Source organism: Yoonia sp. R78084, assembly GCF_044595625.1.
Classification (GTDB): domain Bacteria; phylum Pseudomonadota; class Alphaproteobacteria; order Rhodobacterales; family Rhodobacteraceae; genus Yoonia.
This window is the reverse complement of sequence record NZ_CP138993.1, coordinates 615,778-727,024: the sequence shown is the minus strand read 5'-3', so window position 1 is coordinate 727,024 and position 111,247 is coordinate 615,778. Positions and strand designations below refer to the sequence as shown.

The window sequence follows — 111,247 nt, the reverse complement described above, 5'->3', positions numbered from 1 at the left end:
ATACGACCTATTTAGCTTGGAAGGATGCGCTGCTGCTCAAGATGCCCTGATCGCAGCTGGCAACCTTATCGATCGATACTATGAGCAGGTCAAATCCTGGTACGAGCGGTTGCGTAAGAGGCGGCGACACATGTTAAAGTTTTTGCTTTCTGAAGAGGGCCAAGAATTGCTGTTCAACGGTATTGCCCCGGATGGAACCGTGTATTGGCCAGCGGCAGGTATCGTGGGAGCTTTGCGAGAAGCCGCCAATGAGTTGGCTGTCAATGGTTGGGTGTCCATCGTCGCTGCAAGCAAATGGATCACCGAGCGGTACCCCGAAGAGCTACCAGCGAAATATGGATGCGCCAGATGGCGAGATGTGGTGCATAAAGCGCGGGTTTTTGAGCTTAAGAGGTTTGAGGTGAATGGGCAGCGGTCATCTTGGTATCGTGAAAGAAAGAGCTCCACGGACTTCACGTTGACACTACCTCTGCCTCTGACGCGGCCACGTTCGTCATCATAGCACTCGACCATCCACCACCCCAACTTGCTCACCAGCGGCCTTCTCTGTGGCGCTCTGGCATACAGGATGCACCATCAGGCGTAGCCGCCAAGATCAATTGGGCGAACGGGATCGACTACCGAGATCTCTAGCTGTTCCCCTGCCTGCACGACTGGAAAGCTATCTGCCCAGGACACCCACAGAGGGAATATTGGGACCCTGCTATCAATCATGATAGTCAGTTTCAGGGGGCATCGATCATATATAGGCCAAGTTGGACATTGCGTCGGATCGTCGCAAAATTGTCGAAGTAACCATTGCAACTGTAGACGAATAGAGCCACTGGATCGACATCGAGAAAACCACAGATCGCAAGCGCTTCTCCGCCCTCTTAAGAGATGCCTATCTGCAGCCACCTATAGAAAGATGACAGCTGTCTTGGAGTGACATTGTCTCCAGCACAGACTGAAGCCCACCAACAAGTTAGTTTTTCCCCTCACGAGGGCCATCTCATTGATGCCAAAACTCTGTCTCAAGAACATTGCCTAAACTAAGTTTTTCTTTAGTGTGATAAATGTTCAAATAACAGAAACAATTATTTTTTGAAATACAAAAGCTTATGAATTCGGGAGTGTTGTAGTGTTGGAGATGCAGACCAAAAAAATCTCATTTGATGGTCAGACGTACGATGTGAGCTTGTCATACGATCTTGATGGGTTCTCTGTTTCTGCGGATGGCGTCGAATTGACTGATGCTTCAATACTTGCAGAACTCTACGCATTGAACCGCGCTTTGCTGTTCTCTGAGGCTATTTTGGACGTTCAAAGGGGTGATGTTCTAGGGGGCATATACCAAGCCGAGATTGCTGTAGCGCACATTGACATTGTTCAGCAGCTTGAAACAACTTATGAAACCGTAATCTCAACCGCAGGCGTGGTCAGCAGCCTTTATGGCGGCTTTTCTGGTGTGAGCCGATGGGCCGACGAAGGTGTGGCAATTGCTACGGAATTAGCTTCTTGGACGGCTACGATGGCCTTTGAAGATGCTGAGGCGGCAACATTTCATCTGCTAGTAGATGGCGTCTTAGCTGCTGCTAAAGACGTTTCACTTGATGCATATCAGACATACTTGAAGGCGGAAAAGACCGACGAAGTTCTTTCCGCGAGTGAGATTATTGAGATGGCGCGTGGTGCAGCGCAAGGTGTCGCTATGTCGACAGACCTTAGCTTGCTGATCTCTTCTTTCGATCTGGAATCTGAAGGATGGGGTACGTTATTCAAAGACATTGCCTTAAGCGTAAGTGGAGCATTAATTGACACATTTAAGGCAACGGATACTGCCCGCGATTTGGCCAGCTTGGACCCTTTATGGGAAGCGAGTATCAAAACATCTGGCCCTCTAAATGCTGGCTTGGGACTCGTTGATTTTACCGCTGGTGGAGTTGAAATCATCGCACAAATGCAGGAGCTTATTTCCAATTCGGCCAGCTATTACAACGGGCAAGAACTAAATTTTCTTTCTGCAACTGTCATTTCTGAGTTTGAACAGGGGTTTAGCGCCTTGCTTGAAACGCCCGATGACACCTCGGACGATTATGTTCTTGAGAACCCATTTGACGACCATGGCGATGATACTTCAGAAGCTACGGCGATCAGCTTAGGCGCGATCAATGGGTTCACGTCTATTTCAGGCGTTCGAGAGACGCGAAGCGATGATGATGTCTACGAGGTCAGCCTGAGTGTCGGGCAAGAAGTTGCCGTCATGCTTTGGGCCAACAGTACACTCAACAGTGGGCTCGACCCATTCGTTTCAGTCGAATTCCCCGATGGCAGAACAGAAACCAACGATGATCTATCTGCCAGTTCATTGACATCATTTATTACGTTCATCGCTCCAATGTCGGGCGTCTACACGATCACAGCCAGCGGCGTTGGATCAACGACAGGTGATTATATTTTGAATATCACGCCGCTTGAGACAGATGAGACAGCTGCGGCGCTCACTGAAGCGAATAATCCAGCAACTGACGATGGAAGTGTATCTGGTAGCCGTTGGGATTGGCAGGGTACGCCGGATAACGATAGCCCTAGTACACTGACACTGGAAGAATTTGGCGCACCTGACGTAGATACGGATAACTTCTACAGGGGGCACGACGGCGACGACAGAATAGAAGCGGGCCGTGGCAATGACGTCATATGGGGCGATGATGATGAAGATCGCCTTTATGGTGAGGACGGCAACGACATTATCCGGGGTGGTCGCCATGATGACCGGATTTACGGTGGCGACGATGACGATCTGATCTATGGCGAAGACGGCAATGACCGGATTTACGGTGACACCTCGAACACTGAAGGTATTGGCGATGATACCATCTATGGAGGCGACGGTGACGACGACATCCGGGGTGGTCGCGGCAACGACTACATCAAGGGTGAAGACGACAATGACGTAATCAGAGGAAACGACGGTAATGACGAACTCTATGGAGACCGCGGCGACGATGAACTCGATGGTGACGACGGGAATGACCTTCTCTTCGGAGGACGTGGTAATGATGACATTGAAGGCGATGACGGCCATGACCGTCTTGCAGGTGAAGATGGCGACGATATATTAGAGGGCGGCGCTGGCGACGACCAAATCTTTGGCGGTGATGATGACGACCTCTTAACAGGTGGTACAGGCAATGATCTTCTGCACGGCGAAGACGGCAACGATACAGCTGACTTCTCAGACGGGAACGACGGTGTAATTGCGAATCTTTTTGACGAAATTGCATCGAGCAACGATCTTGGAACCGACATTCTTTACAGCATCGAGAATTTGATTGGCTCCGATGGTGATGACGTCTTTGATGGGGATCACAGTGCGAATGTCTTAAGTGGCGGAGATGGCGATGACGCTATTCGCGGCCATAACGGCAACGATACCTTGTTTGGTGGTGACGACGATGATGTTCTTTGGGGCGACGCAGGAGATGATAGCATCCACGGTGACGACAATGATGATGAGCTTCGCGGTGGTTTGGGCAACGACACCTTGAACGGCGGACGCGGCGACGATCATCTTCGTGGCGAACAGGACAATGACACCATTGATGGCGGAACCGGCATCGATACCGTGTTCTTCTGGGGCGAATTTGAAGACTTTGGTGTTGTTGAAGTATCGCCGGGTGTGATCCGAGTAACGGATCAGCGTTCCGATGGGTTGGAGGGCATAGACACACTTTCGAATGTGGAATTCGTTGAGTTCTTCGACCGAACCATATCGGTCGTCGATCTGTTCGCGCCAGCTCCCGCAGCTGTTGACGACTTTTCGACAACAACGGCAGATCGTGTGGTATCGGTCAACGCAGCAGCTAATGATCAATCAAATGCCTCAACGTCGTGGATCTCATCCGCTTCAATTTCAAGCGGTGCTGGGCTTGTGTCCATTATCGGAGGGCAGGTCATCTTTGATCCAGATGGCCAGTTTGGGCATCTCTCTGGCAATCAAACGGGAAGCGTAGAGATATCATATAAATTGGAGACGTCTGGAGGTCAGAGCGTTGATGGAGTTATCGCGATTGAGGTGAGCGCTTCGACTACTCCTGTCCCCGAGCACAGCACCGACGACATTCTCTGGCGAAATGACGATGGACAAGTCGCTATCTGGGAGATGCAAGATGGCGAGCACACATACTCCCCTCTAGAACAGGTCAGCCTTGAGTGGCAGATCGAGGGAACAGGTGATTTCAATGGTGACGGCACCGATGACTTTGTCTGGCGAAATGACGATGGACAAGTCGCTATCTGGGAGATGCAAGATGGCGAGCACACATACTCCCCTCTAGAACAGGTCAGCCTTGAGTGGCAGATCGAGGGAACAGGTGATTTCAATGGTGACGGCACCGATGACTTTGTCTGGCGAAATGACGATGGACAAGTCGCTATCTGGGAGATGCAAGATGGCGAGCACACATACTCCCCTCTAGAACAGGTCAGCCTTGAGTGGCAGATCGAGGGAACAGGTGATTTCAATGGTGACGGCACCGACGACTTTGTCTGGCGAAATGACGATGGACAAGTCGCTATCTGGGAGATGCAAGATGGCGAGCACACATACTCCCCTCTAGAACAGGTCAGCCTTGAGTGGCAGATCGAGGGAACAGGTGATTTCAATGGTGACGGCACCGACGACATTCTCTGGCGAAATGACGATGGACAAGTCGCTATCTGGGAGATGCAAGATGGCGAGCACACATACTCCCCTCTAGAACAGGTCAGCCTTGAGTGGCAGATCGAGGGAACAGGTGATTTCAATGGTGACGGCACCGACGACATTCTCTGGCGAAATGACGATGGACAAGTCGCTATCTGGGAGATGCAAGATGGCGAGCACACATACTCCCCTCTAGAACAGGTCAGCCTTGAGTGGGATATTGTTTAGAGTGATCGTATTACGCGGTTGAGAAACCAAATTTGAGCGTTTCTGGAGGAAGCACATCACTAGCTTTCGTGACAAAAATTCAGGATTGTAATTTGTGGTTCGATGAGCGGTCGTATCTTTTAATTTGACTGCTTTGCCTACCAACATTCAACTGGTCATGAGCTAAGAGGGCAATCATTTTGCACTCTTACGATGATGGTTGCGACCCCCTAAAATGTAATTGTTAAGGCCTGCCACATTGAATCCTTCGCTTTCAAGGCACGTCCGCATAAGTAAGCTACACCTCAGCATCCAAAGTTTGAAGAAAGTCACGACTTAGACGAAAGCAGACACTGGAGTTGGCGCAATCGTCTCCATGGAAAAAAGTCATATCTTAGGCTCACACTGTGTCTGTTTTGAGGTGCCGTTTGTGGGCTGAAACGTACTCGAACCAAACCTTCGCCGCGCTCTACACTAATGTCTGCTTTCGTCGTGTTGATGAGGTCCTAGCAGTAACGCGAAGTTGCGACCGTCTACGCATTTGAAATACGTGGCGCGGAACCAAGGGCGAGAGCTCTCAACGGCCGACTGAACCGAACTCGATATTCTCTATATCACCCGTCCGGTATCGAATGCCCCAAGGCCTAGCTTCTCCACCTCTCTGTTTTACAGGCACAAATCCCGCTTGCGGGCTTAGTCGATCCTGGACCGTTCTGCGGCTAGATCACGGCAGGGGTGCGATTTACGAGTTAGACTTAATTTAGAAGAATATGAAGCGCGAAGGTCGTGGCGATGGCAATTGCACCAAGCCCTACGGCAAACTGCTTGATGATGAAGAACGTCGTTTGCAAAAAATAGGCGGGATGGTTTCTGTTGAACTTGTAGCCTTGCACCTTTCGCGTCAAAGCATGCTTCACAGACAGGTATGCGCAAAGATACTGAAAATAGTCGCTCGCAATCGAAATGACTGCCAACGCTCCAGCCGTGTTGACCCAGATTTCATAAGCCTGGATATAGGTCTTCGAGAACTCGGCATCAGAGGCTTGAACGGCGAAAACCCATGCAACAATGCCAAAGGCAACAAACCGTGTCGTTTCACTCAGCCGAGAAGTGACGACGGTCTTTTGCTCTAAGCGTTCTTTGTACGCTGCATTCTTTTCTGCGTCGGTCATCTTTGCCTACTACTCGCGGTTAACCATAGGTCCGGGGTCGTCCGTGTCTGGGTGATCGTCCGGATCGTCCGAACCGGCATTTGCTCCAACAATTGAATCATAGACACGCTTCACGAGGCCGTCGGAAGCAGCCTCTCGAAACCGATCATCGTTCATTAGTTTGGCAAAGATCTCTTCGTTGCCTTCCATGCGTTCAATAAACATGCCTTCAAGCATGGAGTTGAAGACCAAGGAAAAGTTGTCCAACGTGTTCGCCCGCGCGGCCTCACGCAATTTTTCTTTCCCTGTTGCCACCTCGACCACCTGATCGAAGAACAACTCGTCAGCCTTGTCGAATTCGGTCCCAAACCGCTCGTTCAACGTGTCGACCAATAAACTTAGCTGGACAGCTTCATCTTTAGAGACCCCTGATCCTACTTCCGTAGGTCCTTTCAACGGTTCAGCTGCACCTTGCGAAAGGTCGATGCCGCCTTCGCTGATTTTCTGCAAGCGATAGAATTGTAGCTCTACCTCGTCACCGAGTTGGAATGGATCGTCTTCAGCGCGTTTCGGGAGTTTCGGGATAAGGAGGCGAAGGTAGGTGTAGAGCTTTTCTTGGTCTGAATCCTGGTAGGGTACGATCTGAGACAAGAAGGCGTAAAGGTTCCGGAAACTGGTGAGTTTACCACGCAGCAATTCGCGGTCGGCCTCCTCCAGCGCCTTGAAGCGCTCCACTGCCAGGTCAATCAGTGCGTTCATGTTACGGTGATCGGAAGCTGTCGGTTCTTTGCGGTTCTTGAACCAGATTTCGCAAACCTGATCGACTTCATCGCTGCCAAAAACACGCCATTCTTCGATCGAATGCTGCAATTCATAGAGCTGGTGCGGATCCGGCGTGTCACCGGCGTCTGTAGTTTCGTAGTAGTCTTTGAAAGATTGGAAGATTTCGTCGCGCTCGTTCACGAAATCAAGCACAAATGTATCTTCTTTACCTGCCGTCCGCCGATTAAGGCGCGACAGCGTTTGGACCGCCTGAATGCCTGATAAGCGCTTGTCGACATACATCGTGTGAAGCAAGGGTTGGTCGAAACCGGTCTGATATTTGTCTGCCACAAGCAGCACTTGGTATTCTTCAGTGCCAAACTTCTCGGGCAATTCGCTTTCTTTGATGCCCTTGTTCATCCCGACTTCGGTGTATTCTTTGTCGGGGAAGTCTGGATCCTTCACCGAACCGGAAAACGCCACTAGTGCCTTGATGTCGCCGTAGCTTTTGTCTTTGACATATTTGTCGAAAGCCAATTTGTAGCGAACAGCATGTAAGCGCGATCCGGTGACCACCATCGCTTTGGCGCGGCCACCAATCTTATGCCGCGTATGATGGCGGAAGTGCTCAATGATTACTTCCACCTTTTGCGCGATATTGTGCGGGTGCAAGCTCATGAAACGCGCAAGCTGCTTGGCGGCCTTCTTGCGCGGCACTTCAGGATCGTCTTCGATCGATTTTATCAACCCATAGTAGGCTTTGTAGGTCGTGTAATTCTTGAGCACATCCATGATGAAGCCTTCTTCGATGGCTTGCCTCATGGAGTAGTGGTGAAAGGGTGGCTTTCCGTTCGATCCAGGCTCGTTGAACACCGCCAGTGTCTTGAATTTAGGCGTCGCAGTGAAAGCAAAAAAGCTGATGTTATTCTGACGCGGACGCTTAAGCATCTCCTGGAACAGGGCTTCTTTCGCTTCGTCCGAAAGGTTCTGCTCCTCCTCATCATCGATGATCTGTTCGGCAATGGTCGCCGCGATGCCCTCTCGGTTCAGCACCTTGCGCAGCTCCATGGCAGTCTCGCCACTTTGGGAGCTGTGCGCCTCATCTACGATCACGGCAAAGCTCTTGCCGGTCGTGTCGATCTGAACGCCTTCGCCCTTTTTGGAAAGCGTGTCCAATGCCTGAGCAATGAAAGGGAACTTCTGGATCGTGGTGATAACGATAGGCACGCCACCTGATAGCGCCTTGGCAAGCTGCTGAGTGTTCTCGTCGATCTTTTCGACCACGCCTTGCTTGTGCTCAAACTGATAGATCGTGTCCTGCAGCTGCTGATCCAGCACGCGCCGGTCAGTGATCACCACCACTGTGCTGAACACCTTCTGATCATTCTCATCATGCAGGCTCGACAATCGATGCGCCAGCCAGGCGATCGAGTTGGACTTACCAGACCCGGCCGAGTGCTGGATCAGGTAATTGTGGCTAGGTCCTTGCGTCTTGGCGTCGGCCACCAGCTTCCGTACGGAATCCAGCTGATGATATCGCGGGAAGATCATCGTTTCCTTTCGCGATGTCTTGATCCCGCGCGCAGTCACGACCTTGGTTTCCTTGACCTCCAGATGAAGAAAGCGGGCCAGGATATCCATCAGGCTATCCTTGGTCAGCACCTCTTCCCACAAATAGGCCGTGCGGTAGTTGTCCTCATCCGGCGGATTACCCGCGCCGTGCCCATGCCCCTTGTTGAACGGCAGGAACACCGTTTTGGATCCGCTCAGCCGCGTCGTCATAGAGGCCAGATCGGTATCGACGGCAAAATGCACCAATGCCCGTTCCTTGAAGCGGAAAATCGGACAGGTCGGATCGCGGTCAAACTTATATTGCTTCTTGGCATGTTCGACCGTCTGGCCGGACATCTGGTTTTTCAGCTCCATCGTCACGATCGGCAGGCCGTTGACCGACAGCACCAGATCGAGAGAGAGGCCCTTTTGTTTGGGGTCGAAATGCACCTGCCGCGTGGCGGTCATGCGGTTGGCGGCATAATCGGCCAGCGCGTCGGGGTTCATGCCAGAGGCGGGCGCGAAATAGGCCAGCTTCCACGTTTTGCCGAAACACTTGAACCCGTGGCGCAGCACATGCAGCGAGCCCTTGGCCGACAGCTCCTTGCAGAGCGAGTCCAGCAGGGTGCCCTTGGCGCGGTCGCCGTGGAACTCCTGCAGGCTGGCCCAGCGTTTGGCCTGTGTCGCCTCGATGAAGGCGATGACATCGTCGGGGAACAGCCCGCGCTCGGCATCAAAGCCGTCAGGGTCACCCAAGGCATAGCCGCCCGCCGTGGTCAGGCTTTCGGTGATGGCATCTTCAAAACGGATTTCGGTATGTTTGCTCATGAAATTCAGCTTATCTTTATGTTTCTTTCGTGATCCAGCTCTTCCAATGTCTGCCCCCGCACGTCGGCATAGTTGAAATGCCGGATCTTTGGATCAACCCTCAGGTATTTTCCGTCGGCTTGCAAATAGGCATCTGCCTCGGTCTTGTCCGTCAAAAGGAATTTGCGGAACTGAAAAGGTACCTTGTCGCCGGTGTAGTGCTGGATGATTGAATGCACACAACGGGACCAGCTTTCAGTGCGCTCCAATTGCGCCTTGACGGTGTCAGCTGGGATGTTCTCGCTTTTGAACTCCAGCGCATAGACCCCGATGCAGCGCGTTTCCCTTTGGAAAAGAACGAAATCACATCTCTTGGACCACGGTTGGGAGGTATCGTTGAAGAAATGAAATAGCGGCTCTAAGTTACCCTTTCCGTTCTTCTTGTCTAGTTTGAGGGCAAAGGTGGGGAGGTCGAATTTCAGATCGACCGTTCTTACGACCTGTCCTGTTTTAGTGTCGACTTTTTCTTTCAGCTTGATCTCATCGATGCCGCGGGCGAGTTTGTAATACTCCGCAAAATAGCTCTCCAAGCAGTCGAAGTACGTCCCGACATCGGTTGCCATTTAGGCCACCTTGATCTTGCCGGTCACAGCATTGGTAATTACCGCTGACCGATATTCGCGCAGATTCTCCAGTGCCTGGTTAATTTTAGATGCAGTTTCTGCCATCCGTTTCGCCTTTTTCCGTACCTCATCGGCAATTCTGATTTGCTCCTTAAATGGAGGAAATGGAAACCGCTGTGCTCTTAGTTTTTCAGCAGTCAGGTGGTCGATTGTTGTTTGGTTTCCCCCAGCAACAAATACACCAAGCTTCGTCGCTACTTCCATCAAGAGCAGCAAAAATTCTGTTGAATCTTTTCGGGGATTCAGAGGTCGGACCCTATGTAGGGCTTTCTGATAGAAACACTCTTCTAATTCGCCCCGCCAAATCGCTGAACGTCCAACATAGCTACCACCTTCATTTACAAGAAGGTCTCCTTTTTGGAGCCGGTATCGCGCTTGAGCCTCAGGCGGAAAATCCATTCTTGGTAGGTCTTTGGTGTTTATCGAGCCCCACTGTACATCCAAGACTCGTAGATATGGCCGTAAGTGTTCGCCGTCAGCTCGTTCGGCGTTCAACATCCTGCCTAGTTGTACTTCGTACCGATAGCCAATCGGCGCTACACTCCAGCCTTCAGGTACGTCACCTATCCAGCCGATGCCACTGGGTTTCATGGGGGCGTTGGGGTTGAGGCCTTTGGTGACGGCGTGGGTGATCAGCGCGGTGCGTTGTTCGGCCAGAAGGCGCAAAAGCTCTTCCTTCTTGGCGATCAGATCATCAATCTCGGCCGTCTTCTTATCCAAAAAATCCGCGATGGCGGTTTGTTCTTCGACTGGAGGGCGAACGCCAGAGATCGCCACTAAATCTCCTGGATTTATGGCTGGGTAACTGACGCCTGTCGATTTGGAAACAACTTCTCCCACAAAACCCTCTGACTGGATGAAATAGCCAAGGAAGTCGGGGTTCATCGTTTGGTCAGGGCGGATGACGGCAAAGCCAGTTGAAACGATCATGTTGTCAACGGGGTTTCGAATGGGCGCAATTGCCTTCAAGTACGTCCGAACCGTTGACACGATGGTGTCACCTTCACGAACAACACGACGCGCACGAGACGGTGCCTTTTCAAACTCGACTTGCTCGATTTTCTTGATTCCTTCGACCAAGCTAACGCTCGAAATATCGACGTAATTCAGCATCAACTCAGGGTCGGTGGTTTCCGGCAAAGCTTCGTCATTGAAGGTCGAAACATACTTGACCGGTTTCACCTCCCACCCGTCAGGCACCTGCCCAAGCCACGGGACGCCACTGTCCTTGTATGCCGGATAAGGGGCGTAGCTCATGCGGTGATCCCCTTAAGCATCTCCATGATGTCGCGGGTGACATCGTCGATATCTTTCTCGATTTTCTCCAACTTGCGCGGCGGTTCGTAGACATAGAAATGCCGGTTGAGCGGGATTTCGTAGCCCATCTTGGTTTTCTTGTGATCGACCCAGGCGTCAGGCACATGCGGATGCACCTCGGCAGCCAGATAGATTTCGACGTGTTCGTGGACGAGATCAGGCAGCTGATCATCCGTCAGCTCACCTTCACCCGCGTTCAGCATGGGCAGCTCGATATCCTTGGGCAGCGGCACGAATTCGGTATCGCGCAGCTCGGTATCCGGCTCTGGTTTGCCCTTGGCGTCGGTGCAGGTGTCGGCGGTCTCATCCCGTTCCGACAACGCGCTGAGGATCGCCTTGCGGATCGGCGCTTCGAGCTTGATGCCCGCGGATTTGAACGCGGCGTTGAGCGTTTTGATGAAGTCAGCACGGTTCTTGACCAGCGTGTCGGGCATGCCATCCAGCACGGCAATGATTTGGGCTTGTCGCGCTTTGCCTGCCTCTTCCTCCGCCGCGATGGCGGCACTGTCCTTGCGCTTCTTGCTTTCGGACAGCTTAGCAAAGGCGGTCTCGCCAGCCAGCCGAGCAATGCGCTCCGCACTGGCTTGGAAGTTCAGCTTGAGCGGGCGTTCGACCGTGATCTTGAGATAGCCGAAGTCGCGGTTGTCAAAGATCTTGGAACAAATCCGCTCTTTCGTCTTGCCGTCGATGATCACGCTCGAGGTGTCGTCGTGTTTGAAGGAGGCATAGAGGCGAGTGATCTCACCGATATGGTCTGGCTTGCCGTCTTCGCCGTCGCCAAGTTCGTTGCGCTTGTTGCCCAGGCTCTTGCGCATCTTCATGAAATGCTTGGTGCCGTCGATCAGTTGCACCTTGCCACGCCGCTCGGGGCGTTTGCGGTTCGAGACAATCCAGATGTAGGTGAAAATCCCGGTGTTGTAGAACATCTGATCCGGCAGCGCGATGATCCCGTCGAGCCAGTCATTCTCGATGATCCAGCGGCGGATGTTGCTTTCACCTGAACCCGCGTCGCCCGTGAAAAGCGGTGAACCGTTGAAGACGATCGCGATCTTGGAGCCGTCGCCACCCAGTTCAGGGCTTGGGCGCATTTTGCTGATCATGGTTTGCAGGAACAGCAGAGCACCGTCGTTTATACGTGGAGTTCCTGCGCCAAAGCGACCCGAGAAGCCAAGCGCGTCAGCCTCTTTTTGCACAATGGATTGCTGGGTTTTCCATTCCACGCCAAAGGGTGGGTTGGCCATCATATAGTGAAATTGCTTGTCCGGGTGGCCGTCTTCAGATTTTCCGTCGCCCAGTGTGTCACCAAAGTGGATGTTGTCGATCGGTTCATCTTTGATGAGCAGGTCAGAACAACAGATCGCGTAAGACTCGGCGTTGTATTCCTGACCGTAGAGGATGAGGTTGGCCTGTGGGTTCTGCTCGCGGATATATTCCTCGGACACTGAGAGCATACCGCCGGTCCCGCAAGTCGGGTCATAGATCGTACGCGCGATGCCGGGCGTGTAGACGTCTTCGTCCTCGGTATACATGAGGTGGGCCATAAGGCGGATGACCTCACGCGGGGTGAAGTGGTCCCCGGCTTCCTCGTTTGCCTTCTCATTAAATTTCCTGATCAGCTCTTCGAAAACATAACCCATTTGCAAATTGCTCACCCGATCAGGGTGCAAGTCGATACTCGGATCCGTGAAATCTTTGACAACCATGAACAGCCGGTTGGCGTTATCGAGTTTTTCAATCTCGTTGTGAAACTCGAACTTTGAGAAAATATCTTTTGCCTTTGGAGAAAACCCATCAATGTAAGTGACTAGGTTTCGGGCGATGTTGTTTGGATCGCCTAGCAGCTTTCCGAAACCATACTGGCTGATGTTGTACAGAGGCTGCTTACGGTCATCTGTTGCGGTTTTTCCAAGGATCTTGTGAATCGCCTCCTCGCTGTGGCTCTGTGCTTTCAGTTTTTCGTACTGTTCGAGAACCTTTCCCTTGTTCGGCGCTAGCACGAGGTCCATGCGGCGTAGCACCGTCATAGGCAACATGACCCGACGATACTGTGCCGGCTTGTAGGGGCCACGGAGTTTGTTGGCAATTTTGTCTATAAGCCCAACCAGCTGATCGTGGTTCTGTTTCAAAAGTGATGCTCCTACCTGCTCGAGATTATCGCTGGAAAATTATTCGTAATTTCGGGGAGTTGCCACCCCAATTACAGAGTAGCGCAAAAACATTTCACTTTCTGGTTGTGGCTCTTCGTCGGTGACCACGCCTGTTTTGGAGCTCAACAACACTAAAAAAGACCTGAAAGCAAAAACCATGAACCCATCGGTCACGCACAGCCAAGCTTTGTCACAAGTTTCCCTTAAAACGCTGCAAGATCAATGCCTTAGAGACCGATTCCGTCACACCTTGTTCAGCACTGACCACATATTTTCTGCCGAAAAAGCCTCACCTTTATTAGCAGAAGTCAATCGAACCTAATCGGTTGGCCATGAAGCTTAGTGAGGTCACATGAGCAAAATTACACAGGAACAATTGGCGCAGCGGTGGCATCTTTCACCAAGGACGCTGGAGCAGTGGCGGTGGCTGGGAAAAGGTCCCAAGTTCCTCAAAATCGGTGCACGAGTCTTGTATCGCGAGGAAGATGTTGAGGCTTGGGAGGCGTCGCAAGTCTGCCAGAACACATCAGGGCCACTATCATCGGAGGGGTTGTAATGCCCCGTTTGCCATCCCCGAACCGGGTCAAAATGCATTATGTCTATAATGTCTGGGAGGCAGCTCAGGCGGTCGGGCGACATCGTCAGACGGTCATCCGTTGGATCAAAGACAAGGGTCTGGTTGCGGATCGCAGCAAAGTGCCGTGGCTGATCAAGGGAAAGGATTTGAAAGAATTCCTCGGCCATCGCCGCGCTAAATCTAAAACCAAATTGGCGCTGCATCATCTCTTTTGCCTTGGCTGCAAAAGCTCCCAAGAACCGGATGGAAAATTCGCAGAATATACGCAAGTAACGCCCACAACCGGCATGCTCAAAGCGCTCTGTCCGAGTTGCGGCAGCATCGTCAACAAAGTCGTGCGCAGGGCTGATGTGGAGGCCATTCGGGCAAAAATCGAGGTCACAGTTCAGCAGGCCAACCCAAGATTAGTGTCCCAGCCCGCTCCCCTCTTAAATGATACCTCAGCAATGGAGGCCAAGACCGATGACAAAGCACACTTCGGATAACCTTCGCATCAAGCGAAAGTACCTTGTCTGGCGCAAGGACTCTAAGGGTCTCTCGGATGCCTCTGTCGACAAATCTGCGGCAGCAGTTTCGCTCTATGAAGCCTTTCTGAACGGTAAGGATTTTCGAAGCTTTCATTCGGAGCGCGCACGCAGCTTCAAGCGACACCTCTCTTCTCTGCAAAACCAGCGCAACTGCAGCAAACTATCCCCCAGTTCGGCCAATGGCATATTGCGCGAAATCAGTGCCTTTATGAACTGGTTGGCAGATCAGCCTGGTTATAAATCCAAGATCACTCGGTCAGACATTGCTTATCTTTCGCCAGACCGCAAATCCGAAGCGGCACGGCGCTCGACATGCTGGAAACCGCATCCATCACCAGCCCAAGCTTGCAAAGTGCTCGCCAGCATGCCGACCGATACGGTTTTGCAGCGTAGAGACAGAGCATTTGTGGCGTTCTTGTTTCTCACAGGATCGCGCGAAGGGGCCGCGATCACCATACGGCTTGGTCATGTGGATCTGGTCTATGCTTGCGTCCATTTTGACGGGCGGTCAGTCAACACGAAGTTTGGCAAGACGTTCACAACAGCCTTCTTCCCGATGCCTGCGCCTTGTGAGCAAATCTTGCGGGATTGGATAACTGAACTACGTGAATTTCATCAATTCTCTGACAGTGATCCACTGTTCCCCAAAACCCGTGTTGGCGTCGGACCACAGCGCAAGTTTGCCGCCCTCGGCATCGACCGCGAACCATGGTCTTCCGCATCGTCTGCCGCGAAGATTTTCAAGCAGGCGTTTGTCGATGCGAGCCAGCCACCGTTCTCACCGCACCGTGTCCGCGATACTTTGGCGGAATTGGCAAAAGACCACTGTCGAACACCAGAGGACTATAAGGCTTGGTCGTAAAACATGGGTCATGAGGATGTCCTCACCACGTTCAGATCCTATGGCTCCGTAGCCCCTGGTCGGCAGGTCGATCTGATCGCACGGTTTCGCAAGCGCGGCCCTTTGCGGGGCAGCGATGATGACGATTTCGATGTCGTTGAATGATCCTAGTGGTCAGTCGAATAGCGAACCCGCACTCGATCAGGCCGTAAGCGATATCCACTCCAGGGGATATTCTCGATCAGGATTTTCCCATCCTCAGGATCAAGTCCAGCTGAGTCAAACTTGGCCCCCAGCAGAGTACGGGTTCGGCTGACACCTTGGCGAACGGCAGCCTCGTCCAGCAGGCCCGCACCGACCGCAAGTTTACCAGCACCAAGAGTTGGAAAGTCGAGCGGATCGAGGCCCTGACCGGCACCTCGAAGGAATGCGACTGCCAGCGTGTTCAAAAGATTGAATCCCGCACCTGTGACTTGGACTGCATCATTGATCCAAAGGACCTTTCGCTTCTTATCAATGACAATATCAAAGATCTGTTCAGGCTCATCTTGCGGTCTCGGTGCGATGGGCGTTGTTGTGAACAACTGTCTTCGCTGGGCCGCGCCGAAAAGATCAGGCAGGCTATCTATGGGAGCCGGTTCCAGACGCGTCGATGACATCTCGTCGCGCATTGCGGTCGCCACAGAGGACCCGTGCCGCTTTAACAGATCAACGATGCGTCCGAGCGCGGTATCCGGCGGCTCGCCCAGGCTTTCGACAGCGTTCAGAATTGCCGGAAACTGGGCAACCAGTTCAGCCTCGTTTATGGCCTCATAGGCAAACGCACTGCGGACATAAGACAGCACCACTTCCTTGTCTTGGACACGCTCCCTTGGGCTTGTCATCAGATCAAGTCGGTAGGCCTCTTCTGGATCATGTCCTGCAAGACCGGCCGCCAACATAGCAAAACGGCGATCAACACACTGCGAACAACGGCCACAATGGGCATATTGCTTTGTTTGATTATGAACATCAGCACAGCTGCGCGTGAATGCGATTTGATCAACCATACCAAGACGCGCTATTGTCTGCACAACGTCTGTTTTTGTACGCCAGAAGAACGGGTTATCGACGCGTAAGTCCTGACCAAAAATCAAGCTGAACAGAACCTCAAAGCGCTGCAGCGTTTGCGGATGCGTTGTCCGTGTCGCCCGCGTCCCGAGTACATTTCCAACGGGCGGTATATTTAGGCTGACCACCCCGTTTTCGTAAAATGACACCCGCTTTTGTCCGAAAGCAATTACAGTCGCCATGCCCAGCGCAGCAAATAAGAAAGATCGCGCACGATGGGTTCCTTCCGCATTGGTCCCCCGTTTCAGCTGCACCCGCATCGGAAAATGCATCAGCATTTGTGGCCCTAATTTCTGAGCCATGTGCTTTTGAAGATCGCGCTGGATCGGGGCGATTTTGGTCGACGAGAAGTGACTGATCAGTGCCACCTTCTGTTTGCGCTCGATAATCTCCTCGAGCGCCCCCGCATAGGAATCCAAGCCGCCAGAGAACATCAAAACACTGTCAGGTTGCCAAGCACTCTCCTTGCCAAAATCAAAGTATCGTTCAGGCGCAACCGATTTGGTTTTGGATTCAATAAAATCAAACGTAAAGCGGTCACCCGAAAGAAACATCAATGTCTCCTCCAAATTCGCTTTAAGCTTTGGCCCCGACCAAAGTGCCACGTTACGGACTGGCAGCGACACATGGAAGCTTCGATGCCATTTCGCGCCCATCTGCTGATCCATCAGTCCACCACGACTCACGCTGGAATCAATAGCATAAACGAAGGCTGCAATTTCGATCAGATCAAGGGCAACATCTGGTAGTCCCACAACAAGACTTTTGCGGATATGGCCGATGCGAAGCGAAACAGCCTTCAGTTTGCCATCAATCTCGAAGTGCAATTGCTCATCGCCCCGGCCATCCGGTAGCGGTGGCAGGCATGTGACGATGTGCTCAGTCGTTTGCACGACGCCGTCCAAGCTCTGATCTCATCTTCTTGAACGAGTAGCGCGTGAAGTCGTTGATTTTATCCTGGGTAAGGCTCTGTTCTTTCCAAATCGTTTTGCCGTACCAGCCGCCCGCAAAGGCTTCGACAATTTTTGAGGCTTCAAAGGTGTGTTGGCGTAGCGCAACCTCGAATGCGACGCGGTCGCCATCGTTCCCGAACCGTTTGTCCGCGCCAATATGGTCTGCCAATTCACGGCTCAAATAATAGTCGAGCGATCTGTATGACAGCCGAGCAAAGAAATCGCGCGCCAGCGTAGAAAACTCCTGCCCTCCCGAAAATGACGCCAGGGCTTTTCGGACCTCTTGCGGTGTTGGCTCGAAAAGCGTCGGCAGCTTATCCCTTAGTTGAACCGACAAACTTTCCAGAAGAGCCGCCCGCGCCAATTCTCCTGCGTCGGAGGAATGGCCTTGATCGAATGCCTGTTGGTTGATGGCCGCATTTAGCCCAGCCAATAGTCCTGTGACTGATGTCAAAGCCTCGGACCGAAGGCCCAGTTCGGCCATCTCCGCCTCAAAATCCGGCGAACGCGCTAAAAGCGGCAATCGGACAAGGAGTTGCGTTACAGACTGGAAGAAAGGATCATCTGAAGCCCGCCTAAGATCGACCTCGAAGCTCTTGCAGCCGCTTCCGCTATACTCTCGATGTCGGCATTCGAATCGAGCAGGCCAACGACATCACGCCACTTCTTTGACCGCTGTAACGTTCCGAGCCTAATATGACCCATCAAGTCCTCCCAAACTCAGGACAGCGTGAAACAGGAGGCTAAAAAATGCAAAAGAAATATGACCGCAATGCTTACGCTGCGCTTACCCGCAAACAAGCCTTAGTTTCCAAATTTGATATAAGTCATTGATTTTAATGGTGCCCCCACACGGACTCGAACCGCGGACCTACTGATTACAAATCAGTTGCTCTACCAGCTGAGCTATAGGGGCACTGGTGCACCGTATGCGGTGCATCGGATCGACCGAATGCGCGGCGTATAGCAGGGACAAATGCCGATGTGCAATGGTGTTTTCGCATTGCCGGCAGAAAAAATTCGCCGCTTGCGTAGCCCGCGATACGGATGTTGTGATACCTGCTTTCGCGCAGGCCAAATCGCCCTATGATGGCCGCAGACAATCCGGCAAAAGGACGCTTCATGCAAATCGCATTTCATATCGGCGCGAATTGCACAGATGAAGACAGGCTTCTGAAATCGGTTCTCAAAAATGCCGATACCCTTCTGCAAGAAGGAATCGCTGTTCCCGGGCCGGGGCGGTATCGCAAATTGCTGCGCGAGGCGATCGACGCTCTGGATGGCGGGCGCCCCACGGCTGACGCCCGCGATGTGCTGGTTGATGCGATTGTCGAAGACGACAAGATCACCCGCCTTGTGCTGAGCAACGACAACTTTCTGACAGTTCCGCGGCGGATTTTCGATCACGGTGTCTTTTATCATCAGGCCGAAAAGAAAGTGCACGGTTTGCACACTCTCTTCCCCAATGACGACATCACGCTCTTCATGGGGATGCGGCACCCCGCCAGTTTTCTGCAGGAAACCGCGACACGTGCCGGAGTGACGGGTCTCAGCGAATATCTCGGTCTGCTCCCGCCGCTTGAATTGCGCTGGTCGGACGTCATCCGCCGCATCAAGCGCGCCGCACCGCGGACGCCGCTTTATGTCTGGTGCAACGAAGACACGCCACTGATCTGGGAAGAGCTGATACGGCTCTTCTCCGGTGTTCCGGCGGATATGCCGGTTGCGGGCCAATTTGATGTGCTTTCGGGCGTCGTCAGTGCCGAAGGTCTGGCGTTGCTTACATCAGGGATCGCGGCGCTGGACCATGACGATGTCGACGCGCGGCAGGACCTGATCGCCGAAGCACTGGAAACACACGCCCTGCCCGAGCAGCTGGAAGAGAGCATCGACCTGCCCGAACTGAACGAGGATGTAGTACGGGCGATGACCGAATCCTATGAGGCCGATCTTGATCTGATTGGCCGGATGGAAGGGGTGGAACTGATCCTCCCCTTCGACTGATCCTTACATGCCAAGTGCTGCTTTATACATATCCAGCACGGCTTCTTCTTCAGCCAGATCATTGGCATCGCGCTTGCGGATGGCCACGATCTTGCGCAGGACTTTAGTGTCATAGCCACGCCCTTTGGCTTCGGCCATCACCTCTTTTTGCGCGTCTGCGATGTCTTTCTTCTCCGCCTCAAGACGTTCATAGCGCTCAACAAACTGCCGGATTTCCTGGCCTGCGACGGTGCTTGCGGTATCGGTCACTGAATCGTTCATCAAAGCTCTCCTGAAAAGTTGCCTTTCACTAGCCCCTGCCCCCGAAACCCGCAACCCTTGCGCCGACACCTGTGGCACGCTAGGTCCGGCAAAAAGAGGTATTGATCATGGAAATCGTTGTTTGGATTGGTGCGGGTCTTTCGGTCGTTGGGCTATGCGGGATCGTCTATAGCATTGTGGCCGTCACAAAGGCCAAACGCGCGAACCTGCCCGATGAGGAATTACGCGCGCGCATCGCAAAGGTCTTGCCGGTCAACCTCGGGGCGCTACTGATTTCCGTCATTGGTCTGATGGCTGTCGTGATCGGGGTGATGCTGGGCTAAAGGTCTGCCCCTTCGTGCATGACAATCGTGGCCATTGCCGCCAGCGCCGGAACCGCTGCCCCGTATTTGCGCGCCATCGCGGGGTTTGAAGCATTGCCAGCCGCGGCACGTGCCGCAACCCCCGCCAGAATTGCCGCCAGCCGGAAGAAGGCGAACACCAGATAGAAAGGCCAGTTGTCGATAGCACCCAAGCCGCGCCGTGCCGCATAGGCGGCCACATATTGCGCCTCATCCGGCAGGCCGCAAGCTGCGCGGTCGATCCCGGCCAACCCGCGCATGTCGCCCGCGTTGGGCAGCCGCCACTGCATGCATTGATAGGCCAGATCAGCCATCGGATGGCCCAGCGTTGACAGTTCCCAATCCAGCACGCCGATGATTTGCGGCATATCAGGCGCAAACATGATATTGTCGAGCCGGTAGTCCCCATGCACCAGCGCCACCTGCCCGTCATCGAGCGGCATATGGGCGCCAAGCCATGCCATGATGTCTGTCATTGCCTCTGATGGGGTGTCGGTTGAGGCCAGATATTGCTGGCTCCAGCGATCCAGCTGGCGGGCGAAGTAATTGCCCGGCTTGCCGAAATCAGCAAGACCAACCGCCGCGGGATCGATATCATGCAAAGCCGCCAAGGCCGCATTCATCGCGTCGTAGATCGCTGCCCGCTCCCGCGGGTCACTGTCAGGCAAGGCCGGATCCCAAAAGATCCGCCCCGGCAGATAACGCATGACGAAAAACGTGCGTCTGCTGGGGGACTCCGCAGCCTCTGCCAAATGCAGCACGGCGGGGACCGGCACATCCGTCTCGGCCAAGGCCTGCATCACACGAAATTCACGGTCCACGGCATGGGCCGAGGGCAACAGCCGACCAGGCGGTTTGCTGCGCAAGACATAGGTGCCGCTGTCGGCGGTGAGCTGATAGGTCGGGTTTGACTGGCCTGTGCCGAATTTCGTCACCGCCGTCAGCCCCGCAAATTCGGGGATCGCATTGCTCAGATATACATCCAGATCAGGCAGGCTGATCCCAAGGTTTTTTGCGGCTTCTTTCATGACCGCATTAGGGCTGGCCGCTTGCGAAACTGCAAGCCTTTGATTGACACCCCGCCCCCACGGTGCACGATAGCGTAACACAAATACGGGGCGCGAAAATGGACCTTGGACATACCGAGCGGCTTTTGCCGGTACTTGCGGCGGTGAAAGCGATGATCACCGATGAAATCGCCCCTTTGGACGAAGAGTTCTTGTCCGAGGTCAGTATCGGCGACCGTTGGGCATTTACCCCACGCCAGACCGAAATACTCGAAGGCCTCAAGGCCAAGGCACAGGAACGCGGGCTTTGGAATTTCTGGGACACTCTCCGCGATGGACCGCAGCTGAATACAGTTGAATATGCCTATCTGGCAGAGGAAATGGGCAAGAGCCATCTGGCCGCCGAGGTCTTTAACTGCAACGCGCCTGATACCGGCAATATGGAAGTCTTTGCCCGCTACGGCACCGAGGCGATGAAGGAACAATGGCTCAAGCCGCTGATGGCCGGCACGATCCGCTCGGCATATCTGATGACCGAGCCGGATATCGCCAGCTCGGACGCTACGAATATCGCCATGCGCTGCGAACGCGACGGGGACAGCTATGTCCTGAATGGCCAGAAATGGTGGGCGACCGGTGCAGGTGATCCGCGCTGTGCTGTGCATATCGTCATGGTGCGCACCGCCCATGAAGGACCCAAACATCAGCAACACTCCATGATCGTCGTCCCCGCCGATACCCCCGGCATCAAAAAACTTCGCGCGATGGAGGTTTACGGCCACGACGATGCCCCCCACGGCCATATGCATTTCCGCTATGACGACGTGCGTGTGCCTGCGGAGAACATGTTGCTTGATGAAGGGCGCGGGTTCGAAATTGCGCAAGGGCGGCTCGGGCCGGGGCGTATTCACCACTGCATGCGCGCGATCGGACAGGCCGAGAAGGCGCTGCAATTGATGTGTGAACGGTCTTTGGCACGCGAGGCCTTCGGCAAACCGCTGGCACAGCTGGGCGAGAATTTCGATATCATCGCCAAGGCGCGCATGGATATCGAACAGGCGCGGCTGTTGTGCCTCAAGGCGGCGTGGATGATGGACCAAGGTGACAAACGCGCTGCTGCCCCCTGGATCAGCCAGATCAAGGTAGTGGCCCCGCAAATCGCACTCGATATCACGGATAAGGCGGTGCAGATGTATGGGGCAGCAGGCGTGTCACAGGATACCCCGCTGGCTCGGCAATGGACCCATCTGCGCACCTTGCGGCTTGCGGATGGGCCGGATGCGGTGCATCGCAGGCAGGTCGCGCGGGCCGAACTGGCCCGTTATTCGGTGGGGCAGAAAAGCTCGTAAACCCGTTCAAGCAGAGGGCGAATGCGCGGGTCGGAAAGGCTATACCGCATGCTCCGGCCGTTGCGCTGGCAGGACACAAGCCCTTCGTTGCGCAGGCGCAAAAGTTGCCCGGAGACATACGACTGGCTCGCGCCCAGTGCCGTTTCCAGTTCGCTTACACTCAGATCACGCGGAACCAGCGCACAGAGAATGCGCAATCGGCCAGGATTGGAAAGCGACTTGAAAAGGTCAGCCGCTTCCGCTGCTGCCTCGTCCATTGGGTCTGCGAGTTCTTGAACCGGATTTGTCATGCGAAATAAAATACCTCATCGTTAAATACATTTCAATATTGAAATGTGTTTCGAACTCCCTATTTTGTAATCCAAAGGAGATTCGATATGACCCCACATGTAAAAGCATTCTTCGACGACGCAACCAACACTGTGTCATATGTCGTCCGCGAACCGGAAGGTCGCACCTGTGCGATCATTGATAGTGTGTTGGATTACGATCCCGCCTCGGGGCGCACCAACATGAAATCCGCTGATGAGATCATCGCTTGGGTAAAGGCCGAGGACCTGCAGGTTGCGTGGATTCTGGAAAGCCATGTCCATGCCGATCACCTCTCTGCGGCGCCTTATCTGCAAGAGCACTTGGGCGGCAAGATCGGGATTGGTGCGAATATCACCATAGTGCAGGATACATTCGGCAAGGTCTTCAACGAAGGCACAGAATTCCAGCGGGATGGATCACAGTTCGATGCGCTGTTTGAGGATGGTGACAGCTTCCACATCGGACAAATGCGTGCTGACGTGCTGCATACACCCGGCCACACACCTGCTTGCCTGACCTATGTCATTGGCGACGCGGCTTTTGTGGGTGATACACTCTTTATGCCGGACTTCGGCACGGCCCGTTGCGACTTCCCCGGTGGCTCTGCCGAGGATCTCTACACCTCGATCCAGAAAATCCTGTCTCTGCCTGATGAGAACCGCATCTTTGTGGGCCACGACTATAAGGCGCCGGGGCGTGATGAATTCGCGTGGGAAACCACCGTGGGTGAGCAAAAGGCGCTGAACGTCCACATCGGTGCAGGCCGCCCCATGGAAAAATTCGTATCCATGCGGCAGGAACGGGATGCAAAACTTGGCATGCCACGGCTGATCTTGCCGTCATTGCAAACAAATATGCGCGCGGGGAACCTTCCCGAGCCGGAAGACAACGGGCAACGCTACTTCAAAGTGCCCATCAACACACTGTAAAACCTACGGAATGGAATAGGACTGAACATGCCAATAGATTGGATCATGGGGCTCGTCGGTGGCGTGCTCATTGGAACGGCCGCTGCGATTTTCCTGCTCGTGAACGGGCGGATCATGGGCGCATCGGGTATCATCGGCGGCCTCGTCGATGGCAGCGGGCGTAGTGACTGGCAAGAGCGGGCGGCGCTGATTGCGGGGCTGTTTATCGTTCCCGGCCTCGCGGCACTTGCGATGGGCGGGTCGGAGACAAACCTGACCAGCAACTGGGCCATCATCATCGCGGCCGGCCTTCTGGTGGGTGTCGGCACGCGTTTTGCCAATGGCTGCACCTCGGGCCACGGCGTCTGCGGGATTTCGCGGCTGTCTCTGCGCGGCATCGTCGCCACCGCCTTCTACATCGGTGCCGGCGGTCTGACCGTCGTTCTCTTCAAACATATTCTGGGAGTGATCTGATGCGCACCTTCGTTTCTTTCCTTGTCGGATCGCTCTTCGGCCTTGGCCTGTTGATTTCCGGCATGACAAACACGTCCAAAGTACAAGGGTGGCTTGATATCTTTGGCGATTGGGATCCGACGCTTGCCTTTGTAATGGGCGGTGCGATCATTCCGATGGCCATCGCATGGCGCTTCACAATCGGGCGCAAACCGGTGCTGGCCGAAGCCTTCCCGCCCGCACCCGAGCAAAAGCTGGGGCGTAACCTTGTGCTGGGCTCAACACTCTTCGGCATGGGCTGGGGTCTGGCCGGGCTGTGCCCCGGGCCGGCCATCGCCTCGCTGAGTTTCGCAGGTCCTGGCGGGTGGCTCTTTGTCGGTGCAATGATCGCTGGCATGTTGGCGGCACCTTCCTTGCGGGCGCGTATGGACCAAAGGGCTGTTGCGGTTTAAAGAACGCTTATGGATATTCGTCACATCAGCCCGACCTACGCCGTCACCCCACAAATCGCAGTTGAGGATATCCCTGCGATTGCCGAGGCCGGTTTTCAAACAATCATCTGCAACCGACCGGATGCAGAAATCCCGCCGTCCCACCAGGCCAGTGTGATCGGGGCGGCGGCCAAGGCCGCAGGGCTGGAATTTGTGATCAATGAAGTGACGCATCAAACGCTGAACATGGATATGGTCACAAAGCAGAAGGCAGCAATGGACGCGTCAAGCGGTCCTACCCTTGCCTACTGCGCCTCTGGCACACGGTCGACGATTGTCTGGGCGCTGGGACAAGCCAGCGAGATGTCAGCCGATGACATTCTCTCAGCCGCTTCGGCCGCGGGCTATGATCTTGGCGGGATGCGCCCACAGTTGACTGCGCTTGCAGGCAATTAGGACGGATCAATCGTTTCCGATATGTCCGGTAAACCGGGCATATCATCGCCTGTAAAATCCAGCGCGTCCGTCGCATTCGAAAGATCAAGCATTTCTGATGATGCCTCCGGCAAATCTGCCGGAGGCATCATTGCGTCTACATCCATCATGTCGGACATGCCAAGTTGTGTTGTGATTGCTTGATGTGGCAATTCGGCAAGCTGTGGTGCAGGGGCCGTTTCAAGCCGTACAGCGCGATAGCCCCCGATCTGACCCAGTTTCGCCTGTGCCAATTCGTGCCCATCACGCGACAAGAGCCGCACAGAATTCACCGTACATCCGGGCAGTGGCAGGACGGTACCCACTTTCAAGGATTGCGCTGTCGCCAGTGAAATCGGCGCGCGATACAAAAGCGCCTCGAGACAGGCGGGGGCCTCATAGATGTTGTCCTGAAAAACCTGATGCCAATCAACGGGCGCAGGCGGTGCAGGCTCCGGCACGGTGGCCGCTTCTGCCAACGGCAGCGCGATCACCAGTTGCGCACGACGGTCGGCAACCCCGAGATCAACGCCCATCCGGACAATCCGGTAGGTACGGTCCGTCAAAACGAGCCCGGCGGCACGCGCGCTTTCCACCTTTGCGCCAATGCCAATGCCATCCATCCAGCCTTCAAGCGGGGTCCCGAGAACGGCCTGCGGAAAAGCCGCGATAAAACTGCGCAGCACCGGATCGCAGAGCACCTTATCCGTATGTGTCGGTGCACGCGTTTCAGCAGGCTGCGCCAGCACCGCACCCATGGTTTCCATTTCCAGCACGGCCGCACGCATTTCCATATCAAGTGCGATCAGGCCTGATAGCGCGCCGTCGCGTTCCAGCCCCACCAGCATGAGATCGGAACCCAGGGTCGCCAGCATGTCATCCAGCGCGATCACCTCTTCGCCCACGCTCTCGACCGTGAGCACGAGACCCACACTGTCATTGGCAGCTTTGGTCAATGCCAGCCGCACAGCACGTGACGAGGTCAGCGGGTTTTCGGTTTCCCCCTGCCCTTGCGGACGGGTCATCCGCCGCAGCAATGTCACATGTGTGCCTGTCGTCATTTGCCTGCCACAGATATTGAAACTCTGTCATAGGCAAAATTGGTTACGTTTCTTCTAACGTCACCACTGTTTTCACCTTGGGCAAGCGGACCCGAAACGCGGCTCCGCGGCTTTGGGGCAGATAATGCACCGCGCCACCAAGGCGCTGCATAATCTCGCGACAGATCGCAAGCCCAAGCCCGGCGCCGCCCGCCTTGGACCCATCCGCCACGCGCGAGAACTTCTCAAAGATCAGGTCCTGCTTCTCTGGCGCAATCCCGCTGCCGTTGTCGATGAAGTCAACGGAGTAACCCGCGCTATCCTCACTCACCTTGATCGTCAGATGCGGGGTCTTTGCATCACAGTATTTCTGCGCATTCGCGATCAGATTGATAAAGACCTGCCCGAGACGGTCGATATCTGTCGTCAGGGTCACATCCTCTGATGCAGGGTCGCGACTGATTTTCAAAGCACCTTCATGCAGACCCGCCGCCCGCACCGCACGATCCAGCAGATCTGACAAATGCCCGGTCTGGTCGCGCAATTCGACCTGCCCATTCTCGAGTACGGAAAGATCGAGCAAGTCATCCAGCAGCCGTGTCAGACGCACCGCCTCATCATAGATAATGCCGGCATATTTCTCATGTTCAGCGTCACTTGTGACCCCTTCACGCAGGATATCCGAAAAAGACCGGATCGAGGTCATAGGCGTGCGCAGTTCATGGCTGATCTGGCTGAGAAACGAGTCCTTCTGGATCGACAGCGCCGTCAGCTTGTCGTTCGCGGCGCGCAGTGCCCGCGCGGTGCGTTCCTGCTCTTTGGATTTCGCCTCAAGACGGTTGGAGTATTCCAGAATTTGCGCGGCCTCATCAGCCACTGCGATCAGATCTTCCACAGATACGCTGCTACCGCCAATCAATTGGCCGATCATTGCGTGGGCGGTCGCCGCCCCCACGGAGCCCGCAAGACTCCGCTCGAGCCGTTCGATGAAATCCGAGGTCACCTCGGGCAAATATCCGACCTTCCCTTGGCGCAGCGCCTCGGCCTCAAAAATGGCCTGCGCTTCTGCGCCGCCAAGAATGCGCTGTGACATGATCAAAAGATCCTCGGCGCCAGTTGCGGCACCTGTCCACGCCGGAGCAGCGGTCGAGTGATCAAACACATTGACGAATTGCGCGCCCTGCAACCGCTCGAGCGGGGCGGGAAAAGTGACCAGTGAAAACAGGATAAAGGCGCCCGTGTTCAACAGCATGGACCACAAGATTCCGTGGACCAGCGGATCCAGACCGTTCGCGCCGAAGAGCGCTTGGGGTCTGAGCCATGACAACCCGAATGGGCCCTGCTCCATCACGGTCTGGCTGATGACCGCATCAACACCGAAGCTTGGCAGGAACAGGGTCCACATCCAGACCACCAGACCGGTGATCAGCCCTGCCGCAGCCCCGACGCCCGTCGCACCGCGCCAGAAAATCCCGCCGATCATCGCGGGCAGGATCTGCACCGCACCCGTAAAGGAAATCAGACCAATCGCCGCTAGCGCCGTCCCGCCCCCGGAAATCCGGTAATAAACAAACCCCAGCAGCAGAATGGCCGCAACCGAAAGCCGCCGTGACAGCAAGATCACGTGGCGCACATCACCCGACATCACCGCCTGCTGGCTACCCTGCAAATAGAGCCAGAAGGGCACAACCATGTGGTTCGAGACCATTGTCGCCAAAGCAATCGTCGCCACGATGACCATGGATGTGGCAGAAGAAAACCCCCCAAGGAATGACAGTACCGCCAAACCCCCGCGCCCTTCGCTGAGCGGCACAGTCAGAACAAAAAGGTCGGGGTTACTTCCGGCAGGCATCAGATCAAGGCCGATGACGGCGATGGGCACCACAAAGAGGCTCATCATGAAGAGATAAAGCGGAAAAGCCCAGCTAGCGATATGCAGGTGGCGTTCGTCGGCATTCTCGATCACCAACACCTGAAACATGCGCGGCAGGCACAGGAACGCAGCCCCTGAGAGGAAAATGAGGCTGATCCAGCGCCCGCTTTCCTGATTCCAGAGCACAATGTCGGACTGGTCGATCCGCGTCAGCATCTCGCCCGGTCCGCCCGCAATGCCCCAAACAACGAAAATGCCAACGGCGACCAGCGCGAAAAGCTTGACTACTGCCTCAACCGCGATGGCGATGACAACGCCGTGGTGGCGTTCGTTGGCATCAAGGTTACGGGTGCCGAAGATCACGGTAAAGACCGCCAGTCCGATCGCGACCCAGAAGGCAGCAAAGTTGAAATCGTTTTGCGCCCAATCAACGCCCTCGGTCTGCGCGAAGACTGCGAAAGACAGTGTCACCGACTGCAGTTGCAGCGCGATATAAGGCATGGCGGCGATCACCGAAATGACCGTGACAATCACACCCAACTGCGTTGATTTGCCAAACCGCGACGACACCATATCCGCAATGGACGTGATCCGCTGCGCCCGTCCGATCCGCACCAGACGGCGCAAGACCCACCACCAGCCCACCATCACCAAAGTAGGACCAAGGTAGATGGTCACAAACTCAAGCCCTGAACGCGCGGCGTAGCCAACCGCACCGTAGAACGTCCAGCCTGTACAATAGATGCTGAGCGAAAGCGTATAGATCCATGGCGAGGTCAGCCAGTTGGAATGGCCGTTCGCCGCGCGGCGTTCCGCCACAAAAGCAATTGCAAAGAGCAACAGCACATAGCCCAAAGCAATGGCAATCAGGGCGTTGAAGGACATCATTCCTGTGATCTATCCTGATCGGCCTGCTGCGGATGAGCCCGGATCAGAGCGGACAGCACAGCCGTCAACACAATCAATCCGATCCACACTCCGAAAATATAAACCAAGGCAGAGGCGTTTGTTGTGGCACCTTGGGCATCGTCCTGCCAGGCAAGCGGCATTATCAGCAAGACGGCCCCCAGCACCGGAACAAGCTTGGCCGCGTCACGTACGCGCCGCTGGCGGTAGCTGGCTTTCTGCAAGAAAACTGGCGTTTGGGGGCGTTGGCTCATGCCTCCATCAGGTTGCGCACGTGGTTGCGCACCTCTTCATTTGAAAACGGCTTCGTCATGAACAGCGATGCGCCAAGGCGCATGGCCAGTTCGCGATCCTTATCCTGACCGCGCGCGGTCAGCATCATCACCGGCGTTGATTTCGTCACCTCGTGACCGCGCAGGTCGCGCAAAATGTCAAAACCGCTGCGCCCGGGCAACATGACATCAAGAATGATCATATCGGGTGGCATGGCCAGCACCTTGCTCATCGCCGACGTGCCGTCTTCATGCGTATGCACTGTCCAGCCGTCACGCGACAATATAAAGCTGATCGCTTCTATAATATTCGGCTCATCCTCGATCAGCAGGACACGTTTGCCCATCCCATCGCCTCCCTTTGCGATATCCTCTTTTTGCAAAGAGTTCCCCTAGGTTGAAACTATCACGGCAAACACGGCAACTGTCAAAGTTCTGTTTTATCACCGACGCCCCCAATCGCTGGTTCACGGCGGCTGTTACATGCCGTCCGCGGACAAATCCGGCACGACAAACCGACGCCATGCGGCGCTGTCGCCGATTCAGGCGGGTCCGGCAAAACAAGCATCATGCTTTGCAGCGCAGATGGGGCATCGAACAGAACCGGCCCGACTGGTTCTGCCAAGGCAAAACACAAAAACCGCGTGGCGTTCGGAGCAGGCATCTGCACATCCATCCGGATCGGTTGGTGCGGACGGCTCAAGGCACTGTAAAGCGGCCAGAGCGGACAGGCCCCGCCAGCACGTGGCATCGTGAAACCGGGTACGGATTTAATGAAAATCAGCGCCCCTGATGCATCGCACACCACCAGCCCCATCGGCGGATGCCCGTGATTAGGCGGAAGCTGGGCCAAACGCCGCATCACCTGTGGCAAGCGCGCGTCAAGGCTCTGGGCAATCGCGGCGGGATCATAGTTCAGGGTGCGTGCCGTCTTTTCAAAGGCCGCCAGTGGCAAGGCCGCCACATCACCGGCATAGACCTGCAACACGCGGAACAGGACCTTCTCCGCAGGCCCCTGCAAACCTGCTTCTTTGGCGACGACTGCCGGATCAGCGCCATCCTCGATGGACGCCACATGAAAACCCGACTTCGCAAGATACCCCTCGACCACCTCAAAGGGCGAACCGGAATGTTCCATTACCGCCTCGGGTGCCTCGAGGTAGGTAATCAGGGCTTCACTGCTGTTGGCCAGCCGCAAGCTGTCACTATGGATATTCTCGTGAAACCTGCGTTGCCAGTCTTGGTCGATATCCTCGGGGCCGACAAGAATGGACGCTGTTGAACGGATCGCGGACACGGCCGAGATCACTTCATGCAGTGAGCCTGCAAGTTGCGGATCATAGGCGATACGATCCGTGAGTATCCGGCTCTTTTCCTCAAGTGCGGCAATCCTGCGCGCCTGCATGGCGATGAGTGCACCCCATCCGGGGTATCGCGCAGCAAGCTCCTCGGTGCGTTCAACCTCCACTTGATCACCCAAGCTGGCGGCAGCGCTGCGCATCTCATCCAGCATACCCCGCTCGGCACCGTCGGCCAGAAGTGCTGTGTCCACCTCGAGCACGCGCGCAAGGTCAGCAAGGAGTTTTCCACCAATTCTGCGCCGATTGTGTTCGATCAGGTTCAAATAAGATGGGGAAATACCGACTGTTTCGGCTACAGCAGCCTGTCGCAGGCCGCGATCCAGCCGCTTTTCTCGTATACGGGACCCGACGAGGCTGCCACTGGACACTCAGAATTCTCCCATAGGTTTCAGTTGGTTTCTGCGCGCGCAAGAAAAATCGTTTACAAAAAGATAGGAATATTTGTTCATGAATTTACAAATAAGTCCAGCCCCAAGAATGCCTTATTGTCGAAACGGGGCATCGTCTCTGACACTGTATTAGTACTGTAAAGTGCTCGACGGCTGGAAGAAGAGGATCGACCAGCTTCAACCTTTAAGGGAGGATAATAATGTCCAACAATAGTTTCTCGCGTCGTGGCGTGCTGAAAACTGGTATGGTTGCCAGTGCTGGTCTCGCTTTGCCGCAGTATCTGCGTGCGCAAGAGTCCGGTTTCACCAATGCGCCCGGCGCCAGCGAGGTCATTCTTGGCTTCAACGTGCCACAGACTGGCCCATATGCAGACGAGGGTGCAGACGAACTGCGCGCCTATGAGCTTGCGGTCGAGCACCTGAACGGTGAAGGCGACGGTGGCATGTTGGGCACGTTCTCGTCCCAAGCGCTCGAAGGTGCTGGTATTCTTGGCCGTCGCGTCGGCTATGTGACAGGTGACACGCAGACCAAGTCTGACGCCGCCCGCGCATCCGCCCGTTCGATGATTGAAAAAGACGGCGCGATCATGATCACCGGTGGTTCGTCCTCTGGTGTGGCCGTGGCTGTGCAGGCGCTCTGCCAAGAGGCCGGCATCATCTTCATGGCTGGTCTGACGCACTCCAACGACACAACAGGTAAGGACAAGCGGGCCAACGGCTTCCGCCACTTCTTCAACTCCTACATGTCCGGTGCGGCACTCGCGCCTGTGTTGCAGGCAGCCTACGGCAGCGACCGGAAAGCCTATCACCTGACAGCCGACTACAACTGGGGTTACACCACAGAAGAAGCCGTGCGCACATCGACAGAAGCGATGGGTTGGGAAACTGTAAACACGGTCCTGACACCGCTGACACAGACCGACTTCTCGTCCTACATCGCACCTGTTCTGAACTCCGGTGCCGACGTTCTGGTTCTGAACCACTACGGCGGGAACATGGTGAACTCGCTGACGAACGCTGTTCAGTTCGGTCTGCGTGAAGCACAAGCAAACGGCAAGAACTTTGAAATTGTTGTTCCGCTCTACTCACGTCTGATGGCACGTGGTGCGGGTTCTGCGGTTGCAGGTATCTTCGGTTCGACAAACTGGCACTGGTCGCTGCAGGATGCAGGTTCGCAAGCCTTCGTGCGTTCGTTCGGCACAAAGTACGGCTTCCCGCCATCCCAGGCTGCGCACACATGCTACGTGCAAACCCTGCTCTACGCAGACGCCGTAACACGCGCCGGTTCGTTCAACCCATGTGCGGTTGTTGAAGCCCTCGAGGACTTCGAGTTCGACGGCTTGGGCAACGGCCCGACACTCTACCGTGGCGAAGACCACCAGTGCTTCAAGGACGTGCTGGTTGTGAAGGGTAAAGAAAACCCGGAAAACGAATTCGACCTTCTCGAGATCGTTGAAATTACACCAGTCGCTCAGGTAACATACCCTGCAGATCACCCGCAGTTCGCTGGTGGCGCATTGGGTACATGTAACCCAGGCGCATAAGTCAAAGACATCATCAGGTCACCCTTCGGGGTGACCTGAACCCATCCGGGTCAATTCACGCCGCATATTGGCAGTGGACTGGCAAAGAGCACCCGCAGCTCACCCCCAATAACTGATCAGAGGTCACAAGATGGACCAGTTCATTCTTCAAATTCTCAACGGGTTGGACAAAGGCTCGGCTTATGCGCTGATCGCGCTCGGCCTGACGCTTATCTTCGGCACGCTTGGTGTCGTCAACTTTGCCCATGGCGCGTTGTTTATGCTCGGCGCGTTTGTCGCTGTCACGATGAGCAATCTGCTGACGCTGAGCCATAAGGTGGTTGACGAGACGCGGACAGACTTTCTGGGCAACCCGTTGCAAGTAGATGTGCCCTATCTTTACGACTTTTTCGGCCAAGCCGCCGGTGACACGATCATTGACTGGGCCGTGCCGATCTCGATCCTCGTGGCCATCCCGATCATGGTCGGCATCGGTTTCGCTATGGAGCGGGGTCTGATCAAGTACTTCTACAAGCGTCCGCATGCGGACCAGATCCTTGTGACCTTTGGCCTTGCCATCGTGATCCAGGAGATCGTCAAATATTTCTACGGCGCAAACCCGATCCCGACCCCGGCACCTGAAGCATTTGTCGGCAGTTTCGATTTCGGCGTGGTACTTGGATTTGATCCGAACGCGATCATCTACCCCTACTGGCGTCTGGTCTATTTCTTCTTCTCGGTTGTTGTGATCGGTGCGGTCTTTGCCTTCCTGCAGTTCACCACATTCGGCATGGTCGTACGGGCCGGCATGGCAGACCGCGAAACCGTGGGTATCCTCGGGATCGACATCGACAAGCGCTTTACGATCATGTTCGGCATCGCGGCGGCAGTCGCGGGTCTTGCGGGTGTGATGTACGCGCCAATCAATTCACCCAACTACCACATGGGCATGGACTTTCTTGTGCTGAGCTTTGTGGTGGTCGTTGTGGGCGGCATGGGCTCTTTGCCCGGTGCGGTTGCAGCCGGGTTCATGCTGGGTATTCTGGAAAGCTTTGCCTCTATGTCAGCGGTCATCGACCTGCTGCCAGGCATCAACCAGATCATCATCTACCTGGTCGCAATTATCATTTTGTTGACACGTCCGCGTGGCCTGATGGGTCGCAAAGGCGTGATGGAGGAATAAGCAATGCTTGGTCTCGAAAAGAAGGACTTCCGGCTGCTCCTGATCGTCATCGGTCTGACGCTGTTCGCCCCGTTCCTGCTCAATCCATTCCCCGAGGGCTCAGATTTGGCACAATTCAACGCAGGCTATCCTGACCTGATGCAGCGTTTCGTGATCTTTGGTATCTTCGCCATCGGTTTCAACATCCTGTTTGGTCTGACCGGCTATCTGTCCTTTGGCCACGCCGCCTTCTTGGGCGCGGGATCATACGGGGCGGTCTGGATGTTCAAACTGCTCAGCATGAACGTGCTTCCCGCGATTGCGATCAGTGTTGTCATTGCGGGCCTCTTCTCGCTGCTGATCGGTTATGTCTCGTTGCGGCGTTCAGGCATCTATTTCTCGATCCTGACACTGGCCTTTGCGCAAATGTCCTTTGCTCTGGCCTATTCAGTGCTGACACCGATCACAGGCGGCGAGACAGGGCTACAACTGGCCTTGAGCGATCCACGGATCTTTGGTGCCGCGCAAACAGCGACAGGCAACATTCCTGTCCCTGCTCTCTTCGGGCTTGAGATGCGCTCGAGCTTTGAATGGAACGTGGGTGCTTGGCTGTTCACGTTCAATGCGGGCTACTATCTGGCTGCATTCTTCATGATCATCGCCTTCTATATCTCGATCCGGATTTTCCGGTCACCCTTTGGTATGATGCTGCGTGCGATCAAATCCAACCAGACCCGGATGAGCTATACAGGTCTGAACGCACGTCCCTATACGCTTGCGGCCTTTGTGATCTCCGGCATGTATGCGGGTCTGGCCGGTGGCTTGATGGCATCAATGGACCCTCTGGCAGGGGCCGAGCGGATGCAGTGGACAGCCTCGGGGGAGGTCGTTCTGATGACGATCCTTGGCGGTGCAGGCACATTGATAGGTCCGGTGCTTGGCGCAGGTATGATCAAGTACTTTGAAAACATCTTCTCCAAGATCAACGAAACGATCCTGCACGGGTGGTTTGCTTTCCTGCCGGATGGTCTTGAGGATGTGGTTGTTGCGATGATCTATCCGTTCATCGGCAAAGGCTGGCACCTGACCCTTGGTATCATGTTCATGCTGGTCGTGATCTTCCTGCCCGGTGGCCTTGTGCAAGGTGGCCAGAAAATCGGGGCCCTCTTCAGCCGCAAGAAGGCCCAAGAGACCAAGCCAAACGCCACTGAACCGGCCGAATAAGGAGACAGACGATGGGTTTGTTAGAAGTAAAAGGCATCAACAAGCGGTTTGGTGGTTTGCAGGCGCTGGGTGACGTGAACCTGAGCATCAAGGAAAACACCACCCACGCAATCATCGGCCCCAACGGCGCAGGCAAATCGACCCTGCTGAACGTGCTGGTGGGCAAGCTGATCCCCGATAGCGGATCGGTGATGTTTGACGGTCAATCCGTGCTGGGGCGCGCCCCGCACGAGATTAACCAGATGGGCATCAGCCGCGTGTTCCAGACACCGGAGATCTTCAGCGATCTGAGCGTGTTTGAAAACGTCATGATCCCCTGCTTTGCCAAACGCGATGGCGCGTTCCGGATGCATGCGATCGAAAGCATCTTCGCGGAAAAGGGTATCCAGCAGCAGGCAGAGGCGATCCTCGACGACGTCAATATGCTTGAGAAACGCGATATGCTGGCATCGAGCCTGTCACGCGGCGACAAGCGGCGCCTCGAAATGGCAATGTGTCTGGTGCAGGATCCGAAACTCTTGCTCTTAGACGAACCCACTGCGGGCATGGCGCGGGCGGACACGCAGAACACGATCGCGCTGCTCAAGGAAATCCGCGAAAAGCGCGGGATCACCATGGCCATCATCGAGCATGACATGAATGTGGTGTTCTCACTGGCCGAGCGGATCACCGTGCTCGCGCAGGGCACCCCGCTTGTGGAAGACATCCCTGACAACATCAAAGGGCACCCCAAGGTGCGCGAAGCATATCTGGGCGAGGCGCAAGTCTAATACCAGCGGGTCCCAGCGATGGGATCCGGCGAGCCCAACACCGGAGTTACAAACATGAACGCACCTTTCAACAAGAACGCCAATAACGCCGCCACCCACCCTGCTTTCCTGAGCCTGTGGGAGGTCGAGGCCTATTATGGCGAAAGCTACATCGTCCAGAACGTCAGCTTCAATATCCACGAGGGCGAGATCCTCGCACTTTTGGGGCGTAACGGCGCTGGCAAGACATCGACGCTGCGCACCATCGCGCGGCTGGATGATCCTGTCGTCACCCACGGCGAAATCTGGCTGGATCACAAACCCCTGCACGAGATGAAATCCCATGAAGCCGCGCAGCACGGGATTTCTCTTGTCCCAGAGGACCGGCGCATCATTCCCGGCCTGACCGTAGAGGAAAACCTGCAACTGGCCCAGATCGCCCCGCCCAAAGGCTGGTCTCTGGAACGTATTTACGAGCTGTTCCCGCGTCTGGGTGAGCGCCGCAAGCAAGAGGGTGTCACCCTGTCCGGCGGCGAGCAGCAGATGTTGGCGATTGCCCGTGCGCTTGCCCGTGACATCAAGGTGCTGCTGTTGGACGAACCCTATGAGGGTCTCGCCCCGGTCATCGTGCAGGAAATCGCCAAGACGCTGGGCGTGATCCGTGATCAGGGCATCACGACCGTGATCGTGGAACAGAACGCAGTTGCCGCGCTGAAACTGGCAGACCGCGCAGTGATCCTCGACATTGGCAAGGTCGTCTTTGACGGCTCTGCCAAAGAGGTGCTGGAAAACACCGCGTTGCGCGAGCAATACCTCGCCATCTGATCCAGCGTTAATCTTAAATCGCAGAGATATTCATCTCTGCGGTTAAGGTTTCAGTAATCCGAAAAAGCGATTCTTGGCGTGTCAACTTCACGCTTTTCGGAGCCCCGATTATGGAAATACCGCTTTCTTTTCCGGCGCCCGCGGCCGCCGCTACCGTTGGACCTGTCCTTCCCCGTGCTATCACGACGAAGGTTCAGGCAGTCGAACCGACAGATCCCAGCGCCACACTGCCTGACAAGAAACCCTTCGTGGCACAGGTGGTCACGGCGCGATTGTCGGGGACTGATTACCCCGAAAACCCGGCGGAAATAGCCCCACCAGAGCGAACACTGCGCCCTTACGACGTGCCCATGCTCCCGTTTGAGAGCGAAAGCGAGACCAACCCACCGACCGCAGCAGATGCAACGACCGCATCGGATGATCGTGACGAAACGACAGTATAAGCGTTTTTCCAGATCGCTGCGCTTTCCACCTTCGTTGGCTTGCCCTATAAGAACGCTGATGCTTTGTGACGTAACGTCGCCAAAGCCAGAATAATATGGGCAACCGGCCGAGGAAAACATGGGCAACAAAACTTCTCACGAGAGCGACGTCAGCTTTATTGCGGCACTGGCCGAGCTGTTGCGCGAAAATGATCTGACTGAACTGCAAGTCAAAAGGGACTATGGTGAAAACGACAGCCTGAACGTGCGTGTCAGCCGCCAGACCCAGACGATTGTGCAAGCGAGCGCGCCTGCGGCAGCAGCACCTGCCCCGCTTGCCCCTGCGGCACCGGCCGCGCCTGCAGCGCCCGCGGCTGATATGTCCGACCCGTCCAATCACCCCGGTGCGGTGACATCCCCCATGGTCGGCACAGTCTACATGGCCCCTGAACCTGGTGCTGCCCCTTTCGCGACAGTCGGCGCGACGGTCAAGGAAGGCGACACGATCCTGATCATCGAAGCCATGAAAACGATGAACCACATCCCTGCGCCGCGCGCCGGCACGATCAAACGTATTCTGGTCGAAGATGGTGGTCCGGTCGAATTCGGCGCACCTCTTGTGATCATCGAATAAGGGCAGACCCATGTTCGATAAAATTCTTATCGCGAACCGGGGCGAAATCGCCTTGCGTGTCGTGCGCGCCTGCCGCGAGATGGGCGTCAAATCTGTTGCAGTGCATTCCACCGCTGACGCGGATGCCATGCACGTGCGCATGGCGGATGAGGCGATCTGCATCGGCCCCCCTTCTTCCGCGCAAAGCTATCTGTCGTTTCCCGCCATCATCTCGGCGTGTGAAATCACCGGGGCGCAGGCCATTCACCCCGGTTACGGCTTTCTGTCGGAAAACGCAGCCTTTGTGCAGGCGGTCGAAGACCACGACCTGACATTCATTGGCCCCACAGCCGAACATATCCGCGTCATGGGCGATAAAATCACCGCCAAAGACACGATGAAAGCATTGGGTGTACCTTGCGTGCCCGGTTCAGACGGCGGCGTGCCGACTTTGGCTGACGCTAAGCGCATCGGCGAGGAAGTCGGCTATCCGGTCATCATCAAAGCCACCGCTGGTGGCGGTGGCCGCGGCATGAAAGTGGCGCAAACCGCCGCTGACATGGAGCAGGCCTTCCACTCGGCCCGCGCCGAAGGCAAAGCCGCTTTCGGCAATGACGAAGTCTATATCGAGAAATATCTGACCACGCCGCGCCACATCGAAATTCAGGTCTTTGGCGACGGGAAAGGCAACGCAGTCCACCTTGGTGAGCGTGATTGCTCGCTCCAGCGCCGCCACCAGAAGGTCTTTGAAGAGGCCCCCGGCCCATGCATCACACCCGAGTTGCGCGCGCGGATCGGCAAGGTCTGCGCCGATGCTGTCGCCAAGATCAACTATATCGGCGCAGGCACAATCGAGTTCCTGTTTGAAAACGATGAGTTCTATTTCATTGAAATGAACACGCGTTTGCAGGTGGAACACCCTGTGACCGAGGCCATCTTTGGTGTCGATCTGGTGCGTGAACAGCTGCGCGTGGCGTCAGGTCTGCCGATGTCGTTCACGCAGGACGATCTGCGGATCAACGGGCATGCGATTGAAGTGCGGATCAACGCGGAAAAACTGCCGAACTTTTCGCCCTGTCCTGGCAGGATCACGCAGTATCACGCGCCTGGCGGCCTTGGGGTGCGGATGGATTCCGCGCTCTATGACGGCTATCGCATTCCGCCCTACTACGACAGTCTGATCGGCAAGCTGATCGTTCATGGCCGCGACCGCCCCGAGGCGCTTGCCCGACTGGAGCGTGCTTTGGGAGAGTTGATCGTTGACGGCGTCGATACCACCATCCCGCTCTTCCACGCGCTCCTGGCCGAAAAAGCAGTGCAAACAGGTGAGTACAACATCCACTGGCTTGAACACTGGCTTGAAGACCACCTCCACTAGCGCCCCATGAAAGATAATGCGCCCACCCTGACCGCCGATCTGCTTTTGCAGGCCTATCAGGTGGGCGTGTTTCCGATGTCAGAGGGGCGTGACGACCCCGAGGTGTTCTGGGTCGATCCACGCATGCGCGGCGTGTTCCCCTTGGACGGCTTCCGCATTTCCCGCAGTCTGGCGCGGCGGATGCGGCAAAGCAATTTTACGATCACCTTTGATGCGGCTTTTGCCGATGTGGTGCGCGGATGTGCGGACCGCGATGAAACATGGATTAACGCCACAATCTTTGACCTCTACTGCGAATTGCACGCAACCGGCTTTGCCCATTCCATTGAGGTTTGGGACAAAGAGCGGCTTGTCGGCGGGGTCTATGGTGTGACCATCGGGGCGGCGTTCTTTGGCGAAAGCATGTTCAGCCGCGCCACGGATGCATCAAAAATCGCGCTCGCCTATCTGGTCGACCGGCTGCGACTCTCGGGGTTTCAGCTTTTTGATACGCAGTTCATTACACCGCATCTGGCCAGTCTGGGTGCTGTTGAAATTCAGCGCGACCACTATCATGCGCTCTTGGCGCAAGCCCTGTCACGCGACGTTTCTTTTGATGCAAAAAGCCCCGTTCCGACAGCTCAGGACGTGATACAGCGCAACGCCCAAACGTCGTAGCGGGGGTGGTCCATCGCGTTCAATGCGGGGGATGAGGCAAGCATCCAGCCGCTGAAAAGCGGCGTGGTTTCGCGCGTATCCAGCACCAGAATTTCCGTAAATGCATCACCCGACGGGTTTTCGACAGGATAACGGCACTCGTTCATCGTGACCGTGAGAAAACCCAGACTGGCGGTTTCGCCTGTTCCAAGGGTCAGGTCGGTGACGTAGCCCGTCAGCTTGTCCAACACGCGCAGCTCGCCTGATGTGGCAGTGGCCACTTGCAACGTAACGGCCTCTGTGACGGTCGTCAGCAGCTCGTCTTCTTCCTCATTGGGAACCGTCGTCAATTGCCCGATCAGCTCATCCAGCGGGATCTGGTCAATCGGTGTTGTCACAATTTCCTGAGCGGCAAGCGGGCAAGCGATCAGGGAAAGGCAGAGAAAGGTGGATGCAACGATTGACCGCATGACAACTGCGCCTATTCCGGCGTCCACGCCTCATAGTCCGAGCGTGCGACGGGTGCCTTCCGGCGGATGGAGCCCGCCGGGGCATAAGCCGCCATGGTGCCGGTCAGGTTTTCCTGATGCGGCTTTTCCCATGCTTTATGCGCAACGGGCACTTCGGTCGGGGGCTGATCCCATGTGTGGTGCAACCAGCCATGCCATTCGGGGGTCACGCGTGTGGCTTCATTGTCGCCGTTGTAAATGACCCAGCGGCGGCTGTCGTCCTTATTGCGGTAATAGATATTGCCCTCGGCATCCTCACCGACTTTCGTGCCGTTGCGGCTTGTCCAAAGCTGGGTGCCGAAAGACTGACCGTCCCACCATGTGAAAATGCGTTTGATGTTGTGACCGAGGCTCATATCACGTCTCCGATTGATGCGCCTTTCATGCACGAATGGCGCCGAAAGGTCCAGTGGGTTCAGGCGGGGACCCGCGCAGTCACTTCGATTTCAATTTTCATTTCCGGCGACTGCAAATCCGCAGAAATCATCGTTGCAGCAGGTCTTGCCCGCGCGAAGGCCCGAGAGGTAATGGGCCAGCATTTGGGCCATTCCGCTTTATCCGGCACGATGTAGGTGACACGCACCACATGGTCGAGCCCGCTGCCCGCCTCTTCCAAGGCTTTGGCGATCGTCGCAAGGGTATTTTCGCATTGTTCTTCGATGGTCGCGGGCATGACCATACGGGCGTAATCATATCCCGTTGTGCCCGCCACAAACACCCAGCCATCAGCCACAACAGCACGGCTATAGCCGATTTGCTCCTCGAAGGGGGACCCGGTGCTGATGTGACGGACGCTCACGACCTTAGCTCGCGGTCGCGGTTTCTTTCTTTCTGCCGTCGTCGTGGATCATCAATGGGGCAACATCGGATGTCACAGCCTCCTCGTTGACCACCACTTCGGTCACCGTATCCATGCCGGGCAGATCAAACATCGTATCCAGAAGGATATCTTCCATGATCGACCGCAGGCCACGCGCACCGGTCTTCCGCTCGATCGCACGTTTGGCAATCGCGCTGAGGGCATCGTCGGTAAAGCTCAGTTTTGTGTCCTCAAGCTCGAAGAGGCGCTGGTACTGTTTCACCAAGGCGTTCTTTGGCTGGGTCAGGATCGTGATTAACGCGTCCTCATCCAGATCGGTCAGCGTTGCAATCACAGGCAAACGGCCCACAAATTCCGGGATCAGACCGAACTTCAACAGATCTTCCGGTTCCAGATCCTTGAAGATCTCGCCAATACCGCGATCGTCCTGTTCGCGCACGTCAGCACCAAAGCCCATGCCGGACCCTTTGCCGCGCTGTGCGATGATTTTATCAAGGCCTGCAAAGGCACCACCGCAGATGAACAGGATGTTCGTTGTATCCACCTGCAGGAATTCTTGCTGCGGATGCTTGCGCCCGCCCTGCGGCGGCACAGAAGCGACCGTTCCTTCCATGATTTTCAACAGCGCCTGCTGGACACCCTCGCCCGACACATCGCGTGTAATCGAGGGGTTATCAGACTTGCGCGTGATCTTGTCGACCTCGTCGATATAGACGATGCCGCGCTGCGCGCGTTCAACATTGTATTCAGAAGCCTGCAGCAGTTTGAGGATGATGTTCTCCACATCCTCACCCACATAACCCGCTTCGGTCAGGGTCGTTGCATCGGCCATGGTGAAGGGCACATCCAGAATGCGCGCCAGCGTTTGCGCCAGAAGTGTCTTACCGCAGCCTGTCGGCCCGATCAGCATGATGTTCGATTTCGCCAATTCGATATCGGTCTTATCGGCGTGGTTCAGGCGCTTGTAGTGGTTATGCACCGCCACGGACAGCACGCGCTTGGCGTGCATCTGGCCAATGACATAGTCATCCAGAACGCCGCAAATCTCGGAAGGTGTCGGAACGCCGTCGCCTGCTTTCAGGCCAGCGGTCTTGGTCTCCTCACGGATGATATCCATGCAAAGCTCGACACACTCGTCACAAATAAAGACGGTCGGCCCCGCAATCAGCTTACGCACCTCATGCTGGCTTTTGCCGCAAAAGCTGCAGTACAGCGTGTTTTTGCTTTCGGTGCCGCTCGTATTCGCCATTTCAAACCTCTTGACCTGTCAGGTCAGTCAAACATCATTCGGACTGTTTCACAACAACACTAGGACAGCCCGCCAAGGTCCACAATGTCAAAATGACCATGCTCACAACGTCATTAAGAACTCGCTAATTCCTCGGTAAATCAGGCATAGAATCATAATTGGTCAGAAAAAAGACAAACGCGGCCGAAACCGCGTTTGTTTGTCGCAGCGTTGTGAAAAAGCCTTAGTCCTCGGCTTTGGTGCGGTTTTCCACGATCTCGTCGATCAAGCCCCACTCTTTTGCCTCTTCGGGCGACATGAAATTGTCACGCTCCAAGGCGGCCTCAACCTTTTTCAGGGTGTTGCCGGTGTGCTTGACGTAGATCTCGTTCAGGCGGGTTTTCAGCTTCTGGGTTTCTGCGGCGTGGATCATGATGTCCGTGGCCTGTCCCTGATAGCCACCCGATGGCTGGTGCACCATGACGCGGCTGTTGGGCAGGGAGAAACGCATACCTTCATGCCCTGCGGTCAGCAAGAGCGAACCCATGGAGGCCGCCTGCCCGATCACCAGCGTGCTGACCTTGGGGCGGATGTATTGCATCGTATCATAGATCGACAAACCGGATGTCACCACGCCGCCGGGGCTGTTGATGTACATGCTGATTTCTTTTTTCGGGTTTTCCGACTCGAGGTGCAAGAGCTGCGCGACGATCAACTGGCTCATGCCGTCATGGACAGGGCCGTTCACAAAGATGATGCGCTCTTTCAGGAGGCGCGAGAAAATATCGTAGGCGCGCTCACCCCGTGCGGTCTGTTCGACCACCATTGGGACAAGGTTCATATAGGTCTCGACGGGGTCTTGCATAACTACTGCCTCATATTCGGACGAAGGGTCCGCGTTCCATTATCAACGCTGACTCTAGTGTTGGGCGTCAGGGGCTTCAAGGGCTGAGGCGACGTAAGTATGGTTAACGGTGCCAAGGCGTAAGGTGGGTCTTGACCCACCTTACATTCAGCCAACGTGGAACAGTGACGCAAAGAGCCTTGGATCAAGACTTTCTGCCGCGAATGTGTCGCCTTCTGTCAGCACGGACACTGCATCATGGCTGTGCAGGCTTTCCTGATGGCTTGCAATCACGCGGAAATCGGAAATTCGCGTATCCAGTTGCAATTGCTCGGTAAAAAGCCGCGCCGCGTCCTCGACAAAGATCGGATTAGCGGCATTGAGTTCAGCAAAGGCCTGCTCGTCCTCGCGCTTGACCATCACTTGTGTTTCGGTCGGCACCGCCGCGCGCGCGCGGTCAATCAGGTCCTCGAACCACAGCACATCAGCACCATTTTCCAAAAGCACAGAAATGCGCGCAACCGAACGCTGCGAATGAGGTGTCGCCAACTGCCCCCGGAACTGGCGGGCGTGTTCGGACAATTCCAGCGAACAGGGGCAGGTGGACGAATAGACATAATCAAGGTGCACGATCTTCTTGCGCACGCCTGCCCTTTCGACCAGTTCAAGTGCGATATCGTAATACTGATAGCCCGACAGGCCCGACCGCAGGCTTTCCACTTTCATTGGAAAGCTGAACCGCATCTGGATACGCGCATCAAAACTTTCCAGATCGGTCTTATAGGCATCCAGCGCTTTCTCAATCACTTCAAAGCTGAAGGTTTCGCCCGCGTGCTTGTAGAAGGACCGCATGATGCGGGACATGTTTATGCCCTTCTTCTCCGCCTCAAGCGACACTGTTCCGGTCACGGATGTTTCGAGCGTCAAATCGCCGTTGTCGCGGGTATGGAACCGGATCGGCAGGCGGAAATTTGAAATGCCTACATGCTGGATTTGCTGCTGCGCGCCACGGATCAGGCTGGACGGCCCGTTCTGCAAATCAGGCATCGACGCTTTATAGGCCTCGTCCACCTCGAAATCTTCGGGATAGGCCCGCGCCAAAGCAGGATAGTTCGACACCTCTTGCCCGGGGATCAAACGTGACACCAGCGGATCGAGTGTCGCCACTTCTTCGGCCGTCACATCGACCGCCCAGCGCCGCAAAAGCGCCAACGCCGCCTCGGCCTCCGCGCGTGTAGGTTCGCGATCCATATCACGAGAGTGGATATTCATGTCTGTGCTCCCCGTCGGTGCTATCGACACCCCAACATGGGGCAGCGCATCGGATTTTCCAATGATATCTTTGTAGATACGTTGCAATTCCGCGCGTGGATCAGTCATGAGCCTAGCCTTTTTGCCCCCGTCACCTGCCCGATTAAAGCAGGAAACGGGCCCCGCGTCACCTCATCACAAATGCGCGATCGCAGCACGCAGATCAGCCAGCAGATCATCGGGGTCTTCCAGACCGACACTCATCCGGATCAGGCCCGGGGTAATGCCCAAAATCGCCTTGGTTTCCGGCGTCAGCCGTTGGTGGGTCGTCGTCGCAGGGTGTGTCGCGATTGATTTCGCATCACCAAGGTTGTTGGAAATCGTCCAGATCTCCAGCGCGTTCAAGAGCGCAAAGGCCGCCTCTTGCGAACCTGCATCAATCGCAAGCACAGTACCGCCAGCCTGCATCTGCGCCTTGGTCAGCGCGTTTTGTGGATGGCTGGCAAGACCGGGGTAAATGACGTTGGCAAGCTTGCCGTCCGCTTCAAGCTGTTCGGCCAGATACAGCGCCGTTGCCGCCTGCGCGCGCACCCGCAGGTCGATTGTCTCAAGCCCCTTGAGCATCATCCAAGCGGTAAACGGCGACATCGAACCACCGGTATGCTTCATATAGGGTTCGACTGTGCCACGGATAAACTCACGCGTCCCGAGGATCACCCCGCCCAGCGCACGGCCCTGCCCGTCAATATGCTTTGTCGCCGAATAGACAACAACATCCGCCCCCTGTTCCAACGCTTTCGAAAAGACTGGCGTTGCAAAGACGTTATCCACGATCACGGTCGCATCCACGGCGTGGGCAAGCTTGGATACGGCGGCAATATCCGTCACTTCCAGCGTCGGGTTCGATATGCTTTCGAAAAACACGACTTTGGTGTCGGGCCGGATCGCGGCCTCCCAGGCCGCAAGATCCGTGCCGTCCACAAAGGTCACCTCAACGCCATAGCGCGGCAGGACTTCTTCAAGAATATAAAGACACGATCCGAAAAGCGCACGGGCAGATACGACATGATCACCGGCCTTGAGTATAGACGTCAGCGCCCCGTTGACCGCCGCCATACCCGAGGCCGTGGCAAACCCGTCCTCGGCCCCTTCAAGGGCCGCAATCCGGTCTTCGAACATCGCCACGGTGGGGTTTCCGTAACGCGCATAGATGAATTCGTCCGCGCCCGCCTTGATGAACCGCGCCTCGGCGTCTTCGGCTGTGTCATACACAAAGCCCTGTGTCAGATAGATTGCTTCGCTGACCTCATTATACTGGCTGCGTCTGATCCCTGAATGCACCGCCTTGGTGCGCTTTTTCCACGTATCCATCTTTTCTTCCTCGCGCATGCCGCACGCAATAAAAAACCCCGATACCGGATAAGGGGCATCGAGGTTGAACAACCTAAAGTCCTCTTTAGCGGCATGTTTAACGTGGCCCGCAATCCGGTAACAAATCGCCACGCTGCCACCATTACGCCGCGATCTGGCTTGCGTCAAGCGCTCCGCTCTTGTCCTTTCCCAGCTTCCTGCGATGCTGTCTGGCAAGAACAAAGGACAGACCATGACCCAACCGATTGACCTCTATTTCTGGCCCACACCCAACGGATGGAAGGCCACGATTGCACTCGAGGAGATGGGGCTGCCCTATACGCTCCATCTGGTTGATATCGGTGCGGGCGATCAGTTCAAACCCGCGTTTCTTGCGATTTCTCCCAACAACCGGATGCCTGCAATTGTCGATCCGGATGGGCCGGACGGGACCCCGATTCCAATTTTTGAATCCGGCGCGATCCTGCAATACCTCGCCCGCAAGACCGGACAGTTCTATGGCGCGAGCGAACGCGACCGCATCAGTGTGGATCAATGGCTGATGTGGCAAATGGGCGGGCTGGGCCCAATGGCGGGACAGGCGCATCATTTCCTGAAATACGCACCCGCGATGGACCCACCCAACGATCTGCCCTATGCCAAAGACCGCTACCGCAATGAAACCGCGCGGCTTTACGGTGTGCTGGACAGACAGCTGGCCAAACATGAATTCGTGGCGGGTGATTTCTATTCGATTGCGGATATGGCGATCTGGGGCTGGGCGTCGCTTTGGGAGGGCCAGCAGCAAACCTTGGATGACAAGCCGCATATGGCGCGCTGGCTGGATACGATGGGCGCGCGCCCCGGGGTTCAGCGTGGTCGGGCGGTGGCCGCTGAAAAACGCGGTGATTTCCGCAAAGACACCGGCGCGCAGAACGTCCTTTTTCGCAAGCAAACGTAACGGTTTGTTAGCGAGGCGCGTTTATCAAGGTTCCATCCAATCCATTGGGGCCCACCATGCAATATCGTCCACATCGCTATCCAACACAGTTTCCGGTCAGGCTTTCCACACCGTCAGGACCGGTCGAATGTACGGTTCTTGACGTCAACACCACCGGCGCACGCCTTGCATCCGCTGGCCAACTGACCCGCGGCGAGAAGGTGACGTTCCAGGTTCTCAACCACAAGGCAGAGGCAGTTGTCCGCTGGGTTTCAGGGACACGTGCAGGCATTACATTTCGCCCGCATCTCACAGACTTACAGGTCGATACGCTGCGCTATCGGCGCGATAAAGGGAACTATCACCAGCACCGCGCCGGTGGCTTGCACTATCGCGAAATGCGTTAGTCTTTCGCCACCTCTGCAGGTTCGATGAAATAGCGCTGCAGCTTGTAAATCTGTACCCAGAGGAACACCATCAGCACCGCGGGGAATGCAAAAGTCTCCAGCTTGACCCAAACGTCAGTGGTCTGTGTGCGCCAGATAATTTCATTCGCAATTCCCAGCGCCGCAAACATATAGCAGAGACGGCGGGTAAAGATCATCCAGCCCTCTTTTTCCATCGGCAGAAACTCTTCCATGACGTATTGCAAATAGCTCTGCCCTCGCAGCAAACCGATCCCCAACAGGCCCGCCATAACGCCGTAAACGATGGTCGTCTTCATTTTGAAGAACCGCTCATCGTTGAAATAGGCCGTCAGACCGCCGAAGAAGATCACCATGAAGGCAGTGAAAACCTGCATTCGGCTCAGCTTGCCTGTCAGCATCCATAGCACAGCCATTGCCGCCAACAGGATCGGAATAAAGATCAGGGCAGAGACAATAAAGCCGGTGTATTCAGCGCCACCAAAGGTAAATGTCTCATCCCTGATCCGCAGATAGATCAGGAAAAACGCAAGCGTTGGCCCAAGCTCCAAGACCTGTTTCAGAATTGGATTGATGGTTTTCTCAGCCATAAATGTCTCCTTTAACCACCCATTTCCACGATGACAGCGCCGAGTGCAACCAGCGCCATCAAGAACAGGCGGCGCGGACCTACTTTTTCGCCCATGATAAACCAGCCGATCAATGCGGCAAAAACTACGGATGTTTCGCGCAGCACTGCCGCTTCACCGACTTTGTCCAACCGTGTCGCCAAAAGAACGCCGCCAAAGCTGACCCAGGCAATCAAGGCACCAACAAACCCCCGCCACATCAGCGGCCCCAGTACAGGTTGCCGCGCCATGCGCCGATAGCGCCACGCCGCCAGGAGCGGAAAATCAATGGCGGTGACAAAGAAGAACCACGCCAGAAAGGTAAAAGGATCAGGGCTTTGGCGGATACCATAGGCATCATAGGTTGTATAGATTGCCACTAAGATCCCGCCCGCCAAGGCCCACAGCAAGCCCAGTTTCAGCGCCCGCGGGTCCAGCACTTCTTCGATTATATTCCGCACCGCCAGCAGCAAAATACCCCCGCTGAGACAGGCCACCCCGACCCACTGCATAGGTGTAAAATACTCTCCAAAAAACAGCGACGCCGCCAGCACGGTTACCAAGGGCCCCGTGCCACGCACGACCGGATAAACCACCGTATAGGCCGCCCGTTCATAGGCCATAGCCATTGTCACCTTATAGGCAAAATGGATCACGATTGCGCCCAGAAGGATGACAGCCGTGGTCAGGTTCGGCCAGGGAACGACAAAAAGTGCAATTGGAGCAGAGAGCACGAACAGCCAGCCATCAATTGCCCCCCGCGTCAGCCACGGATCATAGCGCCCCTTCTGCAACGCCCCGAAAATTGCATGGGCCAGCGCCGAAACCAGCGCAAACACGGTGGCCAGCTGCGCCCCCTCCGGCGTGCCCGAAATCGCAACCAGCCATGCGCCAAGCTCGTTCACATGCGCCCCGGATGCCAGATGACTGCCAGTGTCTTGTCACCCAGTGCCAGTAGCGGCAAAAACGCAAAAAGCGATGCCGCAATAAGCCGTCTCACCGGTCCAGACCCACCAGCGCCGCCGCAAAATCATCGGGATCAAAGGGGGCCAGATCGTCGATCTGTTCGCCCACGCCAATCGCGTGAATGGGCAGCCCGAATTTATCGGCCAATGCGACCAACACACCACCCTTTGCGGTGCCGTCAAGTTTGGTCATCACAAGGCCGGACACATCCGCAAGCTCTTGGAACACCTTGACCTGCTGCACCGCGTTTTGTCCTGTGGTTGCATCCAGCACCAGCAGCGTATTATGCGGCGCATCGGGGTCTTTCTTGCGAATGACCCGCACGATTTTGGCGAGTTCTTCCATCAGATCGGCACGGTTCTGTAAACGGCCGGCCGTGTCGATCATCAAGAGATCCGCCCCATCCGCCTGTGCCTTGGTCATCGCGTCAAAGGCCAGACTTGCAGGGTCTGATCCTTCGGGGGCCGTCAGCACAGGCACGCCCGCGCGATCACCCCAGACCTGCAATTGTTCTACAGCGGCTGCACGAAACGTATCACCCGCGGCGATCACAACTGATTTTCCAGCCGCCTTGAACTGGCTGGCCAGTTTACCAATCGTGGTGGTTTTGCCCGATCCATTGACACCGACCACCAGCACCACCTGCGGCGTCTTGGCGTAAAGCGGCATCGGACGCGCAACAGGTTCCATGATCCGCGCGATCTCTTGGGCCATCAGTTCTTTGATTTCTTGCACAGACAGCCGCCGGCCCAGACGCCCCTCGGCCATGTTCGCCGTCACGCGCAGGGCCGTATCAACGCCCATATCCGCTGAAATGAGCAGCTCTTCGAGCTGTTCCAGCATGTCGTCGTCAAGCGTCCGCTTCACAACCGTTTTTGCCGCAGCGCCGCCACCGAAGAAGCGCCCGAGCAGGCCCTTCTTTTCCGCTTCAGGCACAGCCTGCTCGGTGAGAGGCGCCGTCAGGTCGACATCAAACTGCACAGGTGTCGGAGCGGCCACGCGCTCGGCAGGCGCAGCGGGTGTCTCATCTTCAACCGGATCGTCGACTTCAGGCTCAGGCTCAGGCTCAGGCTCAGGCTCAGGCTCAGGCTCAGGCTCAGGCTCAGGCTCAGGCTCAGGCTCAGGCTCAGGCTCAGGCTCAGGCTCAGGCTCAGGAATTGGGTCGGCTACGGGGGGAACCGGCGCAACCGGTTCTTCAACAATTTCCTCTTCCTCGCCGCCATCTTGCACGATGGCGTCCAGCCCCTCGTCAATCTTGGACGAGGATTTGAACATCCGGGATTTGAGTTTTTTGAAAAATGACATCTCGATCAACCGCAGCAGCCTTTCCTATCACCTAATGATGCAGGACAGGTTTGGAAAGCCTCAACGCGGTTTAACCCGACACCTCATCCTTGAAATGCTGCATCACCAGTTTGATCGGATTGGGCGCCGCCTGCCCCAGACCACAGATCGAGGCATCGGCCATCGCCGTACACAGATCGGTCAGCAAGGGTTGATCCCACGTGTCCGCCTGCATCAGTTTCACGGCCTTTTCGCAACCCACGCGGCAAGGCGTGCATTGCCCGCAGCTTTCATCCTCAAAGAACCGCAACATGTTCAGCGCCGCGTCGCGGGCGCGGTCCTGATCGGACAGCACAACAACAGCGGCAGACCCGATGAAGGTACCCAAGGGCTGCAACGTGTCGAAATCCAGCGGCACATCATTGATGGACGCAGGCAAGAGGCCAGAGGACGGACCGCCGGGCTGATAGGCTTTGAACACATGGCCCGCGGCCATACCCCCAGCGGCGTCGATAATATCCATGATCGTTGATCCCGCAGGCAACAGATACACTCCAGGCGCGGCAACCCGGCCAGAGACAGAGTAGGACCGCAGCCCTTTGCGCCCGTTCTTCTCCACACTGCTCAGGATTTCCGGCCCTTCACGGCAAATCCGCGCGACCCAATAGAGCGTTTCAACGTTGTGCACCAAAGTGGGGCGATCAAAGATGCCGACCTGTGCCACAAAGGGTGGCCGGTGGCGCGGAATGCCGCGTTTGCCTTCGATGCTTTCGATCATCGCGGATTCCTCGCCGCAGATATAAGCGCCCGCGCCGCGCCGCAGATCAATATAACCCGCCTCCACGATCCCCGCATCCTCAAGCGCCTTGATCTCGCGCGCCAAGATTTCCAGCACCGCAGGATATTCGTCGCGCATGTAGATAAAGCAGGTTTCTGCCTCGACCGCCCAGGCGGCAATCAGCATCCCCTCAAGAAACACATGCGGGGTGCGTTCTAGATAGTAGCGGTCCTTGAACGTCCCCGGTTCGCCCTCGTCCCCGTTCACGGCCAGATAGCGCGGGCCCGCATTGCCGCGCACAAAGCCCCATTTCTTGCCCGATGGAAAACCGGCACCACCCAAACCGCGCAGGCCAGAGGCCAGCACTTTGTCCTGGACGTCTTCCCAATCGCCACTGTCGCGCAATGACTGAAGCTCTGCATAGCCACCTGTCGCCACGTAATCTGCATAGCTTTGATAATCGGGCAGATGCGCGTGCGTTTCACCCGCCGCAATGGCCGCTTGCACCTTCTCGACCGTCGCATGATCGATGTGGTTATGGCCCAACTCCAACACCGGCGCAGTGTCACAACGCCCCATGCAGGGCGCGCGCAAGACGCGGACTTCGGCTGGGTCCAAACCCCCTTCGAGGGCCGCTTTCAACTGCTGTGCGCCCGCCAATTCGCATGACAGGCTATCGCAGACCCGAATGGTCAGCGCAGGCGGGGCCGCTTCGCCTTCTTTCACCACATCAAAATGGGCATAGAAGGTTGCGACCTCGTAAACCTCGGCCTGGCTCAGGCGCATTTCCTCGGCCAAGGCGCGCAGATGTGCGGCAGACAGGTGGCCGTAGCTGTCTTGAATGAGGTGCAAAAACTCGATCAGCAGATCACGCCGACGCGGGCGATCACCCAAGAGCGCGCGGACCTCGTCCCATGCGGCGTCATCCAGCGCACGCCCCTTGGTACGGTGCCGCCCTTTGCCCTTGCCGGATTTCCAAACACCTTTGCGGTTGTCCAAAGCCATCGCGCCTATCCTCATGTCGTTACGGTCAACATACGTCTCCGCGCGCTGCCAAACCACGCAAAAGCGACACCCGAGACAGCCAAACCGCGCAGCAATGCAATTTCCGCTACACCATGCGGAAACCCGTGCTAACTATCCGAAACATGGAACCACGTCTTTTGCATTTCGGCCTTGCCACCCTGACCCCCGCTGCCCTGATCGGCGCCGGAGCCTTTCTGGGGGGCGGCTGGGTGATTGCTGCGGTTGTTTATCTGACAGCAATGACAAGCCTGCTGGACCGGTTGATCAGGAAAGAAACCGCGGCTGGCGGGGCGTCGCAGGACGCCGCGTTATCGGTTGTAATTGCGCTGACCCATTTTTGCCTGCTGCCTGTTGTTGTATGGTCGCTCGCGAAGGCTGACCTGACGCCGCTTGCCAAGGTCGGGATCTTCTTTGCCGCAGGGCTTTGGTTTGGCCAGATCAGCAATGCCAATGCGCATGAGCTGATCCACCGCCCCACCCGCGCCCTGCACCGGCTTGGCATGTGGTGCTACATCACGCTGATGTTTGGGCACCATACCTCTGCGCATGTGCTGGTGCATCACCCGCATGTGGCCACCCCCGCAGACCCCAATACATCGCGCAAGGGCGAAAGCCTCTATCGCTATATGATCCGCGCGTGGACAGGCTCATTCCGTGAGGGCTACCGCGCCGAAAAAGCGCGTCTGGACCGGATCGGACGCTCCGCATGGCGCAACCCCTACGCGGTCTATGTGGGTGGTAGTCTTCTTTGTCTGACATCGGCGTTCCTGCTGGGCGGATGGCAGGCGCTTGTCGCCTATGGCGCACTTTCGCTATACGCGCAGTCGCAACTCTTGATGTCTGACTATGTGCAGCACTACGGGCTCGTCCGTGCTCTCCGCGACAACGGCAAACCCGAGCCTGTCACCGCCAGACACAGCTGGAACAGTCCACATTGGTTCTCTTCCATGATGCTCCTGAACGCCACGCGGCACTCTGATCACCACGCGCACCCTGCGCGGCCTTATCCTGAGCTGAACATCCCTGATGACGCCCCTATGCTGCCCCGTCCGCTCCCGCTGATGGCCAGTATCGCGCTGATCCCCCCGCTTTGGCGGCGGATCATGGACCCGCGGGTTGAAAGGTGGCGCAATGCGTAGTCTGGCGATATGGCTCCTGCTCGCGCCCCCTGCGATGGCCCAAGACACCATGACCGGCCCCGAATTTGACGCCTATGTCACGGGCCGGACCATCACATTCCGCACCGCAACCAATCCGCTTTTCGGAATCGAGCGCTATCTGGAAGACAAACGCGTCATGTGGTCAGATTTCGACGGCACCTGCCAATACGGCGTCTGGTTCGAAAGCAAGGGCGATATCTGTTTCCGTTATGACGGTGATCCGGAACACAAGTGCTGGGCAATCTATGCGGAACCGGAAGGCCTGCGCGGGGTCTATACCACGCGGCCCAATACGACCGTGATCTACGAGGTCCCCGAAAGCGACGCACCGCTCATCTGCAACGATCTATCGTCCTGAGCCAACCTGCAATTTGCCATCTGCAAACTCGATCTCCAGCGCGGTTGCTCCGGCTGCCGCGGCCTTGGTTGTCACCACAGCGCCGTCACCACGCACCACGGCATATCCGCGTTTGAGGGTTTCGACATAGCCCAGCGTCTCGCGCAAGCGGTCCAGCGCGTCCAGCCGCGCCAAACGTTCGGCCTGCTGACGTGAGGCGCGGTCTGACAGACGGCGCAGCAGCACTTCTAGCCGTTCAGTATGACGTGCGACGCGGTCTTGCAGAACCGTGCCGCGCAAACCGCGCGCTGTCTGGTCAAGCGCTGTGCGCCCGTCCCGTGTCCTGCGTTTCAACGCAGGCGCCAGCCGCTCGGACAACCCCGCCAAACGCCGCTGATCCTCGGCCAGCCGGCGCGAAAGAATACCCGGACGCAACGCCGCCTCGCTCATCTGCAGACGCTTCTTGGCTGCGGCACCCTTCAGTGCGGATGGCAGTCGCTCACCCAAGTAATCCAGCCGCTGGCGCGGCCCTTCGACCAATGCATCCACCTGCGGCAAGGCCCGCCCCAAATCGCGCACGCGTTGCTGGCGCTGGCCAAGACCCGTCGTCAGGGCACGGCTCAGCCGCGCGCCTTGCTGGTCGGCCCAAGCGAGCAATTCCATCCGCACCGGCACAGCCAGTTCCGCCGCCGCTGTCGGTGTCGGCGCGCGCATGTCCGAGACAAAATCAATCAGCGTCGTATCGGTTTCATGCCCCACAGCAGAAATTAGCGGAATCGCCGATGCCGCTGCCGCCCGCGCCACGATCTCCTCGTTAAATCCCCACAGGTCTTCAAGCGAGCCACCCCCCCGCGCCACAATCAGCAAATCCGGGCGCGGCAATGCGCCCCCCGGTGTGAGCGCATTGAACCCTGCAATCGCGGCAGCCACTTCGGGCGCGCATTTGGCACCTTGCACCGCCACAGGCCAAACCAGAACTTTACGCGGGAAACGGTCCCGCAGGCGGTGCAGAATATCGCGGATCACCGCACCTGAAGGCGATGTGACCACCCCGATGATCTCGGGCAAATAGGGCAAGGGTTTCTTGCGCTCCGGCGCGAAGAGCCCCTCGGCCGCAAGTGCCGCCTTGCGCTTTTCCAGCATCGCCATCAGCGCACCGGCACCGGCAGGGGCGATATCCTCAATCACCATCTGGTATTTCGACTGACCGGGGAATGTGGTGAGCTTGCCCGTGGCAATCACCTCCATCCCCTCTTCCGGACGGTGCGCCAGCCCCTGCGCACGGCCTTTCCAGATCACACCGGCCAGAACCGAGCGATCATCCTTGAGGTCCATATAAATATGGCCCGATGCAGGCCGCGACACGCGCCCCACTTCTCCGCGCACGCGCACATGGGAAAACCCGCCCTCGATCGCCTTTTTGACTGCGCCGGAGATCTCGGAGACCGAAAACTCGGGCGTATTGTCGGCGGGCCCGTCGTCAAAAAGGTCCATCATATTGCTTCACCTTTTCCATGCGCCTGTAATGGCAAAGACGAGAACTGCCACTTCAGGAAATAGGCTGTCAGGCAGAGTACCCCCGCCAAAACGACAAAAAGCACCGTTTTGAAGACCAAAGCCAACACCAGCGCCAACACACCGCTGATGCACAACAGCATCCGCGAAATCCGCACCGTCGCAAAATCGGGATCAGGCCAGAACTGCACCTGCGCACGACCAAATTCTTCTGCGTAATGATCGAGGGTACGCCCATAGGCCGGATCATCCGCAAACTGCATCGGATCATCAGGGCGATAAATGATGCGGCCAATGATACGGGGACAAAAGTCTTCGAAATACGCCTTTTCATCCTGCACATGCATCTTCCAGACGACATCAACAATGGGCGACGGCACAAGCGTTTCGCCGGTACTGCCCACCAGATACATAAAGCGACGATATTCTTCGACGAGAATGTAGCACACATCAATCGAATGGCCGGTTTCCTCGTGCAGACGGTCGACCAGTGAACGCGTCAGTGGACGCTCGTGAAAGCTATAGCCTTCAAGGCGATGCCAAAGCTTCCGGTCCTTTTTGATCGGTTTCATCTTTGCGTCTATGCTCGCATTGGTTGTCTCGCTTGCGACACTAGTCCGATGCGTCACGCGCGCCAAGCACCGGAGACTAAAAAACCTTTGGCTTGGGTGACACTTGTGGTCATGCCATCCCCGCCTTAGAACCGTGGCAATCCAATTCTTGCAGGGACGAATATGAACATTCTCATTTTGGGCAGTGGCGGTCGCGAACATAGTCTGGCTTGGGCCGTCAAACAGAACCCCAAATGTGACCGCCTCATTGTTGCCCCCGGAAATGCGGGGATCGCGACCCATGCGGAATGTGCATACATCAACATTCTCGATGGTGATGCCGTGGCGACATTCGCAGAAGAGAACGCGATTGACTTCGTCATTATCGGCCCCGAAGCCCCCCTTGCGGCCGGTGTGGCCGACCGGCTGCGCAACGCCGGACTTCTGGTCTTTGGCCCAAGTCAGGCGGCAGCCCAGCTTGAGGCCTCCAAATCCTTCACCAAGTCGATTTGCGATGCCGCCAATGCGCCCACTGCCGCCTACGCGCATTTCACTGATGCCGACGCCGCCCGCGCCTATATCCGCGCCCAAGGTGCACCGATTGTCGTCAAGGCTGACGGGCTTGCCGCAGGCAAGGGCGTGATCGTTGCCATGACGGAAGCCGAAGCACTTGCCGCGATCGACGATATGTTCGACGGCAGCTTTGGCGCGGCAGGTGCCGAGGTGGTGATCGAAGAGTTCATGGACGGTGAGGAAGCTTCATTCTTTGTGCTCTGTGACGGCAAAACCATCCTGCCCGTGGGCACCGCCCAAGACCATAAACGCGCCTTTGACGGCGACACGGGCCCGAACACAGGCGGCATGGGCGCTTACTCCCCTGCCCCTGTGATGACCGATGCAATTACACAAAAAGCGCTGGACGAAATCATCTCCCCCACCATGGAAGAGATGCGCAAGCGCGGCACCCCCTTCCAGGGCGTGCTTTTTGTCGGCCTGATGATCCAGAACGGCCAGCCGCGTCTGGTGGAATACAACGTCCGCTTTGGTGATCCCGAGTGCCAGTGCCTGATGATGCGTCTGGGCGGGCAGATCCTTGATCTGCTGCAGGCCTGCGCCGAAGAGCGTTTGGACGAGATGCAGGTCAACTGGGCGGATGATCACGCGTTGAACATCGTCATAGCCGCAAATGGCTACCCCGGAAACTATACCAAAGGCACCGTGATCGGAGGGCTGGACAGCCAGCCCGAAGACAGTTTCCACATGGTCTTTCACGCTGGCACCGCACTGAAAGACGGGCAGATCACGGCCGCAGGCGGACGCGTTCTGAATATCACAGCGCGGGGCGCGACCTTGGCCGAGGCACATGAACGGGCCTACGCCATGGCCCAGACGATCGACTGGCCGGACGGGTTTTACCGCTCGGACATTGGCTGGCGGGCACTCTGACCCTGCAAAATAAAAGGCTGTGCTTGTTTCCAAGCACAGCCTTTTTGGTATTCGGTGGCGACGCAGTTATGCGGCGCGGCCGACCAGAACAGAATCAATCTCTGCCGCAGCCGCGTTTTCATCATTGCCCGCCACGGCCGCGATTTCGCGGGTCAGGCGCTCAAGTGCGGCTTCATAAAGCTGACGCTCGGAATAGCTCTGCTCACGCTGGTCATCCTGGCGATGCAGGTCGCGCACAACCTCTGCAATTGCGATCAGATCACCCGAGTTGATCTTTTGCTCGTACTCTTGTGCGCGACGCGACCACATGGCCTTTTTGACCTTTGCCTTGCCGCGCAGTGTCTTCATCGCGTGGCTGACCACATCAGGTGTCGCCAAGGCACGCATGCCCACATCGGTGGCTTTGTCAGTCGGTACCCGCAGGGTCATTTTGTCTTTCTCGAACGAGATGACAAACATCTCAAGCTCGAAGCCGGCAATCTCTTGCGTCTCAATCGACACAATTTTGCCGACCCCGTGGGCGGGGTAAACGACAAACTCGTTGGGGCTAAAGTCGTATTTCTTCTTGCTCATGATCGTCCTTTCATGACGGCCAGCTTATGGCGACAAAAAATCCGCCGGGGGCAATTCGCCTCCGCCGGAGCTATCGTCTGATGATCTGGATCACGTCGTTCGCAGCATTCCGCTAAGTATATCATAAAAACAAGGCCAGCGGAAGTATCGCGAATCAAAGCACGAAAGGCCTGTAAACATTGGCTCTCAACACCGGATAGGCGCGAATCAGCCGCCTTCTCCGGCTGCTTCCGAGAAGAGCTCCATCTTGCCTTCTTTGCCGTCCATTTCTTCGGCAGTCGGCAGCGGGTCTTTCTTTGTGATGATCACCGGCCACATCTCGGAATACTTGCGATTGAATTCAACCCATTTTTCCATGTCCGGCTCTGTGTCCGGACGGATTGCATCTGCAGGGCATTCAGGCTCGCAAACACCGCAGTCGATACATTCGTCAGGATGGATCACCAGCATGTTTTCACCCTCGTAGAAGCAGTCTACGGGGCAGACTTCGACGCAGTCCGTGTATTTGCAGGCGATGCAGTTATCGTTGACGATGTAGGTCATAAGGCGGAGTTCCGATCAGTTCACGCAGCCTAGCTAGAATAGACTGGCCGCGCGTTCAAGGTCCAACAGCCCAACGAAGGCAGCCAAGTCCGAGATTGCGACAAGATGCGCGAAATTGCCGGGGTCTTTCAAGATGCTGGACAGCGTATAATCTACCGACCATCCTATCGGTCATAATTTCACAACAAAGAATTTTGACCCACGGAGAAAACATACAATGTCACTTATGAATACGGTTGCAAAAATGGCGGTCGGCTTTGCCGTCGCCAAGGGCATGGAATCAGTACAGAAAAATGGTGGCCTTGGTGGGCTGCTTGGCGGACTCACAGGGGGCAGCGCCGCGCAACAAGCAGGCGGCATGAGCGGTTTGGGTGACATGCTGGGCCAGTTGGGCGGCGGCAGTGCGGCACAATCCTCTGGCGGGCTTGGCGGCATGCTGGGTCAATTGACCGGCGGCGCAGGAGCAAGCGGCGGTCTTGGCGGTTTGCTGGGCCAGCTTGGGGGCAGCAGCAGTGCCGCGGCGGCGGGCGGGCTTGGCGGCTTGGGCGCGCTTTTGGGTGGTTTGGCCGGTGCACGCGGCGGGACCTCGGGCGCGGGACTTGAGGCGCTGCTGAATCAGGACAACCCAGCCGATGAACCCGATGAAGACGAGATTGCGAAACTGATGCTGCGCGCCATGACGCAAGCCGCGCGCGCGGATGGTGATCTGGACCAAGGTGAAAAGGCGAAACTGTCCACCCTTCTGGCCGAACGTGACCCCGGCACCGTCGAGACCCTACAGAACATCCTGTCTGCCCCTGTCAGCGCGGCCGATCTGGCAGCGGACACACCGAAGGGCTTGGAAACACAGGTCTACACAATGTCAGTGAACGCGATCACACCCGACAATCAGGCCGAAGCACGGTACTTGCATGAACTGGCAAGCGCCCTTGAAATTGCGCCGCAAACGGCAAATGCGATCCACGACAGCCTCGGCGCACCCCGGCTCTATAGCTGATACCAAACGGCATCGCCCTGCCCTGCAGAGGGCCATGCCGCGCACATTGTCCTGATCACTGTTGACATGCCCACCTATATTTCGATAAAACTAGAATCATCGAATTATAGAGGGTAAGCCAAGAATGGATATCGTCACCGCGACGCAAGGTTTTTCCGCCATGGGATCCGAGCCCCGGATGGAAGTTCTCCAGACTCTCGTCAAAGCTGGTGAAGACGGGCTGCTTGTGGGCGAAATCCAACAGCGCACAGGCATCCCTGCATCAACCTTGGCCCATCATCTGAGATTTCTCGCCAGCGCGGGTCTTGTCAGCGCAGAGAAACAAGGCCGCACCATCACGAACCGCGCGAACTTTGACCACCTGCAACGTCTTGCAGCCTTCATCCTCGAAGAATGCTGCGCCGATATGGGGGTACCAGAATGACTGACGCAACCCGCCCCGCTCCGTCTCTGGTTGACCGGGCGCGAACATACCTTGCGACACCTTGGACGATCACATTGCTGGTTCCGGTGGTTGTCGCAGCGATTGACCCCGCCAACCTCTGGCCGATCATCACATTCGCGGCAGGCGCACTTTGGGGCACTCTGCCCTATATCGCCTTCGCGGTTTTTCTGATCGCGGGGCTCAAGGCCGCGGGTGCCGAAGCCATGATCGCGAAGGCCTTTCAAGGCCGCGAAAACCGCATGATCGTGCTGGCAGCGCTTTTCGGCGGGCTAGCGCCGTTCTGTTCCTGCGAAGTCATCCCCTTTATCGCGGGACTGCTGGCGCTTGGCGCACCGCTTGCCGCTGTCATGGCCTTTTGGCTGTCCTCCCCGCTGATTGATCCGCCAACCCTGTTGATTACCGCCGCCGCCCTTGGTTGGCCCTTTGCCATCGGCAAGGCTGTCGCCGCAGTGGCACTTGGTTTGGCGGGTGGTTTTGCCATCAAAGCGATGACGCACGCGGGGCTGTTCTCTGACCCATTGAAACTGCAGCAGGCCAAAGGCTGTGGCTGTGGCCCGAACCCCTTCGACGGCAAGCCGGTCTGGACCTTCTGGAACGCGCCTGCGCGCCGCGCCGTCTTTGGTCAGGAGTTCATGCACAATGGCATCTTCCTAATCAAATGGCTGTCGCTTGCCTATGCGCTTGAAGCGCTTCTGGTAACTTACGTCCCTGCCGAAACGATCGCCGGTATCGTCGGCGGCGAAGGTATCCTGCCCATCGGCATCGCAGCGCTTGTCGGCATGCCCGCCTACCTGAACGGGTACGTTGCCCCACCTTTGCTGGCAGGGCTGATCGCACAAGGGATGAGCAACGGGGCAGCGATGGCCTTCATGATTGCAGGGTCGGTCAGTTCGATCCCCGCGATGGCAGCGGTTTGGTCCTTGGTGAAAGGTCGGGTGTTCGCGGCCTACATCGGTTTGGGCGTATCTGGCGCAATCCTGTCTGGCATCGTCTTTGGCGCGCTAGTCTAGCCCCATATCGCGGCGGTCTTTCTTTGTCGGACGACCGCCCTTTTCATAGCGCGGGTTCGCTCCCTGCGTCTCTGCAGGGCGCGGTTTGGGTGCAGGCGTGAGGTCTTCGTAGAGCGCTTGCGCTTCGGGCGCAGGCCCGCGGCGTTCGCCACAGGCCACAACCCGCACCACTTTGGTTTCCTGGGCCTGCACGAAAGTCAGCACATTCCCTGGCCCGATCGCGCGGGCGGGTTTGCTGACAGGCTGGCTATCCACACGGACCTTGCCCGCGGTGACAACACCGGCGGCAAGGCTGCGCGATTTGAAAAACCGCGCATGCCAGAGCCATTTATCCAGCCGGATTGTCGGGCGCGGGTCGCTCAATCCTTCTTGAAACCTGCCAAAGCGGCAGCGAACGGATTGTCAGGATCAATCTGCTTTTCGCGCTTGGGTTTGGCTTGGAAGGTTTGCGGTTTGTTGTTGCCGCCACCCTGCGGTTTGCCTTTGCCCTTCGGCTTGCCTTTGCCACGGGGGCGGGCATCGCCTTGAGGGCGTGCAGGACGTGCCGCCCGACCACCCCATGTGAAGGTATAGAACACCTCCATCTCGGGGCCAGTGTCCGGCTTTTCTTCTGCTGCGCTCTCGGCAGGGGCGACCTCTGCGGCAGGCGCGGCATCAGCGGCGGGCGCCTCGGCGGCAACCGCTTTCACTTTCTCGCGCTCACCCTTCTCGGCCTTATAGCCCAGACCGGTCATGAGATCGGCGAATTGCTCGAGCGTCATGCCGGTGATCGACAACATGTCGGGGTTCGCTTCGAACCCGCCACGGCTGTCTTTGTCGCGCAGCATATCGGCGAGGCGTTCCAGCATATCAATGCGGATTGCGCGTTCACCAGCAGCGCGGTAGCCCGCCATCGCATAATACCCTGCAACCGCATCCTGAGCGGCAGGGACCGTCACCAGACCGGGGGGCGGGCTTTCAGGAAATTCGCCCAGACCCTTGGACAGCGACCACAGCACAAGACGCAGCCGTGTCGGCGCGGGCTTGAGCAGAAGCGGCATGAAAATCGTGAACTGGCCGAAACGCACACCGTGCTTGCGCAACGCGCCACGGGCGTCCTGATCCAGTGCCTTGACCTCTTCGGCGACTTCACCGCGCGGGATGATCCCGAACTCCTCGGCCATGCGGAAGGCAAAGCCCTTCGCGGCGCCCGTCAGTGCCTCATCGTTTTTCAGCGCGATAATCGGCTCAAATCCGGCGGCAATCTTGCGGTCGATGAAATGCTGCAAACGGCGCTGCACCTTGGCGGCGACATCGGGGCCTGCCTCTTCATCGACAAACGCCTCAACACCCGGCTTGAACGGATCGTCGCCCTTGACCAGTTTGCCAACCGCCTGGCTGCCCCACATCAGGCCGCCCTGTTCGGTGAAATCAATCTCGGGATCGGGGGCGTTATAGAAACGGTCCGCCAGCAAATGGAACTGCGGCACCAGCGCCTGCACAGAGGCCTGACGCAATGTCTTGGCCTCATCGGGGCTGCCTGCTTTGTCCATCCGGAAACGGAACCCTTCCAACCGTCCGACGAATTCGCCCTCGACGGTCACTTCACCCTTGTCATTCACGTCAGCCAAAAGGCTCTCCTTCTGTTTGAGCCGGCGAAGCAGAATGCTGGTCCGCCGGTCCACAAATCTTTGCGTCAATGCGCCATGAAGCGCATCTGATAGTCGGTCTTCTACCGCGCGGGTTGCATCTCGCCAATGAGATTCGTCAACAAGCCACCCATTCCTTTGTGCCACATATGTCCAGGTCCGGATATACGCGAGCCGTTTGGAGAGCGTATCAATGTCTCCGTCTGTCCGGTCAATGCGTTTGACCTGCAGCGCGAACCAGTTGGCGGACACATGCCCAAGTTGATGCAGATCGTTGTAGATATGCGTCAAAAGGGCTGCGTGCTCACCTTTGCTGATGCCGCGAAAATCAGGCACGCGGCACACATCCCAAAGCAGTTTGACCGACGGACCATCCGTCGCACGCGCGGCCACCTCGGAGTCCATCGCCAGAGCTTTGAGCGCTGCCAGATCATCACTTTCGCGCACACGGGTCAACCACGGGTCCTCGGTGCGGTCTTCCAGCGTGGCAATCAGACGCTTGACCGACCCGAATTGCAAACGGCTGTTGCGCCATTGCAGTTTCTTGATCGGGGCAAAGCGATGATCGCAAATCGCCTGCGCGACACCTTCGTCCAGAGGCGGCGCCTCGCCGGTGACACCAAAAGTGCCATTGTCCACGTGCCGCCCCGCGCGGCCCGCAATCTGGCTCAGCTCGTCAGGTTGCAGGTGCCGCATCCGGCGCCCGTCAAATTTGGTCAGCGAGGAAAACGCCACATGGCTGATATCAAGGTTCAGCCCCATACCGATTGCATCGGTCGCCACGAGATAATCGACATCGCCGTTTTGATACATTTCCACCTGCGCATTGCGCGTGCGGGGGCTCAGCGCACCCATCACCACAGCAGCACCGCCTTTGGTGCGGCGCAAGAGTTCCGCGATGGCATAAACGTTTTCGACCGAAAACCCCACGATTGCCGATCGTGCAGGCATCCGACTCAGTTTCTTGGACCCTGAATAGGTGAGTTGCGACATCCGCTCACGGCGCATGAACGACGCCTCAGGCACCAAGGCCGAGATCGCACCGCGCATTGTCTCTGCGCCCAGAAACAGGGTCTCATGCAGGCCCCGCGCATTCAGCAAACGGTCGGTAAAGATATGGCCCCGTTCGGGATCGGCGCAGAGCTGGATTTCATCAACGGCCAGAAAATCGCACCCCATGCCCTCGGGCATCGCCTCAACCGTGCAGACCCAATAAGCCGCACGCGGCGGCACGATCCGCTCTTCTCCAGTCACAAGCGCCACGACGCCGGGGCCACGCACAGCCACAATCCGGTCGTAAACCTCGCGCGCCAGAAGCCGCAGCGGCAAGCCGATCACACCGGTGCGGTAGGATAGCATCCTCTCAATCGCGTAATGCGTCTTGCCAGTATTCGTCGGCCCAAGCACGGCCGTGATCCGGGACACCGTCATATTCTTCCCCGAACCAATCGGAGCGCCAGTGCCTAGAGCGCCTGACCCTCAAGCTGCAGTTCCAGACGATCAACGGCCTCCAGCGCTTCGCGTGCATTGGGGTTGATCGCAAGAACCATTTCATAAACTTCAAGCGCATCTTCGGGGCGCTCTAGTTCTTCCATCATCAAAGCAAGACCGCGCATCGCCTCAAAGTGACGCGGGTTCAATGCCAGCACCTGACGCACATCGTTCAGAGCAGGGCCAATGCGCCCGAGGAAATAATAAGCCGACGCGCGACCATAATACCCTTCGGCAAAATCGGGCGCATGATCGACCAAAGCGGTGAAATGTTCGACGGCCACTTCGGGTGCGCCGTCTTCCAGCGCATCCTTACCGCGACGCAGCAGCAGGTCCATCGCGGGCGAGCCGCTGTTTTCCCACTGCGCAATGATTTGCCGTTCGATACGCGCATAAGTGCTTTCATCCGCGGCGGCGAGCTCTTGAAAAAGTTCATCCAAGGGCTTTTGTTGCGCGTAAGCGGGTAAGGAAAACCCAACCGTAAGGCAAAGTGCCGTAACGATACATTTGAAGCGATGTGCGTGCATAACCATAACGGTAATGTAGCGCACTATGCGGCCAACACCAGAGGTCGCAGGGTGATATCAACCAATAGAGGACGAAAAAATGAGTGATGTTGTAACAGAGGCCGTCGCCGCCCTGAACGCAAAGATGGACGGGGCCGGTTTTGACGGCAGCGCGAAATTCGAGATCGCGGGTGAGGGAAGCATCATCATCGACCAGAACGGCGCTCACGCAGGTGACGACGATGCAGATGTGACCCTGACGGCCTCGACCGAGACGTTCAAAGCCATTCTTGACGGTGAAATGAACCCGACGACCGCCTTTATGACCGGCAAACTCAGTGTTGACGGCGATATGGGCCAAGCCATGAAGCTGGCGGGCGTTATAGGCTAATGCTGGAGGCGGCCCCTCTTTTCGAAGATATCGCAGGCGGTCCCGCCGGAGGGGTCGCCCATTGGCTGACAACATCTGACGGGGTGCGCATCCGCGTGGGCCACTGGCCGCTGGCCGGCGCCAAAGGCACCGTGCTGATCTTTCCGGGCCGCACCGAGTATGTTGAAAAATACGGCAATACCGCCAAAGCCCTGCAAGACCGCGGATACGCTAGTCTGGCGATTGACTGGCGCGGCCAAGGCATTGCCGACCGCATGACACCTAAGCGCGCGATCGGGCATGTCGGTGCATTCGCGGATTATCAAAAAGATGTGACCGCAACCTTGGCCTATGCACAAGAAGCCGGTCTTCCGCGCCCCTACTTCCTGCTGGGGCATTCGATGGGCGGATGTATCGGACTGCGCGCGTTGATCGACGGGCTGGAGGTTCAGGCCGCGATGTTCTCGGCGCCGATGTGGGGTGTCCAGATGGCCACCCTGTTGCGCCCCGTCGCATGGGGGCTCTCCGCGATGAGCACACCTTTGGGGTTCGACCAGAATATCGTGCCCGGCCAGTCCGAGGAAAGTTATCCGTTGCGCGAGACGTTTGAAGAAAACACGCTGACCAATGATCCCGAGATGTGGGCGCAATTCGGCACGCAGCTTCGCCAACAGCCCGATCTGGGTCTCGGCGGGCCATCGTTACGCTGGCTCAACGCCTCTTTGCGTGAAATGCATCAACTCAGCACCGTCCCCTCGCCGCAGGTGCCCTGCCTGACCTATCTGGGCACCGACGAAGTGATCGTTGATCCCTCGCGTATCCGCGAACGGATGGCGAAATGGCCAAATGGCGTGTTGCGCGTGATTGAAGGCGGCAAGCACGAGATGCTGATGGACATGCCCGAAATGCGCGACATGATCTTTGATGAAACGACAGCGTTTTTTGACAAACAAGTGGCGCCTGTAGCCTAGGCCAGATCACTGTCCGTGCGCACCTGAAATCCCGCGCCACGTAGCTCGCTGACCACTTCGGACACATGTTGCTGATCGCGGGCTTCAATCACGATCTCAAGCTCGGCCTGCTTGAGCGACACGCTCTGCATCATCCGCTGGTGGATCACCTCGATCACATTGGCCCCCGCCGCGCCAATAATGCGCGAAATATCCGAAAGCTGGCCTGGTGTGTCGTCAATCTCGAAGGTCAGGCGCGTAATCCGGCCATCGCGCACCAAACCGCGCAGAATAAGTGTCGAGAGCAGCCGCGAATCGATATTGCCGCCACAAACAACAAGCCCCACCTTTTTGCCTGCAAAATCCTTGGCATGCTTTTCGATAACTGCAAGTCCAGCGCCCGCGGCCCCTTCGGCCACGATCTTTTCGTAAGACAGAAGATCAAACACGGCCGCCTCAATCTCGGCCTCGGTCGCTGTTTCCACACGGTCCACATGCGTCTTGATCACAGCAAGGTTCGCCGCAGCCGGTTCCCGCACTGCGATCCCCTCGGCCAGTGTCGCGCCGCCAAAATTGGTGCCCAGGTCATCAAAATGCGCTTTGACTGCATCGAAATTCGCGGCCTGCGCGCCGATCACCTGCACGTCGGGCTTGACTGATTTTGCAGCGATTGCCATTCCCGCAATCAGTCCCCCTCCGCCAATCGGCACGACAATCACATCAAGATCCGGTTCCTGTTCAAGCATCTCCAAAGCGACGGTGCCCTGCCCCGCAGCCACGATCGGATCATCAAAGGGATGCACGAAGGTCATCCCTTTTTCCGCCGCCATATCCAGCGTGAACTGCACACTTTCATCAAAACCCTTGCCATGCAGCACGACTTCTGCCCCGAAATCCTTGGTGCGTTTGACTTTGTTGAACGGTGTCCCTTCGGGCATCACGATCACCGCGGGAATGCCAAGGCGGCTGGCGTGATAGGCCACGCCCTGCGCATGGTTTCCGGCACTGCAGGCGATCACACCGGCGGCGCGCTCCGCATCGCTGAGTGTCAGAAGCTTGGCCAAGGCACCCCGCGCTTTGAACGCGTTGGTGTGTTGGAGGTTCTCCAGCTTGAGATAGAGATCAATGCCCAGATGCAGCGACAGGCGGGCCGCATGGACAGTGGGCGTGCGCATCGTGGCGGGTTTGATCGCCTCATAGGTTTTCGCAATCAGCGCAGGATCAAGGGCCATGGGCCACCTCGTTCAAGAATAACACCCCACAGCCCTACACCGTAAGGTGGGTGAAACCCACCCCCCACCATTGGCCAGCACTCTTCGCGCCCTATAGTCGGATCATGGCCGACGTTCTTACCTTCACAGACAGGGGCATTTATTGTCCAGCGGGCGATTTCTATATCGATCCGTGGCGCCCCGTGGACCGCGCGCTGATTACCCACGGCCACAGCGACCACGCGCGCTGGGGGATGAACCGCTATCTGGCTACGACAGGCACAGCCCCTGTCATGCGGCACCGCTTGGGCGATATCACGTTCGAAACCACAGACTACGGTGTTGAGACCCGCATCGGCGACGCAACCGTCTCTTTCCACCCTGCCGGACATGTGCCTGGTTCAGCGCAGATCAGGGTGGCCGTAAAAGGCGAGGTCTGGGTCGTCTCTGGTGACTACAAGACAGTGGCCGACGGGCTCTCTGAACCGTTCGAACCCGTCCCCTGCCACGCTTTCATCACCGAATGCACCTTTGGCCTCCCGATTTTCAAATGGACGCCCCAAGACATTCTCGCCCGGCAAATCAACGATTGGTGGGCCGCCAATGCCGCCGCCGGCCGCACCTCGATCCTCGGGGCCTATGCATTGGGCAAAGCGCAGCGGTTGCTGACAACCGTCAACACTGACATCGGCCCGATCCTGACGCACGGCGCGATCGAAAACACCAATGCGGTACTGCGCGGCCAGGGTTTTACCCTGCCCGAAACCACCCTTGTCACCGCTGAAACCACCCATAAAACCCACCCCGGCGCATTGGTACTTGCCACGCCCAGCGCACTTGGCACCCCTTGGGCACGCAAATTCGGCACGGCCTCCACTGCATTCGCCAGCGGCTGGATGGCCCTGCGCGGTGTACGGCGCAGGCGCGCGGCGGATCGCGGGTTCATCGTCTCAGACCATGCCGATTGGGAGGGGCTGAACGCTGCGATCAAGGCGACCGGTGCGACCAAGGTCTTTGCCACCCACGGCTACACGGGTGCCTTCCAGAAATGGCTGTCCAGCCAGGGCTATGACGCGCATATCGTCAGCACGGATTACCAGGGCGAAGGGTTTGACCAAGCGGACGAGGCCGAGGCATGAAAGACTTCGCCGCCCTCTTCACCCGCATCGACGAAAGCACTAAGACCAGCGTCAAGACCGCCGCACTTGCCGATTATTTCCGCACCGCAACGCCCGAAGACCGGCTGTGGACCATTGCGCTTTTCACAGGGCGTCGCCCGAAACGCACCATCACGGCCACAAGGCTCAGGGAATGGGCGGCAGAGGTCGCGGGCCTGCCTGACTGGTTGTTCGAGGAAAGCTATAGCATCGTCGGTGATCTGGCCGAGACCATCGCGCTGGTGTTGCCCCCAGCCACGACGACGCGCGACCACACCCTCACCCACTGGATCACCTATATCAGAACACTGGCGACCCTCGAAGATGACGCACGCAAATCAGGTATTCTGGAGGCATGGAACAGCTTGCCCCACACCGAAAGGTTCCTGTTCACCAAGCTTCTAACCGGTGGCTTCCGCATCGGGGTCAGCGCAAAACTCATCACCCGCGCGCTGGCACAGGCCACCGGCCAGCCTGAACCGGAACTAACCCACAAGCTCATGGGCAATTGGACACCGGACACCACCACATGGGACGCGCTGATTGAAGCGAACGACCCGACGGCCGACCTATCGCGCCCCTACCCTTTCTATCTTGCCTATCAACTCGACAGTTTTGACGATCTTGGTGCGCCTGCCGATTGGAACGCGGAACGCAAATGGGACGGCATCCGCGGTCAGCTGATTGTCCGTGGCGGCGAACACCACCTGTGGTCGCGCGGTGAAGACCTGATGACCGACCGTTTTCCCGAACTGGCACAACTGCGCGATTACCTGCCCGATGGTACGGTGATAGATGGCGAGGTGCTGGCCTTCGCTGATGAAAAGCCCCTGTCTTTCAACGCGCTGCAAAAACGGATCGGGCGCAAGACGGTGCCAAAGAAACTTCTTGCCGAGGCGCCAGTGATCCTGATGGCCTATGACCTTTTGGAACATCAGGGGGCGGATGTACGCGATCAACCTCTGAAAGACCGCCGCGCAAGGCTGGAGGATCTGATCAAGGATGCCCCTGTGACAGCCCCCCTGCGGCTGTCGCCCTCGGTCCCTTTCCAGACATGGGATGATCTGCGCACCGCACGCGACCAATCCCGCGATCTGAACGCCGAAGGGTTGATGCTCAAACGCCTAGACAGCCCTTACCTTGCTGGGCGCAAACGGGGCGATTGGTGGAAATGGAAGATTGATCCGCTGACCATCGATGCGGTGATGATCTATGCCCAGGCAGGGCACGGACGGCGTGCGAACCTGTTCACGGACTACACATTCGCTGTTCGCGACGGCAATGATCTGGTGCCCTTCACCAAGGCCTATTCCGGCCTGACCGACAAAGAATTCCGCGAAATCACGGCGTGGGTGCGCAAGAACACGCTGCAACGCTTTGGCCCTGTGCGCCAGGTGCCCGCCGAACATGTGTTCGAAATCGCCTTTGAGGGCATCCAGGCCAGCCCGCGCCATAAATCCGGCGTTGCTTTGCGTTTTCCACGCATGCTGCGCTGGCGGCGTGACAAACCCGTTGATGAGGCCAATACGCTGGACGATCTCAAAGAGATGCTGGCCACCTACGGCTGAACGCCCTTAACACTTTTCGCAACAATGCCTATGTATGCCCCAACACATGAAAAATAGAGGTTACCCTATGCCATTCCCCCAGCCCGTCTTTGATGCCAACGCCAGCGGTGGAAAGGATCTTGGCAACCTGCCCGAATGGGACCTGAGCGATCTCTACCCCGCCACCGACAGCCCCGAACTGGCGCGCGATATGGCATGGCTGGAAAAAGAGTGCGCGGATTTCGCGGCAAGCTACGAAGGCAAACTGGCGACACTGGACGCAGGCGGGCTCTTGGAGGCCGTGCAACGCTACGAACAGATCGACGTGATCGCGGGGCGGATCATGTCCTTTGCCGGCTTGCGCTATTATCAATGCACAACCGACAGCGACCGCGCGAAATTCATGTCGGATTGTCAGGACAAGATGACAACGGCCACCACGCCGCTGGTCTTCTATGGTCTGGAATTCAACCGGCTTGATGACGACCACCTTGCCGATCTGCTTTCCGCCAATACGGACCTCGCGCGGTACAAACCTGTCTTTGACCGCATGCGTGCGATGAAGCCGCATCAGCTCTCGGATGAGCTGGAAAAATTCCTGCATGACCAATCCACGGTCGGTGCCGCAGCATGGAACCGGCTATTTGATGAAACCATGGCGGCGCTGGAATTCGTGGTCGATGACGAGGTGCTGAGCCTTGAAGCAACGCTGAACCTGCTGACCGAACAGGACCGCGCCAAGCGCGAGGCGGCGACCCACGCGCTGGCGGCGGTGTTCCGCGAAAACATCAAAATCTTTTCGCGCATCCACAACACGCTGGCCAAGGAAAAAGAGATCGAAGACCGCTGGCGCAAGATGCCCACCCCGCAAACCGGACGGCACCTGTCCAACCATGTCGAAGCCGAAGTGGTCGAGGCGCTGCGCAACGCCGTTGTCGCCGCCTACCCGCGTCTGTCGCACCGCTACTATGCGCTCAAAGCCAAATGGCTGGGGCTGGAGCGGATGCAGGTCTGGGACCGCAACGCGCCTTTGCCGATGGAAAGCAACAAGATCGTCAACTGGGACGAGGCGACAGCCACCGTGATGGACGCCTACGCAGGGTTTGATCCCAAAATGGCCGAAATCGCCAAGCCATTCTTTTCTGAGGGTTGGATCGATGCAGCCGTCAAACCCGGCAAAGCGCCGGGCGCTTTCGCGCACCCCACAGTGACACCTGTCCACCCATATGTGATGCTGAACTATCTTGGCAAACCGCGTGATGTCATGACCCTCGCCCATGAGCTTGGGCACGGCGTGCATCAGGTGCTTGCGGCAGAACAAGGCGAGTTGTTGTCCTCAACCCCGCTGACACTGGCCGAAACCGCGTCGGTCTTTGGCGAAATGCTGACGTTCCAGAAACTGCTGGACGGGGCGAAGACCAAAGAAGAACGCAAGATCCTGCTGGCGGGCAAGGTCGAAGACATGATCAACACCGTCGTGCGCCAGATCGCGTTCTATGATTTTGAATGCAAACTCCACGCCGCCCGCGCCGAGGGCGAATTGACGCCGGATGATATCAACGCGCTCTGGATGTCGGTGCAGGCCGAAAGCCTTGGTCCGGTGTTCGATTTTGCGGATGGTTATGAAACCTTCTGGGCCTATATCCCCCACTTCGTACACTCGCCCTTCTACGTCTACGCCTATGCGTTCGGCGACGGATTGGTAAACGCGCTTTACGCGGTCTATGCAGAGGGCGACCCCGATTTCCGCGAGAAATACTTCGATATGCTGCGTGCTGGCGGGTCAAAGCACCACAAGGAACTGCTCGCACCCTTTGGCCTCGACGCGTCCGACCCGAAATTCTGGGACAAGGGCCTTTCGATGATCGAAGGTTTCATTGATGAATTGGAAGCGTTAGAGGACTAGGTGCGACGCGGTCTCGGATCAAGTCCGGGACCGCACAGCGGCCTCAATCCAGCTCGGTCCATGGCCAAGGCTTCACCTCACTCGCGGCGGTCTGATAGCGCGCTGCCTTGGCCATCCAGACACCCATCGTTGTGCCCATTTCGGCCAGTTGATCATTCGGCTGACGCTGATTGACCAACATAATCAGGAACTGCGCCACGGTCATAATCCCGAGCAGTGTGCTGGCCATGCTCATCAGCACGGCAATGATCACCATATGCACCAAGCGCAGCCAGATGTTTTCGTAGTCGTCCACATTAATATCGGAGCGGTCATCATCATTGGGCATCGTCATCTCCTAAGCGGGCCGTCCACCAGCCGCAAAAACCATATCGATCATCTTCTGCGTTCCGCGCGAAAACTCAAGCGGGCATGGATAGACGGCACCAGTCTGCACCGATTGACAGAAATTTTCCACCTGCAGGACATATTGGTTCACCCCCGGCCAACGCTCGGTCGTGACGGTCTGGCCATCGGTTGTCATCGTCAGAACAGCCGCATCAAAGACATTGGCATTGTAAGGACAGGTCAATTTGAGCACACCCTTGTCGCCTTGAAAGGTGATTTCCTGACGCGGGAACATGCGGATCGACACCATCGCCGCATAGCTGAAGCTTGGAAAATCCGCCGCGACCTGCGCAAAGATATCGACATCATTGTCGAACCGCAGCTTGGCATAGGGAACTGCAAGTGGCTCTTCTCCGGACACAAAACGCGCGGACCCAAAGGTATAGACCCCGATATCACGCAAACCGCCACCACCCGCGGCAGGCTGATTGCGGATATTGCCCGCGTCATCATTAAAGAAACTGAACGCCGCATCCACATGCACCAAGGTACCAATTGCGCCGCCTTGCACCAGTTCGCGCGCGCGGATGAATTGCGGATGATGCACGATCATATAGGCCTCGGCGGCCAAAACGCCCGCCGCATCCCGCGCGGCGATCAATTGATCAAACTCTTCCTCCGCGAGCGTCATGGGCTTTTCGCATAACACATGCTTGCCCGCCGCCATTGCCTTGAGCGACCATTCCACATGCAGGTGATTTGGCAGCGGAATATAGACCGCATCAATCGCCGGATCAGCCAAAAGCGCATCATAGCTGTCATGGACCTGAATGCCCGGCGCAAAGGCCTGAAAACCGGCGGCTTTTTCAGGGCTGGATGTGGCAAGGGCTACCAGTTCGGCGCCTTTGGCCGCGTGTATCGCAGGCCCCATGTGTTTTTCAGCAAAGTTCGCGGCACCCAGAATGCCCCAGCGCAATGGTTTCATGTTCGTTTCCCCTTTGGCGCGATGTTAGCGCCACCAAGGACCAAAAGGAAATACGCGCAGAAACGAAAAATCCCCGCCAGCAGCGCTGACGGGGATGATTATTGCGAGAGCGATACGGCCTTACGCGTCAGCCAACATGCCCTTCTGGCGCGCCAGTTCCTGCATCTTTGCCTGCAGCTTTTCAAACGCCCGCACCTCGATCTGGCGGATACGTTCGCGGCTCACGTCATACTGGCTGCTCAGGTCTTCAAGCGTGACAGTCTCCTCGGACAGACGACGCTGCATCAGAATGTCTTTCTCACGCTCGTTTAGAACAGACATGGCATCGGCCAAGAGTTCGCGGCGCGCATCAAGTTCGTCATGAGCTTCATACTCGGCCGCTGTATTCGCGCTCTCGTCCTCAAGCCAGTCCTGCCATTGCGCAGCACCTTCACCATCGGCACTGACCGTGGCGTTCAGCGATGCGTCCCCACCGGACAGACGGCGGTTCATGGAAATCACTTCGTCCTCGGTCACACCAAGATCGGTCGCAATCCGCTGGACGTTTTCAGGGCGCAGATCACCGTCTTCAAGCGCACCAATCCGGTTCTTCGCCTTGCGCAGGTTGAAAAAGAGCTTCTTCTGCGCTGATGTCGTGCCCAGCTTCACCAAAGACCATGACCGCAGGATATATTCCTGGATCGAGGCACGGATCCACCACATGGCATAGGTTGCCAGACGGAAGCCCTTTTCAGGATCAAAGCGTTTCACCGCCTGCATCAGGCCGACATTCGCCTCTGAAATCACCTCGGCCTGCGGCAGACCATAGCCGCGATAGCCCATGGCGATTTTAGCCGCCAGACGCAGGTGCGATGTCACCATCTTATGCGCAGCTTCCGTATCTTCATGGTCAACCCACCGCTTGGCGAGCATATATTCTTCTTCAGGCTCCAGCATCGGAAACTTACGGATTTCCTGCATATAGCGGTTCAGGCCACCTTCCGGCGTCGGCGCTGGTAAATTCTTGTAGTTACTCACTGTATCTGCCCTCCTATGTATAAAGGCTTAACATGGATATGGGAACGCTAACATTTGGTTTCAAGAGCGGTCATATCCGATTCCGTTAAAAAGAATATGAACTAATCAGTTCAGTTTTGCGACCCATGTTTCCGTGCATTCACGCACATGGGATCGTTTATTTCAGCCCTGAGCGCCAAGAGCGCGCAAAAGATCGCGCATATCTTGGGGGATTTCCGCCTCAAACTGTAGAAATTCGCCTGAAACAGGGTGTTCAAACCCCAAAGTCGCCGCATGCAGCGCCTGACGCGGAAACGCGGCTACAGCCGCAACACCAGCCTCACCAATCGCCTTGGGCGACAGTTTGCGCCGCCCACCATAGACCGGATCACCGATCAACGCGTGCCCGCAATGGGCCATATGCACCCTGATCTGATGGGTGCGCCCCGTTTCCAGCCAGCATTCGATCAAGGCCGCACAAGGCGGCGTGCCCAACGGCTCAACAATGCGCGACCGCGTCACGGCATGGCGCCCGCTGGTAAAGGACACGGCCTGCCGCTGCCGGTCTGTCCGGTGACGGCCCAGAAACGTCTGGATCTTCAGAATATTGCCCGGCTCAAACGACGTCCCCTTGATCCCGCGCAGGCGCGGATCGTTCTGATCCGGCAGGCCATAGCACACCGCCAGATAGCGGCGCTCCACCGTATGGGCCGCAAACTGGTCGGCCAGATGATGATGCGCGCGATCCGATTTCGCCGCCACCAGCAACCCTGTGGTTTCTTTGTCGATCCGGTGCACGATACCTGGGCGCTTCATGCCCCCCACACCCGAAAGCGTATCACCGCAGTGATGGATCAGGGCATTGACCAAGGTCCCGCCCGGGGTGCCCGGGGCAGGATGCACCACCATGCCACTGGGTTTATTGACGACAATCAGATCGTCATCTTCAAAAACCACATCCAGAGCAATGTCTTCCGCGCCAATGTGGCTTTCCTCGGCAAGAGCGACACTGACAGCCACGACAGCGCCTTCCGCAATCCGGAAACGAGGATCACTGATTACAGCGCCGTTCACGGTCACAGCCCCGTCAGCAATCAACTTGGCCAACCGCGACCGGCTGAGTGCAGCCTCTTCCGGCACGTCACGCCCCAGCGCCTTATCAAGGCGTGGCGGCGGGTTTGGCCCGATTTCAAATGTAATGAGCGTCTCACCCATGATCGTCTCCGGCACTGCATGGGAGGGATGGTACCGCCTCCCCGGCTTGAACGGGGGACCCCTGGTTCCACAAACCAGTGCTCTAACCAACTGAGCTAAGGCGGCAACAGGGGTGATCTAGCGGCATGAGATCACGATTGCAAGTCCCTACGCAAGGAAACTGTCGGGGCTGAAAGCTTCATCCCCTTGCCAATGCGGCATGCTGCGCTGTAGGACCAAAGCCAGCAAATCTAAGGGGCTACCATGGGTATCAACAACGAGCGCGACATCGAAGCGAACATGCAAATCGGACCAACCGATCTGGGCATGGTGCGAATATTCATCGAAGCCGATGGTATCGAAATTCCGATGGATTTTGACCCTGAAGAAGCTGACGAGATCGCCGAAGAGATCAAGGCCGCGGCAATGGCAGCCCGCGCCGTCAAAAAGCGGTAATAAACCCCGGATCGCGCGCGGCCTGCGCACGCACCGCGGCATGGCGCGCAAATTTCTGCATCATCACTTTACGCCGCGCAGCGGCCAGTCTGATTTCAGGCCCCATCCGGATGATCTCGGCGTCATAGGCATCAGCAAGAATCAGGCCCGTCTCTTCCGGCAACAACTCGGTTGGAAAATCGCTATCGACCGCCCAGAAAAAACGGTCACACCATTCCAGATATCCGCGCCATTTGCTGTCTGACTGAAAATCGGCGCGGCTGGATTTGCATTCGACAATCCAGATCTCGCCCTTCGGCCCCAGTGCCATCACATCAACGCGCAGGCCGGATGTCGGCACCAACTCTTCGACACTCACAAAATCATGTCCCCGCAAGGCGCGGCTGACCCCCCGCGCCAAAAGCTGGCCGGGCATCAGGCTCGGGCTGTAGGACAGATCGGACATAGCCGATACCATGAACAATAGGTGAACATAACGCAAGGCCAAACCGCGTCTCCTCAACGCGACTCAGTGCAGCAAAACGGCAAAAGCGCAAAGCGAAACAATCTCGAAATCATGGGTAGGATTGATCAAGGTGGATAATTTTAATTATTAAATATCAACTATTTACGTAATATTTAGCCTCTAAAGCAAATTGAAACGCGCCACATTTATGACTGAAACGGGACACATTGGGCGCAATCACAGGGGCAAAAGCCTTGTCCACGTCACGTTTTCGGCCGCTTTCCTACGTAAAACTTAAAGCAACCAAGAGGAGCGTAACGAATGTCACTGTTTGCCAACATTACTTTTTTCGAAGTCTCTATGGCTCTTGTCTTTGTCGGTATCGCAGAGCGTTTGTTGCTCGGCTACGCCCCTGCCGAAATGGTTGGCGCAAAAGGCTGGCTCATCCGCGGTGACATCGAAGAATAAGCTGTTCGAGGGGCTTGCCCTTCGTCACACACACCCCTACCTGTTGGGCGACGGGTTCTGCGCCTCTCGTATACCATAGGTACGAATCCAGTGGCCTTAAGCAAATCCGAGGGAGCTGGCTCTGTTCTGACCCTGGTCTGATTACCTGGCGCCCACCTGTACATACAGGTCCTCGGGATTAGTTACCTCTACGGTTGCCGTGGTTCCCGTCACTTTCAAAAAACGCTACCTGCCGCGCGATGCGCGCGCTTCAACGCGGATCGGAATAAGCGGTCCGCGATGGTCATCATCATCGTCGTCATCTGCCTGTGACATGACCACGATTGCAAACTGGACGCTGCCAAACACCGTGCCGTGAAAGAACCACAGCAAAAACACCGCCAGATAGCCTACATCAGAGCCGGCAATCAGGCTGCCAAGTCCGGCCACATCGTTCCAGAGGATCAGTGCGACAAAGACCGCCGACAGCGCAAAGCCGATGGCACAATGGCGCAGATAAAGCCGCATAAGATCAGGTTCATTCTCAGGGCGCATGTGCGATCCTCCTGCGCTTTAGAATATACCTAACTTCGGCAATGGCAAATCACGATGATTTCCCGAATGCCTCCGGCTGGGCTTCGCGGGCCATGTGATCAAGGACAGCGTTGACGAACTTAGGCTCTTTGCCATCGGCGGAAAACGCCTCGGCCACGCCGACAAATTCGCTGATCACAACTTTGGGCGGCGTCTGTTTCAGCATCATTTCTGCACCAGCCGCGCGGAAGAGCGCGCGCCATGTGGGATCAATGCGCGCAATCGGCCATTTCGCCACCAGCGCACGATCGGTCATCTGGTCGATCGCGGCCTGATCATCAACGGCCTTTTCCATCAACCCGCGGAATGTATCCACGTGGCCCTCGGCCATCTCGCCGTCCTCATAGACAGCGCCAAGGCGATGATCCTCGAACTCGCGCGTGACCTGATCGACGGTCTGGCCACTGGCCTCCATCTGGAACAGGGCCTGCACAGCATAGAACCGTGCGGCGGATTTCATTTTGCGGAGCTGGTTGTTCGAGAGGGTCATGTGCTGGTCTTGCTATCCGTATCGCCGGCCATCAGGATGTCGCGGGTGAACCCCACGCCCTTGTCGGCTTTGCCCCACTTACGGGCCAGCGCAATCAGGTGCAAGGCCGCAGCGGCCGCCCCGCCGCCTTTGTTCATTTCAGCAGGATCAGCACGCACTTCGGCCTGCGCGCGGTTTTCGACGGTCAGGATACCGTTGCCGATGCACAAACCTTGCAAGCCCAAAAGCTGGATCGCGCGGCTGCTGTCATTGCAGACGGTGTCATAATGCGTCGTCTCGCCCCGGATCACACAGCCGAGGGCGACGTAGCCGTCAAAATTGCTCATCCGCTCGGCGATGCCGATCGCGGTGGGAATTTCCAGCGCACCGGGCACCTCGACAAGATCCCAGGTTGCACCGGCCTTTTCGATCTCGGCCTTGGCACCGGCGATCTGGTTATCCGAGATATCCTTGTAATAAGGCGACGCCACGATCAGGATTTTCACGGGCTTGTCGAATTCCGGCAGGGGCATGATGTAGTGGGAAGGTCCGGCCATTATCCGATCTCCGAAATTTTACGTGTACCGACAATTTCCAACCCGTAGGCATCCAGTCCAACGACCTTGGGTTTGGGTGAGTTGGTCAGCAATTCGATCTCATGCAAACCCAGCGAGCTGAGGATTTGCGCACCAAGCCCGTACTGGCGCAGCGTTTGCGGCGAGACCTCTTCACCTGTCTCAAGCTTCATATGCACATCACGCAGCAGCACCAGCACACCGCGCCCTTCTTCGGCAATCAGTGACATCGCATCGCCGAATTCGTTGCGCCGCCCCTTGGGGCCTGCGCCTACAATATCCAGCAATGGATCCATGGCATGCATCCGCACAAGCACAGGCTCGGGTGTCGAGATATTGCCTTTGATCAGGGCGATATGTTCCGCCCCTTGGGTTTCGTCAGTGTAGATGCGCAGTTCCCATTCACCGCCGAATTCCGACTGGATGGTGCTGCTTTCGCGGACACGCACCAGATTGTCGTGGCGACGGCGATAGGCGATCAGATCACTGATCGTCCCGATCTTGAGGTTATGCAGCTGCGCAAAGGCAATCAGATCAGGCAGGCGCGCCATCTCGCCGTCTTCCTTCATGATCTCGCAGATCACACCCGAAGGGTTCAGCCCTGCAAGACGGCTGATATCCACGGCGGCCTCGGTATGGCCTGCGCGGACCAGAACGCCGCCGTCACGGGCACGCAGCGGAAAAACGTGACCGGGTGTTGCGATATCGGCAGCGCCCTTTGATGCATCAATCGCCGTCGCCACGGTACGCGCGCGGTCATGGGCAGAAATACCGGTGCTGACACCCTCACGGGCCTCGATGCTGACGGTAAAGGCGGTTTCATGGCGTGACGAGTTCTGTGACGCCATCAAGGGCAGGCCCAGTGCATCAATCCGCGCACCAGGAAGCGTGAGGCAGATCAGCCCGCGCCCGTGCTTGGCCATAAAGTTGATCGCATCCGGCGTGGCCATCTGCGCAGGGATCACCAGATCGCCCTCGTTTTCGCGGTCCTCATGGTCCACAAGAATGAACATCTTGCCGTTGCGCGCATCTTCAATGATATCTTCGATCTTGCTGATTGCGTCGGACCAATCCCGTTCAACAGGGCCGGGTGTCTCAAATTGCTGGGTCATATCTGTCTCCGCAGGCGTCTTGCCTGAGGCAGATAGCCCAGAGGCAGCACTTTGGAAAGCGTCTATGGGCAGGTTCACGTAAGGTGGATCAAGATCCACCTTACCCGCAAAAGAACTGCTCTGCCTGCAAATAGCCCGCAGTCCGTGCCGCCTCGGCCCATTCACGCTCGAACGCGGTGTCACCCACGATCACAAAACGGTCCGCAGGATGCCCCTCGGCCGTGATCATTGCGCGCATCCGGTCACGCATCACGGCCCAGCTGTCACTGTATGCCGGTGCGGCATGGGCACCGGAAAGACCTGCCAAGGCCCCGAGGTGCGTGGGCGTGACAGGTTTATGCGCAACGCCCTTGCACACCGTGCGCACCAAGCCTGCCAGCTTATCAGCGCGATCTACCGGAAGCGGCTGTCCTTCGCGCAAAACCCGCAAGGCATTGTTCGAAAATAGAAAGCCGATCAGATCATGGCCGGTGCTGGCGCGGATACCGGCATAGGTTTTGTAAGGCAAACCCAACTCGGCTGCGCGCCGCACACGCAGGCGCACCACTTCAATCGGGAGGGTGGGCATCAGGTCTTTGCGCGCCCGCGTCCACACATGGGTCCGCCAGCTTTTGCCGGGCTCATCAACCCGACCCGAATTATGCCCGATGCCTGCCATCACGCGTATTCCTGCAGCCGCGCCACATAACGGGCCATTGTATCAATCTCGAGATTGATCCGGTCACCGACCTTGGTGTCACCCCACGTGGTGGCAACCTTGGTGTGCGGAATAAAGTTGATGCCGAAATCCGCGCCATCCACCTCGTTCACCGTCAGTGACGTGCCATCCAGCGCCACCGAGCCTTTCGGTGCAATAAACCGCGCCAGATCCTGCGGCGCACGGAAGGTCACGCGTGTACTGTCGCCTTCATCCCGCATCGCGATCACCTCGGCCACACCGTCCACATGCCCCGACACGATATGCCCGCCAAGCTCATCGCCGACCTTCAGGGCCCTCTCAAGGTTCAGGCGCGACCCAACGGACCAGCCACCCACATTGGTCGCCCCCACAGTCTCGGCGGAAATTTCGACGTCAAACCAGTTTTGCGGTGCGCGGCCCAGCGCCACGACGGTCAAACACACACCATTGCAGGCAATCGAGGCCCCGATATCAATGCCGGCCACATCATAGCCGGTCCCGATCCGCGCCCGCAGATCGCCGCGCTGTTCAAGCGCGAGCACTGTGCCGATATCTGTAACAATTCCTGTGAACATTGCTGCGCGTCCCCTCTTTGCTCTGCCCTGACCTAGCGTTTCAAGGTCGCCACGGCAAGCCGGACGCTTGCCAGCGATGCCTAATCAGGTCAGTAAGAAACACAGGATATCTTTCATTCAACGTCATTATGCCAAATCAAAAGTCTTTTCTTTTTCTGCAGGGCCCACATGGCCCGTTCTTCCGCCAGTTGGGCCGGATGCTGCGCCATACCGGCGCCAATGTCTGGCGAGTCGGATTTAACGCAGGGGATGCGGCCTTTTGGGGCCGTGCACCGGGTTACATCCCGTTTCAGCACGACCTTGGCACATGGCCCGCAACACTGGCCGCGATCCTGCAAGACCACGCCATTACCGATATCGTGCTTTACGGTGACACCCGCCCCACCCACGCAGAGGCGGTGCGACAGGCCAAAGCCCTGGGCCTGCGCGTGCATGTCTTCGAGGAGGGCTATCTGCGCCCCTATTGGGTGACCTATGAACGCGGCGGCAGCAACGGCCATTCCCGTCTGATGGATATTTCCGTTAATGAAATGCGCGACAGGCTCGCACAATCGGACGTCGACCTGCCCACCCCGCCTGCACATTGGGGCGATATGCGGCAACATATCTTTTACGGCGCGCTCTATCATTGGTTCGTGATGTTCCGGAACCACCGCTACCCCGGGTTCAAGCCGCACCGCGCCCTGCCCGTCCACCGCGAGGCATTGCTTTATACAAAGCGCCTTCTGCTCATGCCCTTCCTGCGCCTGCACCGGCGTTGGGCCACCCTGCGCATCAAGGCCGGCGGCTATCCCTACCATATCGTCTTGTTGCAACTGGAACATGACGCAAGCTTTCAGGCCCATTCCTCATTCGCGACCATGCAGGACTTCATCGCCGAGGTGATTGCGGGCTTTGCCAAAGGCGCGCCTGCGCATCACCATCTGGTCTTCAAGGCGCATCCATTGGAAAACGGGCAGTCCCCCTTGCGGCGCATGATCCGCACATTGGCAAAGGCGCACGGGGTCAATGCGCGGACGCATTACCTGCGCGGTGGTAAACTTGCACAGATCCTTGGTGACGCGCGCTCTGCTGTAACCGTGAATTCCACCGCAGGTCAGCAAGCACTCTGGCGTGGCATCCCCCTCAAGGCCTTTGGCACAGCCGTTTACAGCAAGCCCGAATTCGTCTCGGACCTTCCATTGCATGCGTTCTTTGCAGCCCCTGAACGTCCCGACGCCAAAGCCTACCGCACCTATCGCCAGTTCCTGCTTGAAACCAGCCAGGTCCCCGGCGGCTTCTATTCCGCCTCGGGCCGCCAGCAGCTCTTGCGACACCTTGTCGATATGATGCTGCAGGACGCCGATCCTTACGATGCCCTGCTGCCGAGACAATCGCAGGCAAGCCCGCCTTTGCGCGTTGTACAGCCCAGACCGCTGCAATAGTTTGCCGCCGATGACACAGGAAAAACGCCAGAACCTCTACGTCTACAATGGCGGCTTCCTGACCAAAGGACGGGTCCGGCGGATTGTCGAACTGGCAGGCTATGATATCAAGATCGGCGCACCGGGTGACGGGGATCTTGTTGGGGTCTGGGGGCACAGCCCCACATCCCCGCGCGGTGAGGCAGTGGCCGCAAGGCGCAATGCACCAATCCTGCGCGTTGAGGACAGTTTTCTGCGCTCTGTGGGGCTGGGACGCGACGGAGCACCGCCCATTGGCCTGAATATTGACCGGCGTGGCGTGCATTTCGATCCTGCAACTGAATCTGATCTGGAACTGATCCTTGCCGAAGAGCCTTTGGACGACACCGCCCTGCTGAACCGTGCGCGCGCCGGGATCGAGATGCTGAAATCAGGGCACCTGTCAAAATACAACGCCTTTGATCCGGCTCTGCCCGTCCCTGAGCCGGGCTATGTTCTGGTGATCGACCAGAGCCGCAAAGATGCGTCGGTTGCAGCATCGGGCGCGGACAGCAATACCTTCCGCGAGATGCTGTTCTACGCGCAAACCGAATTTCCCAACGCCCAGATCCTGATCAAGTCACATCCGGAAACCGCGGCAGGGCACCGCAAAGGGTATTTCACCAAGAAAGACACAAACGCGCGCATTGCGCTTGCTGATGACGGCCTGTCGCCTTGGGCGCTGTTGGAAGGGGCGATTGCCGTCTACACGGTCAGTTCGCAACTTGGCTTTGAAGCCATCCTTGCAGGGCACAAACCTGTCGTCTTCGGCCAGCCGTTCTATATGGGTTGGGGGCTGACAGATGATCGCAAACCGCTGCAGCGCCGCCAACGCAACCTGACCCGCGCGCAGCTTTTTGCCGCCGCCATGATCCTCTATCCCACGTGGTATGATCCATTCCATGACCGCTTGTGCAGCTTTGAAGAGGCCGCCGCGACACTGGCTTCCGAGGCACAGGCATGGCGCGATGATTATAAGGGGTGGGTCGCCGCCGATATGCGGCTTTGGAAACGCAGGACCCTGCAGGATTTCTTCGGGCGGCCCAAACCTGTGAAATTCCTGCGCGGCCCCAAGGCCAGCCATAGCGCCCGCGCCAAAAACCACCGCTTGATGCGTTGGGCCAGCACCGGCGCAAAGGATGCGGTGCTGGTCGAGGACGGCTTTCTGCGCTCCCGCGGACTGGGTGCCGATCTGATTGCACCGCTTAGTCTGGTTCTGGATGATCAGGGCATCTATTACGACGCCACGCGGCCTAGCCGGTTGGAAACACTGCTCAACGCAGCGGACGATCTGAGCGAACACGAACGCGCACGGGCAGCAGCATTGATCGAACGGATAACAGAGGCGCGGTTGTCGAAATACAACCTCACCGCCAAGCCGCTGCCCGATCTGCCCAAAGGCCGCCGCATCCTTGTGCCCGGTCAGGTGGAAGATGACGCATCCGTCATCCATGGCAGCAGTGAGGTGAACACCAATCTGGCCCTGCTTGAGATCGTGCGCAAAGCAAATCCCGCCGCCGTGATCCTGTATAAACCTCACCCTGATGTCGAAGCAGACCTGCGCCCTGGTGCGGTTGCCCATGCGGCGGAACTGGCCGATGTCGTGCTGGCGGGCACCGATCCCATCGACGCGATCGACGCGGTGGATGAGGTTTGGACCATGACCTCTCTCTTGGGTTTTGAGGCGCTTTTGCGCGGCAAGAAAGTCACCTGTCTCGGCACGCCCTTCTATGCGGGCTGGGGCCTGACCGATGACCGCGCCATGCCCGAGCCGCGCCGTCAGGCGCGGCTTGATCTCACGGCTTTGGTGCATGGCACACTGATCACCTATCCGCGCTATCGCGATCCGGTCACAGGTTTGCCCTGCCCCGTCGAAGTGATCGTAGATCGCATTGAAAACAATGACTTGCCAAAACACAGCGTCTTCAATCGCAGCCTGGCAAAACTTCAGGGTATATTTGCCAGCTACGCGTTTTTGTGGCGCTAGACGGCAGGCAGGCGCGACCAGATGTGGCAGATATCCTGTCCCACAGGCCTCACGCTGTCCAATGCAAAACGCGGCGCAGAGGCCAGACGATCAACGCCCATCGCCGCCAGCATCGGCGTGCCTTCGGCCCCGATTGCGGCACCTGCAGAATAGACAATCAACTGATCCACCAGACCCGCGTTCAGCAGCGACGCGGCCAACATGCCACCGCCTTCGCAGAACACGCGGGTCACACCCTTTGCGGCCAGTGCTTGCATCACCGCGCGTGGGTCCACCTGGCCAGATGCCGTGGCACAGGGCAGGCTTTGCGCGCCTTTTGTCGTCCACTCGGTGACATCCGCTTCGGCCCCGTGACAAAGCCAGACTGGTACCTCATGTGCAGTCTGCGCAAGCCGGGCTGTGGCGGGAATTTTCATCGCACGCGACACAACCACACGCACCGGTTGGCGCGAAATCCCCAGCCCCCGCACCGTCAAGGACGGATCATCGGCACGCACCGTTCCCGCCCCCACCATCACCGCATCATGGCGCGCGCGGTACATATGCACATCGCGGCGCGCCTGAGGTCCGGTGATCCATTGGCTTTCCCCTGTGGCGGTCGCAATGCGCCCGTCCAGCGTGCCGGCCATTTTCAGCGTCACAAAGGGGCGGTTTTGGGTGGTGCGCAGCAAGAACCCCGCATGATCGCGCAGGGCCTCCGCTTCCCCCACACCACAATCCACGATAATCCCTGCATCGCGCAACATCCGGATACCACGCCCTGCAACGCGGCTGTCAGGATCACCCGTCGCGACAACCACACGCGCCACACCCGCTCCAATCAAAGCTTGAGAGCAAGGCGGCGTCTGTCCGTGATGCGCGCAGGGTTCCAGCGTGACATAGGCGGTCGCACCTGCCGCCGCAGCCCCGGCCTGTGCCAGTGCGCGCGTTTCCGCATGCGGCCTGCCACCATCAGCCGTCCACCCGCGCCCGACAATTTTACCATCTTTGACAATCACGCAGCCCACAGCAGGATTGGGCCAGACACGCCCCATCCCGCGCCGCCCCAACATCAGGGCGAGCGCCATAAACCGGTCATCCTGGTGCTGGGTCACGTATCCAGATCGTCTTTGTGATCAGGGCGCAATTCGCTGACGAATTTGTCGAAATCGTCTGCCGCCTGGAAGTTCTTGTAAACACTCGCAAAGCGCACGTAGGCCACGGTGTCGATCCGCGCGAGGCTTTCCATCACGATCTCGCCGATTGTGCCGGACGGAATATCCGTCTCGCCAAGGCTTTCGAGACGGCGCACGATGCCACTGATCATCTGGTCAATCCGCTCGGGCTCGACAGGGCGTTTTTGCAACGCGATCCGGATCGAGCGTTCCAGCTTGGGCCTGTCGAAATCTTCGCGGCGGCCATTGGTCTTGATCACCACAAGGTCACGCAATTGCACACGTTCATAGGTGGTAAAACGTCCACCACAGGCCGGACAAAACCGCCGGCGGCGGATCGCCACGTGGTCTTCGGCGGGGCGGCTGTCTTTGACCTGTGTGTCAACATTTCCACAAAACGGGCAACGCATGTTCAGTCCTCATTCATTTGCGGGGGGCTACGACTGGTAGCGCGGCCCCACTTATCCACAGGCACTATATGAGCGCAGGTAGGTTTTGGGTAGGGGGGAAATGAAGGCGCAAGATGCAGGGCTGAGGTGTTGCTTTTGCGGCGCGGTTGACCGGTGCGCTCAGCCCAGATGCGCAATCACGCGCCTCTGGTGCGGCCTGTCGCGGTGCTCAAAAAGATAGATCCCCTGCCACGTGCCCAGGGCCAGCCGGCCGTCGGTCACAGGAATGCTCAAATGGGTCGGCAGCATTGCTGCTTTGATGTGCGCAGGCATATCGTCGGGACCTTCATAGGTATGTGTCAGATAGGCCATGCTGGAGTCGGTCGTGGGTGGCACCAGGCGCGCAAAGAAGTTCTGCAAATCCACCTGCACTTCAGGGTCTGCGTTTTCCTGAATAACAAGACTGGCCGACGTATGCTGGACAAACAGTGTCAGCAGGCCGGTCCCCTTGGCCCAGCTGGCCACTTGGCGGGTAAACTCATATAGGCCGGGGCCGTTTGTTGCGATGGTCAGTTGCGTCTGCATGGCACCAGCATCGGATGGTGCCACGCAAAGCGCAAGCCCGTGCCCTTACTCTTTCGCGCAGGCCAGCGACGTCTCGGAGCGCGCGTAGGTTTCCGCGTAGATATCGTCTGGAAGTGCCAGCATGGTTTTCAGAACCGACGCAATCGGCAGGCTACAGGCGTCATCGGTTGTCGCTTTCTGGCTTGCCGGTACAACCAATTCAGCTGTCCTGTCAGACACCAGGTTGCCAGGTTCAAACTCATAGGCGTGGAGTGCAGGCACGAAAGCGATCGAAAGCGTGGCGGTCGCCAAAGTCATCTTCAAACGGATCATAATGTCTTCCTTCTTTGGCTGGCATGTGGGCCTGCCTGCGGGGCCTATCAATCTGCACAGATGCGATGGTGTGTGCTCATAAATGCACATCAGATCATCGTGATGACGTTACAGCCGAAAACTGGTGGTTTTCGCGCCCGCGACTTGCGGCTATACGCAGATCCAGCAACGCAGCCGCTCAGAAAGATCTCTTCATGGCCCAAATCGCCCTTCCAAAAATGCTTGCCGATGCACAGGCCGCTGAAGAGGCGGGGAAACTCGGGGTGGCGCAGGCAATTCTGAGCAAAGCCACCACAGACTATCCCAAAGACCCGAAATCACTGCTGCGCCTTGTCCGGCTCCTGGCGCGCAAGGGCAAGCAACCCAGACTGGCGCTTCCGCTGCTGCCGCGCCTGCTGAAACTCGCACCGGCCTCTGGCCTCGCGCACGAACTTGCCGCAGAAACATACTGCAAATTGCGCAGCTACGAGATTGCACTGGTGCACGCAGACAAGGCGCTGGCACTTGCGCCGAAATCCCCCGACTGTCTCTATGTGGCCGCAACCGTCTATCAGCAGAATGCGCGCCACGACGAGGCGATCAAGCTGATCAAGCGCGCCCTGGCACTGCGCCCCGATCACCGCCCGTCCAAGCTTCTGCTGGCATCGTCACTCAACGCAACGGGCCAACAAAAAGAGGCCGAGGCCATCTGCCGCGCCATCTTTGCCGAAACGCCGAATAACCAACATAATCTGATGCTTTGGAACAGCGCGGTAAAAGCGTCCGTGGATGATCCCATCTATCAGTACATCAAGAACACGTTGTTGCCGGAGTTCACAGCAACGGATGAGCAAAGCCTGCGGTGGGTGTTGCGGACACTTGGCAAAGCCGAAAACGACATCGGCAATTATACGCAGTCTTTCAAATACTATACGCAAGCCAAGGCACTTGAGCCCAAACGCCATGAGCGCGGCAAGAACAAACAATTTGTGAGTGCATTGCTCGCCAAAACATCCCGGGCCGACTTTTTTGGCGGCACCGGACATGACAGCGAAAACCCCGTCTTGATTGTGGGCATGCCACGCACAGGCAGCACGCTGCTCGAACAGATCCTGTCCAGCCATCCGCAGATCGGGGGCATCGGTGAAAGCGCACAGTTGCGCAATCTGGCGACATCCATCGGGTTCAAGAGCGGTGACGGTGCAGGTTTGGCCAAGCTTGTGCAGAACCTGTCACCCCAAAAGGCCAAAGAGCTTGCTGAAATCTACCTCAAGAATTCCAGCACAATTGCCCCCGGCAAACTGCGGGTCGTCGACAAGAACCTGCATAATTTCGAGCTATTGGGGCTTTTTGCGAAACTGTTTCCCAAAGGCAGGATCATCCTTGCACTGCGTGACCCGATGGATAACTGCGTGTCATGCTATCTGCAGCCGCTCAGCGGGTTCCACAGCTACACCCAGGATCTGACATCCATGGGCCAGTACTATGCAGAGTTCCGCAGGCTGGTTGCGCACTGGCAAAAAGTCATCCCCAATCCGATGATGGAAGTGCACTACGAGGACATGGTCGCCGACACCGAGGGCATGGCGCGCAAAATCATTGATTTCATCGGAGTAGAGTGGGATCCCGCCTGTCTTTCGTTTCAGGAAAACAAATCACATGTGCGGACCCTGTCGGTCTCGCAGGTGCGTCAGCCGATCTACAAAACGGCGGTGAAACGGTGGCAGCGGTATGAGGAATTTCTTGATCCGCTCAAGGCCGAGCTTGCGCATTTATACCCTGACGGGTTCTGACCACCCGAACGGGGCGGCGCTTAGCGAAACAACCGATCCCCCTGTTCGTCGATCACCTGCTTGGCCTTGGCCACAGAGGCATCCTCGGCCTGCTCTTTGGACTGCAATACATCGGCGCGGATCAGGTCATGCACCTGCCCGTCCTTCTCGATGCGCGCGCCGATCCGCCAGCCATTGCTCGCTTTCTCGGGGGTCGGCGTGATGGTGCAGTCTTTGTAGGTTTCCGCAGGGGTCGCCTGCGTTGTCTTGCCGCCACCAAAGAGCTTGGAAAAAAGTGACATGGAACCTCACCTGTTTTGGGCAGCATAAACACCTGTCCGTGGGGTGAAAAGAGCGCAGGCCGCCACGGCGACAGGCAAAGAAGAACCCCACCGTGTTGCGCACGATGGGGCTTATTTTCGAAAGCTGTAAAAGCTTACTGGTCGAGGAAAGACCGCAGCTTCCGGCTCCGGCTTGGGTGCTTGAGCTTGCGCAGCGCCTTCGCCTCGATCTGACGGATCCGTTCGCGTGTCACGCTGAACTGCTGACCCACTTCTTCCAGCGTATGGTCGGTGTTCATACCGATCCCGAAACGCATCCGTAGCACGCGTTCTTCGCGTGGAGTGAGTGACGCCAGAACCCGTGTCGTGGTTTCCTTCAGGTTCTCCTGGATCGCTGAATCCAAAGGCAGGATCGCATTCTTATCCTCAATGAAATCGCCAAGCTGGCTGTCTTCCTCGTCACCAATCGGCGTTTCCAGCGAAATCGGCTCTTTGGCGATCTTCATCACCTTGCGGACCTTTTCCAAAGGCATTTGCAGCTTTTCAGCCAATTCCTCTGGTGTCGGCTCGCGGCCGATTTCGTGCAGCATCTGGCGACCGGTCCGGACCAGCTTGTTGATCGTCTCGATCATATGGACAGGAATACGGATCGTGCGGGCCTGATCCGCGATAGACCGCGTGATCGCCTGACGGATCCACCATGTGGCATAGGTCGAGAATTTGTAACCGCGACGGTATTCGAACTTGTCGACCGCTTTCATCAGACCGATGTTACCTTCCTGGATCAGATCAAGGAACTGCAGACCACGGTTGGTGTATTTCTTGGCAATCGAGATAACGAGACGCAGGTTCGCCTCGACCATCTCTTTCTTGGCCTGACGCGCCTCTTTCTCGCCCTTCTGGACCTGCTGCACAATGCGGCGGAATTCGGTGATATCTACGCCCACATACTGACCGACCTGCGCCATGTCTCCGCGCAGCTCTTCGATCTTGCCAGTTGATTTCTCGATCAGCATCTGCCAGCCACGACCGGATTTTTCCGCCATGTCATCAAGCCAGTTCGGATCAAGCTCGCGGCCGCGATAGGCGTCGACAAATTCGCGGCGGTTGATACGGGCCTGATCGGCCAGTTTCACCATCGAACTGTCGATCGACATGATCCGGCGGTTGATGCCGTATAGCTGGTCGATCAGCGCTTCGATCCGGTTGTTGTGCAGGTGAAGCGAATTCACCAGCTCAACGATTTCCGAGCGCAGTTTCTGGTATTTCTTTTCCTGCTTGTCCGAGAATGATGAATCCTCGTTCAACGTGGCCGACATCCGCGCGTCCTGCATGTCGGACAAGGCCGCAAAATCGCGCGCGATCAGTTCCAGCGTTTCAAGCACGCGGGGCTTGAGTGCCGCCTCCATGGCCGCAAGCGACATGTTGGCCTGATCGTCATCATCGTCTTCGTCATCTTTGGCAATCGGGTTGCCATCGGCGTCAAGCTCTTGGGTCGCTTCTTTCTTTTCTTCGGACTGGCCGGCAGGGGCCGCCACGACGGGTTCCTCACCCTCTTCGCCCAACTGGTTGCCAAACGTGGTTTCCAGATCAATCACATCGCGCAGCAAAATGTCTTCGGACAAAAGTTCGTCGCGCCAGATTGTAATCGCCTGAAAGGTCAGCGGGCTTTCGCACAACCCGAGGATCATGGTGTTGCGACCGGCCTCGATCCGCTTGGCAATCGCGATTTCACCTTCGCGCGACAAAAGCTCGACCGAGCCCATTTCGCGCAAATACATCCGCACCGGATCATCCGTGCGGTCCAGCTTCTCGGCCTCGGCCCCGCCCAGCGTGACCTCACGCGAACCCGCGACAGTCGCCAGGGCCGTGTTGCCCTGGTTCTCTTCGGTCTCTTCGCTTTCTTCTTCTTCGGTGACTTGGATGCCCATTTCGGACAGCATCGACATCACATCTTCGATCTGGTCCGACGACACCTGCTCGGGCGGTAGAACAGCATTGAGTTGGTCGTAAGTGATATAACCCCGCTCGCGCGCATCAGAGATCATTTTCTTGACCGCGGCTTGGCTCATATCAAGGCTGATATCACCGTCCTGGTCAGCGTCCTTGCGATCATCGTTGTCTTTCGCGGCCATGCGGAATGCCCTTTCGGATGCGTTATTTCGTGCCAAAGTGATTCGGCTGATTCGGTTAATTTCGAATCAACCTCGCATCGAGGTGATTCGCAAGCAGTTGACTTATTGTTCTTTGTACCTGTTGCGCAAACTACGACTTAGGCCGATCCCGCCCCTTTGCAAAGGAAATTTGCTCAATCAGTTGCGCAAATGCGCTTTTCTCTTCTTTCTTCATCCGCGCGCCATTCGCGCCAATCGCGTATTCGGCTTTGTCCTCGTTGTCGCCGCGCCCTGCCTGATCCACCGCTTTGGTGGCCTGTGCAAGCCGCCATGTCAGCCCCTCATCCGCCATGCCACCAAGGTCTTCGACGGCATCTTCGATTTCTCTGGCGTGTCCGCGGCGGGCCGCAAGTTTGGCGAACTCTTCGGCAAGGCACAAACGCGCGATTTCGGCATCACCACCCCGCCGCACAGCGGGGCTAATCGCTACGTGGTTCTGCGCGAACAGTTTTTCAAGGGGCATCTCGCCCATCTCCTGGACGATGCAATGGCGCAAATCCTCTGCGCCAAGATGACGCAGAAGACAGCCCTGTAGATCACGGTGCATCGGATCACGGCTGTCCATCTGCTCCAGTGCCGTTTCGAACTCGGGTGCAACAGCGGGGGCCACAATCAGCGTGGCAAGGATCACAGCTTCACGCAAATGGTCCTGATCAGTGGCCCCTGCCGCGAGTGCCGAGGCGCGTGACGTGGCCACAGGGCTGACATCGCGCTTCCAAGGGTCAAGACGCGGGTTCCATCTCCCGCCCCCGCTCTTGCGCGCGACGGGCGCCTTGCGGTTGGAAAACAGCGCCCAGCGCATGTCCTTGATCGCCTGCCCGTAGTGGCTGCGGATCGAAGGATCCTTGATGAGCATGATTTTTTCGCGCAGCGCCTTATCCAGAGCGGCCTTGCGCTCGGGACTGTCAAAATTGCGGCCCTCTGTTTCACGCTGCCACAACAGCTGCACCATCGGGATCGCCTGATCGAGCAGCTTTTGCATCGCCCCTGCACCCTGCGCCTTGATTAGATCATCCGGGTCCAGCCCCTCCGGCATCAACGCAAAACGCAACGATTGCCCCGCCTCAAGCAGCGGCAATGCGATATCAATCACCCGCATTGCGGCACGCAGACCGGCGGTGTCGCCATCCAGCGCGATAATCGGCTCAGGCGCCATACGCCACATCAGGCGCAACTGATCTTCGGTAATGGCGGTGCCAAGCGGCGCGACCGTCGCTGTAAACCCCGCCTCCGAAAGGGCAATGACATCCATATAGCCCTCAGCCACGACCAAAGGCTTGCCCTTTCCCGCCGCCTCGCGTGCGGGGCCATGGTTGTAGAGGCTGCGGCCCTTGTCAAAAAGCGCGGTTTCGGGCGAATTGTAATATTTCGCCGGATGGTTCGGGTCCATCGCACGACCGCCAAAACCAATGGCCCGCCCCCGCGCATCACGGATCGGAAACATGATCCGGTCGCGGAACCGGTTATAAAGGCCACTGCCATGGTCACTCTGCGCCGCAAGCCCCGCATCAACGATCAGTTTCGGGTCAATCCCCTTGCCCGAAAGCTGTTCGAGCACGCCTCCATTGGCAGGTGCAAAGCCGATCTCCCAACGCGCCTGCGCCTCGGGGCTTAGCCCGCGCCGCGCCAGATAATCCCGCGCATCCGCAGCAACCCCTGTCTGCAACTGCAAGCGGTGATACTGCACCGCCTGCTCCATCACATCGACAAGCACCGTGCGCGCATCCGCCTTTTCCTGCGCGCGCGGATCCCGCTCCGGCATCGTCATCCCGGCCTCAGCGGCAAGGATTTTCACAGCCTCCATGAAATCCACATTTTCGGTTTCGCGCACAAAGGAAATCGCATCGCCTTTGGCGTGGCAGCCAAAGCAGTAATAAAACCCCTTGCGGTCGTCGACGTGGAAACTGGCGGATTTTTCTTGGTGGAACGGACACGGCGCCCAAAGATCGCCCTTGCCCTGATTGGACTTGCGCGTGTCCCACATGACCTTACGGCCCACGACCTGCCCCAGCGACAGCCGATTGCGCAATTCATCAAGGAAACCAGGGGGCAGACTCATGCGCGCAGTATGACCCAACCCCTCGGGACTTTCCATGTCCAATCAAACTTCCGCTGGAGGCATTCCGACAGCGCGCCTAGCGCAACGCCACCGCCCGCATCGCTACCTCAAGATCATGCGCCAGTGTCCGCGCCATCGACCGCATCGCCATGATCTCGAAACTGTCAGGACCTGTGCGGATGACCGTCACCGCCATGTGCCCCAACATCGTCTTGGCCGCGTGATGTGTCTCGAACACCGACGCGCGCAAATCAACCGGCACCAGCCGCGCCAGGACATCCTCGGCCCGCGCCCCTGACAATTGTACCACGGCAAAGGCATCACTCTGATCCGTCACTGCAGCCCCGTCCAACACCACATCTCCGGCCACTATCCAAGTGCCATGCCCGAACCACGTCACAGCCCCACTACGCCGGTTGGGCGGAGCAAGCCCTGCCCCGATTTGCGCTTCCAATTGTGCCGAGACAGCCGCCTCCTGTCCCGCAAAGGGTGCAACAGCCATCAACCGGGCGGGCAACACCTCCACCATCTCAACCCCGCCATGTGCCAGCGGCAACAGCCCCGCACAGGGCGTCAATGCAATCAGATCAGCCACGGGCACGCCCTCCGGTTGGATCGAAGAAAACAGGATCGCAGACCGTGACCTCTTCGCTGATTCCCCGCAAATGATCACGCAACTTGATCACCTCGCCGTGGCGGGCCCGGCCATTCTCCAAAAATCCCAGCGCCAGATAGGTGCCAAGCGTCGGCGAATAACACACCGAGGTCACATAACCCTGACTGTTCTCCCGCGTTTCCGCCGCCGCGCGTTCAAAAAGATGCGCTCCTGCGGTTAACGCGTGATCGCCGCCTTTGGCACGCAAGCCCACCAATTGCTGCCGTTCGGCGCCAAGAAGGCCCGGACGGGCCGCCGCGGCCTTCCCGATACAGTCCTTTTGGGCGCTGATCATCCGCTCCATCCCGAGATCATATGCGGTCGTGCGCCCGTGCATTTCGGCATGCGTGATAAACCCCTTCTCGATGCGCAGCACATTGAGGGCTTCCATCCCGTAGGGCCCGCCACCCAGCACTTCTGCCTGCGCCACGAGGATGCGAAAGAGGCTCTCACCATAACGCGCCGGGACCGCAATCTCATAGGCATGTTCGCCCGAAAACGAGATCCGGAACAAACGCCCCGCGACACCGCCGACGCGGACCGCGCCACAGGCCATGAAAGGCCAACTGTCATCATCAATCTCTTGATCCAGAACTGTATTGAGAAGCGCGCGCGCCTGCGGCCCTGCCACCGCAAACTGCGCCCACTGCTCGGTGACTGAGATCACCGTGGCATCCAGATCAGGGCGTAAAACCTGCAAGACAAACGCCAGATGCCGCATCACCTGACCGGCCGCAGCGGTGGTTGTCGTCATCACAAAATGCGTCTCGCCGAGGCGCGCTGTGGTGCCGTCATCCATGACATGACCGTCCTCGCGCAGCATCAACCCGTAGCGCACACGCCCGACCTTCAGGGTCGAAAACGTGTTGGTATAGACAAAATCCAGAAGTGCGGCGGCATCCGGCCCCTGAATATCGATCTTGCCAAGGGTCGACACATCACAAACCCCGACCGCATTACGCACATAGCCCACTTCGCGGTCACAGGATGCCCGCCAGTCGGTTTCACCTCTCTGGGGGAAATAACTGGGACGATACCAGAGCCCTGCCTCGATCATCGGCGCCCCCCGCGCCACACTGGCCTGATGCGACGTCGTGAACCGCTGCGGCGCAAATCCCTTGCCCTGACTGCCCGCCCCCATCGCGGCAATCGGCACAGGCACATAAGGCGGGCGGAACGTGGTCGTGCCTGTCTCGGGGATGCCCCTGCCGGTGGCATCCGCCAGGACCGCAAGGGCAACCACATTCGACGACTTGCCCTGATCCGGTGCCATCCCTTGCGTCGTATAGCGCTTCATATGCTCGACCGAGCGGAAGTTCTCTTGCGCGGCCAGCTTGATATCCTTCACATGGACATCGTTCTGGAAATCAATCCATTTGCGCCCCTTGCCGGGCACAGCCCAAAGCGGCGTGACAGCATAGGCCGCAGCATCAGCAACAGGGACCGTCACCTTGGGTTTCAACCCAAGGCCCTTTGCAACCTGCGCCGCCACCTCTGCCGCTTCGCTCAAACATCCAGCCGTGCTGAACGTCCCGTTGCAGGCCCCCGCTGTCACCAGCCCCGGAACACTGTCAGGTGTCGGCACAAAAGACGCGATCTCTTCATTCCATGTGGGCCGCCCGTTCATATGACAGGTCAGATGCACCGTCGGGTTCCAGCCCCCCGAGATCGCCAGACAGTCCGCCTTGATCGTCCGCGTACCACCTTTGTGGCTGATCGTGATGCTTTGCAGTGCATGCCGGCCTCGCGTACCGGTCACCTGCGCGCCGGTGTAAACGGGATAGTCACCCCCAAGCGTCACATCGTCACGATTACCCGTCACGACCGCCTCGTCGTCACGGCTATCAATCACAGCAACCACCTTCACACCGGCGACCGCCAGATCACGGGCCGTACGGTAGACATGATCATTATTGCCAAAGACCGCGACGGCCTTGCCCGGAACCACGCCCCAGCGATTGACATAGGAACGCACGGCGCTCGCCATCATGATCCCGGGACGGTCGTTGTTGGGAAAGGCAATCGGACGCTCCAAAGCACCGGCGCAGAGGATCGTCCGTTTGGCCACGATGCGCCAAAAACACGCCACCGGTTTGCCCGCTTTGGGCGGTCCCGCGACACGCTCAAGCGCGCTATAGGTACCCTGGTCATAGGCCCCCGTGACCGTTGTGCGCGTCATCAGACGGACATTCGGCATCGCATCAAGTTCCGCCAGCATCTCGGCCACCCAATTCTTTGCGGGCTTGCCATCTACCTGCTCCTGCTCGCGCAGCAACCGACCGCCCATTGCGGTATCTTCATCCGCAAGGATCACATCGGCGCCCGTGCGCGCGGCGGTCAAAGCCGCCATCAGACCCGCTGGTCCCGCACCAATGACAAGCACATCACAAAAGGCAAAGGCCTTCTCGTAGGTGTCCGCATTATGCGCGCCACTCAGCGCGCCCAGTCCGGCAGCCCGCCGGATCATGGGCTCGTAGAGTTTTTCCCAGAAACTGCGGGGCCACATGAAAGTCTTGTAGTAAAAGCCCGCAGCCAGAAACGGCGCGACAAAGTCGTTCACCGCCATCACATCATAGCGCAGCGACGGCCAGGCGTTCTGGGACCAGACCTCCACCCCCGCGGCCACCTCCAGCGTGGTCGCCCGCACGTTCGGTTCGGCCTGCGCGCCGCGCCCTACGGTGACCAGAGCGTTCTGTTCCTCTGACCCCGCCGACATCACCCCGCGCGGGCGGTGATACTTGAACGACCGCGCCACCAGCCTGATGCCATTGGCCAAGAGCGCCGCCGCCACAGGCTCACCCGGCACGCCTTTGATCCGCCGCCCGTCGAAGGTGAAATCGACGGTGTGCTCAGGGGCTTGCAGTCTCATCTGGGCGACCGTTCGGCCAAAGATGTGTCAAGCACCGCATGGGTCGCCGTGTTCCGGGTTACCACCAACCAAGCCCCGCACCCCGCCTCATGAAACCACAGATCGCGCGTATCGCCCGCGGGATTATCGCGGTTGTGCAAATAATCATCCCAGGCTTCCAACCCCGTATCAGGTGCAGGACGCGACAACGCCACAGCATCACCCTGATAGTAGAATTCCCGGCGGTCACGTTCGCCGCAATTGGGACATGTGATCCTCATGCTATGCGCATCCCATCATCTTGCCATAAATACTCAAAACTCGCACGCCAGCCCCTAGTGCAGGTTGTGCTGAGAGCCCGTGCCCTCTTCATCCATCAAGCCCGCACCGGTGCGGAAGCGGTCCAACCGGAACTTTGCCGCAGGCGCGTGATGCTGACCGGTCGCCATCAGATGCGCAAAGCTGAACCCCGATCCGGGTACAGCCTTGAACCCGCCGTAACACCAGCCACAATCGATAAAGAGCCCCTCCGTTGGCGTTTTGTCGATAATAGGCGATCCATCCGGCGTCATATCCATGATCCCGCCCCAGGAACGCAGCACCTTTGCCTTGCCGATCATCGGCATCAAGGTCATCGCCGCATCCATCACATGCTCTTTCATCGGCAGGTTGCCCCGTGCGGCGTAAGAAGCATAAAAATCAATATCGCCGCCAAAAACCAGCCCGCCCTTGTCGGACTGGCTGATGTAGAAATGGCCCATTCCGAAACTGACAACATGGTCGATCACAGGCTTTAGCCCCTCGGTCACAAAGGCCTGTAGAACATGGCTTTCTATGGGCAATCGCATCCCCGCCATCGCTGCCACCTGGCTTGAACGTCCGGCAACCACAATGCCCACTTTCTTGGCCCTGATCGCCCCGCGCGTGGTTTGCACGCCTTTCACGACGCCACCTTCGATATCAATGCCCGTGACCTCGCAATTCTGGATGATATCAACGCCGCGCAGGTCCGCGCCGCGCGCATAGCCCCAAGCCACCGCATCATGGCGCGCCGTGCCACCGCGCGGGTGGTAAAGGCCGCCATAAATCGGGAAGCGCACGTTGTCGAAATCGAGATAGGGCAGATATTCGCGCACGCCGTCTTGGTCCAACAGGATCGCATCATCACCCTGGTTAATCATCGCATTGCCCCGGCGCGCAAAGGCATCGCGCTGGCCGTCGGAATGGAACAGATTGATCAACCCGCGCTGCGAATGCATGACGTTGTAGTTCAACTCCTGCTCCAGTGTTTCCCACATTTTCAGCGAATGGGAGTAGAACTCGGAGTTGCCGGGCAAGAAGTAATTCGCGCGCACAATGGTCGTATTCCGCCCCACATTGCCGCCGCCGATGTAACCCTTTTCCAGCACAGCGATATTGGTCATTCCATGCTCTTTGGCCAGATAGAATGCGGTCGATAGCCCGTGTCCACCACCACCGATAATGACCGCATCATACGCCGCTTTCGGTGCGGGATCGCGCCAAACCGGCTTCCAGCCTTTCTGGCCAAACAACCCCTCTTTGATCACGCGAAAGCCGGAATATCCCATGCCCCATCCCTTCTGGTCCTGGGTGAGCCTAGCAAGGGGCAGGACCTGTTGCATATCTCCTTTTCGACACTGCGACGCTGGCCAGCGACCCTGAGGTAGCAGCACCACAAAAAACACGCTTTTGGCCGGCATGATACAATGGATCAAAACCCCGTATTTTCAGATGAAATCGATTCGCTCCCCTCACGGTCACGCCGCAGGCAATATGCATTTGTCGCTCATTTTGTGGTCTTTTGGCCTCACAATTCCGCCCACTGTTTCCGAAAAAATTACAGTACCCGATGAAACGTTGAACTGTATCAACCAACATGCGACCCATTAGGCGCGCCACAGCACCTCGCCATTTTTTTGCCACATCAAAATGCTGAATGTGGTAATAAATACGAGTTTAAAGCCTGCCAGCGCCACATTGATGCGCCGAACGCCTGGGGATCTGATGATGTTGAATTTTAAGAACCGTGAAAACAAGCTCAAAAAGCTACAAGAAACGCGTCGTGCCTATCTGGAACAACTCGCTTTTATTCGCCAGTTCAAGAAGGACGAGGATGGTGGTCTGATTGTCCTGACGCTCATCTTGCTTATCTCGATGCTGGTCGTCGGCGGTATGGCCGTCGATTTCATGCGTTTTGAGTCCGAGCGGACAAAGCTGCAGAGCGTTTCGGACCGCGCCGTTCTGGCTGCTGCGAATCTTAATGATGACCGCGATCCCGGAGCAATCATCACCGACTTCTTCGTCGCCGAAGGCTATGGCGGCACGATTATTGGTGAACCTGATATCGACAAGAATGCAAATGGCAGTACGATCACGCTGAATTCGCAAATCGATATGGACACGTTCTTTCTGCGGTTCGTCGGAATGGACACATTGTCGGCGCCCGCCAGTGCCAGCGCGATCCAGGGGACTGGCAATGTCGAAGTTTCCCTGATCCTCGATATTTCAGGTTCGATGGGCAACTGGATGCAAGGTCCGATTACCCAGTATGACGCCAACGGAAACATCCGGCGCGATGAAAACGGAGAGATTATCACCGTGACCGGCTGGGAGACCCGAATGTTCTTCCTGCAACAGGCTGCGAAGCAGTTTGTTTCGGACCTTTTGCTGCCCGAATATGAAGATCGTGTCTCGATTAACCTGATTGCCTACTCGCAGCACGTCCGGCTTCGCGATGATCTCTACATGGCGCTGCGGACAACGCCTGACGGGATCAATGAAAGTGATGAAGTTGGTAGCTCTTTCGGCGGCATCGAAGACGGCTATGCGGTCCCACCCGAGTACAAGTGGGTGCTCAACGGTGAAACAGAGGACGAATTCGGTAACCCATACGGGCCTGACACCGAGGGTGCCACGCTGCAGCCACCTTGGGAAGATGGCGTGATCAATGTCGACTGGGCAGATGGCGAGGACTACTTCATCAACCCATCGCGTTGCGTGACGTTCGAAGATGCCGAATATGAAACGCTTACCTTTGACATTAACCGCACTTATCAGCAGGTCGAGCATGTCGACTTCTATGGCGGTAGCAACAACAACTATTTTGGATGGGAACCCTGCTCGGAAGATCCGGAGCACGGCATCATCCTTATGTCGCAGGATGTCGAAGAACTGCACGACGCCATCGATGCCTTTTATCCGACGGTCAACACATCAATCCATCGCGGAATGAAGTGGGGTGTTTCGTTGCTTGATCCATCCATGCGCCCCCTGATCGACCGCATCCAGACAGTGGACGAAGCGTTCCGTGGCATACGACCAGCGGAATATACCGACACGACAACGTCAAAGTTTATCGTCATTATGACGGACGGTCTGACGGTTTCCTCAAGCCGTCTTCGGCGGGAAGGTTACGGAGACGATGTAGACTTCTATGACGAGTACGATGAGCGGGTCGCCTTTTCGGAATCTTCGGGATCTTACGTTGCGCGCTATGATGGCGATTGGCAGACACAGTGGACCTACGACGTCAGCCCCTATACCGCCATGTCACAATCAATCGGGACAACGACAGAGCTCAACAATAAGTTGGAGAGCCTTTGCAACCTTGCGCGGGTACAGGTGAAGGAAATCTTCACAATCTCAATGGGCGTGCAAAACGATACAATGCGAGACTGCGCAAGCAGAACCGAGAACGCGTTTATGACAACGATCACAAACGACCCCGACGAGCCTGGCCTGAACGATATCTTTGAGACAATCGCAGACCAGATCACCGCATTGCGTTTGAGCTTGTAAGGGAACTGAACGCTATGAAAGACCTGATACAGCGCTTCTTGAAAGATGACGGCGGCACTGCATCCATTGAAATCGTGTTGGTGTTCCCTGTTTTCTTTGGCTTTTTCCTGATGACCTACGAGTCAGGTGTGTATTCGTCGCGGCAGGTGATGCTGGAGCACGGCGTGGATGTCACAGTCAGGAATGTGCGCATCGGACGCATCGACGAGTTCGGACTCGCTTGAGTTGCGCCGCGAATTGCGTGAGGGCATCTGTGCAAGTGCACGGATCCTGCCGGACTGCATGAACCAACTCGAAGTCGAGTTGATCCAGCGTGATGTCCGTACGAATTGGGTGCCGCTGGACAACAACATCCGCTGTGTTGACCGCGGCGATCTGTCCAATCCGAACATCGGCACTTTGGACGGAACAGCAAATAACGAATTGATGTTCCTGCGTGCCTGCATCCGGATTGACCCGTTCCTGCCTACCTCAAATCTCGGCAAGGCTTTTATTGAGGCCAATGACGGTGATTTGGCGGCGGGCGACTCCTACGCGCTGGTTGCGACCAGCGCATTTGTGGTTGAACCATTCAGGGCAGAACCATGATGAACAAAGCAACCCATCTTGCGCGACAGTTCCGCGATGATGAGCAGGGTTCAATGGCCATCGAACTCTTGCTGGTCGTGCCCATCCTGCTGTGGGTCTTCCTGTCGACTTTTGTTTACTTCGATGTCTACCGCGTCGAAACAAACTCTGTCCGCGCGACAATTACGCTTGCAGAGATGTTCAGCCGCGAAGGCTCTGTAGACAACAATTACCTGAACAACGCCCGTGAAGTCCTTCGTGAACTCACTTTCGAGGAAGCCAATCCTGACCTGCGCGTGACAGTCTACCGTCAACGTGCTGATGGCGAATTCCGCACCGTATGGTCCCGAAATCGTGGCATGGATGGTGGAAACCTCACCAATGCCCAGATCAACGCCATCGGCCAATCGGGGCGTTTGCCCAATATGAGAGAGTTCGACCACGCGATCTACATTGAAACACGCACAGAATATGACGCGCCATTCAATATCGGTTTGGGCCCTTTCACAGTGACCAATCTGGAAGACCTGACATTTACCAACGACATGGTCATCCGTCCACGCGGCCCGCGGCTTTGCTTTATAACCAATGCAAGCGCGGAGCTCTGCGGACCGGGTTAATCCTTGATCATCATGCTGATGCGTTCAGCCATGAATTTGGATTGACCGGCATTTGTCACGCCACCCACACCAACACGGCGCCCAAAGCGCCACCAAAGCCCCGGCAGCCATGCGCGGGGCTTTTTGCTGCGCAGCACCAAGGTAAACCCGTTTGACGGCTTAAAGGCAAAAACACCCCGATCAACGCTGCGAATGTCGTCAATCCGCGCCAGAACGGTGCCGGTGCTATCGCGCAGCTCTGTTTCCGTCAGCGCGATGGTAACATGGGTCGCACGGCGGAGCCGTTCTGCCTGCCAGAGCATCAACACACCGAACACCAGCATAAACACCATCCAGTGAAACGCGGGGGGGTGCAGGAGCGTCAGATAGACCACCAGTGCGCCTAATCCGAACAGGACACCATAGGCAAAAATGCGGCGCGCGGGCGAGGCCTCTACGACCGCAAGAACCCCGTTTTCATCTGGTTGGAACATGATTTGTCTCCGTGACTGCAGAGGCCTTATCCTACCTTGCAGAGGCTGTCACGGCGCGGCGGACCATGTCCCAGTAGATCGCTTCAATTTTGTCGCTCTCAAGCCGCCCGCCTGCACGATACCAATTGCTGATCCCTGTCAGCATCGCAATCAGCGCCATTGTGGTAATGCGCGGATCAGGCACAGCAAAAACGCCCTCGGCTTCACCATCCCTGAGGATGTTTTCAAGCACATCCTCATAGGCCCGCCGCAGCGCCTCGACAGCTGCGAAATTCTCATCCGTCAGGTTGCGGAGTTCCATATAGGAGACAAACACCTGATCGGGGCGCGGCAAATGAAACCGGATATGAAACCTTGTGAACCCTTCCAGCCGCGCAAGGCTATTGCCTTGCAAATCAGCCGCTTTCAGCGCGGCGAGCAGATCAGTCATATGACCCTGCATCAGGTCGAACAAAAGGGTCTGCTTATCCGGCGTGTAGTTGTAAAGCGCGCCCGCCTGAATACCGACTTCCGCCGCGATCTGGCGCATCGACACCGCCGCATAGCCGTGCCGTGCGATCAGTCGCAACGCCGCATCGCGCACCCTTGGGCCGGTGATATCAGAGTGGGAACCTTGCTTGCGTGCCATAACAGCCATTTAACTGAACGCTTGTTCATTTGGAAACCCCTCATCGGCAGTTGCCCCCGCCCTGCGACCGCAGGTATGGTGGCAATCATGCGTCACCTTTGGCCCCTTCCCTTTCTGCTGATCCCCGCCTGTGCCACTTTTCCAGCGCTGGACGGCACGATCAGCGATGCCGCAAGACAGGCGCCTTACCCCACATTGACACAGCTCCCATCACTACCGCCCGTTTCTGCGTCTGAGGACGCGGATTTGCAGGCCCGCATCGCCGCATTGCAGGCCCGCGCGGACCAACTGCGCCAGATTGACATCGGCGCGTTGCAGTAGCCGCGCGCATTCGCTAGACCCGTGCTGACGTAGCACAACGATGGACAGATGCAGATGACAACACCACTTCGCCTTGGGATCGCGGGACTTGGCACCGTGGGTGTGGGCATTGTCCGGATTGTGCAGAAACATGGCGCGTTGCTGGCGCTGCGCGCAGGCCGCCCTGTTGAAATCATCGCGGTCTCGGCACGGTCCAAAACCAAGGATCGCGGCGTGGATTTGTCCGCCTATGCATGGGAGGACGACCCCGTCGCCCTTGCAAAACGTGATGACATTGATCTTTTCATCGAAGTGATGGGCGGCCACGAAGGCCCCGCCAAAGATGCAACCGAAGCGGCCATCGCCACTGGCAAAGACATCGTCAGCGCCAACAAGGCCTTGCTTGCGATCCACGGCCAGGCGCTCGCCGAAGCGGCCGAGAACGCAGGGCACGTGATCCGCTTTGAAGCGGCTGTCGCAGGGGGTATCCCCGTGGTCAAATCCCTGACCGAAGGGCTTGCGGGCAATGAAATCACCCGCGTCATGGGTGTGATGAACGGCAGCTGCAACTACATCCTGACACGCATGGAAGATGCGGGGCTCAGCTATGAGGCCGTCTTCGAAGAGGCCAATCAACTGGGCTATCTCGAAGCCGATCCCGAATTGGACGTGGGCGGCATTGATGCGGGTCACAAACTCGCGCTTCTGGCCTCTATTGCCTTCGGCACGCAGGTTGATTTCGACTCGGTCGAGCTTGAAGGGATCGGTTCGGTGACCATCGAGGACATCCATCAGGCCGCCGACATGGGCTTTAAAATCAAACTCCTGGGCGTGGCACAAATGACAGGTCGCGGTCTGGAACAGCGGATGTCGCCTTGCCTTGTCCCCGACACATCACCGCTTGGCCAGTTGCAGGGCGGCACCAATATGGTCGTGCTCGAAGGTGACGCGGTCAACCAGATCGTTCTGCGCGGCCCCGGCGCGGGCGAAGGCCCTACTGCAAGTGCCGTGATGGGCGATGTGATGGATATCGCGCGCGGGTGCCGCATCTCGACCTTTGGCCAGCCCGCGAACACCCTGCGCAAGGCACGCGCCGCGCGCGCCGCTGTGCCCGCTCCTTATTACTTGCGCCTGAAACTGCTCGACAAACCGGGGGCGTTGGCAAAAGTTGCGCACGCCTTGGGCGAAGCAGGCATTTCGATCGATCGGATGCGCCAGTATGACCACACGGACACAACAGCACCCGTTCTGATCGTCACCCACAAGACGACACGGACCGCATTGGAAGAGGCGCTTTCCGATTTCAAATCCACCGGCGTGGTCAGCGGCACCCCTGTCGCAATCCGCATCGAGGCGGTTTAGCGCAAACAGGCTTGTAGCCCGGGCGCGGACAGGCTTTAGGTGGGGTACGTTACAAAAGGACTTTGCTGATGCCCGCCGCACTTGATTTCAACGATCGCAACCTGTCTCTGGGCCTCGCCCGCGTCTCCGAGGCTGCGGCCATCGCATGCGCCCCGCTGATCGGACGCGGCGACGAAAAGGCGGCAGATCAGGCCGCGGTGGATGCCATGCGCACCCAGTTGAACAAGCTTGATATCGCAGGCGTGGTGGTCATCGGCGAGGGCGAACGCGACGAAGCCCCGATGCTGTTCATCGGTGAGGAAGTGGGCACTGGCAACGGCCCCGGCGTGGATATCGCCCTTGATCCGCTGGAAGGCACGACACTGACCGCAAAAGACATGCCCAACGCGCTGGCCGTGATTGCGATGGGACCGCGCGGGTCGATGCTGCACGCGCCTGACGTCTATATGGACAAGCTCGCTGTCGGCCCCGGCCTGCGCCCCGGCGTTGTGACCCTTGATATGTCCCCCTCCGAGCGTGTCTCGGCGCTCGCCGCCGCCAAAGGCTGTTCGACCAACGATATCACCGTCTGTGTACTGGAACGCCCGCGCCACGAAGACATGATCGCGGAAATCCGCAGCACCGGTGCCGCAATCCGTTTGATCACTGACGGTGACGTGGCCGGTGTGATGCATTGCGCCGAACCCGACGTGACCGGCATTGATATGTATATGGGTTCCGGCGGGGCGCCAGAAGGTGTTCTGGCCGCAGCCGCACTGAAATGCATGGGCGGGCAGATCTTTGGCCGTTTGCTGTTCCGCAACGATGACGAACGTGGCCGCGCCAAGAAAGCAGGCATCACGAATTTCGACCGCGTCTATACCCGCGATGACATGGTGACAGGCGATGTGATCTTTGCTGCGACCGGTGTGACCGACGGATCGCTCGTGCCGGGCATCAAGCGCGAGGTCGGCTTTGTGACCGCTGAAACGATCCTGATGCGCTCCAAGACCGGATCGGTGCGGCGTATGATCTATCGCAACCCAACCAGCTAGACGCGGATTTTTGGCCACGACGCGCAGGAAGCCGTGGCCAAACGCTGGCACACCGCATAGTGTGTCAGGTAATGAATACACCCCTAGATAAACCCGCATTTTTGAATGTGACTGTCTCTGCGACGGGTCGGCGCTGGGTTGGTCCCAGCGTGGAAGAAGACCGGCTGTCAGAGGCGATGGCCCAGGAAACCGGCCTGCCCGCCCCGCTTTGCCGTGTGCTGGTGCGGCGCGGTGTCAGCGCACAGGACGCCCCCGGCTTTCTTGCGCCGACCTTGCGTGACCTTTTGCCGGACCCGCGCGTTCTGAAAGACATGGATGCGGCAACAAAGCGTTTTTTGCAGGCGCTGGATAAGAACGAACGCATCGCCATTTTCGCGGATTATGACGTGGACGGCGGCACCTCGGCGGCCCTGCTCATCTGCTGGCTGCGCGATATGGAGCGGCAAGCGACGCTTTATGTGCCCGACCGGATTGACGAAGGCTACGGCCCCAATGATGAGGCCATGGCCGCCCTTGCGCGCGACCACGATCTGATTATCTGCGTCGATTGCGGCACGCTCTCGCATGGACCGATTGCGGCGGCCAAAGGCGCCGATGTCATCGTGCTCGACCACCATTTGGGCGGCGAGACGCTGCCAGATGCGGTGGCGGTCGTGAACCCCAACAGGCAGGATGAGACAGGCGATCTTGCGCATCTCTGCGCGGCGGCTGTCGTGTTTCTGATGCTGGTCGATGCCAACCGGCAATTGCGCGAAGCAGGCCAGAAAGGCCCCGATCTGATGGCGATGCTTGATCTCGTGGGTCTTGCGACCGTCACCGATGTGGCCCCGCTCATCGGTGTGAACCGCGCCTTTGTGCGCCAAGGGCTGACCGTGATGGCACGGCGTAGCCGCATCGGTTTAACCGCTCTTGCCGATGTTGCAGGGCTTGACCAGGCACCAACCAGCTATCACCTCGGGTTCCTGCTGGGCCCGCGCGTCAACGCCGGCGGGCGCATCGGCAAAGCTGACCTTGGCGCGCGGCTCTTGGCCTGTGACAACCGGCATGAAGCCGAATCGATGGCCGCCAAACTGGACGCGTTAAACACTGAACGCCGCGAGGTCGAAGCGCAGGTGCGCGACATGGCACTGGAGCAGGCCACCGCACGCGGACTTGACGGGCCGCTGGTCTGGGCCGCAGGCGAAGGCTGGCACCCCGGTGTTGTGGGCATCGTCGCCGCACGCCTGAAAGAGGCCACCAACCGCCCCGCCATCGTCATCGGGTTGGATGGCGACGAAGGCAAAGGCTCGGGCCGTTCGGTATCCGGTGTTGATCTGGGGGCTGCAATCCAGCGCACCGCGCAAGAGGGGCTGTTGATCAAAGGCGGCGGGCATAAAATGGCGGCTGGCCTGACCGTTGCGCGCGACAAGCTGGATGAAGCCATGGCGCGTTTGGGCGACCTACTCGCAAAACAGGGGGCCGCTGACATCGGCCCCGCAGACCTCATTATTAGCGGCATCCTGATGCCCGGTGCCGCCACCGTGGACCTGATCAACCAGATTGAGGACGCAGGCCCTTTCGGCGCAGGTGCCCCTGCCCCGCGTTTTGCCTTCCCCGATTGCCAGATCCACTTTGCCAAACAGGTGGGGGCGAACCATCTGAAAATCAGCTTCGGCGATGGCTTGGGCGGGCGGATTGATGGAATCAGTTTCGGCGCAATGGACGGACCAATGGGGCCAATGCTGCTCAATCATAACGGGGCACGGTTCCACCTGGCGGGGCGGCTTGAAATCAATAGCTGGCAAGGCCGGCAGTCCGTGCAATTAAGGCTTGAAGACGCCGCACCCGCCCACTGAAAATAGCCTGCAAAAAACGAAAAAAGCCTCTTGCGCGCCCCGCGTGGTTTCCCTAAAAGCGCCACACCAACTGCGGTCCCTTCGTCTATCGGTTAGGACGCCAGGTTTTCAACCTGGAAAGAGGGGTTCGATTCCCCTAGGGACTGCCATTGGTCCTCCGAAAAATGATTGAGGCGAACGCTGTACCAGCTGCGCGAAAAATAAGGCGCCGATGATTTTTCATGTCTGCGCCCGTTGCTTTCTCCATCTACAGAGCAGCACTGAATAAGCGCCCGCATGCCTGTCAGTGTTCCGCCAACGCCCAGGCCTTCCATTTAAAACGCTTGCTCTCCCCAATATCACAGGGCTACTTTTGCACAAAAGCGTTAGGCGTGGTTGGTTTCGACCCGTGAAGGCGCAAAAGCCATTTCACAAAGGAATAAGACAATGGAAACCGACGTGAAACTGTGCGCACGCATTGCGGATCATATGGCGCAAGCGATAAGAGCCTCGGCAGTCGACACGGTCCCTTGCCAACATGCCATGCTGTCAGGGCTTTTTCCCGACGATGTCTACCAGCGCATGCTGCAAAACATTCCAGCACGAGATGCATTTCGCCCAATGAGCCTTGAGCTTTTCCATGACAAGGACGGTGTTTCCACCCGCGATCTGATTGAATTGCCCGAAATTGGTGTCGCGCGGATCAGCAAAGACCAGCAAAGCCTCTGGTGGGCGGTAGGCGCGGCAATTATGTCGGATAAAGTGAAATCAGCGGTTTTTGACGGGCTTGCCGAAGACCTCGCACCGGTCCTGAACGTCGACATATCACAGGTCAACAATCAAAAGGTCTTTGTCAGCACAGCGCTGCGTTTCGAGACAGAATCCTACTACATGGCACCACATTTTGACGACCTGCCCCGGGTTGCGACCATGCTCATTTACCTGCCCGCGGACGACAGCCTCGATGGTCTGGGCACTTCGCTCTATGATTACGCCCCCAAATGGCAAAGGCCGTTTCGTCCGGCCCATCGTGAACTGCGCCGCGCACCGTTTCTGCCCAATGGCGGTATTTTCTTTTCGGGGAACGGCCGCAAAAAGCGCCCCGGCTGGCACGGGTTTGAACGCGTGGACAAAACAAAACTCGGGGATGCACCGCGCATCAGTTTGTTGACGACATGGTATACCGGAACCAGTGAGACGCATGCCGACACCCCCGATATCCTGCCGGTCATGGCTCATGTCTGACGGTACCTGACCGCCTGCATGGCCAGCAGGAGAGGAACGCGGCCAAACGCGTTCATTCCTCAAAATGACGGCGCGGGCATTTACTGTCCCGCGCGACGGACTAGGCTATTGGAGACAATACCGAAACGGAGCACCAAATGTCCCTGAAATACCTACACACGATGGTCCGCGTCAAAGACCTTGAGAAATCCATCGCCTTTTACGAACTCCTCGGCCTGAAAGAAACACGCCGGATGGACAGTGAAGCCGGGCGTTTCACCCTACTTTTCATGGCGCCACCCGGACAGGAAGAATGCCCTGTTGAACTGACTTACAACTGGGATGGCGATGAGGGGCTGCCCTCGGACAGCCGGCACTTTGGGCATCTTGCCTACCGCGTGTCCAACATCTACGAGGTCTGCCAGCATCTGATGGACAATGGCGTGACCATCAACCGACCGCCCCGCGACGGACATATGGCCTTTGTGCGTTCGCCAGATAACATCTCGATCGAACTTTTGCAGGAAGGCGACAACCTGCCTCCGGCCGAACCTTGGGCCAGCATGGAAAACACGGGCCATTGGTAAAATCCGGCGTCCTGTTCTGCCTTTGCATGGCGGCAGCCCCCGTTGAGGCCTGCCGCCTTGCGCTTGTGCTTGCGCTTGATGTCTCGTCCTCGGTCGATGCCGATGAGGACAGGTTTCAGCGTGGTGGCCTTGCGGCGGCCCTGCTCGCACCCGAGGTGCAAGAGGCCTTTTTCACCAGCCCCGATCCTGTAGCGCTGCAAATCTTTGAGTGGAGCGGAAAGTATAACCAGACCGATCTTTTGAACTGGACGCTAATCCGGTCGCCTGCCGACCTGCTCTTGGCGGCAGAGGCGTTGAACAACAGCACAAGAAGCGTCAGCGATATGCCGACGGCGATGGGCTATGCGCTGGGTTATGCATCCATCAAACTGCGATCCGCCCCACCGTGCCTGTTTCAGACCATTGATATGGCCGGGGATGGCGTCAACAATGACGGCTTTGGTCCCTCGAGCGCCTATAAGGCTTATCCCTTTGATGGGGTCACGGTGAATGGGCTGGCGGTCGCCGCGCCAGACAACACCGCCCGCGACTATTATCTGGCAGAGGTCATCTACGGCCCGAACGCCTTTCTCGAGGTCGCCTACGGCTTTGCCGATTTCGAGGATGCAATGCGTCGTAAACTGGTGCGCGAACTGTCTTCCCAGATTATCGGGCGCGCGCAGGCACGTAGCGAGGCCGAAGGATGATGCGGGTATGCCTGTTTGTGATGCTCTTGCCGGGCATCGCGCAGGCAGCTTGCCGACAGGCGCTTTCGCTTGGTCTGGATGTTTCAAGCTCGGTCGATCAATCCGAATATGAACTTCAGCTTGAAGGGGTGATCGCCGCTTTGAACGCGCCGGTCGTCATAGATATCCTTTTTCTACAACCCGACGCACCGGTCCGCCTGCATGTCTTTGAATGGAGCGGGCCAGTCAATCAAACGGTCATCGTGCCTTGGACAACAATCAACACTCCCGCAGATATCGCGGCCATCAGCGCGCGTCTGCGGGCGCATGAACGGGGCGTGCCCGCACCGACCACAGCTGTCGGATCGGCATTGCTTGCAGGGTTTTCCTATCTGGAAGACCATGCAGATTGCTGGATCCGCACCCTTGATTTGTCAGGCGATGGCGAAACCAATACCGGGCCGCTCCCAGAAGACATTCCGGACAGTGCGACCCCCACAGGTGTCACGGTCAACGGGCTCGTCGTCGGGTCGGGCAACTTTTTTGGCGATCAGGTCAGCCGCACCGCGCTGGCCGATCTCGAAGTCTATTACCGCGAAAATGTCATCCGTGGGCCGGTGGCCTTTGTCGAAGTGGCGCAGAACTTCGACGACTACGCCGCCGCGATGGAGCGCAAGCTCGTGCGCGAGCTTTCCGCCCTGGCGGTTGGTCAGATGGACACCGGGCAAGGTACAGACGGATGATCCGCCTTGCCCTTCTCTTTCTTGCACTGCCCGGCCTTGCCGAGGCGGCCTGTCGGCAGGCACTCGCATTCGGGCTTGATGTATCCGGCTCGGTGGATGCGGTAGAGTACCGCATGCAATTGGATGGCCTGGCCACCGCACTGAACAGCGACGCGGTGCGTGACGTGCTCTTCGACGGGCCCGACGCCCCGATAGATGTGCTTATCTACGAATGGAGCGGTCCCAGCGATCAGACCGTTATCGTCCCGTGGACACAGCTTGCGACACCGGATGATTTGGCCGGCGTGACACTGGCCCTGCGCAACCATCCGCGCAACCCGGCCGCCCCGACCACTGCGATCGGCGCGGCTCTGCTGGCGGGATTCGCTTTTCTGGAACAACGCCCCGCATGTTGGAAACGGACGCTGGATCTTTCAGGGGACGGGTATAACAACGCCGGGCCGCGCCCGCAGGATATCGGCCATATCCACACCCCGACCGGCGCAACGGTCAACGGGCTTGTCATTGGATCCGGCGATGACAGGCGGATTTCCGAGGTTGCGGAATTGTCGGCCTATTATCTGGACGCTGTCGTGCGCGGCCCTGACGCCTTCGTCGAGATAGCACACGGCTTTGCGGATTATGCCGCTGCGATGGAACGTAAACTGCTGCGTGAACTGACCAGTCTGGTCATTGGCGCAGTCACCCCTGAAGCGGACTGATTGGCGCCAGAGGTGCCGCTTATGTTGAAGACGGGCCGCCACATCCCGTGACGACCCGCAAAACCACAATGATCGTTAATAACACCGCGCAAAAGGAACATCGGCTGGACGAACAAATCAACCGCGCTGACCAAGACCTTTTGCCGCAACCTATGCGATCAATAGATGTAGCGGATCTGTTCAGTCCAATAACGCTCCACCCGCCTCAACGCTCCGGTAATATCTTCAACACCCTTTTGGTCCAGCACGCCACGATCCATCAGACCCTCGGAATGGGTCCGGAACAACCGCGCTACCAGAACGTGCACACCGCGCCCTTTTTCCGTCAGCCGCACGCGGACAGAACGGCGGTCGATTTCGCTGCGCTGATGGTGCATGTAACCGGCGTCCACAAGTTTCTTGAGGTTATAGGACACGTTCGAACCCTGATAATATCCCCGCGATTTCAGCTCGCCCGCCGTGACCTCATTATCGCCGACATTGAACAGCAGCAAAGCCTGCACAGGGTTGATCTCGAGCAGACCGACGCGTTCAAACTCATCCTTGATCACATCAAGCAGCAGACGGTGCAATCGCTCAACAAGGTTCAAGGCATCAAGGTAGGAATCCATGAAGGCCACACTGCGCGCGCCCGGCAGGTCGGTCGTTCCGACGTCGTCCAAATCGGTATGAATGCTCATAAATCTGTTGCTCCATTTGATCTCCGCAATTTGGGATAAAACGAAACAACCAATATTCGGTTAAGCACAGTCCGCCTCTTTATGCGGGCCGCGTGACCCCTTCTGCCTCTGCCGAAATCCGTGTCACAAGATCAAGGTACTCGGGGGGTGTCGGAAACTGTCCGCCAATCCAGCAATAGATGTCGTGATCATTCTCGGACAAGAGCCGGTCATAGAGTGCCAAGCCCTCATCAGAGAACTCTGCCAGATGCGCGTCGGCAAAGGCCGACAGGATCAGATCCATTTCCTTGATCCCGCGCCGCATGGATCGCATCCGCAGGCGCTTGATCATTGTCTCACGTGTCTCAGACATCTTGGTCCTTCAAGGCTTTGCGCAGGCGCTTTTCCAGCCGCCCCAGTTTTTCACTCGATTGCTGCATCTGGCCGCGCAGCACACGCATCTCGGCCAGCAGATCAACCAGATCACTGGTCAAGGCGGCTTCGCTATCGGGGGCGTCGGGGCCTTCACCTTCGCCGGTCAAGAGCCAGCTCATCGACACACCTATAACACCCGATACCATCTGCAAACGGTTCGCGCGGGGTTCCTTGGTGTCGTTCTCCCAAGCCGCAATTGTGTTCGGTTTCACGCCCAGCTTCTCGGCCAGTGCTTGCTGCGTCAGGCCTGCCGCCTCACGTGCCCCCGCCAGACGGTCGCCAAATGTGGCAATCTCTTCGCTGTACCAGTCCTGATCACTCGCCATCGGTTGCTCCTTCAATTGCTTGCCATGGGGCAGTCTTGCATCCTATGTCATAGACAGCGCCTTTTTACCACCGGATGATCCTATGACCTTTCTTTCTGCGACACTGTCTCGCGTCAAACCGTCCCCCACAATCGCCGTCACGACAAAGGCCGCCGAACTGAAGGCCGCGGGCCGCGATGTGATCGGCCTTGGCG

At 57.5% G+C, this 111,247-nt stretch carries 115 protein-coding genes, 3 tRNA genes and 1 riboswitch (2 of these 119 running past the window's edge); of the genes, 55 read left to right on the top strand and 63 right to left on the bottom strand.

All coding sequences use genetic code 11. The annotated features are described in order from the left end of the window. Together SJY29_RS03855 and SJY29_RS03850 are read left to right on the top strand one after the other, a co-directional pair. Positions 1 to 502, top strand: the 3' portion of a protein-coding gene (locus SJY29_RS03855; protein WP_400087013.1) for an OST-HTH/LOTUS domain-containing protein. The gene continues 410 nt to the left of window position 1, outside the view; 502 of the gene's 912 nt are visible here — the last part of the coding sequence; its start codon lies off the left edge, out of view; the stop codon is at positions 500 to 502. Between the two features lie 627 nt (positions 503 to 1,129). Continuing rightward, positions 1,130 to 4,915, top strand: a complete 3,786-nt coding sequence (locus SJY29_RS03850; RefSeq protein WP_400088829.1) for a hypothetical protein — start codon at positions 1,130 to 1,132, stop codon at positions 4,913 to 4,915. Between the two features lie 734 nt (positions 4,916 to 5,649). On the opposite strand, the gene SJY29_RS03845 is transcribed toward SJY29_RS03850, so the two are convergent. The 5 genes from SJY29_RS03845 to SJY29_RS03825 are packed head-to-tail and all read right to left on the bottom strand — an operon-like array spanning position 5,650 to position 13,291. Next, a complete protein-coding gene (locus tag SJY29_RS03845) occupies positions 5,650 to 6,066 on the bottom strand; it encodes a hypothetical protein (RefSeq protein ID WP_400087010.1) in 417 nt (138 codons plus the stop codon). A 9-nt stretch (positions 6,067 to 6,075) separates the two neighbouring features. Next, complete coding sequence (locus SJY29_RS03840; protein WP_400087007.1) at positions 6,076 to 9,186, bottom strand: type I restriction endonuclease subunit R; 3,111 nt, start codon at positions 9,184 to 9,186, stop codon at positions 6,076 to 6,078. Between the two features lie 5 nt (positions 9,187 to 9,191). Then, a complete protein-coding gene (locus SJY29_RS03835; RefSeq protein ID WP_400087004.1) occupies positions 9,192 to 9,788 on the bottom strand; it encodes a hypothetical protein in 597 nt (198 codons plus the stop codon). Continuing rightward, positions 9,789 to 11,105 carry a restriction endonuclease subunit S gene (locus SJY29_RS03830; RefSeq protein ID WP_400087001.1) on the bottom strand — a complete coding sequence of 439 codons (1,317 nt, stop codon included), beginning with the start codon at positions 11,103 to 11,105 and terminating at the stop codon, positions 9,789 to 9,791. Then, positions 11,102 to 13,291: an N-6 DNA methylase gene (locus tag SJY29_RS03825; RefSeq protein WP_400086998.1), complete on the bottom strand. Its 2,190-nt coding sequence runs from the start codon at positions 13,289 to 13,291 to the stop codon at positions 11,102 to 11,104. The genes SJY29_RS03830 and SJY29_RS03825 overlap by 4 nt, the downstream gene beginning before the upstream one ends. Positions 13,292 to 13,412: 121 nt before the next feature. Here SJY29_RS03825 and SJY29_RS03820 point away from each other — a divergent pair, with 121 nt between their 5' ends. From SJY29_RS03820 to SJY29_RS03805, 4 genes are read left to right on the top strand one after another with little or no spacing between them, the layout of a single operon-like run. Further along, the gene (locus SJY29_RS03820) at positions 13,413 to 13,634 is read left to right on the top strand and encodes a hypothetical protein (RefSeq protein ID WP_400086996.1); all 222 of its coding nucleotides are present in this window, start codon (positions 13,413 to 13,415) and stop codon (positions 13,632 to 13,634) included. 30 nt (positions 13,635 to 13,664) lie between these two features. Next, positions 13,665 to 13,868 carry a helix-turn-helix transcriptional regulator gene (locus tag SJY29_RS03815; RefSeq protein WP_400086993.1) on the top strand — a complete coding sequence of 68 codons (204 nt, stop codon included), beginning with the start codon at positions 13,665 to 13,667 and terminating at the stop codon, positions 13,866 to 13,868. Then, entirely contained in the window at positions 13,868 to 14,374 is a 507-nt protein-coding gene (locus SJY29_RS03810; RefSeq protein WP_400086990.1) for a helix-turn-helix domain-containing protein, read from the top strand. The genes SJY29_RS03815 and SJY29_RS03810 overlap by 1 nt, the downstream gene beginning before the upstream one ends. After that, a complete protein-coding gene (locus SJY29_RS03805) occupies positions 14,352 to 15,278 on the top strand; it encodes a tyrosine-type recombinase/integrase (RefSeq protein WP_400086987.1) in 927 nt (308 codons plus the stop codon). Before SJY29_RS03810 ends, SJY29_RS03805 begins: the two co-directional genes overlap by 23 nt. A 146-nt stretch (positions 15,279 to 15,424) precedes the next feature. Here SJY29_RS03805 and SJY29_RS03800 read toward each other — a convergent pair whose 3' ends face one another. From SJY29_RS03800 to SJY29_RS03790, 3 genes are all read right to left on the bottom strand, one after another. Then, positions 15,425 to 17,260 (bottom strand): 7-cyano-7-deazaguanine synthase, encoded by a 1,836-nt coding sequence (locus SJY29_RS03800; protein WP_400086984.1) that lies wholly within the window; start codon positions 17,258 to 17,260, stop codon positions 15,425 to 15,427. Next, positions 17,247 to 17,804: a hypothetical protein gene (locus SJY29_RS03795; protein ID WP_400086981.1), complete on the bottom strand. Its 558-nt coding sequence runs from the start codon at positions 17,802 to 17,804 to the stop codon at positions 17,247 to 17,249. Before SJY29_RS03795 ends, SJY29_RS03800 begins: the two co-directional genes overlap by 14 nt. A 356-nt stretch (positions 17,805 to 18,160) precedes the next feature. Then, positions 18,161 to 18,236: transfer RNA gene (locus SJY29_RS03790), tRNA-Thr, on the bottom strand. Between the two features lie 206 nt (positions 18,237 to 18,442). On the opposite strand from SJY29_RS03790, the gene SJY29_RS03785 reads away from it, so the two are divergent. After that, a complete protein-coding gene (locus SJY29_RS03785; protein ID WP_400086978.1) occupies positions 18,443 to 19,324 on the top strand; it encodes a hypothetical protein in 882 nt (293 codons plus the stop codon). Between the two features lie 3 nt (positions 19,325 to 19,327). Here the strand turns inward: SJY29_RS03785 and SJY29_RS03780 are convergent, their stop codons facing one another. Beyond that, positions 19,328 to 19,585: a DUF2312 domain-containing protein gene (locus SJY29_RS03780; protein ID WP_327543162.1), complete on the bottom strand. Its 258-nt coding sequence runs from the start codon at positions 19,583 to 19,585 to the stop codon at positions 19,328 to 19,330. A gap of 107 nt (positions 19,586 to 19,692) precedes the next feature. Here SJY29_RS03780 and SJY29_RS03775 point away from each other — a divergent pair, with 107 nt between their 5' ends. Beyond that, complete coding sequence (locus SJY29_RS03775) at positions 19,693 to 19,908, top strand: hypothetical protein (RefSeq protein WP_327543161.1); 216 nt, start codon at positions 19,693 to 19,695, stop codon at positions 19,906 to 19,908. On the opposite strand, the gene SJY29_RS03770 is transcribed toward SJY29_RS03775, so the two are convergent. Further along, positions 19,905 to 20,954 carry a phosphotransferase family protein gene (locus SJY29_RS03770; RefSeq protein WP_400086973.1) on the bottom strand — a complete coding sequence of 350 codons (1,050 nt, stop codon included), beginning with the start codon at positions 20,952 to 20,954 and terminating at the stop codon, positions 19,905 to 19,907. The two genes, SJY29_RS03775 and SJY29_RS03770, sit on opposite strands and share 4 nt — an antisense overlap. Positions 20,955 to 21,052: 98 nt before the next feature. Between SJY29_RS03770 and SJY29_RS03765 the strand changes: the two genes are divergently transcribed. Continuing rightward, complete coding sequence (locus SJY29_RS03765; protein ID WP_400086971.1) at positions 21,053 to 22,282, top strand: acyl-CoA dehydrogenase family protein; 1,230 nt, start codon at positions 21,053 to 21,055, stop codon at positions 22,280 to 22,282. Here SJY29_RS03765 and SJY29_RS03760 read toward each other — a convergent pair. Continuing rightward, on the bottom strand, positions 22,255 to 22,572 hold the full coding sequence (locus tag SJY29_RS03760) for a helix-turn-helix transcriptional regulator (protein WP_055296461.1): 318 nt from the start codon (positions 22,570 to 22,572) through the stop codon (positions 22,255 to 22,257). The genes SJY29_RS03765 and SJY29_RS03760 overlap by 28 nt on opposite strands. 87 nt (positions 22,573 to 22,659) lie before the next feature. On the opposite strand from SJY29_RS03760, the gene SJY29_RS03755 reads away from it, so the two are divergent. Genes SJY29_RS03755 through SJY29_RS03740 form a run of 4 tightly spaced genes read left to right on the top strand, consistent with a single transcriptional unit; the run spans position 22,660 to position 24,842 of the window. After that, entirely contained in the window at positions 22,660 to 23,523 is an 864-nt protein-coding gene (locus SJY29_RS03755; RefSeq protein ID WP_400086968.1) for an MBL fold metallo-hydrolase, read from the top strand. 27 nt (positions 23,524 to 23,550) lie between these two features. After that, positions 23,551 to 23,976 carry a YeeE/YedE family protein gene (locus SJY29_RS03750; protein ID WP_110280116.1) on the top strand — a complete coding sequence of 142 codons (426 nt, stop codon included), beginning with the start codon at positions 23,551 to 23,553 and terminating at the stop codon, positions 23,974 to 23,976. Beyond that, positions 23,976 to 24,407, top strand: a complete 432-nt coding sequence (locus SJY29_RS03745) for a DUF6691 family protein (protein WP_400086965.1) — start codon at positions 23,976 to 23,978, stop codon at positions 24,405 to 24,407. Before SJY29_RS03750 ends, SJY29_RS03745 begins: the two co-directional genes overlap by 1 nt. Positions 24,408 to 24,416: 9 nt before the next feature. Beyond that, positions 24,417 to 24,842, top strand: a complete 426-nt coding sequence (locus SJY29_RS03740) for a TIGR01244 family sulfur transferase (protein ID WP_400086962.1) — start codon at positions 24,417 to 24,419, stop codon at positions 24,840 to 24,842. On the opposite strand, the gene SJY29_RS03735 is transcribed toward SJY29_RS03740, so the two are convergent. The 5 genes from SJY29_RS03735 to SJY29_RS03715 form a co-directional block, all read right to left on the bottom strand. Continuing rightward, complete coding sequence (locus SJY29_RS03735; protein ID WP_400086959.1) at positions 24,839 to 25,921, bottom strand: FliM/FliN family flagellar motor switch protein; 1,083 nt, start codon at positions 25,919 to 25,921, stop codon at positions 24,839 to 24,841. The two genes, SJY29_RS03740 and SJY29_RS03735, sit on opposite strands and share 4 nt — an antisense overlap. Positions 25,922 to 25,964: 43 nt before the next feature. Then, a complete protein-coding gene (locus SJY29_RS03730) occupies positions 25,965 to 28,661 on the bottom strand; it encodes an ATP-binding protein (protein ID WP_400086956.1) in 2,697 nt (898 codons plus the stop codon). Continuing rightward, entirely contained in the window at positions 28,658 to 28,933 is a 276-nt protein-coding gene (locus tag SJY29_RS03725; protein WP_110280111.1) for a hypothetical protein, read from the bottom strand. The genes SJY29_RS03730 and SJY29_RS03725 overlap by 4 nt, the downstream gene beginning before the upstream one ends. Then, positions 28,930 to 29,298 carry a response regulator transcription factor gene (locus SJY29_RS03720; protein ID WP_110280110.1) on the bottom strand — a complete coding sequence of 123 codons (369 nt, stop codon included), beginning with the start codon at positions 29,296 to 29,298 and terminating at the stop codon, positions 28,930 to 28,932. The genes SJY29_RS03725 and SJY29_RS03720 overlap by 4 nt, the downstream gene beginning before the upstream one ends. A gap of 80 nt (positions 29,299 to 29,378) precedes the next feature. Beyond that, positions 29,379 to 30,680 (bottom strand): short-chain fatty acyl-CoA regulator family protein, encoded by a 1,302-nt coding sequence (locus SJY29_RS03715; RefSeq protein WP_400086951.1) that lies wholly within the window; start codon positions 30,678 to 30,680, stop codon positions 29,379 to 29,381. A gap of 221 nt (positions 30,681 to 30,901) precedes the next feature. On the opposite strand from SJY29_RS03715, the gene SJY29_RS03710 reads away from it, so the two are divergent. The 9 genes from SJY29_RS03710 (at position 30,902) to aat (ending at position 39,254) form a co-directional block, all read left to right on the top strand. Continuing rightward, a complete protein-coding gene (locus SJY29_RS03710; protein WP_110280108.1) occupies positions 30,902 to 32,245 on the top strand; it encodes a substrate-binding protein in 1,344 nt (447 codons plus the stop codon). A 130-nt stretch (positions 32,246 to 32,375) separates the two neighbouring features. Further along, the gene (locus SJY29_RS03705; protein WP_110280107.1) at positions 32,376 to 33,407 is read left to right on the top strand and encodes a branched-chain amino acid ABC transporter permease; all 1,032 of its coding nucleotides are present in this window, start codon (positions 32,376 to 32,378) and stop codon (positions 33,405 to 33,407) included. 3 nt (positions 33,408 to 33,410) lie between these two features. After that, positions 33,411 to 34,610 (top strand): branched-chain amino acid ABC transporter permease, encoded by a 1,200-nt coding sequence (locus tag SJY29_RS03700; RefSeq protein WP_400086947.1) that lies wholly within the window; start codon positions 33,411 to 33,413, stop codon positions 34,608 to 34,610. An 11-nt stretch (positions 34,611 to 34,621) separates the two neighbouring features. Next, on the top strand, positions 34,622 to 35,380 hold the full coding sequence (locus SJY29_RS03695; RefSeq protein ID WP_110280105.1) for an ABC transporter ATP-binding protein: 759 nt from the start codon (positions 34,622 to 34,624) through the stop codon (positions 35,378 to 35,380). Positions 35,381 to 35,434: 54 nt separating this feature from the next. After that, complete coding sequence (locus tag SJY29_RS03690; RefSeq protein WP_400086944.1) at positions 35,435 to 36,184, top strand: ABC transporter ATP-binding protein; 750 nt, start codon at positions 35,435 to 35,437, stop codon at positions 36,182 to 36,184. Between the two features lie 110 nt (positions 36,185 to 36,294). Next, on the top strand, positions 36,295 to 36,627 hold the full coding sequence (locus tag SJY29_RS03685) for a hypothetical protein (protein WP_400086941.1): 333 nt from the start codon (positions 36,295 to 36,297) through the stop codon (positions 36,625 to 36,627). A gap of 118 nt (positions 36,628 to 36,745) precedes the next feature. Then, on the top strand, positions 36,746 to 37,240 hold the full coding sequence (gene accB / locus SJY29_RS03680; RefSeq protein ID WP_400086938.1) for an acetyl-CoA carboxylase biotin carboxyl carrier protein: 495 nt from the start codon (positions 36,746 to 36,748) through the stop codon (positions 37,238 to 37,240). A gap of 10 nt (positions 37,241 to 37,250) precedes the next feature. Next, positions 37,251 to 38,597, top strand: a complete 1,347-nt coding sequence (gene accC, locus SJY29_RS03675) for an acetyl-CoA carboxylase biotin carboxylase subunit (protein ID WP_400086935.1) — start codon at positions 37,251 to 37,253, stop codon at positions 38,595 to 38,597. Between the two features lie 6 nt (positions 38,598 to 38,603). Further along, complete coding sequence (aat, locus tag SJY29_RS03670; protein ID WP_400086932.1) at positions 38,604 to 39,254, top strand: leucyl/phenylalanyl-tRNA--protein transferase; 651 nt, start codon at positions 38,604 to 38,606, stop codon at positions 39,252 to 39,254. On the opposite strand, the gene SJY29_RS03665 is transcribed toward aat, so the two are convergent. From SJY29_RS03665 to metZ, 7 genes are all read right to left on the bottom strand, one after another. Continuing rightward, a complete protein-coding gene (locus SJY29_RS03665) occupies positions 39,218 to 39,703 on the bottom strand; it encodes a DUF2155 domain-containing protein (protein ID WP_400086929.1) in 486 nt (161 codons plus the stop codon). The two genes, aat and SJY29_RS03665, sit on opposite strands and share 37 nt — an antisense overlap. A gap of 11 nt (positions 39,704 to 39,714) precedes the next feature. Then, entirely contained in the window at positions 39,715 to 40,098 is a 384-nt protein-coding gene (locus SJY29_RS03660; RefSeq protein WP_055296442.1) for an NADH:ubiquinone oxidoreductase subunit NDUFA12, read from the bottom strand. A 59-nt stretch (positions 40,099 to 40,157) separates the two neighbouring features. After that, positions 40,158 to 40,541: a RidA family protein gene (locus SJY29_RS03655; RefSeq protein ID WP_400086926.1), complete on the bottom strand. Its 384-nt coding sequence runs from the start codon at positions 40,539 to 40,541 to the stop codon at positions 40,158 to 40,160. 4 nt (positions 40,542 to 40,545) lie between these two features. Then, positions 40,546 to 41,811, bottom strand: coding sequence for an ATP-dependent Clp protease ATP-binding subunit ClpX (gene clpX / locus SJY29_RS03650; protein ID WP_110280097.1), 1,266 nt, complete (start codon positions 41,809 to 41,811; stop codon positions 40,546 to 40,548). A gap of 223 nt (positions 41,812 to 42,034) precedes the next feature. Continuing rightward, positions 42,035 to 42,655, bottom strand: a complete 621-nt coding sequence (locus tag SJY29_RS03645; RefSeq protein WP_055687549.1) for an ATP-dependent Clp protease proteolytic subunit — start codon at positions 42,653 to 42,655, stop codon at positions 42,035 to 42,037. Between the two features lie 147 nt (positions 42,656 to 42,802). Continuing rightward, a complete protein-coding gene (folE2, locus tag SJY29_RS03640) occupies positions 42,803 to 43,906 on the bottom strand; it encodes a GTP cyclohydrolase FolE2 (protein ID WP_110280276.1) in 1,104 nt (367 codons plus the stop codon). A gap of 174 nt (positions 43,907 to 44,080) precedes the next feature. Continuing rightward, a complete protein-coding gene (gene metZ, locus SJY29_RS03635) occupies positions 44,081 to 45,256 on the bottom strand; it encodes an O-succinylhomoserine sulfhydrylase (RefSeq protein ID WP_400086923.1) in 1,176 nt (391 codons plus the stop codon). A gap of 64 nt (positions 45,257 to 45,320) precedes the next feature. Continuing rightward, a riboswitch (SAM riboswitch) is annotated at positions 45,321 to 45,398 on the bottom strand. Positions 45,399 to 45,488: 90 nt separating this feature from the next. Between metZ and SJY29_RS03630 the strand changes: the two genes are divergently transcribed. Then, positions 45,489 to 46,196 (top strand): glutathione S-transferase N-terminal domain-containing protein, encoded by a 708-nt coding sequence (locus tag SJY29_RS03630; protein ID WP_400086920.1) that lies wholly within the window; start codon positions 45,489 to 45,491, stop codon positions 46,194 to 46,196. Positions 46,197 to 46,252: 56 nt separating this feature from the next. Beyond that, positions 46,253 to 46,582: a PilZ domain-containing protein gene (locus tag SJY29_RS03625; RefSeq protein WP_400086917.1), complete on the top strand. Its 330-nt coding sequence runs from the start codon at positions 46,253 to 46,255 to the stop codon at positions 46,580 to 46,582. Here SJY29_RS03625 and SJY29_RS03620 read toward each other — a convergent pair. The 4 genes from SJY29_RS03620 to SJY29_RS03605 form a co-directional block, all read right to left on the bottom strand. Next, the gene (locus tag SJY29_RS03620) at positions 46,579 to 47,190 is read right to left on the bottom strand and encodes an inner membrane-spanning protein YciB (RefSeq protein WP_400086914.1); all 612 of its coding nucleotides are present in this window, start codon (positions 47,188 to 47,190) and stop codon (positions 46,579 to 46,581) included. The two genes, SJY29_RS03625 and SJY29_RS03620, sit on opposite strands and share 4 nt — an antisense overlap. A gap of 11 nt (positions 47,191 to 47,201) precedes the next feature. Next, positions 47,202 to 48,113 (bottom strand): EamA family transporter, encoded by a 912-nt coding sequence (locus tag SJY29_RS03615; protein ID WP_400086911.1) that lies wholly within the window; start codon positions 48,111 to 48,113, stop codon positions 47,202 to 47,204. A gap of 91 nt (positions 48,114 to 48,204) precedes the next feature. Beyond that, complete coding sequence (ftsY, locus tag SJY29_RS03610; RefSeq protein WP_400086908.1) at positions 48,205 to 49,479, bottom strand: signal recognition particle-docking protein FtsY; 1,275 nt, start codon at positions 49,477 to 49,479, stop codon at positions 48,205 to 48,207. A gap of 70 nt (positions 49,480 to 49,549) precedes the next feature. After that, positions 49,550 to 51,241, bottom strand: coding sequence for an NAD(P)H-dependent oxidoreductase subunit E (locus SJY29_RS03605; protein WP_400086905.1), 1,692 nt, complete (start codon positions 51,239 to 51,241; stop codon positions 49,550 to 49,552). A 143-nt stretch (positions 51,242 to 51,384) separates the two neighbouring features. Between SJY29_RS03605 and SJY29_RS03600 the strand changes: the two genes are divergently transcribed. Both SJY29_RS03600 and SJY29_RS03595 read left to right on the top strand, forming a co-directional pair. Then, entirely contained in the window at positions 51,385 to 52,401 is a 1,017-nt protein-coding gene (locus SJY29_RS03600) for an alkane 1-monooxygenase (RefSeq protein WP_400086903.1), read from the top strand. Beyond that, positions 52,394 to 52,780: a hypothetical protein gene (locus tag SJY29_RS03595; RefSeq protein ID WP_400086900.1), complete on the top strand. Its 387-nt coding sequence runs from the start codon at positions 52,394 to 52,396 to the stop codon at positions 52,778 to 52,780. Before SJY29_RS03600 ends, SJY29_RS03595 begins: the two co-directional genes overlap by 8 nt. On the opposite strand, the gene xseA is transcribed toward SJY29_RS03595, so the two are convergent. Next, positions 52,769 to 54,256: an exodeoxyribonuclease VII large subunit gene (gene xseA / locus SJY29_RS03590; protein WP_400086897.1), complete on the bottom strand. Its 1,488-nt coding sequence runs from the start codon at positions 54,254 to 54,256 to the stop codon at positions 52,769 to 52,771. The two genes, SJY29_RS03595 and xseA, sit on opposite strands and share 12 nt — an antisense overlap. Then, positions 54,253 to 54,846 carry a hypothetical protein gene (locus SJY29_RS03585; RefSeq protein ID WP_110280086.1) on the bottom strand — a complete coding sequence of 198 codons (594 nt, stop codon included), beginning with the start codon at positions 54,844 to 54,846 and terminating at the stop codon, positions 54,253 to 54,255. Before SJY29_RS03585 ends, xseA begins: the two co-directional genes overlap by 4 nt. Before the next feature lie 162 nt (positions 54,847 to 55,008). Here SJY29_RS03585 and purD point away from each other — a divergent pair, with 162 nt between their 5' ends. Continuing rightward, positions 55,009 to 56,271: a phosphoribosylamine--glycine ligase gene (gene purD, locus SJY29_RS03580; protein WP_400086894.1), complete on the top strand. Its 1,263-nt coding sequence runs from the start codon at positions 55,009 to 55,011 to the stop codon at positions 56,269 to 56,271. 66 nt (positions 56,272 to 56,337) lie between these two features. Here the strand turns inward: purD and SJY29_RS03575 are convergent, their stop codons facing one another. Both SJY29_RS03575 and fdxA read right to left on the bottom strand, forming a co-directional pair. Further along, on the bottom strand, positions 56,338 to 56,844 hold the full coding sequence (locus tag SJY29_RS03575) for a CarD family transcriptional regulator (protein WP_055294644.1): 507 nt from the start codon (positions 56,842 to 56,844) through the stop codon (positions 56,338 to 56,340). Between the two features lie 207 nt (positions 56,845 to 57,051). Beyond that, positions 57,052 to 57,387, bottom strand: a complete 336-nt coding sequence (fdxA, locus tag SJY29_RS03570; protein ID WP_055687558.1) for a ferredoxin FdxA — start codon at positions 57,385 to 57,387, stop codon at positions 57,052 to 57,054. A gap of 217 nt (positions 57,388 to 57,604) precedes the next feature. On the opposite strand from fdxA, the gene SJY29_RS03565 reads away from it, so the two are divergent. The 3 genes from SJY29_RS03565 (at position 57,605) to SJY29_RS03555 (ending at position 59,839) form a co-directional block, all read left to right on the top strand. Then, on the top strand, positions 57,605 to 58,384 hold the full coding sequence (locus SJY29_RS03565; RefSeq protein ID WP_400086890.1) for a DUF533 domain-containing protein: 780 nt from the start codon (positions 57,605 to 57,607) through the stop codon (positions 58,382 to 58,384). A 124-nt stretch (positions 58,385 to 58,508) separates the two neighbouring features. Then, positions 58,509 to 58,808: an ArsR/SmtB family transcription factor gene (locus tag SJY29_RS03560; RefSeq protein ID WP_400086887.1), complete on the top strand. Its 300-nt coding sequence runs from the start codon at positions 58,509 to 58,511 to the stop codon at positions 58,806 to 58,808. Further along, positions 58,805 to 59,839, top strand: a complete 1,035-nt coding sequence (locus SJY29_RS03555) for a permease (RefSeq protein WP_110280080.1) — start codon at positions 58,805 to 58,807, stop codon at positions 59,837 to 59,839. The genes SJY29_RS03560 and SJY29_RS03555 overlap by 4 nt, the downstream gene beginning before the upstream one ends. Here SJY29_RS03555 and SJY29_RS03550 read toward each other — a convergent pair. The 3 genes from SJY29_RS03550 to SJY29_RS03540 are packed head-to-tail and all read right to left on the bottom strand — an operon-like array spanning position 59,831 to position 63,398. Continuing rightward, positions 59,831 to 60,202: an RNA-binding S4 domain-containing protein gene (locus tag SJY29_RS03550; RefSeq protein WP_400086883.1), complete on the bottom strand. Its 372-nt coding sequence runs from the start codon at positions 60,200 to 60,202 to the stop codon at positions 59,831 to 59,833. The two genes, SJY29_RS03555 and SJY29_RS03550, sit on opposite strands and share 9 nt — an antisense overlap. Continuing rightward, positions 60,199 to 62,898, bottom strand: a complete 2,700-nt coding sequence (locus tag SJY29_RS03545; protein WP_400086880.1) for a helicase-related protein — start codon at positions 62,896 to 62,898, stop codon at positions 60,199 to 60,201. The genes SJY29_RS03550 and SJY29_RS03545 overlap by 4 nt, the downstream gene beginning before the upstream one ends. Positions 62,899 to 62,930: 32 nt before the next feature. Then, positions 62,931 to 63,398 (bottom strand): tetratricopeptide repeat protein, encoded by a 468-nt coding sequence (locus tag SJY29_RS03540; protein ID WP_353652415.1) that lies wholly within the window; start codon positions 63,396 to 63,398, stop codon positions 62,931 to 62,933. A gap of 166 nt (positions 63,399 to 63,564) precedes the next feature. Between SJY29_RS03540 and SJY29_RS03535 the strand changes: the two genes are divergently transcribed. Together SJY29_RS03535 and SJY29_RS03530 are read left to right on the top strand one after the other, a co-directional pair. Next, entirely contained in the window at positions 63,565 to 63,855 is a 291-nt protein-coding gene (locus SJY29_RS03535) for an SCP2 sterol-binding domain-containing protein (RefSeq protein WP_400086877.1), read from the top strand. Further along, positions 63,855 to 64,805 (top strand): alpha/beta hydrolase, encoded by a 951-nt coding sequence (locus tag SJY29_RS03530; protein ID WP_400086875.1) that lies wholly within the window; start codon positions 63,855 to 63,857, stop codon positions 64,803 to 64,805. Before SJY29_RS03535 ends, SJY29_RS03530 begins: the two co-directional genes overlap by 1 nt. On the opposite strand, the gene SJY29_RS03525 is transcribed toward SJY29_RS03530, so the two are convergent. Next, entirely contained in the window at positions 64,802 to 66,016 is a 1,215-nt protein-coding gene (locus SJY29_RS03525; protein ID WP_400086872.1) for a threonine ammonia-lyase, read from the bottom strand. The two genes, SJY29_RS03530 and SJY29_RS03525, sit on opposite strands and share 4 nt — an antisense overlap. 104 nt (positions 66,017 to 66,120) lie before the next feature. Here SJY29_RS03525 and SJY29_RS03520 point away from each other — a divergent pair, with 104 nt between their 5' ends. The 3 genes from SJY29_RS03520 (at position 66,121) to SJY29_RS03510 (ending at position 70,605) form a co-directional block, all read left to right on the top strand. Beyond that, positions 66,121 to 67,134, top strand: coding sequence for a ligase-associated DNA damage response exonuclease (locus SJY29_RS03520; protein ID WP_400086869.1), 1,014 nt, complete (start codon positions 66,121 to 66,123; stop codon positions 67,132 to 67,134). Continuing rightward, positions 67,131 to 68,720 carry an ATP-dependent DNA ligase gene (locus SJY29_RS03515; protein WP_400086866.1) on the top strand — a complete coding sequence of 530 codons (1,590 nt, stop codon included), beginning with the start codon at positions 67,131 to 67,133 and terminating at the stop codon, positions 68,718 to 68,720. Before SJY29_RS03520 ends, SJY29_RS03515 begins: the two co-directional genes overlap by 4 nt. 67 nt (positions 68,721 to 68,787) lie before the next feature. Beyond that, positions 68,788 to 70,605, top strand: a complete 1,818-nt coding sequence (locus tag SJY29_RS03510; RefSeq protein ID WP_400086863.1) for a M3 family oligoendopeptidase — start codon at positions 68,788 to 68,790, stop codon at positions 70,603 to 70,605. A 43-nt stretch (positions 70,606 to 70,648) separates the two neighbouring features. Here SJY29_RS03510 and SJY29_RS03505 read toward each other — a convergent pair whose 3' ends face one another. The 5 genes from SJY29_RS03505 to SJY29_RS03485 all read right to left on the bottom strand — a co-directional run bounded on the left by SJY29_RS03505 (position 70,649) and on the right by SJY29_RS03485 (position 74,233). After that, on the bottom strand, positions 70,649 to 70,933 hold the full coding sequence (locus tag SJY29_RS03505) for a DUF4389 domain-containing protein (RefSeq protein WP_055294772.1): 285 nt from the start codon (positions 70,931 to 70,933) through the stop codon (positions 70,649 to 70,651). A 9-nt stretch (positions 70,934 to 70,942) separates the two neighbouring features. Continuing rightward, on the bottom strand, positions 70,943 to 71,917 hold the full coding sequence (locus SJY29_RS03500) for a Gfo/Idh/MocA family protein (RefSeq protein WP_400086860.1): 975 nt from the start codon (positions 71,915 to 71,917) through the stop codon (positions 70,943 to 70,945). Positions 71,918 to 72,037: 120 nt separating this feature from the next. Continuing rightward, positions 72,038 to 72,934, bottom strand: a complete 897-nt coding sequence (gene rpoH / locus SJY29_RS03495) for an RNA polymerase sigma factor RpoH (RefSeq protein ID WP_055687569.1) — start codon at positions 72,932 to 72,934, stop codon at positions 72,038 to 72,040. Positions 72,935 to 73,096: 162 nt separating this feature from the next. Further along, the gene (locus SJY29_RS03490; RefSeq protein WP_400086857.1) at positions 73,097 to 74,128 is read right to left on the bottom strand and encodes an RluA family pseudouridine synthase; all 1,032 of its coding nucleotides are present in this window, start codon (positions 74,126 to 74,128) and stop codon (positions 73,097 to 73,099) included. A 28-nt stretch (positions 74,129 to 74,156) separates the two neighbouring features. After that, a tRNA-His gene (locus tag SJY29_RS03485) sits at positions 74,157 to 74,233 on the bottom strand. Between the two features lie 138 nt (positions 74,234 to 74,371). Between SJY29_RS03485 and SJY29_RS03480 the strand changes: the two genes are divergently transcribed. Further along, entirely contained in the window at positions 74,372 to 74,563 is a 192-nt protein-coding gene (locus SJY29_RS03480; protein ID WP_110280067.1) for a DUF6324 family protein, read from the top strand. Here SJY29_RS03480 and SJY29_RS03475 read toward each other — a convergent pair. Further along, positions 74,550 to 75,008, bottom strand: a complete 459-nt coding sequence (locus tag SJY29_RS03475) for an MmcB family DNA repair protein (RefSeq protein ID WP_400086854.1) — start codon at positions 75,006 to 75,008, stop codon at positions 74,550 to 74,552. The two genes, SJY29_RS03480 and SJY29_RS03475, sit on opposite strands and share 14 nt — an antisense overlap. A gap of 321 nt (positions 75,009 to 75,329) precedes the next feature. Between SJY29_RS03475 and SJY29_RS03470 the strand changes: the two genes are divergently transcribed. Next, positions 75,330 to 75,476 carry a hypothetical protein gene (locus SJY29_RS03470; protein WP_165689306.1) on the top strand — a complete coding sequence of 49 codons (147 nt, stop codon included), beginning with the start codon at positions 75,330 to 75,332 and terminating at the stop codon, positions 75,474 to 75,476. Positions 75,477 to 75,701: 225 nt separating this feature from the next. Here SJY29_RS03470 and SJY29_RS03465 read toward each other — a convergent pair whose 3' ends face one another. From SJY29_RS03465 to SJY29_RS03440, 6 genes are all read right to left on the bottom strand, one after another. After that, positions 75,702 to 76,010 (bottom strand): hypothetical protein, encoded by a 309-nt coding sequence (locus SJY29_RS03465; RefSeq protein WP_110280066.1) that lies wholly within the window; start codon positions 76,008 to 76,010, stop codon positions 75,702 to 75,704. A gap of 49 nt (positions 76,011 to 76,059) precedes the next feature. Then, on the bottom strand, positions 76,060 to 76,539 hold the full coding sequence (nusB, locus tag SJY29_RS03460; RefSeq protein ID WP_110280065.1) for a transcription antitermination factor NusB: 480 nt from the start codon (positions 76,537 to 76,539) through the stop codon (positions 76,060 to 76,062). After that, a complete protein-coding gene (locus tag SJY29_RS03455) occupies positions 76,536 to 77,075 on the bottom strand; it encodes a 6,7-dimethyl-8-ribityllumazine synthase (RefSeq protein WP_400086851.1) in 540 nt (179 codons plus the stop codon). The genes nusB and SJY29_RS03455 overlap by 4 nt, the downstream gene beginning before the upstream one ends. Next, a complete protein-coding gene (gene ribB, locus SJY29_RS03450) occupies positions 77,075 to 78,205 on the bottom strand; it encodes a 3,4-dihydroxy-2-butanone-4-phosphate synthase (protein WP_110280273.1) in 1,131 nt (376 codons plus the stop codon). The genes SJY29_RS03455 and ribB overlap by 1 nt, the downstream gene beginning before the upstream one ends. Before the next feature lie 100 nt (positions 78,206 to 78,305). Further along, positions 78,306 to 78,863 carry a hypothetical protein gene (locus tag SJY29_RS03445; protein WP_400088827.1) on the bottom strand — a complete coding sequence of 186 codons (558 nt, stop codon included), beginning with the start codon at positions 78,861 to 78,863 and terminating at the stop codon, positions 78,306 to 78,308. Continuing rightward, positions 78,863 to 79,459, bottom strand: a complete 597-nt coding sequence (locus SJY29_RS03440; protein ID WP_400086848.1) for a riboflavin synthase — start codon at positions 79,457 to 79,459, stop codon at positions 78,863 to 78,865. Before SJY29_RS03440 ends, SJY29_RS03445 begins: the two co-directional genes overlap by 1 nt. Before the next feature lie 128 nt (positions 79,460 to 79,587). On the opposite strand from SJY29_RS03440, the gene SJY29_RS03435 reads away from it, so the two are divergent. Continuing rightward, entirely contained in the window at positions 79,588 to 80,883 is a 1,296-nt protein-coding gene (locus SJY29_RS03435) for a capsule biosynthesis protein (protein ID WP_400086846.1), read from the top strand. 10 nt (positions 80,884 to 80,893) lie between these two features. Beyond that, positions 80,894 to 82,888, top strand: a complete 1,995-nt coding sequence (locus tag SJY29_RS03430) for a capsular polysaccharide biosynthesis protein (RefSeq protein WP_400086843.1) — start codon at positions 80,894 to 80,896, stop codon at positions 82,886 to 82,888. Here the strand turns inward: SJY29_RS03430 and ribD are convergent. The 4 genes from ribD to SJY29_RS03410 all read right to left on the bottom strand — a co-directional run bounded on the left by ribD (position 82,885) and on the right by SJY29_RS03410 (position 85,328). Continuing rightward, positions 82,885 to 83,982, bottom strand: coding sequence for a bifunctional diaminohydroxyphosphoribosylaminopyrimidine deaminase/5-amino-6-(5-phosphoribosylamino)uracil reductase RibD (gene ribD / locus SJY29_RS03425; RefSeq protein ID WP_400086841.1), 1,098 nt, complete (start codon positions 83,980 to 83,982; stop codon positions 82,885 to 82,887). The genes SJY29_RS03430 and ribD overlap by 4 nt on opposite strands. Then, positions 83,979 to 84,452, bottom strand: a complete 474-nt coding sequence (gene nrdR / locus SJY29_RS03420; RefSeq protein WP_110280060.1) for a transcriptional regulator NrdR — start codon at positions 84,450 to 84,452, stop codon at positions 83,979 to 83,981. Before nrdR ends, ribD begins: the two co-directional genes overlap by 4 nt. Before the next feature lie 159 nt (positions 84,453 to 84,611). Further along, a complete protein-coding gene (locus SJY29_RS03415; RefSeq protein WP_400088825.1) occupies positions 84,612 to 85,016 on the bottom strand; it encodes a secondary thiamine-phosphate synthase enzyme YjbQ in 405 nt (134 codons plus the stop codon). A 45-nt stretch (positions 85,017 to 85,061) separates the two neighbouring features. Then, a complete protein-coding gene (locus tag SJY29_RS03410; RefSeq protein WP_400086838.1) occupies positions 85,062 to 85,328 on the bottom strand; it encodes a hypothetical protein in 267 nt (88 codons plus the stop codon). A 194-nt stretch (positions 85,329 to 85,522) separates the two neighbouring features. On the opposite strand from SJY29_RS03410, the gene SJY29_RS03405 reads away from it, so the two are divergent. Further along, the gene (locus SJY29_RS03405; RefSeq protein WP_400086835.1) at positions 85,523 to 87,100 is read left to right on the top strand and encodes a sulfotransferase; all 1,578 of its coding nucleotides are present in this window, start codon (positions 85,523 to 85,525) and stop codon (positions 87,098 to 87,100) included. 20 nt (positions 87,101 to 87,120) lie between these two features. Here the strand turns inward: SJY29_RS03405 and SJY29_RS03400 are convergent, their stop codons facing one another. From SJY29_RS03400 to SJY29_RS03370, 7 genes are all read right to left on the bottom strand, one after another. Further along, positions 87,121 to 87,381: an HlyU family transcriptional regulator gene (locus tag SJY29_RS03400; protein WP_400086832.1), complete on the bottom strand. Its 261-nt coding sequence runs from the start codon at positions 87,379 to 87,381 to the stop codon at positions 87,121 to 87,123. 134 nt (positions 87,382 to 87,515) lie between these two features. After that, positions 87,516 to 89,495, bottom strand: coding sequence for an RNA polymerase sigma factor RpoD (rpoD, locus tag SJY29_RS03395; protein WP_110280056.1), 1,980 nt, complete (start codon positions 89,493 to 89,495; stop codon positions 87,516 to 87,518). Positions 89,496 to 89,625: 130 nt separating this feature from the next. Further along, on the bottom strand, positions 89,626 to 91,593 hold the full coding sequence (gene dnaG, locus SJY29_RS03390; protein WP_400086827.1) for a DNA primase: 1,968 nt from the start codon (positions 91,591 to 91,593) through the stop codon (positions 89,626 to 89,628). Positions 91,594 to 91,669: 76 nt separating this feature from the next. Then, positions 91,670 to 92,188 (bottom strand): sarcosine oxidase subunit gamma, encoded by a 519-nt coding sequence (locus tag SJY29_RS03385; protein ID WP_400086824.1) that lies wholly within the window; start codon positions 92,186 to 92,188, stop codon positions 91,670 to 91,672. Further along, complete coding sequence (locus SJY29_RS03380; RefSeq protein ID WP_400086822.1) at positions 92,181 to 95,117, bottom strand: sarcosine oxidase subunit alpha family protein; 2,937 nt, start codon at positions 95,115 to 95,117, stop codon at positions 92,181 to 92,183. Before SJY29_RS03380 ends, SJY29_RS03385 begins: the two co-directional genes overlap by 8 nt. Next, positions 95,114 to 95,377, bottom strand: coding sequence for a sarcosine oxidase subunit delta (locus SJY29_RS03375; RefSeq protein WP_400086819.1), 264 nt, complete (start codon positions 95,375 to 95,377; stop codon positions 95,114 to 95,116). Before SJY29_RS03375 ends, SJY29_RS03380 begins: the two co-directional genes overlap by 4 nt. A 54-nt stretch (positions 95,378 to 95,431) precedes the next feature. Continuing rightward, on the bottom strand, positions 95,432 to 96,685 hold the full coding sequence (locus tag SJY29_RS03370) for a sarcosine oxidase subunit beta family protein (RefSeq protein WP_400086816.1): 1,254 nt from the start codon (positions 96,683 to 96,685) through the stop codon (positions 95,432 to 95,434). A 436-nt stretch (positions 96,686 to 97,121) separates the two neighbouring features. Between SJY29_RS03370 and SJY29_RS03365 the strand changes: the two genes are divergently transcribed. From SJY29_RS03365 to SJY29_RS03350, 4 genes are read left to right on the top strand one after another with little or no spacing between them, the layout of a single operon-like run. Beyond that, the gene (locus SJY29_RS03365) at positions 97,122 to 98,915 is read left to right on the top strand and encodes a TadE/TadG family type IV pilus assembly protein (RefSeq protein ID WP_400086813.1); all 1,794 of its coding nucleotides are present in this window, start codon (positions 97,122 to 97,124) and stop codon (positions 98,913 to 98,915) included. Positions 98,916 to 98,929: 14 nt separating this feature from the next. Further along, the gene (locus SJY29_RS03360) at positions 98,930 to 99,139 is read left to right on the top strand and encodes a TadE/TadG family type IV pilus assembly protein (RefSeq protein WP_400086810.1); all 210 of its coding nucleotides are present in this window, start codon (positions 98,930 to 98,932) and stop codon (positions 99,137 to 99,139) included. A gap of 58 nt (positions 99,140 to 99,197) precedes the next feature. Beyond that, complete coding sequence (locus tag SJY29_RS03355) at positions 99,198 to 99,503, top strand: hypothetical protein (protein ID WP_400086807.1); 306 nt, start codon at positions 99,198 to 99,200, stop codon at positions 99,501 to 99,503. After that, entirely contained in the window at positions 99,500 to 100,102 is a 603-nt protein-coding gene (locus SJY29_RS03350) for a TadE/TadG family type IV pilus assembly protein (protein WP_400086805.1), read from the top strand. Before SJY29_RS03355 ends, SJY29_RS03350 begins: the two co-directional genes overlap by 4 nt. Here the strand turns inward: SJY29_RS03350 and SJY29_RS03345 are convergent. After that, the gene (locus SJY29_RS03345; protein ID WP_400086802.1) at positions 100,099 to 100,575 is read right to left on the bottom strand and encodes a hypothetical protein; all 477 of its coding nucleotides are present in this window, start codon (positions 100,573 to 100,575) and stop codon (positions 100,099 to 100,101) included. The genes SJY29_RS03350 and SJY29_RS03345 overlap by 4 nt on opposite strands. 31 nt (positions 100,576 to 100,606) lie before the next feature. Next, positions 100,607 to 101,203, bottom strand: a complete 597-nt coding sequence (locus SJY29_RS03340) for a TetR/AcrR family transcriptional regulator (protein ID WP_400086799.1) — start codon at positions 101,201 to 101,203, stop codon at positions 100,607 to 100,609. An 87-nt stretch (positions 101,204 to 101,290) separates the two neighbouring features. On the opposite strand from SJY29_RS03340, the gene SJY29_RS03335 reads away from it, so the two are divergent. The 10 genes from SJY29_RS03335 to SJY29_RS03290 all read left to right on the top strand — a co-directional run bounded on the left by SJY29_RS03335 (position 101,291) and on the right by SJY29_RS03290 (position 109,633). Continuing rightward, the gene (locus tag SJY29_RS03335) at positions 101,291 to 101,524 is read left to right on the top strand and encodes a hypothetical protein (RefSeq protein WP_400086796.1); all 234 of its coding nucleotides are present in this window, start codon (positions 101,291 to 101,293) and stop codon (positions 101,522 to 101,524) included. A 54-nt stretch (positions 101,525 to 101,578) separates the two neighbouring features. After that, entirely contained in the window at positions 101,579 to 102,865 is a 1,287-nt protein-coding gene (locus SJY29_RS03330; protein ID WP_400086793.1) for a homoserine dehydrogenase, read from the top strand. Between the two features lie 68 nt (positions 102,866 to 102,933). Beyond that, positions 102,934 to 103,899, top strand: a complete 966-nt coding sequence (gene glpX, locus SJY29_RS03325) for a class II fructose-bisphosphatase (RefSeq protein WP_055294578.1) — start codon at positions 102,934 to 102,936, stop codon at positions 103,897 to 103,899. 71 nt (positions 103,900 to 103,970) lie between these two features. Continuing rightward, entirely contained in the window at positions 103,971 to 105,734 is a 1,764-nt protein-coding gene (recJ, locus tag SJY29_RS03320) for a single-stranded-DNA-specific exonuclease RecJ (protein WP_400086789.1), read from the top strand. 74 nt (positions 105,735 to 105,808) lie between these two features. After that, positions 105,809 to 105,883: transfer RNA gene (locus SJY29_RS03315), tRNA-Glu, on the top strand. A 277-nt stretch (positions 105,884 to 106,160) separates the two neighbouring features. Further along, a complete protein-coding gene (locus SJY29_RS03310) occupies positions 106,161 to 106,958 on the top strand; it encodes a hypothetical protein (protein ID WP_400086786.1) in 798 nt (265 codons plus the stop codon). Positions 106,959 to 107,095: 137 nt separating this feature from the next. Next, positions 107,096 to 107,524: a VOC family protein gene (locus SJY29_RS03305; RefSeq protein ID WP_400086784.1), complete on the top strand. Its 429-nt coding sequence runs from the start codon at positions 107,096 to 107,098 to the stop codon at positions 107,522 to 107,524. 26 nt (positions 107,525 to 107,550) lie between these two features. Continuing rightward, a complete protein-coding gene (locus tag SJY29_RS03300; protein ID WP_400086781.1) occupies positions 107,551 to 108,210 on the top strand; it encodes a DUF1194 domain-containing protein in 660 nt (219 codons plus the stop codon). Next, positions 108,207 to 108,932: a DUF1194 domain-containing protein gene (locus tag SJY29_RS03295; protein ID WP_400086778.1), complete on the top strand. Its 726-nt coding sequence runs from the start codon at positions 108,207 to 108,209 to the stop codon at positions 108,930 to 108,932. Before SJY29_RS03300 ends, SJY29_RS03295 begins: the two co-directional genes overlap by 4 nt. Next, on the top strand, positions 108,929 to 109,633 hold the full coding sequence (locus tag SJY29_RS03290; protein ID WP_400086775.1) for a DUF1194 domain-containing protein: 705 nt from the start codon (positions 108,929 to 108,931) through the stop codon (positions 109,631 to 109,633). Before SJY29_RS03295 ends, SJY29_RS03290 begins: the two co-directional genes overlap by 4 nt. 158 nt (positions 109,634 to 109,791) lie before the next feature. Here the strand turns inward: SJY29_RS03290 and SJY29_RS03285 are convergent, their stop codons facing one another. The 3 genes from SJY29_RS03285 to SJY29_RS03275 all read right to left on the bottom strand — a co-directional run bounded on the left by SJY29_RS03285 (position 109,792) and on the right by SJY29_RS03275 (position 111,053). After that, a complete protein-coding gene (locus tag SJY29_RS03285) occupies positions 109,792 to 110,313 on the bottom strand; it encodes a MarR family winged helix-turn-helix transcriptional regulator (protein WP_110280041.1) in 522 nt (173 codons plus the stop codon). Between the two features lie 79 nt (positions 110,314 to 110,392). Beyond that, on the bottom strand, positions 110,393 to 110,665 hold the full coding sequence (locus tag SJY29_RS03280) for a succinate dehydrogenase assembly factor 2 (protein ID WP_400086771.1): 273 nt from the start codon (positions 110,663 to 110,665) through the stop codon (positions 110,393 to 110,395). Next, the gene (locus SJY29_RS03275; protein ID WP_110280039.1) at positions 110,658 to 111,053 is read right to left on the bottom strand and encodes a helix-turn-helix domain-containing protein; all 396 of its coding nucleotides are present in this window, start codon (positions 111,051 to 111,053) and stop codon (positions 110,658 to 110,660) included. Before SJY29_RS03275 ends, SJY29_RS03280 begins: the two co-directional genes overlap by 8 nt. An 82-nt stretch (positions 111,054 to 111,135) precedes the next feature. On the opposite strand from SJY29_RS03275, the gene SJY29_RS03270 reads away from it, so the two are divergent. Further along, on the top strand, positions 111,136 to 111,247 hold the 5' end (the start) of the coding sequence (locus tag SJY29_RS03270) for a pyridoxal phosphate-dependent aminotransferase (RefSeq protein WP_400086767.1). Its footprint extends 1,091 nt past the window's final position; only the first 112 of its 1,203 coding nucleotides appear in the window; its start codon is at positions 111,136 to 111,138; its stop codon lies beyond the right edge, outside the window.

Excerpts from the sequence above, each read along its gene's own strand:
- recJ (WP_400086789.1), top strand. The coding sequence starts at position 103,971 with ATGAATACACCCCTAGATAAACCCGCATTTTTGAATGTGACTGTCTCT.
- SJY29_RS03705 (WP_110280107.1), top strand. The coding sequence starts at position 32,376 with ATGGACCAGTTCATTCTTCAAATTCTCAACGGGTTGGACAAAGGCTCG.
- SJY29_RS03760 (WP_055296461.1), bottom strand. The coding sequence starts at position 22,572 with ATGACAAATCCGGTTCAAGAACTCGCAGACCCAATGGACGAGGCAGCA.
- SJY29_RS03810 (WP_400086990.1), top strand. The coding sequence starts at position 13,868 with ATGCCCCGTTTGCCATCCCCGAACCGGGTCAAAATGCATTATGTCTAT.
- SJY29_RS03850 (WP_400088829.1), top strand. The coding sequence starts at position 1,130 with ATGCAGACCAAAAAAATCTCATTTGATGGTCAGACGTACGATGTGAGC.
- SJY29_RS03730 (WP_400086956.1), bottom strand. The coding sequence starts at position 28,661 with ATGATGTCCTTCAACGCCCTGATTGCCATTGCTTTGGGCTATGTGCTG.
- SJY29_RS03290 (WP_400086775.1), top strand. The coding sequence starts at position 108,929 with ATGATCCGCCTTGCCCTTCTCTTTCTTGCACTGCCCGGCCTTGCCGAG.
- SJY29_RS03275 (WP_110280039.1), bottom strand. The coding sequence starts at position 111,053 with ATGGCGAGTGATCAGGACTGGTACAGCGAAGAGATTGCCACATTTGGC.
- SJY29_RS03310 (WP_400086786.1), top strand. The coding sequence starts at position 106,161 with ATGGAAACCGACGTGAAACTGTGCGCACGCATTGCGGATCATATGGCG.
- SJY29_RS03815 (WP_400086993.1), top strand. The coding sequence starts at position 13,665 with ATGAGCAAAATTACACAGGAACAATTGGCGCAGCGGTGGCATCTTTCA.
- SJY29_RS03500 (WP_400086860.1), bottom strand. The coding sequence starts at position 71,917 with ATGAAACCATTGCGCTGGGGCATTCTGGGTGCCGCGAACTTTGCTGAA.
- SJY29_RS03785 (WP_400086978.1), top strand. The coding sequence starts at position 18,443 with ATGCAAATCGCATTTCATATCGGCGCGAATTGCACAGATGAAGACAGG.
- SJY29_RS03505 (WP_055294772.1), bottom strand. The coding sequence starts at position 70,933 with ATGCCCAATGATGATGACCGCTCCGATATTAATGTGGACGACTACGAA.
- clpX (WP_110280097.1), bottom strand. The coding sequence starts at position 41,811 with ATGGCGAATACGAGCGGCACCGAAAGCAAAAACACGCTGTACTGCAGC.
- ftsY (WP_400086908.1), bottom strand. The coding sequence starts at position 49,479 with ATGTCATTTTTCAAAAAACTCAAATCCCGGATGTTCAAATCCTCGTCC.
- SJY29_RS03430 (WP_400086843.1), top strand. The coding sequence starts at position 80,894 with ATGACACAGGAAAAACGCCAGAACCTCTACGTCTACAATGGCGGCTTC.
- SJY29_RS03355 (WP_400086807.1), top strand. The coding sequence starts at position 99,198 with ATGAACCAACTCGAAGTCGAGTTGATCCAGCGTGATGTCCGTACGAAT.
- SJY29_RS03690 (WP_400086944.1), top strand. The coding sequence starts at position 35,435 with ATGAACGCACCTTTCAACAAGAACGCCAATAACGCCGCCACCCACCCT.
- SJY29_RS03605 (WP_400086905.1), bottom strand. The coding sequence starts at position 51,241 with ATGGCTTTGGACAACCGCAAAGGTGTTTGGAAATCCGGCAAGGGCAAA.
- SJY29_RS03795 (WP_400086981.1), bottom strand. The coding sequence starts at position 17,804 with ATGGCCGAACTGGGCCTTCGGTCCGAGGCTTTGACATCAGTCACAGGA.
- SJY29_RS03835 (WP_400087004.1), bottom strand. The coding sequence starts at position 9,788 with ATGGCAACCGATGTCGGGACGTACTTCGACTGCTTGGAGAGCTATTTT.
- SJY29_RS03475 (WP_400086854.1), bottom strand. The coding sequence starts at position 75,008 with ATGTCCGATCTGTCCTACAGCCCGAGCCTGATGCCCGGCCAGCTTTTG.
- SJY29_RS03775 (WP_327543161.1), top strand. The coding sequence starts at position 19,693 with ATGGAAATCGTTGTTTGGATTGGTGCGGGTCTTTCGGTCGTTGGGCTA.
- SJY29_RS03370 (WP_400086816.1), bottom strand. The coding sequence starts at position 96,685 with ATGGGATATTCCGGCTTTCGCGTGATCAAAGAGGGGTTGTTTGGCCAG.
- SJY29_RS03330 (WP_400086793.1), top strand. The coding sequence starts at position 101,579 with ATGACAACACCACTTCGCCTTGGGATCGCGGGACTTGGCACCGTGGGT.
- glpX (WP_055294578.1), top strand. The coding sequence starts at position 102,934 with ATGCCCGCCGCACTTGATTTCAACGATCGCAACCTGTCTCTGGGCCTC.
- SJY29_RS03360 (WP_400086810.1), top strand. The coding sequence starts at position 98,930 with ATGAAAGACCTGATACAGCGCTTCTTGAAAGATGACGGCGGCACTGCA.
- SJY29_RS03380 (WP_400086822.1), bottom strand. The coding sequence starts at position 95,117 with ATGAGACTGCAAGCCCCTGAGCACACCGTCGATTTCACCTTCGACGGG.
- folE2 (WP_110280276.1), bottom strand. The coding sequence starts at position 43,906 with ATGAATATCCACTCTCGTGATATGGATCGCGAACCTACACGCGCGGAG.
- SJY29_RS03565 (WP_400086890.1), top strand. The coding sequence starts at position 57,605 with ATGTCACTTATGAATACGGTTGCAAAAATGGCGGTCGGCTTTGCCGTC.
- SJY29_RS03300 (WP_400086781.1), top strand. The coding sequence starts at position 107,551 with ATGGCGGCAGCCCCCGTTGAGGCCTGCCGCCTTGCGCTTGTGCTTGCG.
- SJY29_RS03600 (WP_400086903.1), top strand. The coding sequence starts at position 51,385 with ATGGAACCACGTCTTTTGCATTTCGGCCTTGCCACCCTGACCCCCGCT.
- SJY29_RS03375 (WP_400086819.1), bottom strand. The coding sequence starts at position 95,377 with ATGAGGATCACATGTCCCAATTGCGGCGAACGTGACCGCCGGGAATTC.
- SJY29_RS03445 (WP_400088827.1), bottom strand. The coding sequence starts at position 78,863 with ATGGCAGGCATCGGGCATAATTCGGGTCGGGTTGATGAGCCCGGCAAA.
- SJY29_RS03765 (WP_400086971.1), top strand. The coding sequence starts at position 21,053 with ATGGACCTTGGACATACCGAGCGGCTTTTGCCGGTACTTGCGGCGGTG.
- SJY29_RS03400 (WP_400086832.1), bottom strand. The coding sequence starts at position 87,381 with ATGTCACTTTTTTCCAAGCTCTTTGGTGGCGGCAAGACAACGCAGGCG.
- SJY29_RS03280 (WP_400086771.1), bottom strand. The coding sequence starts at position 110,665 with ATGTCTGAGACACGTGAGACAATGATCAAGCGCCTGCGGATGCGATCC.
- SJY29_RS03740 (WP_400086962.1), top strand. The coding sequence starts at position 24,417 with ATGGATATTCGTCACATCAGCCCGACCTACGCCGTCACCCCACAAATC.
- SJY29_RS03620 (WP_400086914.1), bottom strand. The coding sequence starts at position 47,190 with ATGGCTGAGAAAACCATCAATCCAATTCTGAAACAGGTCTTGGAGCTT.
- SJY29_RS03295 (WP_400086778.1), top strand. The coding sequence starts at position 108,207 with ATGATGCGGGTATGCCTGTTTGTGATGCTCTTGCCGGGCATCGCGCAG.
- SJY29_RS03755 (WP_400086968.1), top strand. The coding sequence starts at position 22,660 with ATGACCCCACATGTAAAAGCATTCTTCGACGACGCAACCAACACTGTG.
- SJY29_RS03545 (WP_400086880.1), bottom strand. The coding sequence starts at position 62,898 with ATGACGGTGTCCCGGATCACGGCCGTGCTTGGGCCGACGAATACTGGC.
- nrdR (WP_110280060.1), bottom strand. The coding sequence starts at position 84,452 with ATGCGTTGCCCGTTTTGTGGAAATGTTGACACACAGGTCAAAGACAGC.
- SJY29_RS03685 (WP_400086941.1), top strand. The coding sequence starts at position 36,295 with ATGGAAATACCGCTTTCTTTTCCGGCGCCCGCGGCCGCCGCTACCGTT.
- SJY29_RS03350 (WP_400086805.1), top strand. The coding sequence starts at position 99,500 with ATGATGAACAAAGCAACCCATCTTGCGCGACAGTTCCGCGATGATGAG.
- SJY29_RS03555 (WP_110280080.1), top strand. The coding sequence starts at position 58,805 with ATGACTGACGCAACCCGCCCCGCTCCGTCTCTGGTTGACCGGGCGCGA.
- SJY29_RS03770 (WP_400086973.1), bottom strand. The coding sequence starts at position 20,954 with ATGAAAGAAGCCGCAAAAAACCTTGGGATCAGCCTGCCTGATCTGGAT.
- SJY29_RS03665 (WP_400086929.1), bottom strand. The coding sequence starts at position 39,703 with ATGCGGTCAATCGTTGCATCCACCTTTCTCTGCCTTTCCCTGATCGCT.
- SJY29_RS03490 (WP_400086857.1), bottom strand. The coding sequence starts at position 74,128 with ATGGGTGAGACGCTCATTACATTTGAAATCGGGCCAAACCCGCCGCCA.
- SJY29_RS03415 (WP_400088825.1), bottom strand. The coding sequence starts at position 85,016 with ATGCAGACGCAACTGACCATCGCAACAAACGGCCCCGGCCTATATGAG.
- SJY29_RS03535 (WP_400086877.1), top strand. The coding sequence starts at position 63,565 with ATGAGTGATGTTGTAACAGAGGCCGTCGCCGCCCTGAACGCAAAGATG.
- SJY29_RS03585 (WP_110280086.1), bottom strand. The coding sequence starts at position 54,846 with ATGAAACCGATCAAAAAGGACCGGAAGCTTTGGCATCGCCTTGAAGGC.
- SJY29_RS03720 (WP_110280110.1), bottom strand. The coding sequence starts at position 29,298 with ATGGGCAAACGTGTCCTGCTGATCGAGGATGAGCCGAATATTATAGAA.
- fdxA (WP_055687558.1), bottom strand. The coding sequence starts at position 57,387 with ATGACCTACATCGTCAACGATAACTGCATCGCCTGCAAATACACGGAC.
- SJY29_RS03365 (WP_400086813.1), top strand. The coding sequence starts at position 97,122 with ATGATGTTGAATTTTAAGAACCGTGAAAACAAGCTCAAAAAGCTACAA.
- aat (WP_400086932.1), top strand. The coding sequence starts at position 38,604 with ATGAAAGATAATGCGCCCACCCTGACCGCCGATCTGCTTTTGCAGGCC.
- SJY29_RS03845 (WP_400087010.1), bottom strand. The coding sequence starts at position 6,066 with ATGACCGACGCAGAAAAGAATGCAGCGTACAAAGAACGCTTAGAGCAA.
- SJY29_RS03735 (WP_400086959.1), bottom strand. The coding sequence starts at position 25,921 with ATGACGACAGGCACACATGTGACATTGCTGCGGCGGATGACCCGTCCG.
- SJY29_RS03335 (WP_400086796.1), top strand. The coding sequence starts at position 101,291 with ATGCGTCACCTTTGGCCCCTTCCCTTTCTGCTGATCCCCGCCTGTGCC.
- SJY29_RS03595 (WP_400086900.1), top strand. The coding sequence starts at position 52,394 with ATGCGTAGTCTGGCGATATGGCTCCTGCTCGCGCCCCCTGCGATGGCC.
- SJY29_RS03700 (WP_400086947.1), top strand. The coding sequence starts at position 33,411 with ATGCTTGGTCTCGAAAAGAAGGACTTCCGGCTGCTCCTGATCGTCATC.
- SJY29_RS03340 (WP_400086799.1), bottom strand. The coding sequence starts at position 101,203 with ATGGCACGCAAGCAAGGTTCCCACTCTGATATCACCGGCCCAAGGGTG.
- SJY29_RS03710 (WP_110280108.1), top strand. The coding sequence starts at position 30,902 with ATGTCCAACAATAGTTTCTCGCGTCGTGGCGTGCTGAAAACTGGTATG.
- accC (WP_400086935.1), top strand. The coding sequence starts at position 37,251 with ATGTTCGATAAAATTCTTATCGCGAACCGGGGCGAAATCGCCTTGCGT.
- xseA (WP_400086897.1), bottom strand. The coding sequence starts at position 54,256 with ATGATGGACCTTTTTGACGACGGGCCCGCCGACAATACGCCCGAGTTT.
- SJY29_RS03530 (WP_400086875.1), top strand. The coding sequence starts at position 63,855 with ATGCTGGAGGCGGCCCCTCTTTTCGAAGATATCGCAGGCGGTCCCGCC.
- ribB (WP_110280273.1), bottom strand. The coding sequence starts at position 78,205 with ATGACCCAGCAATTTGAGACACCCGGCCCTGTTGAACGGGATTGGTCC.
- SJY29_RS03780 (WP_327543162.1), bottom strand. The coding sequence starts at position 19,585 with ATGAACGATTCAGTGACCGATACCGCAAGCACCGTCGCAGGCCAGGAA.
- SJY29_RS03830 (WP_400087001.1), bottom strand. The coding sequence starts at position 11,105 with ATGAGCTACGCCCCTTATCCGGCATACAAGGACAGTGGCGTCCCGTGG.
- accB (WP_400086938.1), top strand. The coding sequence starts at position 36,746 with ATGGGCAACAAAACTTCTCACGAGAGCGACGTCAGCTTTATTGCGGCA.
- metZ (WP_400086923.1), bottom strand. The coding sequence starts at position 45,256 with ATGGATACGTGGAAAAAGCGCACCAAGGCGGTGCATTCAGGGATCAGA.
- dnaG (WP_400086827.1), bottom strand. The coding sequence starts at position 91,593 with ATGAGTCTGCCCCCTGGTTTCCTTGATGAATTGCGCAATCGGCTGTCG.
- SJY29_RS03520 (WP_400086869.1), top strand. The coding sequence starts at position 66,121 with ATGGCCGACGTTCTTACCTTCACAGACAGGGGCATTTATTGTCCAGCG.
- SJY29_RS03510 (WP_400086863.1), top strand. The coding sequence starts at position 68,788 with ATGCCATTCCCCCAGCCCGTCTTTGATGCCAACGCCAGCGGTGGAAAG.
- rpoD (WP_110280056.1), bottom strand. The coding sequence starts at position 89,495 with ATGGCCGCGAAAGACAACGATGATCGCAAGGACGCTGACCAGGACGGT.
- purD (WP_400086894.1), top strand. The coding sequence starts at position 55,009 with ATGAACATTCTCATTTTGGGCAGTGGCGGTCGCGAACATAGTCTGGCT.
- SJY29_RS03455 (WP_400086851.1), bottom strand. The coding sequence starts at position 77,075 with ATGGCCGGACCTTCCCACTACATCATGCCCCTGCCGGAATTCGACAAG.
- SJY29_RS03645 (WP_055687549.1), bottom strand. The coding sequence starts at position 42,655 with ATGCAAGACCCCGTCGAGACCTATATGAACCTTGTCCCAATGGTGGTC.
- SJY29_RS03840 (WP_400087007.1), bottom strand. The coding sequence starts at position 9,186 with ATGAGCAAACATACCGAAATCCGTTTTGAAGATGCCATCACCGAAAGC.
- SJY29_RS03625 (WP_400086917.1), top strand. The coding sequence starts at position 46,253 with ATGCAATATCGTCCACATCGCTATCCAACACAGTTTCCGGTCAGGCTT.
- SJY29_RS03745 (WP_400086965.1), top strand. The coding sequence starts at position 23,976 with ATGCGCACCTTCGTTTCTTTCCTTGTCGGATCGCTCTTCGGCCTTGGC.
- SJY29_RS03750 (WP_110280116.1), top strand. The coding sequence starts at position 23,551 with ATGCCAATAGATTGGATCATGGGGCTCGTCGGTGGCGTGCTCATTGGA.
- SJY29_RS03515 (WP_400086866.1), top strand. The coding sequence starts at position 67,131 with ATGAAAGACTTCGCCGCCCTCTTCACCCGCATCGACGAAAGCACTAAG.
- SJY29_RS03560 (WP_400086887.1), top strand. The coding sequence starts at position 58,509 with ATGGATATCGTCACCGCGACGCAAGGTTTTTCCGCCATGGGATCCGAG.
- SJY29_RS03405 (WP_400086835.1), top strand. The coding sequence starts at position 85,523 with ATGGCCCAAATCGCCCTTCCAAAAATGCTTGCCGATGCACAGGCCGCT.
- SJY29_RS03465 (WP_110280066.1), bottom strand. The coding sequence starts at position 76,010 with ATGCGCCCTGAGAATGAACCTGATCTTATGCGGCTTTATCTGCGCCAT.
- SJY29_RS03630 (WP_400086920.1), top strand. The coding sequence starts at position 45,489 with ATGACCCAACCGATTGACCTCTATTTCTGGCCCACACCCAACGGATGG.
- SJY29_RS03345 (WP_400086802.1), bottom strand. The coding sequence starts at position 100,575 with ATGTTCCAACCAGATGAAAACGGGGTTCTTGCGGTCGTAGAGGCCTCG.
- SJY29_RS03410 (WP_400086838.1), bottom strand. The coding sequence starts at position 85,328 with ATGATCCGTTTGAAGATGACTTTGGCGACCGCCACGCTTTCGATCGCT.
- SJY29_RS03725 (WP_110280111.1), bottom strand. The coding sequence starts at position 28,933 with ATGAGCCAACGCCCCCAAACGCCAGTTTTCTTGCAGAAAGCCAGCTAC.
- SJY29_RS03480 (WP_110280067.1), top strand. The coding sequence starts at position 74,372 with ATGGGTATCAACAACGAGCGCGACATCGAAGCGAACATGCAAATCGGA.
- SJY29_RS03805 (WP_400086987.1), top strand. The coding sequence starts at position 14,352 with ATGACAAAGCACACTTCGGATAACCTTCGCATCAAGCGAAAGTACCTT.
- SJY29_RS03660 (WP_055296442.1), bottom strand. The coding sequence starts at position 40,098 with ATGAGCCTCGGTCACAACATCAAACGCATTTTCACATGGTGGGACGGT.
- SJY29_RS03525 (WP_400086872.1), bottom strand. The coding sequence starts at position 66,016 with ATGGCCCTTGATCCTGCGCTGATTGCGAAAACCTATGAGGCGATCAAA.
- SJY29_RS03285 (WP_110280041.1), bottom strand. The coding sequence starts at position 110,313 with ATGAGCATTCATACCGATTTGGACGACGTCGGAACGACCGACCTGCCG.
- SJY29_RS03305 (WP_400086784.1), top strand. The coding sequence starts at position 107,096 with ATGTCCCTGAAATACCTACACACGATGGTCCGCGTCAAAGACCTTGAG.
- SJY29_RS03695 (WP_110280105.1), top strand. The coding sequence starts at position 34,622 with ATGGGTTTGTTAGAAGTAAAAGGCATCAACAAGCGGTTTGGTGGTTTG.
- SJY29_RS03435 (WP_400086846.1), top strand. The coding sequence starts at position 79,588 with ATGCCAAATCAAAAGTCTTTTCTTTTTCTGCAGGGCCCACATGGCCCG.
- nusB (WP_110280065.1), bottom strand. The coding sequence starts at position 76,539 with ATGACCCTCTCGAACAACCAGCTCCGCAAAATGAAATCCGCCGCACGG.
- SJY29_RS03575 (WP_055294644.1), bottom strand. The coding sequence starts at position 56,844 with ATGAGCAAGAAGAAATACGACTTTAGCCCCAACGAGTTTGTCGTTTAC.
- SJY29_RS03470 (WP_165689306.1), top strand. The coding sequence starts at position 75,330 with ATGTCACTGTTTGCCAACATTACTTTTTTCGAAGTCTCTATGGCTCTT.
- SJY29_RS03440 (WP_400086848.1), bottom strand. The coding sequence starts at position 79,459 with ATGTTCACAGGAATTGTTACAGATATCGGCACAGTGCTCGCGCTTGAA.